Source organism: Rhizobium sp. RAF36, from assembly GCF_052114105.1.
GTDB lineage: Bacteria > Pseudomonadota > Alphaproteobacteria > Rhizobiales > Rhizobiaceae > Rhizobium.
The window spans coordinates 891,705-1,002,871 of sequence record NZ_JBFREC010000002.1; the positions used below are offsets into that span (position 1 = coordinate 891,705).

Here is a 111,167-nt window from a genome sequence, read left to right on the forward strand (position 1 = left end):
CTGGGTCCTCGGGCTCTTCCTCGCTGCCGACCTTTTGCTGCAGGGCTCCACCATGCTCGCTTTCGGCCTGGCGCTGCGGCGGAGTTTATGACCGTAATCCACAGGCCCGATCACGGATTATTTCTTTTTTTGACAAGCATATGACGCAGGTCTAAAATTAACGCATACCAAGGCAGCGGCGATTGGACAGCCGGTAAGAATGCCAAGAATGGTCATGCGTCCCCCGTTGGGCAGGTTCTGCCCGGCAAAACGAAGGGAGGAATTTCATGCCGATGGTCACAGTTTCCATATCACCGGTACAGGCAGCAGGCATCCGTGATGCCGTCGATAGCGGCGGTTATGCATCGAGCAGCGAAGTGGTCCGCGAGGCCTTGCGTCTATGGGATGCCGCCCGCAAGCTCGGCGAATACAAGGACGAAATTCTCGATGGCGAAGGCCATGCGGGGAGCGGCCGCTGCGTGGCCGACATGTTCGCGGATCACGAAGCGGTCCGCCGCCGGTCTGCATAGCTAAGCGGCTGATAAAATAAGAGAAAGCTGAAATGTTTTGTGGGCGCCACGGGCGCCTGCAGCTTTCACAAAAGTTTCACATTGGCGAAAGGGTTCGTTGACCCTTCTCCTCCATCTTCGCTGTGAAAAAGAAGACTTCACAGTGGAGATTGGCATGTCTTTGACTGCCGCCGTCGCGCCCGGCGTCGTTCGTCGCTATGCCAGCGATCAGATCGTGACGCTTGCAAAGCTTGTCGTAGAAAACGCCTTCCAGCCGATCGTAGAGGCCGGAACCGGAACGGTATTCGGCTATGAATCCCTCATGCGCGGGCAGGAGCGCATCGGCTTCGATTCCCCGATAGAAATCCTCGACGAGGCCTTTCGCGCCAATCAGCTGCTGCCGCTGGAGCAGATGGTCGCCAGCCGTGCGCTCGCCAAGTTCGCCACCCTCGGCAACTACGCCACCTCGACACTTTTCCTCAATCTGGATGTCCGCCTGATCCCGCATGGCGACCGGCTGATCGAAAACCTGCTGCAGCAGTTGAAGGCTGCAAACCTGCCGCCGTCCTCCGTCTGTTTCGAGTTTTCCGAGCGTTTCGACAACACCAGCGTGCCGGAATTCGAGGCGCTGGTCTCCAAGCTGCGCCGCACCGGCTTCAAGCTGGCGATCGATGATTTCGGCGTCGGCCACGGCGAGATGAAGCTGCTCTGCGACTATGCCGTCGATTACCTGAAAATCGACCGGCATTTCGTCGCCGATATCGACAGCAAGCCGCGCAAGCGCCATCTCCTGAAGAACATCGTCAACATCGCCCATGTTCTCGGCACCCGCGTCATCGCCGAGGGCATCGAGACCGAAGCCGAATTTCTGGCTTGCCGCGAATATGGCGTCGATCTCGTCCAGGGCTGGTTCATCGCCCGCCCGACGACGCATATTTCCGAGCTCGTTCCGGCCTTCCCCCATCTGCAGGATCTTGGCAAGAGCAAGCGCAACACCCAGTCGCTCGACGAAATCCTGATCCGCAAGCAGATCGAAATGCTGCCGACGGTGTTCGAAAACGACAGCATCGATACGGTCTTCGAACTCTTCCGCCGCAATCCGCGCCAGGCCTTTTTCCCGGTACTGAACGCCAATGGCGAGCCGCGCGGCATCATCCACGAGCATCATCTCAAGCAGTATATCTACCATCCGTTCGGCCGAGACCTGCTGAAAAACAAGATGTACGAGCGCACCATCTCGCAATTCGTCGAGATCGCCCCGATCGTCAGCCTCGACAGCGATGCCGAACGGCTGATGTCGATCTTCGCCAATATGGAAGGCAGCAACTGCCTGATCCTGACGGACAACATGCGCTATGCCGGCGTCGTCTCCGCCGCATCGCTGATCAAGGTGATCAACGAGAAGCAGCTGAAGATCGCCCAGGACCAGAACCCGCTGACCGGCCTGCCGGGCAACCACGCGATCCGCGATTTCATGCGCCAGTCCGGCCGCGACGGCGATGACGTCAGGCATTTCTGCTATTGCGACTTCGACAATTTCAAGCCGTTCAACGATGCCTATGGCTTCCATCTCGGCGACCACGCGATCTCGCTGTTTGCCGCCTTGATGCGCCGCTACTTCTTCGCCGAGCGCCACTTCCTCGGCCATGTCGGCGGCGACGATTTCTTCATCGGCGTCGTCGGCTGGACCCAGGCCGAGCTTCGCGAAATCCTCGATCGGCTGATCAGCGATTTCCATGAGGACGTGCTGGCTCTCTATTCTGATCAGGATCGCGCCAAGGGCAGCATCCGCGGCCACGACCGGTCGGGCGCTGAGGCGCTGTTCCCGCTGATGCGCTGCTCGATCGGCGTGCTGGAATTGCCCGACGGCCTCGTCATCGACGATATCAACCGCGTCGGCACCGAGATCGCCCAGGTCAAGGCGCATGCCAAGGAAAGCATCGACGGTCTGGTCTTCAATCATCTGGGCGAGGCGAATTGACGCCTTTGCCACTTCCCGCCTTTCCAAGGCGGCAGGGCTGAATTATCTCCTGTGCTTTCGGAATGAGGAGATCGGATATGCCCCTGCCGTCGACCATGCGCTACGTCGATCTTCCAACCTTCGGCGCCCCCGAGGCGATGAAGATCGCCAGCGGTCCGCTGCCGGTTCCGGGTGAGGGGCAGATCCTGGTGAAGACGCTGGCCATCGGCGTAAACCGCCCTGACGTGGCGCAGCGCCAGGGCACCTATCCGGCGCCGAAGGGCGCCAGCCCGATCCTCGGCCTCGAGCTTGCAGGCGAAGTCGCCGCCATCGGCCCTGGCGTCTCTGGCTACACTGTCGGCGACAAGGTCTGCGGTCTCGCCAATGGCGGCGCCTATGCCGAATATTGCCTGCTTCCGGCCGGTCAGACGCTGCCGTTCCCGAAAGGCTACGACGCGGTCAAGGCCGCCGCCCTGCCGGAGACCTTCTTCACCGTCTGGGCCAATCTCTTCCAGATGGCGGGCCTGACCGAAGGCGAGAGCGTGCTCATCCACGGCGGCTCCAGCGGTATCGGCACGACGGCGATCCAGCTCGCCAAAGCCTTCGGCGCCGCCGTTTACGCGACCGCCGGTTCGGCCGATAAATGCGACGCCTGCGTCAGGCTCGGAGCCACCAGGGCGATCAACTACAAGACCGAGGATTTCGCCGAAGTCATCATGGCGGAAACCGCGGGCGAGGGCGTCGATATCGTCCTCGACATGATCGGCGCCGCCTATTTCGAGAAGAACATCGCCTCGCTGGCGAAAGACGGCTGCCTGTCGATCATCGCCTTCCTCGGCGGTGCGGTGGCTGAAAAGGTCAACCTGGCACCCATCATGGTTAAGCGCCTGACGGTTACCGGCTCGACCATGCGCCCGCGCACCGCCGAAGAGAAGCGCGCCATCCGCGACGATCTCCTCTCCCAGGTCTGGCCGCTGCTTGAAGCCGGGACGGTCTCCCCGGTCATTGACAAGGTTTTCGCGTTCGACGACGTCGCCGAGGCGCATCGGCTGATGGAGACGAGTTCTCACATCGGCAAGATCATGCTGAAGGTCTGAGTCCTATCCAGCCTTCGTTATGTTCGAGCCTGCATTTGCACCGGCTGACCTAGTGGTCGTTAGATCCTCGGGACAAGCCCGAGGATGACGAAGTTGGGTTGGGCGCTCCCGCTGCAGGCGAAGACGATATCATCTGGCCGTCATCCTCGGGCTTGTCCCGAGGATCCAACGACGCCCTACGACAATGGCAGATACCCAGCCGAGGATGGCCGCCAATGGCCTAGGCCGCCTTGTCCCGCAGCGATAGTGCGGTGATCACCGTCACAATCCCCGGCAAAGCCATCGCAGCGTAAAGCCAGTGCGCCGCCGCAATATCGCCTGCGATCCCACCGGGGTGAACCAGCCCAGTGCTGTTGGCGATCACGCCGGCGATCGCCGCACCGAAGGCGCTGCCGAGCGACTGCACGGTGGAGATCGCCGCGGACGCCTTGTCCTGCTCGGAATTCTGCACCAGCTGCAGCACCTTGGTCACCAGATGCGCCCAGCCGAGACCGACGCCAAAGCCCATCATCAGCATCGCGAAGGCGGCTGGAGCGAGGATCACGATCTCGGCCGTCTGGTTTTCGCGGGCCAGAAGCAGCGCCAGGGCTGCCGTCGAGAGTGCCTCGATCACGCATCCGGCGATGATCGCCTTGATGGCGGCCGGGCCCCTGAGATTGCCGCTGAAGAAGGCGGCAAAGGTCCAGCCGAGCGCCACCAGCGCTGTCAAATAGCCGGAGATCAGCGGCGTAACGCCATGCAGCGCCTGCAGGAAATAGGGGATGTAGATGTCGCTGGTCAGCACGATCAGCAGCGTGAACATCGTGAGATAGACGCGCGCTACAGGCTTGCCGAGTGTGACCGCGCCGGTGGGCAGCAGCCGTGTCCGCCCCTGCCGCTCGATGACCAGCATCAGCGCGATGGCGATGACGGCGAGAGCGACGAGCGCCGCCTTGCCGCCGGTCTGTTCCAGCGTTCCGGCAATGCTGACGAGGAGCACCGCGCCGATCAGAAGGCCGATCTGCACGAAGGGTATGCGTCCTTCGGCTCGGTCATCCGTTGCCTTCGGCAGCAGCCACGGCGCCAGCACGGCCATGAGCACGCCGAGCGGCACCAGGACGATAAAGGCATGCCGCCAATTGCTGCCATCGGCGAACAATCCCCCGGCGCTCGGACCAAGCAGCGTCGCGACACCCCAGATCGCCGCATAAAGCGTCGAGGCCTTGGGCCAGAGCGGCTCGGGAAAGGCAAAGCGCACGAAAGCATAGGCAAGCGCTGCTAGAATGCCGGCGCCATAGCCCTGGATCGTCCGCCCCACGAGCACGACTTCCATCACCGGTGCGGCAGCGCAGACGAGGCTGCCCGCGCCGAACAGCATGGCGCCGAACACATAGGCAATCCTGAGCCCCATGCCGCGCGGCCGCATCGCCACCGAGATCGAGCCGAGCACGGCCGCCGCCACATAGAGCGTCGTCACCCAGGAGAGCAGCGGCAGGCCGCCGATATCGCGCACGATCGACGGCGCGATCGTCGCCATGATGTAACTCTCGACCGCATAGAGCGTCACCCCGCCGCCGAGCATCAGCGTGGCCGGAAGCAGGCGAGGGGTGAAAAGCTGGAGGACGGAGGACTTGGGCGCGGCGCCCTGATCTATGCTGGTCATGCTGTATGCCTTGATGTGTTTTCCCTGGCGGAAGATTATTTTCCAATTTATAAGTTGGAAAATTGCATGCTTGTGTTATTAAAACAAGCGTGGACTTGGAAAAATAAATGCGCCAATCGCCTGCCAACCGTATCCTGCTTCTGCTTAAGACCGAAGGTCCGCAGCTCGGCACCGATGTCGGCGCCCATCTGGGCATCACCGCGGAGGCCGCCCGCCAGCAGCTGACCAAGCTCGCCGAAGAAGGGCTCACCGAGCCGGTGAGCGAACCGTCTTCCGGCCGCGGCCGCCCGAAACAGCTCTGGCAGCTGACGGCTGCTGGCCATCAGACCTTCCCGGATGGCCATGCCGAGCTCACTGCCGGCCTGCTCGGCATCATCACCGCTGAGCTCGGCCGCGGCGCGCTCGATGCCGTCATTTCGGCCCGCGAAACAGAGACGCTCGCCCGCTACCGGCATGATGTCTCGGCTCCGGCGCTTGCCGATCGCGTCAGCCAGCTCGCCGCCATCAGAAGCCGCGAGGGCTACATGGCCGATAGCTGGCAGGAGGAGGACGGCTCCTTCATGCTCGTCGAAAACCACTGCCCGATCTGCGCTGCCGCCGCTGTCTGCGCCGGCTTCTGCCGCTCGGAGATCGAAACTTTCCGCAGCGTGCTTGGCGCCAAGGTCGAGCGCTCCGAACATATCCTGCTCGGCGCCCGCCGCTGCGCCTACCGGATCAGTGCTTAAGCCGTTCTGAATTCCCGCTTGCTGCTTTCCAGCACCAGCAGGAAGGCGATCGCCCCGAGACCGGCAAGGGCGGCGATCTGCGCCGTCCCCGAATAATCCGTCAGCGTCGTGCCGATCGCGAAGATCGTTGCGGCAACACCATTGCTGATGAAGACGCTGACCGAGATCAGCGAGCTGCCGAGCCCCGGCCGGTCGGCGATCAGGTCCTGCAGATAGGTGATCGGCACGCTGAGGATGGCGGCTGCCCCACAGGCATTGATCAGCACCAGCGAATAGATATGCCACGGCGCCGAGGCGAAGCCTGCCAGCGTCAGGTAGAGACAGTAGATCAACGCCCCGGCAGCCAGGATATGCACGTTGCGGAAGCGCTTCTGCAGCGCGCCCCACATCATCATGAACGGCATTTCCAGGAAGGCGACCAGCCCCGCCATGAAGCCGACATCGACCACCGTGCCGCCGGCCGGATGGGTGATGATCAGCGGCGACAGCATGGTGTTCAGCCGCTGCAAGCCGAGCAGCAGCGACATGGCGATGATGCGCTTGAGGATATAGGGCTGGGCGATCCGTTTCAGCGATGGCAGGAAACCCGGCGCATCGGCAAGCGGCCCCGATGATTTCGGCATCTTCCCCGCAAAAAAGAAATACAGGCAGAAGCAGGTGAGGCTTGCCGCCCCGGCAATCCCGTAGGCCGGGGTCATCGACTGCGCGGTCGCCAGATAAAGCCCGATCACCCCCGGCGCCAGCGCCCAGGATCCCGAATAGAGCGCCCGCACCGTCGACGAGATCGATCCCGCCAACCCGCGATCCATCGTGTTGGTGGTCGCGCGGATGCTGGCAAACAGGATGGAATAGGTCGAGTTGCTCGCTGGGATCAGCAGCAGCACGCAGAGGATGAACACCGGCGCGGTATGAAAGACAAAGACCGAGCCAAAGCCGATCATGCCGCAGACAGATAACGCCAGCACCAGCGGCCGCCGGTCGGCCATCCGGTCCGACCATATCCCCAGCGTCAGGCTGGTCGCCACATTCGAAAGCGCCGAGAAGAACACCAGCGCCGAATAGGCGCCGTCGCTCATCCCAAGCTCATTGATGCCGATGATCGACTGATAAGGCAGCGTCGAAGCATAGGTGAAGGCGAGCGCCACCAGTGTGACGGCCGGAATGCGGATTTTCGGTTCGCGGAGGATGACGGAGAAGGCAGAGGGCATGAACGTGATTCCTGATGCGCTACCTCTAATCCTGCCTGCTGCCATCTAAAAACGATTGTTTGTGATACCGGTGTCAATTCGTGTGATGGGCTGCGAACTGGCGTGATCCGCCTACTGCGCCTCGGCCCGGAATGCCTTGCGCAGCGTCACCGAGAGATAGTCTATGCAGAGCCTGACCTTGGCGGCGGCGAGACGGCTATGGGGGAAGACCGCGTGGATCGGCGCGGCGGCAAGCCGTGCTTCGGGCAGCACCACCTCGAGCCTGCCGCTGTCGATGTCGTCGCGGACATCCCATATCGATTTCAGCACCAGTCCCGCGCCGGAAAGCGCCCAGCGGTGGGCAAGCTCGCCGTTGTTGGTCGTGAGACTGCTGGTGACATTGGCGCTGCGGCCGTCGGCAAAAGCCCAATGGGTGTTCGGCGGCTCTCCGAAGGCGACGATGTCGTGGCCGGGAAGATCGTCGACAGTCTGCGGCCGTCCCCGGCGATCGAGATAGGCCGGCGCCGCGCAGATGACGCGCCGGTTGGGCGCGATCTGGCGGGCGATCAGGCTGGAGTCTGAGAGCGATCCGAAACGGATGGCAAGATCATATCCGGCATCGACGATGTTCTCGACGCCGTCATTGGTGTCCAGATGGACATGCAGGTCGGGATGGGCCTGCTGGAAGTCCCAAAGGATCGGCGCCAGCCAGCGGCAACCGAAAGCAAAGGTCGAGGTGACCTTCAAGACCCCGCTCGCCCTGTCGCTTCCGCTCGAAGCATCGGTTTCGGCATCGTCGATCTCTGCCAGGATCTGGACGCAACGCTCGTAGAAGCGCGCGCCTTCTTCGGTCAAAGCCAACGAGCGGGTCGTCCTGTTGACCAGCCGCACACCGAGCCGCTCTTCAAGCCGCGAGAGTTTCCGGCTGACAACCGTCAGCGAAAAATTAAGCTCGCGGGCCGCGCCGGAGAGGCTCTTCGCCTGCACGACCCGCACAAAGACCAGCATGTCGAGAAAATTGTCGCTCATATTATTGCTGATATTGCAAGAGACTATCGACAACAATATCCATTCTGACAACAACGAGACGGGGCTACAGTCCCTCCATCGAAACCGCGGCACGGTGTTGCTGCATAGAGGAGAGCAACAGATGACATCCCTGGAAAAACAGCGCGTTCTCGTCGTAGGCGGTAGCTCCGGCATCGGTCTTGCCGTCGCAGAGCAGGCCGCCGCCGAAGGCGCCGCAGTCACCATCGCTTCACGTTCCGCAGACAAGCTTGCCGAAGCAGCGCGTTTGATCGGCGGCGGCGTGGCGACGGCGGTTCTCGATACCGGCGACGCCGGCAGCGTCGAGGCCTTCCTCGAGGCGAGCGGCGCGTGGGATCACATCGTCATTTCCGCAGCGCAGACCCCATCGGGCCCCGTGCGCAAGCTCTCGCTCGACGATGCGAAGCGCGCCATGGAAAGCAAGTTCTGGGGCGCCTATCGCATCGCTAGGGCCGCTGAGTTCGCCGAACGCGGATCGCTGACCTTCATCTCCGGCTTCCTGAGCGAACGCCCCTCGGCATCCTCGGTCCTGCAGGGCGCCATCAACGCCGCGCTTGAATCGCTGGCCCGCGGTCTTGCGCTTGAATTGTCGCCTGTCCGGGTCAATGCCGTCTCGCCGGGTGTCATCGATACGCCGCTCTGGTCGAAGATGGACGAGGCAAACCGAAATGCCATGTTCGAGCGCATTGCCGGCAATCTGCCCGCAAAGACGATCGGGCAGCCATCCGATATCGCCAATGCCGTGCTGTTCCTGATGACGACGCCTTTTGCCACCGGTTCGACCGTGCGTGTCGATGGCGGCGGCGCGATCGGGTGATGCCATGCTGATCGATCATGTCACGCTGCGCACTGCGGATCTGGAGGGCACAAAGGTCTTTCTTGAGGATCTTCTTGGATTGACGGTTGGCGCCCGTCCGGACTTCGGTTTCCCGGGCTACTGGCTTTATGACGAAGGCGAACCTGTCGTTCATCTCATTCCCGGCGCTGGCGCTACCGTTGGCAGGGATGCGGAGACCATCGATCATGTCGGCTTCCGCCTCCAGGGCTATCAGGCGTTCCGCAAGAAGCTTGACGATGCCGCGACAGCCTATTCCACCATGGATCTACCCGAGCTTGGCGAGCGGCGCCTTTTCGTCCGCACGCCCGGCGGCATCCTCCTCGAACTCGTCTTCCGCGAAGACGCCAAGATCAACTGAGCGATAGAAAAGGGAACAAGACGATGATCACTGCAACCCTCAAGGCCGGCCTTGCCGCCATTGCCATCGCAACATCGGTGGCTTTCCCGGCAAGCGCATCCGCGCCGCTGAAGATCGACGAGATCGTGCATTCGCCGAAACCGGGGCATGCCGAAAAGAGCACGGAAGCTGCCGCCCGGCATTTCTATGCTTTCTGGAACACCGGCGACGAGGCCGATCTCAAGCAGGCGGTCGCACCCGCCTTCACCGATCACACCTTGCCGGAAGGCAGGCCGCAAGGTCCTGAAGGGCCAGCCCTCGCGTCGAAAAACTTCCGTGCCGCCGTTCCCGACCTTTCGGTCGAGGTCCGCAAGATGATCGTCGCTGGCGACTACGTCACCGTACACATGATCTTCCGCGGCCATTTCACCGGCGCATTCGGCACAACCAAGGGCTCCGGGCAGGCCATCGAGTTCATCGCCACCGATCTCCTGAAGGTCACCAAGGGCAAGGTCACCGACAACTGGCATATCGAGGACAATCTGGCGCTTCTGAAACAGATGGGCATCGTATCGATGAAATGAGGCGGGACGCCCTCAGATCCCCACCCGTCCGAACGCCGGAACCTTCACCCCCGGATTGGCGATATCGACGCCCGCCACCAGTCCCATGAAATGCACCTCGAAGCCGCTGCGCACGCCAGCCGCAAAGCCGATCAGGCCATAGAGCGTCGCATGCATGTCGCGTCCGTCAGGGTCGATCTCGAAGAAGCGCCCGTCGGTCAGGAAATCCCGGCCGACGGCATCGGGTGGCAGCACGGTGCCGAGTTGCGGCACGGCTCGAAGCACGTGGGCGACGAAGCTGTTGGAGTTCGGGCCCGGATAGATCCGGTAATCGCCGGTCGCGGCAAACGGGTAGGACTGGATCGCCGCCTCGACCGCCGGGATCAGCGCTGCCGCTTCCGGTCCCTTCAGCGCCTGTACGATATGAGGCGTGTTTGAGTACCAGTAGGCATCCGGCTGATAGTTGTTGCGGCGGATCGGCGAGCCCCAGCCGACCTTGTCATAGCGGTTATAGGCCGTGTCGCCTGTCCCTTTCGTGACGATCCACGAATGGCTGGCCACAGCACCCTTCATCCCGCCGGTCGCTGCCGAAAGGATGTAGATCGCCGCCTCGCCATCGGCATCCGGTTTGGGCAGTACGCCCGATGACGTCCACTTCGCCTCGCGCCAGCTCTTCGGCCGCTCCTTCAGCGCCCACCATCCGGCCGAAGCCAGCGCCGGAAGCAGGTAGATGATGAGTATCGCCAGAAACAGCCGCTTGAAAAACCGCATAGTCGCCAAAGCTCCCGAACCAGCACCGATAGGACGATATTCCCGATCATGATGGCGCAATTGCGCCTGACGGCGGGCTGAAAGGCGTTGCTTTATCGGCGGACGGCGCTATGCCTTCAGCATCCCTGTCAACCACCCGGAATATCCCCCATGTCCAATCCCGTCACCGTCGAAGTCACCCGTGGTTCGCTCGTCGAAAGCCGTCATCGCGGCATGGTGGTTGCGGTCGATGGCGATGGCAAGGTGGTGTTTTCGCTGGGTGATGCGGATGCCGCCGTTTTCCCGCGTTCTGCCTGCAAGGCGATGCAGGCGCTGCCGTTGGTCGAAAGCGGTGCTGCCGATGCCTTTGGGTTTGGCGACAAGGAGCTGTCGCTGTCCTGCGCCTCGCATTACGGCGAGGATGCGCATGTGGCGCTGGCGGCCTCTATGCTGGCGCGCGCCGGGCGCGATGAAAGCGTGCTCGAATGCGGCACACACTGGTCGTCCAATCAGGATACGCTGATCCATCAGGCCCGCACGCTCGACAAGCCAAACCCGCTGCACAACAATTGCTCCGGCAAGCATTCCGGCTTCGTCTGCACCTGCGTCCATCAGGGTATCGAGCTGAAGGGCTATGTCGGCTACGATCATCCGCTGCAGCAACAAATCCGCGGCACGATGGAAAGCCTGACGGGCGCCGTGCTCGCCCATGACAATTGCGGCATCGACGGCTGCGCCATCCCGACCTATGCCGTGCCGCTGAAGCGGCTTGCCCATGGTTTCGCGAAGATGACGACGGGCAATGGTCTCGAGCCGATCCGCGCCAAGGCTTCGAAGCGGTTACTGGAGGCCTGCATGGCCGAGCCCTTCTATGTCTCCGGGACCGGCGGCACCTGTACAGCGCTGATGCAGATCGCCCCCGGCAAGATTTTCGCCAAGACCGGCGCCGAGGGCGTCTTCTGTGCCACGCTTCCGGAGCAGGGAATTGCTGTCGCGCTGAAATGCGAGGACGGCACGACGCGCGCCGCCGAAGCCATGGTCGCCGCCACGCTCGCCCGCTTTTTCGAGAAGGGCGGTGAAACGCACGCGGCCTTGATGGCGATTGCCACCCGGCCGATCCACAATCGCAATGGCGCAGTGGTGGGCGAGGTGCGCGCCACGGCTGCGTTCGCCTGACGATCCGTGCCGTTGCGGCACATCAGTCCTGCAAAAAACAGCAAATACTAATATGGATTAAACCAATTCCGGCGACGGCGCGTGCGGCCGCCGGGATTTGTCCTACAATGGCGCGGCTTTCGAAACGTGGGGTTTCGATCTCGATGCCATGAGGGCAGGATATGTTTGCAGGCCGCTATATCTGGTGGATGCTGATCGCTGTGGCGATCTTCCTGTTTTTCTCCATGTGCTTCGATTACGTCACCTGGATCGTCGTCGCCGTCTCCGGTTGCGCTGAAGTCGCCGGCTCCTGCGGGCCGATCGTGGTCAGCATGTCGGGCGCCATGAAACCTGCCGGCATGGGCCTGGCGAGCCTGATCATGGTGATCTGCACCGTGGGACGGCTGCGCTATCTGCGCTGCGGATGGGGTTGGGCCGCAGCGGCACTCGTCTGGTTCTATGCCTCGGCGGCCTTTCCCGGAATCCTTGCTGCCGGCTGGACTGGCCAGCTGCGGCCGGAAATGGTGGCAGAAAGCCTGCCTGCCGCCTTCCTGTTCATCAATGTGCTCTGCGCCTATCTGGCGATCCCTTTCGAGGAGGGGCGCACCGTTCCGTTCGGCGAATGGCGGTGGCTGCGCGGGCTTCTCTGGTTCTGCGCCGTCTATGGCACGCTGACTGCTTTCGCCGAAACACCGGGCTTCGGCGCCGCGCCCGCCCGCTTCATCGGCATGCCCTGGCTTGCCGCAACGCTCGCCGGGCTGCAGGCGCCGCTGGAAGCGATACTCGATCTCGGAACCGGCAGCATGGTGCCTGCCTACGCGGTGCTGGCGATGTTCGCTGCCGGGCTTGGCGCGACGCTGCTGCCGCAGGATGCGGCGGTCCTGCGCGAGCGCTTGCTGGAGCCGTTCACGCTTCGAGGATCGCGCCGTTGAGCGCGCGGTAGGGCGCCAGCCGCTCCTCGCCGATCCCTTCGGGGATGATCATTCCGGAGACGTCGCCGATGCCGAGCACAGGACAGGGCGAGGCGCGGTCGAGCTTGTCTTCCGTCAGCATCACATAGGTCTCCACCGAACAGCGGGCGATATGCCGCTTGATCGCCGCCTCCTCGAAATCGCCGGTCGACAGTCCGTGCACGGGATGGGCGGCGGTAACCCCGAGAAAGAAGATGTCGGGCCGGAGCTGCGCGATCGCACTCATCGCGGCTGCCCCCGTTGCCACCATCGAATGCTTGTAAAGCCGCCCGCCGGTCAGGATCACCTCGGCCGTCGGGTGATGCTCCAGCTCGGCGGCGATCGTCGGGCTGTGGGTCGCGACCGTGAAGGCGATGTCGCGCGGTAGCCGCTTGGCTATCTCCGCCGTCGTCGTGCCGCCGTCGAGAAAGATCATCTGCCCGGCCTTCACCATCGCAGCCGCAAAAGCGCCGAGCCGCTGCTTCGTCTCCGAAGCAACCGCGCGCCGGGCTGAAAGATCAGGCAGATCGGGCGAAACCGGTAGCGCTCCGCCATGCACCCGCCTCAGCAATCCTTCGCCCGCCATCTCCCTGAGGTCACGGCGGATCGTGTCCTCGGACAGCGAGAACTCCTCGGCAACGCGCTTGGCAATCACCTGGCCGTCCCGGCGCAGGATGTCGAGGATCAGGGATTTGCGTTGTGTGGTCAGCATTGTCCTGCACGAAAATTTACGAAACTCCGTGATAATGCCCGTTATGACTCGACATGCAAGCGATTTCGCGCATTATCGTGAAATCCCGTGCATGACGCCGGGAGTTGTGGAGTTTGGTCATGTTGATTTTGATTGCCGGTCCCTACCGGTCGGGAACGGGTGACGACCCGGTGAAAATGGCGGCGAACCTGAAGGCATTGGAAGCGCCGTCCTATGCCCTGTTCAAGGCGGGCCATGTGCCGATGATTGGCGAATGGGTGGCGCTACCGGTCTGGAACGCCGCGGGCGGCAAGGTGATCGGCGATGCCCTGCACGAAGAAATCTTCTATCCCGTCGCCCACCGTCTGCTGGAGCTTTGCGAGGGCGTGCTGCGCCTTCCCGGTGCATCCAAGGGCGCCGATAACGACGTACGGATTGCCCGGGAGCGGGGCATTCCCGTCTGGCACCGGCTCGAGGATGTGCCGGGCTGCGCTGCTGTGGCGTGATCCAGTTGCCCCTCATCCCAGCGACAAGGATGGGGTGAGGGTCGCATTTCAAATGCGTCCAATTTCCCCATGGCTGCCCCCGCGCCGCCGCGATATATCATCTCCCCAAAAGGGAGATCACCATGCTGACATTCTATTTCGGCCAGGGTACCTGCGCGCTGGCAACGCTGATTGCGCTGGAAGAAGCAGGCCTCGCCTACGAGCCGAGAAAGCTCAGCCTCAAGGACAGCGAGCAGCGCTCGCCTGAGTACCTGAAGATCAATCCGAAGGGCCGGGTTCCAGCACTGGTCACCGATCGCGGCGTGCTGACCGAAGGCGTTGCCATCCTTGCCTATATCGCCCAAATCGCGCCGCAGGCAAAGTTGGCGCCTGTTGACGATCCCTTCGAATTCGCCCGCATGCAGGCCTTCAACAGCTATATCGCTTCGACCGTGCACGTGAACCATGCGCATAGCCGCCGCGGCAGCCGCTGGGCCGATGATCCCGCCGCCATTGCGGCCATGGCCGCCAAGGTGCCGCAGACCATGGCTGAGAGCTTCCAGATGATCGAAGACAAGATGCTCGAAGGCCCCTGGGTGATGGGCGGACAATATAGCGTGGCCGATCCCTATCTCTTCACCATGGCCAGTTGGCTGCCCGGCGACGGTGTGGACATGGCACGGTTCCCCAAGGTCTCCGCTCATCATGCGCGGATGCTGGAGCGTCCGGCGGTCAGGGCGGCGCTGGCTGCCGATCAGGCCTGACGGCTGAAGGTGGCAGCAAGCCTCTTCGGTGCCCGGAACAGCCAGGCATTGATCAGCCGCTGCCGCAATTCGCCGTCGCCGATATTGGCGGCGCGTACCGGCAGCGACGGCCATCCCTTGTAATGGTCCGTCTGGAAATAGATTTCCGGCGCCATCTCGATCAGGTGCTCCTTGTCGGGAATGGCTATCGACAGCACCAGCGTCTCGTTGTTCTTCACCGAAACGAAGGCCTTGCCCGCGACCTTCAGGGCAGGGTTGCCAAAGGACGTGCTTTCTTCCACGCCCGGCAATCCCGCTTCGGCCGCAAGCCGGATCAGGCGGTTAAAGAGGCTGTCCATTGTGTCGGCCGTCATGGCTGCTCCCTATCCGCGGGGTCACTGTGCCCGGAGCCTGTCAGATTGCCTGAAGCACTAGATGGGCGCACACGCTCCTCCCTTCCTAATGCCACAACTGCAGACAAAACTCACGCACACCTTGAAAGCCGTGGCAGCTCGTAGCGTGTCGGCTGCGGCGCCGGGAAGGTTGACGGGAGATCGGCGAGTTCGCGCTGAGACATCGCGGCAAACGCGCGATCGGCGGCCGGCTCGTTGATCTCCCGTTCGTGCTTGGAGTCTCTGTCGCTCCAGAAAAACTTCAGCAATAACATGGCTTGCCTCACTTTCTCTATTGCCGGCTTCTCACGATAGCATGCTTGGGAGGCGCTGCTCATGTTGAAGTCCGGTAGAAGTTATGCCCCGAGTATCGGCCTCATCTGTCCTCATATCAATTGAGTTTACCCGCAGTTCGCTATAGAAAAACTATATGCGAAACCTGAACTCCGTTCATCTGAATGGCCTGCGCGCGCTGGAGGCAGTTGGCCGTCTCGGCTCGCTGCAGCTGGCGGCCGATGAGCTCGGTGTCTCCGTTGGTGCCGTCAGCCAGCAGGTGATCAAGGCCGAGGCGCAGCTGGATCAGTTGATCTTCGAGCGCACGCCGAAGGGCATGGTGGTGACAGAGGCCGGTGCACCAGTGCTGGCGGCCCTGAGCGAAGGGCTGTCGCGCCTCTCCGAAGCCGTGTCGATGGCGCAGAAGACGGACGAAACGACGCTGACCATTTCGGTGGCGCCGGTCTTTGCGGCGCGATGGCTGGTCTACCGCATCGATCGCTTCGCCGAACAGTTCCCCGATATCAATCTGCGGATCGACGCCACGACCAAGCTCGTCAATCCGGCGGCCTCGGATGTCGATCTCGGTATCCGCGTCGGCAATGGCCAGTGGCCCGGCGTCAGGGCCGAATTGCTGCTGGAGCAGGAGGTGTTTCCTGTCTGCGCGCCACGCATTGCCGAAGGCCTTCGCGAGCCGCGCGATATCCTGGAGGTTCCGGCCATCATCGACGGCAAGGCGATGTTCGCCTGGGAAGTCTGGATGCGTGAAGCGGGTCTCTCGGGCTCGACACTGACGACGCGCCATGTCTTCAACGACGCTTCGCTCTGCCTCGACGCCGCCATGGCCGGGCAGGGCGTGATGCTCGCCTGGCAAACGCTGGCGGGCTATTCGCTGCAGGCCGGGCAGCTGGTCGCCCCGTTCGGCATTCGCGCCAGGACCGGCTTCGGCCACTATTTCATCACTGCGGAAGGAACGCGCGAACCGAAAAAGGTTCGCGCCTTCAAGGATTGGATCCGCTCTGAAATGCGGGAAACACTGGCGCTGTTTGCCTGATCAGACAGGCTCGTTGGTGCGCCCGGCCTGCATCTTCAGGTAAGCCGGCCGCGACTGGCAGCGCTTGATCCAGGCGTCGATGTTCGGGCGCGCATCGAAGAGCGCCTGCTCGCTCTGCGCATAGCGCAGCACTTCGGCGACGTTGAGATCAGCTGCCGTGAAGCGGTCAGCCGCGATCCATTCCCGCCCGGCAAGATGCTGTTCGAGCACGTCGAGCGGCCGCTTCAGCTGGCGTGATGCTACCGCGATCACCGACTTGCCGCCTTCGGTTTTCTCCAGCGCATTGTCATAGGTCTTGACGAGCTGGATGGTTTGCACCTCGACCTCGGATGCGGCCCAGATGGTCCACATGTTGATCAGCGCATCTTCCTCTGGCGTCTTCGGCGCCAGTGGACCGCCATGCTTCTTGGCGAGATATTCGGTGATCGCCAGCGACTCGTGCATGACAAGATCGCCGTCCTTGATGCTCGGGATCAGCGCCATCGGATTGATGGCGAGAAATTCCGGCGAGCGCGTGTTCAGCGGTGCGCCCGCCGCTGCCGGGTCGGCAAGCCGGTGGGACTGCAGCACCGGGATGTATTCGAATGGAATGCCGAGCTCCTCGGCCATCCAATAGACGCGCGATGCGCGGGAGCGGTAAACGCCGTAGATCTTCAGCATGTCGATGTCCCCTGATTTGCTGCCGCGAAACTACGGTCGCCCCGCGCGCGCCGAAAAGGGGGTGTCCCTGATGAATCGATGAAAGCTTGTGATGGATGTCAGAGGATGCGATTGCGCTCGACCGTCAGATGCGGATAGGCGCTGCCGCCTGATTTCGTCAGATCGCCCGAAACCTTCTTTTCCCAGGCATAACCGAACACGGCCCCGTCTTTCATGGCTTCGAAGATGTTGTCGGCGATCACCGCCGTTCCCGCACCATCCGCCACCGACACCGCGCAGCCAACGGCCGATTGTCGGATGACGTTTCCGGTGACCACCAGATTGCGCAAATATGGTCCCCAGCCGAGTTGCAGGGCCCAATAGGGGGCGCCCTCGATGACGTTGCCCGAGATGACCGTATCCGCCTCGGCGGCGATGCCGGTGCCGAAAGCGACGTCGGGCTTATAGGGACCCTTGAGCGTCAGGTTGCGCACCACGTTGCCTGTGACGCTGACCAGCCGGCCGCCCTCGTTGAAATTGGCGATCGAGATGCCGTTCGCCGCGCCATCGACGAGATTGCCGGACACGACGGCGCCCTGAAACGCGAATTCGACGTAGATGGCCGTCTCGCCGGAGCGTAGGCACTGGTTGTTGCTGATCTGCACGTTGTCGCCGGAATTGGCGCGGACCGCGGTGAAGGCGCAGTCGGAAATGTGGTTGTTGGTGATCATCACCCCGCCGGCCCGGAACACGTTGATGCCGTTACCGTTCTCGCCGGTTCCGCCGTCATCGGCGCGGATGCGGCTGATCCGGTTGCCAGTCACCACGCTGTTGTCCTCGCCCTTGTCGTATCGGTGCACGAGAATGCCGCCATTGCCGCAATCGCTAACGGTATTGCCGTCGATGGTCAGCCCCGTCGAATTGACGGCGAAGATGCCTGCCTGCCCGGCACCTGAAAAGCGCGAGCGCTCGACCCGCCCGGCGCAGCCTTCCAGCCGCAGGCCGTGCTTGGCCCCGCCGCGGAATTCGCAATCGTCGATCGAGAGCGCGCTGATCCCGGTCAGCTGCACCATCCCGCCGTTCAGCTCGTCGCCGGTGCCGCCGTCGCTCTCGATGAAGATGCTTGACAGTTCGATGCGCGCGGCACCCGCGGCTGAATTCACCGATCCCCGGTGCAGGATGCGTGAGGCGCCGGATACGCCTGCTATCCGCGTCCCGTCGGGCAGCGCCAGGTTTGCCGCCCTGTAGGTACCGGGCGGCAGGTAGAGCGGTGTGCCGCTTCTCGCCGCCTCGTCGATCATCGCCTGCAGGCTGCCCTTCGGCAGACTTGAAGCGTCGAGCGCGCCGCGCAGCGCTGGTGCCTTGCTGACCGCCGAGGCGCGGCTTGCGGAAATCAGGGCAAGGCTCGATACGAAGAGCCCAAGTATAGCCCGGCGGTTGTACATGTCAGACCTTTCGCGCGTTGCCCCTGAAACAGATATCGGCGCATTGGCGCATGCCTGCTTTTGGCACAAAAACCTTGCGCTGTAGTAACCGGGGCGCCGGATGCCAAACTCTTGCGGGTAATTATTTGGCGCCCGTTCACCTTTCCATTTAAGCAAGCCGAAGGAAATCCCGGTTAGCTTGCCCATAGTTTCAATTGTCACTTTTCAAGCGCACCGGCGCCAGGCCGGCCGGAGTGTCGTCATGAATGAAATGAGTGCCACGCAATGGCAGTCTGACGGCGAGCTGGCAGAAGAGACAAGGCGCCTGGTCGCTGCGACGGAAACCATGATGGCCGCCAACGCACGCCATCACTCTGATGGCATCGAGAACCTGCGTCTCAAGGCGATCGTCCACGAGCTCCCCGATTTTCTCTACGTCAAGGATCGCGACAGCCGTTTCGTCTTTGCCAATGCCGTCGTTGCCCGCAGCCACAATTTCGACAATGCCGCCGACATCGCCGGCAAGCGCGACTTCGATCTCTTCGATTTCGATCTCGCCCGCAAATACTTCGATGTCGAGCAGGAGATCATGTCGACGGGCGTCCCGGCGCTGGACATGGAGGAAATCATTCCCGTGGCCGGCGGCAAGCCCATGTGCCGCCTGACCTCGAAGATTCCGCTGCGCAACGACCGCGGCGAGGTCGTCGGTCTGATTGGCGTCTCGCGCGATATTACCGAGCGCAAGCGCCAGGAAGACCTCCGCCGCGGCCAGTCGGCGCTCCTGGAAATGATCGCCCGCAACGAGCCGTTGGAAATGATCCTCGAAGCGCTGGTGCTGCTGGTCGAGGCGGAGCTTGACGGGATTGCCGGCTCGATCCTGCTTCTCGATCGTGATGGCACGCGTCTCCTGCACGGTGCTGCACCCAGCATGCCCGGCGCCTATAGCAGGCTGATCGACGGCACCCCGATCGGCCCCAAGGTCGGCTCCTGCGGCACGGCCGCCTGGCGCGGCAAGCCGGTCATCGTCTCCGATGTGACCATTGATCCGCTCTGGGAGGATTTCCGTGGCGTGGCCGCCGAATTCGGTCTTCGTTCCTGCTGGTCGGCGCCGGTCCTGACCTCGCAGAACAATGTGCTCGGCACCTTCGCACTCTATTCGAACACCGTCCGCGAGCCGACCGCCCACGAGATGGAAATGGTCGCGCTCGCTACCCACATCGCCGGCATCGCCATCGAGCGCAAGCGCGGCGACGAACGCATCTATTTCATGGCCCACCACGACGATCTGACCGGCCTGCCGAACCGTGCCTTCCTGAAGGAGCGCATGGCCAAGACGCTGTTTCAGGCCGGGCGCAACAACCGCAAGGTCACTGTCGCCTATATCGACCTCGATAATTTCAAGGACATCAACGACAGCCGCGGCCATGCCGCAGGCGACGAGGTGCTGAAGGAGCTGGCCGCGCGCATGGCCAATTGCGTCCGCGCCTCCGACATGGTTGTCCGCCTCGGCGGCGACGAATTCCTTGTCGTGCTCGTCCACCAGTCCAGCCACGACGCCGGTATCCTGCGCCGCCTTCGGGAGCTGCAGAAGGCCATCACCCGGCCGGTATCGCTGGATGGCGAGGAGTTGCTGGTCACGAGCAGCATCGGTGTGGCAGCCTTTCCCTCAGGCGGCAGTACGCCCGAAGAGCTGCTCGCCAATGCCGATCAGGCGATGTACCGCGCCAAGGAACTCGGCCGCAACACGCTGCAATATCATAGCGGCGACGGTGAAAACGCCGTCGATATTCCGCTCAGCGAAGAAGAGGAGCTGCGTCAGGCGATCGTTGGCGATCAGCTGCGTCTGCATTATCAGCTGCAGGTCGAGGTCGCCTCTGGCCGAACCGCCGGGCTGGAGGCGCTGGTGCGCTGGCAGCATCCGCAGCGCGGCCTGGTCCCGCCCGGCAATTTCATCCCGCTGGCCGAAGAAACCGGGCTGATCATCCAGCTTGGTCTCTGGGTTCTGAACGAGGCCTGCCGCCAGGCCCGCGACTGGCAGGATCAGGGGCTGAATCCGGTCACCGTCGCCGTAAACGTTTCGGCCAAGCAGTTCGCTGATCCCGACTTTGCCTGCCATGTCCATGAAGCGCTCGAGCGCCACCGCCTCGATCCGCGCTGGCTGGAGCTCGAGCTGACGGAGAGCACCGTCATGCAGGATGTCGACAAGGCACTCGGCATCATGGCGCGCCTGCACCGGCTGGGCGTACGCCTGTCGATCGACGATTTCGGCTCCGGCTATTCCAGCCTCGCGGCCCTGAAGACCTTCCCCTTCGACCGCCTGAAAATGGACCGCTCGCTGGTGGAAGCGCTCCCGGCCGACAAGACCGCCGTCGCCATCGCCTCCGCCGTCATCTCGCTCGCCAAGACCCTGAAGCTCACGGTTGTCGCCGAAGGTGTCGAAAGCGACGCCCAGCTGGAATTCCTGCGCTGGGCGAAGTGCGAGGAGGCCCAGGGCTACAGGTTTGCCAAGCCACTGCCTGTCGATGAGGTGGTGAAGCTCTTGAAATAGGCGGCATCCGGCCAATTTCTGGCTGCCTCTGGCTCTTCGCATCATTCCCGCTATCTTCCCCTGGATGATGCGACCCGACGCCCTGCTGTATCCTGCCCCCGAAGGGCTGTTCTGCCCGGAAGGCGGGTTCTATATCGATCCTGTCCGGCCGGTCGATCGGGCGCTTGTCACCCACGGACATTCCGATCACGCACGGCCCGGCCACCGCCATGTGCTGGCCACCCGCCAGACGCTCGATATCATGCGGCTGCGCTATGGCGACGATTTCGCCGGCAGCGAGCAGGCCGCCGCCTTCGGCGATGAGATCGATGTCAACGGCGTCAAGGTCAGCTTCCATCCGGCCGGGCATGTGCTCGGATCGGCGCAGATCGCCGTCGAGAAGAACGGCACTCGCATCGTTGCCTCTGGTGACTACAAGCGCCGTCCGGACCCGACCTGCGCCGCTTACGAGCCCATCGCCTGCGACGTCTTCATCACCGAGGCGACCTTCGGTCTTCCTGTTTTCCACCACCCGGACCCGATGGACGAGATCCGCAAGGTCTTCGCCTCGCTCCGCCAGTTTCCCGAGCGCACCCATCTGATCGGCGCTTATGCTCTCGGAAAGGCGCAGCGCGTCATCCGCCTGCTGCGTGATGCCGGCTACGACCAGCCGATCTATATCCACGGCGCCATGGAGCGGCTCTGCGATTATTATCAGGGGCAGGGGATCGACCTCGGTGATCTCCCGCCCGCCACCGTCGAAGGCCGCGACAAGTCCGCCTTCAAGGGGGCCATCGTCGTCGGCCCGTCGTCTGCCTTCGCCGACCGCTGGGCGCGCCGCTTCCACGAACCGCTCCCCGCCTTCGCGTCGGGCTGGATGATGGTGCGCCAGCGCGCCAAGCAGAATGGCGTCGAACTGCCGCTCGTCATCTCAGATCACTGCGACTGGCCTGAACTGACGGAGACGATCACCGAACTGCACCCTTCCGAAGTCTGGGTAACGCATGGGCGCGAGGAGGCGTTGGTGCGCTGGTGCGAGCTGCAGGGCGTCAAGGCCCGGCCGTTGCATCTGGTGGGCTATGAGGATGAGGGGGATTGATGGGGGAGCTTATGTCCGCCGGCCATTGCGCCTCGCCAGCCCCCCTCTGCCCTGCCGGGCATCTCCACAGGTGGGGAGATTGGCTGGGCGCAACCGCTCGCTCGAACCCTAATTGCTTTGGGAGGCCGTTACCACGAGTCGATCTCCCCCCTTGTGGGGGAGATGCCCGGCAGGGCAGAGGGGGGTACCACACCCGCAACGCCGGCGAGGCCCACCCATGAAACCCTTCGCCGACCTCCTCGACCGCCTGGTCCTCACCCCGAGCCGCAACGGCAAACTCAAGCTCCTCACCGATTACTTCCGCGACACGCCCGACCCCGACCGTGGCTACGGCCTTGCCGCCATCGCCGGCACGCTTGAAGTCCGCAACGTCAAGCCTGCCATGCTCCGCGAACTGGTGCTGGAGCGCATGGACGAGGTGCTGTTCCGCTATTCCTACGACTATGTCGGCGATCTCGCCGAAACCATTTCTCTGGTCTGGGACAACGAAAAGGACATCGAACGCTCCGCGCTCGCCCAGCCTCGTCTCGGCGAGGTGATCAGCCAGATGAATGCGCTCGGTCGCACCGAAGTCCGCAGCTATGTCCGTGATCTCCTCGACCGGCTCGATTCCTCCGGCCGCTTCGCCTTCATCAAGCTCGCCACCGGCGCGCTGCGCATCGGCGTCTCGGCCCGCCTCGCCAAACAGGCGCTCGCCGAACTCGGGGCAAAGGACGTCACCGAGATCGAGACGCTGTGGCATGGCCTCGAGCCGCCCTACGAATCGCTTTTCGAATGGCTGGAAGGCAGGGGCGGCAAGCCGATCCTGGCGACACCGGCGATCTTTCATTCCGTCATGCTCGCCAATCCCGTCGAGGAGGGAGACCTCACCAATCTCGACCCGAAAGACTATGCCGCAGAATGGAAATGGGACGGCATCCGCGTGCAGCTCTCCCGCTCTGGTGACACGCGAAAGATCTATTCCCGCTCCGGCGATGATATTTCCGGCGCCTTCCCTGATATTCTGGACGCGATCAGCTTCAACGGCGTCGTCGATGGCGAACTCCTGGTCGGCGGCACGGCGCGTTCCAACAATCCGACCCGCACCTTCTCCGACCTGCAGCAGCGGCTGAACCGCAAGACTGTCTCGGGCAAGATGCTGGAGGAATACCCGGCCTTCATCCGCGCCTACGACCTGCTCTTCGATGGCGAGGAGGATGTGCGTGGCAGCGTCTACACCGAGCGCCGGGATCGCCTCTCCGAGATCATCGAACAGGCGCCGCACGACCGGTTCGACCTCTCGCCGCTGGTTGATTTCACGACCTGGGACGAGCTCGACGAGTTGCGCTCCACGCCGCCCGATCCCGTCATCGAAGGCGTGATGATTAAGCGCCGCGACAGCATCTACCAGGCGGGCCGCATGAAGGGCCCCTGGTTCAAGTGGAAGCGCAATCCCTATAATGTCGATGCCGTGCTGATGTATGCCCAGCGCGGCCATGGCAAGCGCTCCAGTTACTATTCCGACTTCACCTTCGGCGTCTGGGCCGAGATGCCCGATGGCGAGCAGCTGGTACCCGTCGGCAAGGCCTATTTCGGCTTCACCGATCAGGAACTCGAAGTGCTCGACAAGTTCGTGCGCAACAACACGACCGAACGTTTTGGCCCGGTTCGCGCCGTCCGCGCCGATAAGGAGTTCGGCTTCGTCGTCGAAGTCGCCTTCGAGGGCATCAACCGTTCGACCCGCCACAAATCCGGCGTGGCCATGCGCTTCCCGCGTATTTCGCGCCTGCGTCCGGACAAGCCGAGCTACGAGGCCGACCGGCTGGAAACGCTGGTCGCCATGATCGACGCTAAGGCGGCGGAATAGCGGCTGTGCGCAAAATGCCGCAGGATCACATTTTCAACACAATGTGTATTGGCCGCAACAGAGTTTGCAGGCACATTTTGAGAGCCGGGTACATAGAGTGCTGAACAATGACCGATGACCAGAATGCCTTCTTCCGTCAGCGCCGCTCGGTTCTTGCGGGTCTTGCTGGAAGCCTGCTGCTGCCGGGGATGGCCCGCGCTTTCGATGTTCCCCTGAAGCCGAAGCTGATCGCGCACGACTACGCCAAGGTGCGCACCCATTTCCGCACCAAGCTGCTGCAGAAGGGACCGGCCCCGGACAAATACGAAAACCTCGTTGCCCCCGCAGATGGCGATCAGATCTTCTACCGCTCGGGCGCCGGGAGCGAACTCGAGCTCGTCGCCTGGGTCAGCAAATACAAGCGCACCCGCCAGCCGAAACCGGCTGTGCTCTTCCTCCATGGCGGCAATGCCATGGGCATGGGCCACTGGAACCTGATGAAGCCCTATATGGATGCCGGTTTCGTGGTGATGATGCCATCGGTGCGCGGTGAAAACGGCCAGATGGGCAATTTCTCCGGCTTCTACGACGAAGTGGACGACGTGCTCGCCGCCGCTGATCGCATGGCGCATCTGCCGGGCGTCGATCAGAATCGCCTCTTCATCGCCGGCCACAGCATCGGCGGCACGCTGACCATGCTCGCTTCGATGTCCACCCACAAGTTCCGCGCCGCAGCCCCCATTTCGGGCAATCCGGACGCCTTCCGTTTCTTCAACCGCTACCCGCAGGATATCCGCTTCGACGACAGCAACGAGCGCGAATTCGAGGTTCGCACGGCACTCTGCTATGCCGAAAGCTTCAAATGCCCGCTGCGCGTCATGCATGGCACCGAGGAAGACCACTTCAACGACCGCGCCGACCTACTCGCCCGCCGTGCCCGCCGCGCCAACATCCGCATCGAAACCGATACGGTGGCCGGAAATCACACATCCGCACTCCCCGCCGAGATCGCCCAGAGCATCCATTTCTTCCAGGGCGTGGCGGCGTAAGGGCAGCCCGACACCAGCTTCACGCCAGCCGCAAATGCCATCCTCCCGGCAGATATGTTTCTCTGCCGATTTCGATAAGGGTGGATTTATGGAATTCTTGCGCCGGGTGCTCCCTCTTGCCGGACTTGCTGTTGCTGCCATGTCTCTTGCCGGCTGCAACGTGCTGATCCCCGATACCGGCGCAACCGATCCTGCACGTTTCGTCCAGGAGACCGCGCCGGTCTTCTATCAGCCGGGCACCAATCCCAATCGCGTCCGCCCGATCGATGCGCCCGTGCCGCAGAGACCCGGCGTTCCGGCGACGATCTACAATCAGAGCTACGGCATTCCAGGCCGGACCTTGGGCGCGACCGATCCGGGCGTCACCTACGGCATCCCAAGTGCTGCATCCAGCCGGACCTACGGCCTGCCGGTCAGCAATCCGGTCAGCGTCGCGATGTATGCCGAAAAGCAGGATGGCGATTTCCGGCTGCCGGCCATTCCCGTCAGCCGCGTCAGCTCCGAGTACCTGCGCCAGGAAGTCGATTATCCGAGCAACGAAAAGCCCGGGACGATCGTCGTCGATACCCGGACCAAGCATCTCTATCTCATCGAGCCCAATGGCAAGGCCATGCGCTACGGCGTCGGTCTCGGCCGCGAGGGCTATGCCTGGTCGGGCCGTGGCGTGATCCAGTGGAAGCAGAAATGGCCGCGCTGGACGCCGCCCGATGAAATGGTTCAGCGCCAGCCCGACGTGCGCTCCTTCTCCGCCGAGAACGGCGGCATGAACCCCGGCCTCGGCAATCCGCTCGGCGCCCGCGCCATGTATATCTTCCATGATGGCAAGGATACGCTCTACCGTATCCACGGCACGCCCGAATGGCAGTCGATCGGCAAGGCCACCTCGTCGGGCTGCGTGCGCATGCTGAACCAGGATGTCGTCGATCTCTACGACCGGGTTTCCGCCAAGGCTGAGATCGTTGTGATGTAGCAGCGCAACAGCGCCACCGATATCGTGCGCTCACTGCTGGACAAGACTTCGTGAAGCTATGGTTTATTTAGCTGGGGCCGATAGATTTCTGAGAGACGTTCATCGCGTCGAATGAATCAAACGGGGACCGGCCTGCCGTTACGGGCCGGTTCCGCGTCAGAAGGAAGTCCCTCCCAGGCCATGAGCTTCGAAAACCCCATTTCCCGCCGCAGCTTTCTGTCTTTCTCGGCATTGACCGCGGCCTCCGCGCTTGCCGGCTGCGCATCCACATCCAGCGCCCCGGGCGTTCAGCCCGTAGCCTTCCGCGTTCCCAGGCTCTTCCAGACGACGCCGGCTCCCACCGATGCCGAACTGGAAGTCATGTATGGCCCGATCGAAGATGGTGGCTTCCTGATCCCGCCGGTGCCCTACAAGCAGATCGATCCGCGCTTCTATCGCCAGCAGGTCATCGACCCCACCGGCCAGGCGCCGGGTACGATCGTCGTCGATACGCCCTCGCGCTTCCTCTATGTCGTCCAGCCGGGCGGCACGGCAATGCGCTATGGCGTCGGTATCGGCCGCGAGGGCTTTGCCTGGTCCGGCAACGGCGTCATCCAGTGGAAGCAGAAATGGCCGCGCTGGAAGCCACCGAATGAAATGGTCGCCCGCCAGCCGGAGCTCACCAAATATTCGATCGCCAATGGCGGCATGGAGCCGGGCCTCAAGAACCCGCTCGGCGCCCGCGCGCTCTACATCTTCTCGAATGGCGAAGATTCGCTCTACCGCCTGCACGGCAATCCCGACTGGCGCTCGATCGGCAAGGCCGTATCCTCCGGCTGCGTCCGCCTGCTCAACCAGGACATCATCGACCTCTACGACCGCGTTCCCCAGAAGAGCCCGATCGTCGTCTGGCAGTAGGCCAAACGGTCGAAGCGCAAGCGCAAAGCTGGCGCGATAGACTTTAAAAGGCACCCCACAAGGGTGCCTTTTTCTTTCGGCCCACCCACATCTCCCTCATTCCCGTGCTTGTCACAGGAATCCAGCCACCGCGCGTCCGCGCGGTGAATGATCGCCGTTTCCCATTGAGAGTCTCCCGCGCCCCAGGACTGGGCGCACTGGATTCCTGTGACGGGCACAGGCATGAGGGTGGCCTGATGACGCCGCGCCTACAAAAAAGCTCCCAAAACGGGAGCTTTTTCAATCGTTCACCTCAACCACCCGAACGTAACGGCCCGAGATTGAGCGACGCGCTGTTATATGCCGGGCGCGGCGTCGGCAGGACGACGCGGGTTGGCGGGGTCAGTACATCGGCGGCGGGCTGCAGCGATGGTGGCTGCAGGGTCTGGGGCGCCGGCTGTGCCTGGAATTGCATCTGCATCTGCGATGCCTGCGGCAGCGAACCTGTGGAGGCGGGCTGGACGGCCAGGGCGGGTGCGGCCTCGCCGGGCATTGCGGCCGGAACCGGACCGGTTTCCGGCAGCAGGATTTCGAACGGCGCCGGCGAATCCGGATCAGCGGAGGCAACCTGCGTATAGGCGACCTGTGTCGAAGATGGCTGCGGCGCGCCGACGGCGGGGGCTGCAGGGGCAGGCTGCGCTGCAGCCGTGTACTGCTCAACGCCGGCGAACTGGACGGCGCCGGAGCGCTGGTCGTTCGCGACGTAATTCATCGCCACTTCATAGGATGGCATCGGGGCGGGCGTCTGCAATTCGCCGTCGCGGCCGCGCTTCTCGTAGAAGACGTTGCCGCCGGCAGCTGTCACGTAGTGCATGTTGCCGTAGGGGAATTTCAGGCCTTCGGTGTGGAAGAACATCGCTTCCTTGACGCCCGGATGGCGCGCGCCGCGCAGGATGTCGTCGGCGGCAGCATCGAGCTGCGGTTCGGCAACCGGCTCGACCGTTCGGGTCAGGACGCCGGGTGCGAACTGCTTCTTCTGTCCGACGACACCGCAGATGGAATCGGAATAGGCCTGCGAGGTCAGCCGGTTCATGACGACCGTGCCGACAGCGAGATAGCCGTTGCGATCCGAATGTTCGGATTCGAAATACATTGCGCGCTTCAGGCACTCGCGGTCTTTCGCGGTGTAATTATAGGTGACCTTGCCTGGAGTGGCGGCAACGGTCTTCGCCTTTGGCGTCGCTTTGGCATCGAGCGCATCCGGCTCGTTGGCCGTGCTGCAACCCGTGACGGCCAGTCCTGCGATGAAAATCGCGGAGATGGTTTTGCCCCTCAACGGCAGTGCCTCCCAGTTTTTTCGGTCCAGCCCCAAATCACTCGGCGAGACTTTGTACCTCACGTTACCGATTATGCCAAACACATTTCGTGAACGGCCATTTAACCCAGCTTGGCAAAGAAGTGGTTAAGCCGCTGCTTTCGAGATGCTCATCGTGCATCCGGATGCCTCAAGCGCTGCCGATGCGACCTCGATGAACAGTTTGCGCAACCACACGGCGCGCCCGTCCGCCTGGTCGACGCGGCGATAGAGCATGGTCACGGGATCGGCCGGCAGGTCGAACGGAAGGCGCGAGATCGACAGCCCATGCAGCTGCGCCATGCAGCGGGCAATCGCCTCGGGAACGGTGGCAATCGCCGGCATCGCCTTCAGTGCGGTCGGCAGTGCGGAGAAGCGCGGCACGCTGGCGGCAATCGTCCGCTTCTCGCCGATCCGCGTCAGGGCGAGATCAAGATTGGTGGCCGTATCGCCGCTTTCGTAGGAGATGACGATATGCGGATTGCCGGTGAAATCGGCGAGCCCGAGCGGCGCCTTCAGGCGCAGCTGTAGCGGGTCATAGATCGACATCGAGCATTGTTCGAAAAGCGGTTCACGGACATGCCAGGAGGCGGGCTCGTCGTGGACGGCAACGCTGAAGTCGAAAGCGCCGTCATCGAGCAGCCGGGTGGCCTCGCGCTTTTCGGATGCGACGCCGATCAGTTTTGCATTCGGCGCCAGCTGCCGCAGGCGCGCGGCTAGCGGTCCGAAGAAGGCGGTCTCGAGATTGTCGCACATGCTGATGCGGAATTCGCCTTCGTAAAGCGCCGGGTCGAAGGCATCAGGTGGGCGGATGGCCTTTTCGATGCAGGTCAGCGCCTCCTCGACGGCAGGCGCGATGGCAAGTGCGCGCGGCGTCGGCTGCAAACCGCGCCCGACGCGCACGAAAAGCTCATCGCCGAGCGCCTCGCGCAGCCGCTTCAACGCTGCCGAGAGACCCGGCTGCCCGAGCAGCAGCCGCTCGGCAGCGCGGCTGACATTGCGCTCCTGCATCAGCACCGAGAAGGCGAGGAGCAGGTTCAGGTCGATCTTTCGAAGGGTCGTATCATTTATCATCGTCAGTAATACCTGGCATTGGTACTATCAATTTGCAATAGGATCAGGACGTGTACATTTTCTCGTTCCCTGCCGCTTTCTCCCAAACCGCGGCAGCCGAAAGGAACGATTTCGATGACACTCTCCCAATCCAGAAGCGGGGCAGGGCTGGCATTGCTGCTGCTCTGTGCCGCGAATTTTCTCGATGCCATGGACGTCTCGACCATCGGCGTCGCGCTTCCCGCCATCCAGGCTGAACTCGGAATGCCCGCCACCTCGCTGCAATGGGCCGTTAGCGCCTATGTGCTCGGCTATGGCGGCTTCCTGCTGCTCGGCGGGCGCGTTGCCGATGTCTTCGGTCACCGCCGCGTCTTCCTGTGGTCGCTTGCCGTCTTCGCGGCCGCCAGCATTGCCGGCGGCTTCGTGGATAGCGGTCCGACCCTGATCGCCGCCCGCCTGATCAAGGGCATCGCCGCCGCCTTCACCGCGCCCGCAGCCCTTGCGCTGCTGCTCTCCGTCTTCGGCGAGGGCGCGGCGCGCGCCAAGGCGCTCGGCGTCTTCGCCTCGACGGGGGCAACAGGCTTCGTGCTCGGCATGGTGCTTGGCGGTGCCGCCACCATCATCAGCTGGCGGGCGACGCTGGTCATGGGCGCGCCTGTCGCCATCCTCGCCCTGATCGCCGCGCCCTATGTTCTGCCGCGTGACGTCAAGCTCGGCGGCAAGCGTCCGTCCTTCGACTGGGCTGGAGCACTGACCATCACCCCCGGCCTGCTGCTCTTCGTCTTCGGCATCACCAATGCTGCTGCCGAGGGCTGGAACGCCCTGCCGACCTGGGGTTCCCTGTTGGCCGCGGTGCTTTTGATCGGCCTCTTCCTGGTGGTCGAATCCCGGCATCATGATCCGATGGTGCCGCTCGGGATCTTCCGCAAGACGAAGCTCAGCCACGCCAACCTGCTGGCGGCGCTGTTCCAGGGCGTCTATGTCGGCTTCCAGTTCATCGCCACGCTCTATTATCAGGATGAACTCGGCTGGTCGGCTCTCGTCACGGGCTTCTGCTTCGCCTTCGGTGGCGTCTGCGTCATGTTCCTCGCACCGCGCTTCGCAACCATCGCCCAGAACCGCGGCACGACGGGCCTGATGACGCTGGGTGTCGCGCTGCAGGCATCGAGCTATATCTTCTGGGTGCTGGCCGCCGGCCATGTCAATCCGGTGCTGCTCGTCGCGCTGTCGCAGATTCCGCTCGGCGTCGGCTATGCCATGACCTATCCGTCGGTACAGGTCGCGGCTCTCTCTGATGTCGAGGAAGACAAGTCGGGCCTTGCCTCCGGCCTGCTCTTCGCCGCCTTCCAGATCGGCGGCGGCATCGTTCTCGCGGCCGCCTCCGCAATCTTCAGCGCCGCCCCATCGATGGGCTACGACGCCTACACCGCAGGCGTCAGCTTCGTCGCCATCCTCTCGGTGCTGGTGGTCCTTTTCGCAGCACTCGGCCCGCGCGGTTCCCGCGCTCCGGTCCCGGCCGCCTATCAGGCCGCCGAGTAAAGCACTCCGGCCCGCGCTATTGGCGCGGGTCTCCCTATGCTGCCGATCTGACCGGATCGATCGCCTGCAGCTCGCGTGTCAGGCTCTCGCTGGACGAGACGAGATCGAAGGTCACCTGCATGTTCATGAACCACTTCGGATCGACATTCAGATATTTGCCAAGCCGTAACGCCATCGGCGCCGTGATGTTGAGGCCGCCGTGGCAGACCCGATTGAGCTGACTGCGCGCAATGCCGGTCGCCTTGGCGGCGGCATAAACACTGATGCCCATAGGCTCCAGGAATTCTTCCTTGAGCACGATCCCCGGGTGGGGAAGAGGAATTTCTCTCGCCATGTCAGGGTTCCTTTCTAGTGATAGTCCGTAAATTCGACATTCAGTGCATCGCCATCAGCCCACTCGAAGCAGATGCGCCACTGATCATTCACTCGGATCGAATATTGGCCTTGCCGATTTCCAGTTAGCGCTTCCAGCCGGTTGCCAGGCGGTACCCTGAGGTCGTCAAGTCTTGTCACCGTATCGATCAGGAATAGCTTTCGGACAGCACGAGACGCCACATCCGCGGGTATGCGCCTCGGGCGCTTCCCTCTGTAAAGAGCTTCGGTGTCGCTATCCTTGAAGCTTGTGATCATCAAATAGAACGTACTATCATATAGTACGTCTATCAAGTCCCGGGGCGTTAATCCGCTTCGTTCAGATTCGACCGCAGACCCTGGAGCAGGGTGCGGATCTCCGCCATCTCCTCAAGCGTGCAGCCTATCGCCTGGCCGATCGAGCCCATGATCGTGTCGACCTCGCCGCGCATCGCATCGCCTTTCGGCGTCAGCGACACTAGGACCTGGCGCTCGTCGCGCAAATCGCGGATGCGCTTGATCAGGCCGTTCTGCTCCAGGCGTTTCAGCAGTGGCGAGAGTGTGCCGGAATCGAGGTCGAGCTTCTCGCCGATCGTCTTCACCGGCAGTTCGGCCTTGTCCCACAGCACCAGCATCACGAGATATTGCGGATAGGTCAGGCCCACCTTGTCGAGGATCGGCTTGTAAGCGCGGGTAAAGGCATGCGCCGTCGAATAGACCGCGAAACAGAGCTGCCGTTCCAGCTTCTTTTCCTCTGCCGGTATTTTCATTGTCTCTGCCGTCCGCGCTGTCATGATCCTGTTCCTTCGAGGCGCGATTGTCCTCTTTTCAGATTCCGAATGCAATTTGCAAAATTCACTTGCGTACAATTTAATTGCGCATTATATAAATCGCAACCCCAACGCAAAGGAGACTGACATGCCTATTCTCTACACGACCCAAGCATCCGCCACCGGTGGCCGCGCAGGCCGCGCCGTTTCCGATAACGGCGTTCTCGACGTCACCCTGACCGTTCCGAAGGAACTGGGCGGCGACGGCGCAACCGGCACCAATCCCGAGCAGCTCTTCGCAGCCGGCTACTCGGCCTGCTTCCTGGGTGCCCTGAAATTTGTCGCAGGCCAGCAGAAGGTCAAGATTCCTGAAGATACGACTGTATCCGCCAAGGTCGGCATCGGCCCGCGCGAAGACGGCGGCGGCTTCGGCATCGAAGTGGCCCTGACGGTCAACATCCCGGGCCTCGACAAGGCTGAAGCCGAAAAGCTCGCCGCCGCTGCCCATATCGTTTGCCCCTATAGCCACGCGATGCGCACCTCGACCGAAGTTCCGGTCACGGTTGCCTGATTGACCTTCCCCGAGGGGAGAAGGGAAGCCTGAGGAACGCCTCCACGTGTTCCCTCATCCCTGTGACAGGCACAGGGATGAGGGCAGAGAGTTGGTTTGCCTCCCTGTGCGCAAACCACATCTTTTCAGATGAAATAAAATCGCTATATTCTTTCTAAGGAAAGGATATCCGATGCCCGTATCGTCGCCCGCTCAAGCGCGCTCCACCCAGGAAGCCGCCGTCATCACCAAGGCCGCGGTCAACGCCGCAGATCGCCTCGGCATCAGCGCCCGCACGCTGTCCGCCGTTCTCGGTGTCTCGGAAGCCACCGTGTCGCGCATGAAACGGCAGGATCACCAGCTGGATCGCAGCAGCAAATCCTTCGAGCTCGCCATTCTTCTCGTTCGCCTGTTCCGCTCGCTCGACGCCATCGCCGGCGGCGATGAGGCGGTTGCCAGGCAGTGGCTGCGCAATGCCAACACGGCGCTCGGCGCCGCCCCGCTCGAAAAGATCGTCAGCATTTCAGGTTTGATCGATGTCCTTGCCTATCTGGACGCCCGCCGCGCTGTCGTCTGAACTGCGCGCCGTCTCCGGCCGTTTCTGGCGGCTGGTGGAGGCGCAGCACCAGATCTCGACGCTGAAACTCGTCGATACGCTGGAGGAGCAGGCGATTCTCGAAAATCTGCTCGAAGAAAGCAAGCCGGCATTGCCGCCGGAATGCGTGGGGCTGGATTATCTGCTGGCGACACCGTTCCGATACGGCGCCGTCTATCCGCATGGCTCGCGCTTCCGGCGGGCAGGGAGGACGTTGGGCGTGTTCTATGCCTCGGAGAAGGTGGAGACGGCGCTATCGGAAATGGCCTTCTACCGGCTGCTGTTCTATGCGGATTCGCCCGCCACGCCGCTCCCCGCGAATGCCGCCGAATACACCGCCTTTGCAGCGCCGGTCGCGACATCCGCAGCGCTCGACCTGACGCTCCCGCCGCTCGATCGCGACCGGGCGATATGGATCGACCCTTTGAACTACGAAGCATGCCAGGCGCTTGCCGAGGCCGCCCGCGCGGCGGATACGGAGGCCATCCTCTATGAATCCGTCCGCGATCCGCGCCATGGCCGCAATCTGGCGCTTTTGACCGCCAAGGCCTTCAGCGCCCGCGAACCCGCCGAACGGCAGACATGGCGCATCCGGCTGTCGGCATCTGGTGTCCAGGCACTGTGTGAATTTCCGAAGCAGCGCATCGGCTTTGCACGCGCCGATTTCGGCGGCGATCCGCGTATCGGAAACTGATCAGCAAAGTGCCAGCAGCATGCTGCGCAGCCCGTCGCCATTGGCATCAGGCAGCTTGTCTTCCAGTGCGGCATGGGTGCTCTGCCAGATCGGCACGGCAGCGGCCAGTACGGATTTCCCCTCGGCCGTGAGGCTGAGCAGCCGCGAGCGCTTGTCTTTGGCGCCGGGCGTTACATTTACCCATCCACGGCGCTGCAGTGGCTTCAGCGCGGCCGTCAGCGTCGTCTGGTCCATGGCGAGCAGGTTGGCGACCGGCCCCATCGGCGGCGGCTCCGGCCGGTTGAGCGACATCATCAGCGAGAACTGCCCGTTGGTGAGCCCGACAGGACGAAGCGCGTCGTCGAACAGCCGCGCCAAGGCCCGGGCCGCCCGCTGCACATGCAGGCAGAGGCAGGTGTCGCGCACGAGCAGCGTCGTGGAATAGGGAATCTCGACCGGATTTGACATGGCCAAATTCTATTGATATCAATGTATTTAGTCAAGCAAAGCAGAACGAAATGCCGGTCCTTGCCGGCCGCGCCGGAGGAGGGCGTGCGATCATGCAGAATGCTGTCGTTTCCCGCGAAGAATGGCTTGAAACCCGCCGCGCGTTTCTGGCCAAGGAAAAGGCCCATACCCGCCAGCGCGACGCGCTGCGCGCCGAGCGCCAGGCGCTCCCCTGGGTAAAGGTCGATAAAAACTACGTCTTCGACACGCCGGATGGCAAAAAGTCGCTCGCCGACCTCTTCGAAGGCCGCAGCCAGCTGATGATCTATCATTTCATGATGGGGCCGGAATGGGAGGCAGGCTGCCCGGGCTGCTCTTTCCTGTCCGATCATATCGACGGCACGCTGCCGCATCTCAACAATCACGACGTCACCTGGGTAGCGGTCTCGCGCGCACCGGTCGAAAAGATCGAGGCTTACAAGAAGCGCATGGGCTGGAAATTCCCCTGGGTCTCTTCCGCCGGGAATGATTTCAACTTCGACTACCACGTCTCGTTCACGCCCGAGGATCTGAAGAAGGACAAGGTCTTCTACAATTTCACCGAGATGAAGCCTGAGGACGCCAATGACGAACTGCCGGGCATGAGCGCCTTCTACAAGAACGAGAAGGGCGAGATCTTCCATACGTACTCGAACTATGCCCGCGGTGGCGAAGAGGTTCTGGGCACGCTGATGATCCTCGACTACGCGCCGAAGGGCCGCAACGAGGACAGCACCATGAGCTTCGTCAAGCGTCACGACGAATATGAGGATGCCAAGACGCAATCCTGCTGTCACTGAGATCTGCAAACATCAGCCGAGGGAGGAAGGATGATGGAACCTTCAAAAGCGCTCGAGGAGCACCGTTTCCTGGAAAAACTCGTCGGCACCTGGAATGTCACGTCCGACGACATGAAAGAAAGCGGGCAATGGACCGAGGTCGTCCGCTCGCTTCACGGCGCCTGGTTCGTGGCCGAAGGAAACGGCCAGATGCCTGATGGCAGTGGCGCCGCAACGACGGTGCTGACCCTCGGCTATTCGCCTTCGAAGGGCAAATATGTCGGCACCTGGATCGGCTCGATGATGGACCATATGTGGGTCTATGCGGGCGAAGTCTCGCCCGATGGCAAGGTGCTCAGCCTCTATACGCGCGGCCCCGATTGCACGGGCGGCGGCGGCGAGCAGGATTACCGCGAACAGATCGCCTTCATCGACGCCGACCACCGCACCTTCGCCTCCGCGGCGAAACAGGCCGACGGCAGCTGGAAGCAACTCATGGAAGCGCGCTACGCACGCAAGCCGTGATCGCGGCGTCCCATCGGGGCGCCAGACGGAAATGACATCCGACACTCTTGAAAGGGAAAGATCATGGCTTCGAATACGCATGGCAAGTTCATCTGGTGCGAGCTGATGACGCCCGATACCGCCGCCGCCGCGAAGTTCTACGGCTCGGTCACCGGCTGGACGACCAAGGAAATGCCCATGGGAGACATGGGTGTCTATACGATCTTCGAGGCCAACGGCCGCGGCGTCGGCGGCATGATGACCTTTCCGGCAGAGCTCGAGGGGCAGGGCATCCCGCCCAACTGGACGGGTTATGTCGCCGTCGATGACGTCGATCAGTCCGCCCGCGACTTTGCCGCCAATGGCGGCAGCGTCCGCCGCCCGCCCGAGGATATCCCGACCGTCGGCCGCTTCGCCGTCGTCGCCGATCCGAGCGGCGCCGTGCTCTGCATCATGACGCCGCTGCCGATGGAAAACGACGATGGCTGGGAGCCGGAAATGGGGACGCCCGGCCATGTCGGCTGGCACGAGCTGATGTCCGGCGACTGGCAGCAGGCCTTCGATTTCTATGAAAAGATCTTCGGCTGGACCAAGGACCATGACTTCGACATGGGCGAGATGGGTACCTACCGCATCTTCGCCGAGCACGGAAAACAGACCGGCGGCATGATGACCAAGCCTGCCGACGTGCCGATGACGTACTGGGCCTATTACTTCAACGTGCCGGAGATCGACAGCGCCGTCGAGCGGGTAAACGCAGGCGGCGGCAAGATCGTCTTCGGTCCGATGGAGGTTCCGGGCGGCAGCTGGGTGGTCAACGGCATCGATCCGCAGGGCGCATTTTTCTGCCTTGCGGCGCCCCGGCGCTGACCTCCGAAAACGGGGTGTCCGGCAGCCCCTGACAGCCCCGAATCGCGCCCTTCAAGGTTAACGGCGGCCCCTGAAAAACCGGGCCGCCGTTAACCGTTTTGGGGTCGAAAACCCCTTGCTACTTCCTTAATTTTATTCAAATTTTAGCGTTCTCACCCCAAAAGGCCGTTCCAAGGTTAACCGTCCCTGAACATTTTTGGGTGGAAGCATAATCGGCTATATCTTGGTGGTTAAGGAAGTATTGCAATTAGACCTCCCGCGTAATTGATTGCACCTCAATTGTTCATTGGGGTAAAGTCATGTCTATCGAAGATCTGCGTAATTCGAACGTCGACGGCGAGCACGCTTCTCACGAGATGATCTCGGACGTTCACGAAATTGCAGGACGCGAAGAGGCCAAACTTCCTGAGGTCGAGCGTGTCGAGCTTGCCCAGGCGCAGAGCTCGCAGACGACAGATCAGACACCGGCCGGCGAACAGTCGCCGAAGACCGACCGCGTCGAAGCCGCCCCGCCGGCTCCGCAGGCTGCCGCCAACCCGAATGAAGTTGTTCCGGATCAGAACAACGTCGCCCACCTCGCGGCCAACGTATCGCTCGACGACATCCGCATCGAGGGTGCCAATCTGGTACTGGTCCAGCCCGACGGCACCGAGATCGTCATCATCAACGGCGCCGCCCACGTCCCGACCTTCCTGATCGGCGAAGTCGAACTGCCGCGCGACACCGTCATCGCTGCGCTGAACGACAGCCACATCAACGTTGCCGCCGGCCCTGACGGCGGCGACAGCGCCTCGGCCGCAGCACCGAGCTCCGGCGCGGAATTCCAGGATACCCTCCAGCCCGGCGACGACACGCCGACCGAACTGGCGGCATTGCTGGCTGATACGCAGCAGCCAGATGGTACGCCTAATGGCGACGAGGAGCTGTTCGATGACCAGCCGACCATCACCTTCACCGACACGCTGGTGCTGACGGAGAGTTCTGACGGCGAAGGCAACTTCGAAAAGAATACGCTCGAGGGCCATTTCGGCTTCCTCTCGGGCGCTGACCTTGGCGTCGTCACTGCCATCAACTACACCGGTGGTACCGATGTCGATGAAGAAGGCGGCAGCGCTGGCACGCCGCTCAGCGGCCTGACCTCGGATGGCCACGCCGTAACTGTGACCGTCAACGGCCTGACCATCACCGGCACGATAATCGTCGGCGAAGGCGAAAACGCCCATACGGTGACTGTCTTCGAACTCAAAGTCACCGACATCTCGACCGGTGCGTTCACCTTCACCCAATACGGCCCGCTCGACCATCCGGACCTCAACCAGTCCGGCGCCAGCGATGCGCTGCGCCTGAACTTCACCTACACCGTCACCGACAAGGATGGCGACGCCGTCACCGGCAATGCGTCGATCGACATTCGTGACGACGGCCCGTCGATCAACCTGGGTGGTGCGAGCGATGACCGTACGATCAGCGAACACGACCTTCTGGATGGCAAGGTTGCTACCGGCAATGTCGGCCTCGGCGTTCAGTGGGGTGCGGACAACGGCGCTCATCGCGACCTGACCTTTGATGCCAAGAACGCACCTGGCGGCCTGACATCGCATGGCCTCGCCATCCAGTACGAAATCTCTGCAGATGGCCACACGCTGACCGGCTACACGGTCGGCGAAGGCGAGGGTGCGGTACGCACCGATGTCTTCGTTGTCACGCTGGACCCGACCTCGGCTCATGGTTCCTACACCTTCCAGCTGCTGACGAGCATCGATCATCCCCATACCCAGGCACCCGCCGGCGGTGAAGGTGAACCGGTTCTGCTCGCAGTCGATCTTCAGGATTCGCAGATCGATCTTTCCTTCGCCGTCACTGCAAAGGACGCCGATGGAGACACGGTGCCGACCAGCTTCACTGTAACCGTCAATGACGATGTGCCGACCGTCAGTCTGGCGTCGACCGAAACGACTGTCGTGACCGATGAAAGCGTCGGCAGGCAGGCAGATGACGCAGGTCTGGTCCGGTCCCTGCAGCTGGCTCAGCTCTTCAGCGGCATCCACGATGTCGGACACGACCCGCAGACCCTCGGCCTGCCGGTCGCGTTCGCTCAGAGCGCGTCGGCCGTGGTCACCCCGACCATCTCGTTCGGCGGTGATGGTGCCGCAGTCTCCGGTTCGGTTGTCTATTCGCTCTCCGTTCAGGATGGTGCGGATTCAGGCTTGAAGACCACTGATGGTCATGAAATCTACCTCTTCAACGAGAATGGCTTCGTCGTCGGCCGCTACGATGCGAGCGGCGGTGAAGTCACGAATACCGGTAACGATCCGGCCGCCTTCGCCCTGACGATTGGCGAGGACGGCAAGGTCAGCGTCGTTCAGTATGTTTCCTTACACAACGACGTCGCCGGCGACGCCAACGACACCGTTTCGATCGCTGCCGGCACGGTTTCCGCCGTTGTCACCGTCAAGGACGGTGACAACGACACTGCGACGGCAAGCACAGATATTTCCGGACAGATCAGCTTCCGCGATGACGGCCCGGCAATCATTGTTCATTCCAACAACGATTTCCGCGTGACGGCCGACGAATCCGCCGGTCTTCAGGCCGATGATCAGGCAGCACTCTCGGTCTTTAACGCAGTCTGGAACAAAGGTAATGATCCGGATCGTGCCGGCAGTGACCCGCTCGTCTATGCGCAGTCCAAATCCGTTGCACTGAACGCAATCACCTATTTCGGCGTTGACGGTCAGGCGGCCGCTGCTGCCAAGGTCTATTCGCTCTCGGCAACCGATGGCACGGATTCCGGCCTGACGACCACCGCCGGCAAGCACATTTTCCTCTTTGTCGAAGACGGTATCGTCGTCGGCCGCGTCGGTGACAGTGCCAATTCGGCCAAGCTCGGCCAGGCGGCTTTCGCCGTCGCCATCGACGCCGACAGCGGCAAGGTTTCGACGGTCGAATACCTGTCGTTGCATCACGACAATAGCAGCAATGCGAACGACTCTGTTTCTGTCGCCGCCGGCAAGATCGGCGCAGTTCTAACGATCACCGACGGTGACGGCGACAAGGCAAGCGGTTCGGTGGATATTTCTTCCGACATCCGGTTCCGCGACGATGCGCCGACCGTTTCCGTTTCCGTCAGCGGTTCCGTGACCGCCGACGAGACGCCGTTCCTGCAGAATGACGACGTGTTTGCGAATGCCGGCATCCGTCAGGTCTTCGCCGGCGTGCACGACAAGGGCAGCGATCCGGATACGTTCGGTCTGCCGGTCGCATTTGCCCAGAGTGACGCTGCCGTCATCACGCCGACCATCGATTTTGGCGCCGACGGCAAGGCCAACAGCGGATCGGTGATCTACGCGCTGACGATTGCCGCCAACCACACCGCATCGGGCCTCTTCACCACCGAAGGGCGCGAAATCTTCCTGTTCAAGGAAGGCGATCTCATCGTTGGCCGCTATGACGTCAATGGCGGCACTGTCACGAATACCGGTCACGATCCTGCAGCCTTTGCGATTTCGATTGGCAATGACGGCAAGGTCAGTGTCGTCCAGTACGTTTCGCTGCAGAACCCGGATACGCTGAACGCCGACGATCAGGTCGCGATCAAGAATGGTGCTGTTTCCGCTACCGTTACCGTCAAGGACGGCGATGGCGACACCGCGACTGCCAGCGCCGACATTTCCCAGCAGATCCGCTTCCAGGACGACGGTCCGACGATTGTCGTCGCCGGCCGCAACCCCTTCTTCGGTGTCACTGCTGACGAGACGTCCGGTACGCAGTCCGACGATCAGAACTCCTCCTCGGTCTTCGCAGGCGTTGCAAACACTGGTGATGACGCCGATCGCGCCGGCAGCGCTCCGCTGGCCTACGCACAGTCCCAGTTTGGCGCGATCAGCGACGTGACGGCCTTTGGAACCGATGGTGCTGCCAAGATTGGCGCGAAGGCCTACTCGCTGACGGTCGTCAACGGCACGGATTCCGGCCTGACGACCACCGAAGGCAAGCATATCTACCTCTTCATGGAAGGCGGCATCGTCGTCGGCCGTATCGGTGATACGGCGGAAGCCGCCGCCGGTGGCAAGGCTGCTATCGCGGTTGCCATCGATGCCGCCACTGGCAAGGTCTCGACCGTCGAATATCTCTCACTGCATCACGGCGACGCCGGTAGCCTCAACGAGGCGGTCGCCGTTGCTGATGGTTCGATCCGTGCCGTACTGACTGTCACCGACGGTGACGGCGACAAGGCCAGCGCCTCGGCCGATATCTCTTCCGGCATCCAGTTCCGCGATGACGGTCCGGTCGTCTCGCTCGCCTCCTCTGGCGTGACCGTTGTCACCGACGAAAGCATCGGCGCACAGGCTGACGATGCCGGCTTCCTTAAGTCGCTTCAGCTCGCTGGTCTCTTCAGCGGCATCCACGATGCCGGCAACGACCCGCAGACCCTTGGCATTCCGGTTGCCTTCGCACAGAGCGCATCTGCCGTCGTGACCCCGTCGATCAATTTCGGTGCTGACGGTGCTGCGGTATCGGGCTCCGTCGTCTACTCGCTCTCGGTCGCCGACGGTACGGATTCCGGCCTGAAGACCACCGATGGCCACAAGATCTATCTCTTCAACGAAAACGGCTTCATCGTCGGCCGATACGATGTTCAAGATGGTGCTGTTTCCAGCGACGTAGTAGCGCACGACCCGGCAGCCTTCGCATTGTCGATCGGCCAGGACGGCAAGCTCAGCGTTGTCCAGTACGTTTCGCTGCACAATGACAATCCGCTGGATGCGAACGATCAGGTCGCTATCAAGGCCGGCGCGATAACGGCAGTCGTCACCGCCAAGGACGGCGATGGCGATACGGTTTCGGCAGGTACCGACATCTCGCAGCAAATCCGCTTCCAGGACGATGGCCCGAGCGTCTCGGTTACTCGTACGCCGTTCGTATTCGGCGTTACGGCCGACGAGACGGCAGGCAAGCAGATCCTCAGCGACGATACCAACCCGCTCGCAGTCTTCAGCGCCGTCGCCAATGTCGGCCATGACAGCGACAATGGCGGTGCACCGCTTGCCTACGCCCAGTCCGCAGTTGGTGCACTCGTTGACAGCACCAATTTCGGTGTCGACGGCGCAGCCACGGCTGGCGCGAAGGTTTACTCGCTCGCCATCGTCAACGGTGCCGATTCCGGTCTGATGACCACCGACGGCCAGCACATCTATCTCTACATGGAAGGCGGCATTGCCGTCGGCCGTGTCGGCGGTGCCGAAGGCCAGGCGGCCATCGCAATCGCCATCGACCCGGCGAACGGCAAGGTATCGACGGTCGAGTACCTGTCGCTGAACCATGGCAACACCAGCAATCCGAACGATGCTGTTTCGATTGCCGAAGGCACGGTCCGTGCGGTCTTGACCGTCACCGATGGCGACGGCGACAAGGCCTCTGACTCGGCGGACATTTCGTCCGGTATCCGTTTCCTCGACGATGGTCCGTCAGTCGATCTGTCGGTCACCGGCGTCAAGGTCATCGCTGACGAGAGCACCGGTCTTCAGCAGAACGACACCTCCGCGCTTTCCGTCTTCAGCGGCGTCTCGAATATCGGCCACGATGCCGACAACGCCGGCGCTCCGCTAGCCTATGCTCAGAGCGCGTCGGCCGTCGTTTCCTCGTCGATCGCCTTTGGCGCAGACGGCGCCGGCAGCGTCGCCTACTCGCTTTCGCTCAGCAGCAGCGGCGTCAACAGCGGCCTGATGACCACCGAAGGCAAGAAGATTTTCCTCTTCTCGGAAAATGGCATTGTCGTCGGCCGCGTTGGTGACACCGTCAACGCTGCCAAGAGTGGCGCCGCGGCCTTTGCGATTGCCATCGACGGCCAGAACGGCAAGCTTTCCACCGTAGAATACCTGTCGATCAAGCATTCCGACACCACGACCGGCAATGACCTCGCGTCCATCACCAATGCTGCGATCCGCGCCGTCGTGACCGTCACCGATGGTGACGGCGACAAGGCTACCGACAGCGTCAGCATCGGCAGCCAGATCCAGTTCCAGGACGATGGCCCGGTTCTCAACAAGGTCTCCGGTGCGTCGCTTGCCGAAGACGACCTGGCAAACGGCAATTCTCCTGACGCAAGCCACCTCTCGGTCAAGGGCGATCTCGATATTTCCCTCGGCGCGGACGGCGGCAAGATTTCGCTTTCTGCAGCCAATGCTTCCTGGAACGGCGACGACAAGATCCTGACGGCAGGCGATGGATCGTGGAAGATCGCCCTGAACGGCGACGGCACCTACACCTTCACGCTGCTGCACAATACCACGCACAGCGCGTCGGGTGCCGACGATCTGAACATCAAGATCACCTACACGGCGATCGATGGCGACAACGACAAGCTGACCGGCGACTTCACAGTCACGATCAAGGATGACGTGCCGACCGCAAGCTGGTCCGGCACCAGCGTCGTTACCGAAAATGGTACGGCCGATGGCGTGTTCATCACCCAGTCGGCGACGGGCACGCTGGTCTTCACGCAGGGTGCAGACGGCGCCAAGATCACCGATCTGGCATTCCGCACGGCGATCGACATGACGCCGAACGGCCAGGACGGCGAAGGCTACCCGGCTCTGACGTCGCATGGTGTTGCGCTCCATTACGCAACTGCTGTTGTCGGCGGCCAGATCGTCCTGACAGCCTACACGACGGATGTTGGCCATCCAGTCTTCACATTCTCGGCAAACCAGGCAACGGGCGCCTATACCTTCACCCAGTTCGCCTCGATCGATCATCCCGATGCAGCCCGCACCGGTGTATCCGATGCTCTGCGTCTGGTCTTCGACTTCGCCGCAACCGATGGCGACGGCGACAAGACGGCCTGGAACACCGGTACCGTGCAGGTCGACATCCGCGACGATGCGCCGGTTGCTCTCGACGTCGACCGCTACATCACCGTCAAGGAAAGCAGCATTCACGGCGCCACGCCGGATACGCAGTCCAAGAGCTTCTCGATCGACTACGGTGCCGACGGCGCTGGCAAGACCAGCTTCACCGGCCGCGTTCATCTCGATATCGGCGCTGGCGATGCCGGCAATGTCGACTTCACGCTCAGCGGCCCGGGCGCAACATATCTGTCGTCGCTGACCTCGCATGGCGCCAAGATCACCTTCCAGCTGTCTGCAGATGGCACAAAGATTGTCGGCTATGTTGGAGACATCAGCCATACCGTCATCGAGCTTGCCGCGAACGGCACGACGGTCACCGCGAAGCTGCTTGGCCCGGTCGACCACGTCGCGCTTGCCAACGGCTCCGCGATCGATCAGCTGCGCGTCGACGCCCAGGTCGCCTTCCGTGACGGCGACGGCGACACCACGACCAGCATCGTCCGCGTCGAAATCAACGACGACAAGCCGACGATCGTGTCTGCTGCGGACACCGGCCATCTTTCGGAAACCGGCCTGCCGCGCGTCTCGAGCGACTTCGGTTCGCTGCATGTCAATATCGGCGCTGACAACAAGGGAACGCATGTCGAGATCGGTCGCGACTCTCTCGGGCATCCGATCATCAATGCCGGCCTGACCTCTGATGGCGTCGCTCTGGACTACCTCGTCCGCACGACAAATGGCGTCGATCAGGAAATCGTGGCCTTCAAGCATGGCGAGAGCGCCGACACGCCGGTCTTCATCGTCGCTGTGCTCCATGATGGCAGCTTCGCGACCACCCTGTTCCAGAACCTCGACCATCCGGCAGGCGACAGCCCGCTGGTCCTCAACCTCGTCGCCCGCGTCTTCGACGGCGACGGCGACTATGTCGACCAGCCTTTCTCGGTAAGCGTTGCCGACGACGTGCCTGTGATCACCGGCTCGCTGCAGCCTGCAAACCTGCTCGCCAACGGCAATTTCGCCGGCGGCACCTGGGCTCACCCGGAATCCTGGGGTGCGTGGGCGACGGAATCCACCGGCTGGAAGATCGAAGGTACCGTTCCTGGCCAGCAGGGCGTCCAGCTTGAGCGTGTTGTCGATAACTATCTCGGCATGCATGCGACAGGCGGCTCGCCGATGGTCGATCTCGGCGCTTCGCCGGGCAACATCCAGATCTCGCAGAATATCACCGGCCTGACCTCCGGCGATACCTACAAGCTGACCTTCGAAGCCGGCTCGCCGGATGCAGGTTCGTCCAAGCTTGAAGTCTACTGGAATGGCACGCTCGTCGGCACGGTCCAGCCGACCGGCTCGATGGTCGGCCAGACGCTGAACCTGACGGCTGCCGGCGGCACCAACACGCTGACGTTCAGGGAAGTGGGCAACGGCAACGACAATACCGGCACGTATCTCGCCAATGTCAGCCTGACCCATGGCACTGATGTTCCGGTCTTCCACGCCACGACTGGCGAAGACAGCGGTGTTGTTTCCTTCCATCTTGCGCAGGGGACGGACTTCTCCTTCGGCAACGACGAGAAGGGCACTGTAAGCTTCGATACGGATCATGTGACGATCGCCACGCCGAACGGTACGACGATCAACCTGCCTTCCAGCGCCTATCACTATGACGCTGCGACCGGCATCTTCACGATCAATCCGGGCTGGGGCTTCAACGGCCTCAGCGAAGGCGAAGTCGCAACGCTGACGGTACCGTTCAAGGTCACCGACGGCGACGGCGACAGCAAGTCAGCGGTCTATCAGGTAACGATCACCGGCTCGAACGATGCTGTCTCGACCTCGGTCGGCTTCCCGGATACCGGTACGATCACCGAGTATCAGGAGAACGACGCGCGTGCCGGCTCTACCGCCGACCGTACGGAATTTGACGCACCTGCTGGCCATGCCGGCTATAACGGCGGCGGCTTCTGGATCTACGACGATCAGGGTGACAAGCACACGGTCAGCGTCCAGGCCCAGGGTGGCAACTATCTTGGCACTCTGACCGCCTCCGTCAGCGAAGAAACCATCAATGACGGCAATGGCTTCGTGACCTGGAATTACCACGTCACCGATGCGGCTCTGAACCCGCTTGCGGCTGGCGAAACCAAGATCGAAACCTTCCGCGTCACCGTCGATGACGGCCATGGATCGTCCACGTATCGCGATATCACCGTCACGCTCGTCGGCACCAACGACTCGCCCGTCATCAACCTTACTGCCTCGGATGTCACCGCCGACGTCTTCGAAAAGGGTAATCTCGACGCCATCGGCGCCGACCAGGCTGCAAACGGCCGCTTCGAGCCCACCGTCAATATCGACAGCTTCCTGGCAAGCAAGCTTGTCAGCGGCGTCGATATGCACGACCTGCTGGCGCAGGTGCAGCAGCAGATCGGTCCGAAGGCTAGCGTCGCCGACGCGATTGCCACGGTCTGGGATTATGTCGATGACAACGGCGGCTACTATAACAATGTGCTGAACGAAATGTCGGCACGCCTCGGCGTCGAATATGCCAAGTACCTCGAAGCTGGCGGCAAGCCGCTGCTCGACGTCATCGCCAAGTACGCGGCCGATGGTGGTGATGCCGGCACTGTTGCGGATCGCCTGCAGTCTCTGCATGACAATCTGCTCGGCAACCTCGACGGCCCGTCGTTGATCGACAAGCTACTCGGTGCAGGCCAGGGTTCCAACTCTAACCCGGTTCCGGCCGTCTATCAGGCAATCCTCGATCTGCTGCACGACAACGGCCTCGACGCCTTGCTGAGCCGCCCGATCTACGGTGGCTATGAAGGCACGGCGAACAACGCCCTCGCTTGGGATCAGGCGCACGGCCTGGTGCCGGTTGCCGGCGGGCAGCTCGTCGCGACGGACGTCGATCACGGCGCCCAGCTGACCTGGTCGATTGCTGGTCCGAGCACCTACGGTACGATCTCGATCGATCCGGCGACCGGCAAGTGGGTCTATGCCCTCAATGACGGCCTTGCTGCCACGCAGGGGCTGAACGAAGGCGAAACGGTCCAGCAGACCTTCACCGCAACGGTAACGGACGAGCATGGCGCCACGGATACGCAGCAGATCACGCTGACGATCCACGGCTCCAATGACGCTCCGGTTATCTCGCTGGAGAACGGCGATACGAACTTCGTGGGCCTGACGGAAGGCAATGCCGGTCTTTCTGCCAACGGCACGCTGAGCGTCTCCGACGTTGACAACAATGATGTCGTCACTGTCTCGGTTTCCGGTGTCTCGGCAACGGGCTCGGGCATCGAGAGCCACTTCACCGCAGATCAGCTGAAGGGCTTCTTCAGCGTCGATAGCGGCGCGGTCATCAGCGGTGGCGCACATTCCGGCGACATCCACTGGAACTTCAACTCCGGCACCGAAGCATTCGACTTCCTGCCGAAGGGCTGGGAATCGATCATCAGCTATACGGTGCAGGTCACCGATAGCCATGGCGGCACCGCGACCCAGGTCGTGCAGGTCAAGCTGACCGGCACGAACGACGCCCCCGTGATCACCAGCGGTCCGGCAACGGCCTCTGTGACGGAAGCAGGCGATATCGCGGATATTTTCGAAGCCGGTAATGGCGGTGGCCTCAGCTCGCACATCGCACTCTCGAGCGCGGCCGCGGCAGCTATCACCCTGGTCACCACCGCGCCGACGGCTGCAAACTTCAATGCAGCGCTGAATGCGATCGGCCATGATCTTCCCGGCGGCGACGCTCTCGCAAACCGGGCAGCGGCGATCACCGTTCTCTGGGACGCGATGGATGACCGCTATACGTCGGCAGGCGCAAACCAGGTCAACATCAACCAGGCCTTTACTCAGCTTGGTCTGGCTTACGTTCAGTATCTGAAGGACGGCGGTGCGCCTCTGACGGATATCGTCGCCAAGTACACGGCGGACGGTGCTGATGCGGACACGCTGCCCGATCGCCTGCAGTCCCTGCATGACAACCTGCTCGGCAATCTGACGACCTACGCGCTGACCCAGCGCTACGGAACCGATCAGGCGCTGTTCGACCACTACAAGGCGCTTGTAACCCAGGCCGACCCGGACCTTCTCGATCGTCCGTACTACGAAGGCCGTAACGACAGCACCAACGACGGCACTTGGGATCAGCAGCACGGCTACATCTCGGCGGCGCATGGTCAACTCGTTGCAACCGATGTGGACTTGAACCACACGCTGACATGGTCGATCGGCGGCCCGAACACCTACGGCACGATGTCGATCGATGCTGCCACCGGTAAGTGGGTCTATACGCTGAACGACAAATTGGCGGCAACGCAGGGTCTTGGCGCCGGCGAAAGTGTCGATCAGACCTTTACTGCGACGGTCACGGACGAATATGGCGCGACTGCCACGCAGACCGTGACGGTTACCGTCCACGGATCGAATGACGCTCCGGTCGTCACGGCCGCGCTGATGACGGCGAACTATGTCGAGCCGAACGGTTCGAACATCGGCAAGCTCGACGGGTACAAGATCTTCTCGTCTGCAAACGGCTTTGCGATCTCCGACGCCGACGTCCACAATGCGGGCTACAAGTCGGTCACCGTTACCGCGGACGAGGGCGATCGCCTGTTCATCCGGCAGTCGGATCAGGGCGGCCTCAAGCTCAACAACGGTGAGATCATCATCACCCAGAGCGAGAAGTCGACCAACACGCTGGTTATCACTGCGGCCGACGGCCACATGATGACGGAAGCCGAGGTGAAGGCTATCCTGCAAAAGATCATCTTCCACACGGATGAGCATACCGGAGCCAGCGAGACGCATCACATTGCCATCGTTGTCGAGGATGCCGATGGCGGGCTTAGCGCTCCGCTCGGCATGACCGTCAATGTCACCGGCACCAACGATGCGCCGACTGCCTACAACAACTTCTCGGTGACGACGACCGAAGACCATGCCTTCGCCTTTACGCCGCAAAGCGTGGGCGACACGAAGATCACATTCGAGAACCTCGATGACGACAGCAGCGTAAACGGCGGCACGCCGGGCCAGCTGACGATCGCGTCGAACCATGGTGTGGTCACAGTCAATCTGACCCAGTATCCTGATCTCAAGGTTCTGTCGGTTGACGGCGTCGCCGTTGCCGATGGTGGCCATGGCTCCTACACCGGCCACTCGATCGTGGTCGAAGGCGCTGCGGGCAAGAACGGTCCGATCGACGCCTTGACGGACTCGGATCACGGCACCGGCATCACATTCAATCCGGACGCCAACTTCAACGGCGCGGCCACGATCACCCTGTCTTACAACGACATGGGCGATGACGGCCTGCCGGCGAGCGCCCCGGCTGTCCAGACCGTGACCGTCAACGTCACCCCGGTCAACGACGCGCCGCATCTGACCCTCGGCCAGACGACGGGCTTCACGATCAACGAAGACACCCCGCTCTACTTCGCCGAAACCGGCGCCAAGAACTGGGTTGCTTCCGATCCGGATCAGGGCGATGGCGTGACACAGACGGTCACGTTGACGCTCCATGTCGAGGCAGGTGGCAAGTTTGCGGCGTCCTCTGACGGTTTGAGCGGCGGCTTCAACATCGTGACCTCGGACAACGGCCACACGATCTCGATCACGACGACCGCTGACTCGAACGGCTCCCGTGACGCTTATGCGCTCCTGAACACACTCTTGCGCGGTGATAACCACAGCGCCGGCAATCTCAACGGCATCGCATTCACGCCGGATCAGGACTTCAACGGTCCGGTCAGCGTCCATTACACGCTCGACGATCATGGCAATTTCGGTGGTACGGCGCTGACGGACAGCGGTGATTTCACGATCACCGTCAACCCGGTCAACGACGCTCCGGCCATCGATCTGGACACGACAACGGCTGGCAATGATGCAGCCCGTACCGCGGTCGAGCAGTTGCCGCAGTGGATCTTCGATAAGGCCAGCCTGAAGGATGTCGACAGCTCGACGCTTGCGTCGCTCACGGTGAAGTTCACGACTTCGCCTGACGGTGCAAACGACACGCTGTCGCTGAACACCACGGCACAGAATGCGGCCAACACCGCGCATCTGAATGTCGCATTTGTAAACGGCACGCTTTCGATCACGGGCACTGCAGCGACGTCGGTCTACGAAACGATCCTGAAGGGTGTCGTTTACGAGAACACCAGCGACAACCCGAGCGCTGCGGACCGCGTCGTCCAGGTCGTTGCCAACGACGGCCAGGCAGACAGCGTTGCGCATACCACGAGCGTCCATATCATCCCGATCAATGACGCTCCGGTATTGACCGGTGATCTCGCGGCATCGGTCGAGAAGGGCCATAGCTATACGCTGACGACAGCTGACGTGTTCTTCACGGATCCGGACAACACCTCGGTGGCGTTCCAGGTCTCGAACCAGGTGAGCGGCCTGATCAAGGTTGGTGGCGTGTCGTCGCTGTCCTTCACATCAGAGCAGCTCCAGGCTGGTCTCGTCACCTTCGTCCACGACAACTCGGCTGGGAACACTGCTCAGTTCGACGTCAAGGTCGAGGATGGCAATCAGGACGGCTCGGTACCGGTCGCGAAGACGTTCCATCTGGATGTGACGGTCCCGAATGCTCCACCTGTCGCCCATGATCTCACGATCGTTACCGACGCTGCAAACGGCGCGAAGCTACCAATCCCCGTGCAGGCGCTTCTCTGGAATCAGCATGATCCGGAAGGAAAAGATCTGTCGTTCAGCATTTCTAACCAGGCGCATGTGAAATACACATCTGGTGACGATCACATCACCTATACTGTCCAGCAATCTGGAAATGCGTTCCATTTTGGCATCAGCGATGGGGAGAATGCTCCAGTTGACGTGGGGGCAACGGTAGCTCGCGGCAATCTGGCGGGCGGCAATTCCGATGACTTCTTGATCGGCTACGTACCCGGTTCGCATCAGATTTTGGGCGGCCTGGGCAACGATGTAATCGTTGGCGGAAGCGGCGCCAATACGCTATTCGGCGATGGTGTTTACGAGAGCTCAAAGGACGGCAACGATCTGCTTATTGGTGGAGATGGAGCTTCGAATGCACTCTATGGCGGCGGCGGCAATGATATGCTGATTGGTGGCACAGGTGGCACCAACGACCTCTATGGAGGGTCAGGCAATGATCTGCTCTATGGCGGTGCTGGCAGCCATAACACGCTGACGGGTGGCGACGGACACGACACGTTCTTCATCGATGCCTCGGCTTTGAGCAAGATCGATCCGGTCGACATCATTACCGACTACAAAGCGACGGGTGACAGCAGCGACAAGCTCGATGTTTCCAGCTTGCTCGATGCGCTGATCTCGCAGCAGCCGGGGATGTCGGACGCTGATGCGCTCTCGAAGCTGAGCGTCTCCACTGTCGGCAACACTACGACCTTGTCGATCACGGCGAGCCCGGCAGATACCCACGCGGTTGCTACTCTGCAGAACGTTGATGTTAATCAGGTGATTAAGATCCTGTTCCACGATCAAGATCATACGGTCAATCACCCCCAAGCGTGATTGATATCACATAGATCAAAAGCCGCCCGGTCCTCCGGGCGGCTTTCTCATGTCTACGCAGCTGGCAATCTCCCGATCGCGATCGGCTCGTCCTCGCCGCCGGCCTCCATGGCGAGCTCGCCCGCCATCTGCCGGATACGGTTGAATTCCGCCGGGCCGTCGAAGATTGCGCCGCCGAGTTTCAGGTCGATCGAGAGCGGGTTTTCGTCGGCGGCGAAGGCGGCCGCCGCCACCCGTTCGCGGATGCGGTTGGCGATGTCGAGGGCGCTTTCGGGCGCGGCACCCGGCAGGAAGATGCCGAGCTCGTTGGTTGCGAGCCTGGCCACCAGGTCGCCGCTGCGCACCGAGGACTGGATGATCGCCGCCAGCGACTGCATCACCGTATCGGCCCATTGCGGTCCATAGCGGCGGCTGATGGCATCCAGCGGATCGACCACGGCGGCGATCATGATACCGCCTGTGTCGGTCGAGATTCGCTTGCGCCGGTCGATGTAATGCTCGACGGACGCGGCAAAGGCGGTGCCGTTCAGAGCCCCCGTCGTGGCGTCGTGGCGGGCGGTGTAATTAATCCGTTCGTGTAGCTTCCGGATTTCACCATTTTTGATCCCGATTACGGCAAGCAGCGGAAATGCAACAAACAGAGAAATTGAGCATGTACTGATTAAACCTACCAAAAATGGTTGGTCCGGCAGAAGAAGGTTTAAGATAAGTAAAGCACCAACGGACCCGGCGAGGCATCCCAATGCACCGGTCGTGGCCGTCCATAGAGCTCTTACTGTTGCTTGGGAGTAACTCTTTCGGAAATTCATGGTGCGCAATGTCCGTTGAAAAACGTACAATGAGCTAATCAGCTGCGGGAGAATCCGGGATTAAAAAATCCTGTAAAATTGTTCCTTTAGTAGCTGATCTCTGTGAATTAACTGTCTTCGGAAGATTATCCTGCACTGCAGTTGGAGTGTGGAAATGTTGGTGATACTTGTTTGCTGAAGAACATCTTCGGTATATGGGTTTCGCCCGGAGAATCTCAGATGTTGAGGGGCATCAGTCTTGTTTAAAGGCAAAAGAATTTTTGCGGCTCTGTCCGCCACCGTTGCTTTCAGCTTCGCGTTTTCGATGCATGCCGATGCAATGACCTTGCAGCAGGCCGTCGAGAAGACGATGAAGACGAACCCGCAAATCTTGCAGGCTGCAAAAGATCGTGAAGCCGTGGAGTTTGAGCTCCGCCAGGCGCGGGGTCTTTACTTGCCGTCGGTCGATCTGGAGGCCGGTGCCGGCCGCCGCAGACTGTCCAATTCCAGCACAGGCACGCTGACCTCCGACCACGATTACTTGTCGCCGGGCGAAGTTGGTTTGACGGTTACTCAGACATTGTTCGACGGCGGTGCCCGCCGTTCGCAGGTCGAGCAGCAGGCTGCCCGCGTCGATGGCGCTTCCTTCCGCGTTCTCGAGCGTTCCGAAGCGCTGGCCCTCGAAGTCACCCAGGATTATCTCGAATACATCCTGCAGGGTCAGATCGTGAAGGCCGCGCAGGATAACGTCGGCTTCCACAGCCAGATCCTCGGCAATATCGAGCAGAGCATCAAGGGCGGCACGCTTACCGATGCCGACCGTCTTCAGGGCGTCGAGCGTCAGCAGGCTGCTGCAGCCCGTCTGCAGGAAGCCAAGGAAGAGCTGGAAGCCACCCGCATCCGCTTCCTCCAGGCCGTCGGCGAGCCGATCACCAATGCCTCGACCCCGCCGTCGGTTGCCAAGTTCCTGCCGAAGACGCTGAATGACGCCGTCTTCATCGCCGCCAAGAACAGCCCGCGCATCTATTCGGCCAATGCCGATATCGATGCAGCTGACGCCAGCGTGCGTGGCGCCCGCGCCAACTACCTGCCGAAGGTCGATCTCGAAGGCACCGCCCGCGTCGGCGATGACATCGACGGCGACGACGGCAACACCAACGACTACCAGGTCCGCGTCGTTGCCCGCTGGAACCTTTATCGCGGCGGTATCGACACCGCCCGCGAACAGGAGCAGATCCGCCGCGCCGGCGAACAGCGTTATGCGCTGGCCCAGGTGCAGCGCGAAGTCGAGCAGTCCGTCCGTTCCGCCTGGAACGAGCGCGTCAGCCGCGGCACGCTTGCCGGCATCCTTGGCAAGCAGGCACAGACCAACGCCCAGCTCGTTTCGTCCTACCGTCAGCAGTTCGGTGTCGGCCAGCGTTCGCTGCTCGACGTGCTTGACGCGCAGAACACCAATTTCAACACCAGAGTTCTGGCAGACACGGCGCGCGTTGCCTCGCTGTTTGCCGAATACAAGATCCTGGCTGCCTCCGGCAATCTGCTTCAGACGATGAAGCTGCGGCCGGTCGAGCAGTCCAAGGCTTATGCGCGGGAAGAGTTTGTTGTCCCCGCGGGCGTCGCAAATCCGGGTTATGTCGAGCTGCAGTCTACGCAGAAGGCCGGCATGCCTCTGGATCTTCTGGCGCCAATTCGACAGCAGTAGTCGAAACGGCCATGGAACAATGCTGAACGTAGCGCTCGAGACTTCCAGCGGCACCCCGCTGCAGACATTCAAAGCCGCTTTTAAATCCGTGGCTGCGTTCTATGGCCGTCCCAGTTCCGATACGGTGCTCTTCTCCGGACTTCCGGATGAAGTCACCGAGTCGCTGGAGCTGGACGACATCGAGCAGATCGCCGAACGGATCGGGCTGCAGGTCATCAGGCATGAAGAGCGCGATTGCCGCTCGGGCAATTTCGATTGTCCGGCGATCGTCGCCTTTGCCGATGGTGGCGTGCTGCCGTTGCTCGAAGTCGCCGAAGACGGCTCCTATATCACCGACGTCGTGCCCATCGCCGGCCAGCCGATCCGTCTGACGCGCCAGGAGCTTGCGAGCCTCCAGCCGCAAGCCGCCTTTGCCTTCACGCTCTATTATCAGAACGCCTCGGAAGAGGCGCTGGTCGGCAATGCTGTCGAGATCGAGAAGCGCCATTGGCTGTCGAGCACGCTGGCGCCGTACTGGCGCACCTATGTCCGCGTCATGGTCGCAGCGCTGTTCATCAATCTTATCGCGCTCGGCTCGCCGCTGTTCACGATGAACGTTTATGACCGGGTCCTGCCGAACAAGGCGATCCCGACGCTCTGGGTTCTCTCGGCTGGGATTTCGCTCGCCTATCTCTTCGATTTCCTGTTGAAGACAGCGCGGTCGTCACTGATCGATTATGCCGGCCGCAAGGCCGACCTGCGTCTGTCGCAGATGATCTTCGACAAAGTGCTGAACTCGACGCTCGCCTCGCGGCCGATGTCGACTGGCGAATATGCCAACCGTGTCACGCAATATGAGTTCGTTCGCGAATTCTTCACCTCGAACACCATCGGCGTCCTGATCGACAGCCTGTTCGTGTTCATCTTCTTGTTCGTCATCTACCTCATCTCCGGCTGGCTCGTCGTCATTCCGGCTGTCGCCTTCGTCGCCTCCGTTGTCATCGGCCTCTGGGCGCAGGCGGCGATCGGCAAGCGCATGGCAACCGCCGCCAACGAGGCATCGCGCCGCCAGTCGCTGCTGGTCGAAACCATCTCGACCATCGAGACGCTGAAGAGCCTGCGCGCAGAAGCCACCATGCTGCGCCGCTGGCAGGAGCTGACGAAATATTCGAGCCGCACCAGCGAAGAGATCAAGCACGTCTCGACCAATGCCATCAACCTGACGATGCTGATCCAGCAGATGGTCAGCGTCCTGATCGTCATTGCCGGCACCTATGAATTCTCCGAGGGCCGCATCGCCATGGGCGCCATTGTCGCCACCGTGATGCTGGCGAGCCGCGCCGGTGCGCCGCTCGGGCAGATCGCAATGACGCTGGCCCGCTTCCGCCAGGCGACGATGTCGCTGCGCATCCTCGACAAGATCATGGAACAGCCGGACGACCGGCCCTCGACGGTTGGTTTCGTCAACCGGCAGATCACTCAGGGCAGCTTCAGCTTCCAGAATGTCGCCTTCCAGTATCCGGGCTCGGATCACCCTGTTATCAACGGCCTGTCCTTCAATGTCCGCCCGGGCGAGAAGATTGGCATCATCGGCCGCATCGGCTCGGGTAAGACGACGCTCGGGCGCCTGCTCGACGGTCTGTTTGCGCCTGCATCTGGCCGCGTGCTGATCGACGGCGTTGACGTCCGCCAGTATCACATGGCCGAAGTCCGCTCGGCGGTTGCCGTTGCCGGCCAGTCGTCGGATCTGTTCTCCGGCACGGTCAAGGAAAACCTGTTGATCGGCCGGGCCGACGCGACGGATGAAGAGCTACTCGAAGTCGCCCGCATCACCGGCGTCGATGAATTCGTCGGCAATCATCCGCGCGGTTTCGACATGCCGGTCGGAGAGCGCGGCACCAATCTGTCCAGCGGCCAGAAGCAGGCGCTGACCATTGCCCGCCTGCTGCTCACCAAGCCAAAGATCGTCTTCCTTGACGAGCCGTCGGGCGCCATGGATCTTGCAACCGAACGTCACCTGATTTCGCGGCTGTCGAGCGCCTTCGGTGCTGACACCACGCTGCTGATTGCCACGCATCGCCATAGCATGCTGGAGCTGGTCGATCGCCTGATCGTCATCGACAAGGGCAAGATTATCGCCGATGGCCCGAAGCAGGCTGTTATCCAGGCCATGCAGCAGCGCCGGCCGGGAGCATGAACATGAGCCGCACGCACATCGACAATCCACCGCTCTTCGCCCGCGCCATCCTGGCCCTCTGCGCGCTTTTGATCGCCAGCTTCCTGGCCTGGGCAGCCTTTGCCAGCATCGATGAGATCGCCCGCGGCGAGGGCAAGGTCATTCCGGTCTCGAAGACCCAGATCATCCAGTCGTCGGAACCCGGCGTGGTCCAGCAGATCGCCGTCACCCTCGGCCAGATCGTGCGCAAAGGCGACCTTCTGGTGCAGCTCGACAATACGACGACCACCTCGACGCTCGGCGAATCCGTTGCGAAGGCTCGCGCGCTTGGCGCCAAGGTTGCCCGCCTGAAGCTTGAGGAAGCCGGTCTCTACGATACCAAGTTCATCTGCCCGGACGAAATCCTGACCGTCGCCAAGCCGGTCTGCGACAACGAAGAAAGCCTGTTCGCCGCCGATCGCGCTAGCTACGAAAACAAGCTCGGCGTTCTCCAGGAGCGGGTCAAGCAGCGCGAGAACGAGCTGAACGAGGCGCATGCCAATATCGCCCGTCTGACCGACAATATCGACGGCGCCCAGCGCCAGTACAACCTGATCAAGCCGCTGAGCGACAAGAAGCTCGTCGCCCAGACCGAGATGCTGAAGGTCGAACGCGACCTGACGGATCAGCAGGGCCAGCTCAAGGTCTATCAGGAAAGCATCGATCGCCTCGAAGCCGCCGTTCAGGAAGCCAAGCTGCAGGTCGGCGATCTGGCGCTGGAGCTGCGTCAGCAGGCCCTGACTGAGAAGGCGACGACGCTCGCCGAACTCTCGGTCGTCGATGAAACCATCCGCGGCGCGTCCGATCGCGTCAAGCGCACCGATATCCGCTCGCCCGTCGATGGCATCGTCAATACGCTCGAGGTCAACACCATCGGCGCCTATGTCGATCCGGGCCGCGTCATTGCCGGCGTCGTTCCGACTGCCGATACGCTTTTGATCGAAGCCAAGATCTCGCCGCGCGACGTCGCTTTCGTGCGCCGTGGCCAGCCTGCGGTCGTCAAGGTCACCGCCTACGACTTCTCGATCTTCGGCGGCCTCGAAGGCGTCGTCGAAAACATCTCGGCAGACAGCCTCGTCGAGAAGGAAAAGGGCGACACCTACTACCTGGTACAGGTCAAGACCGACAAGTCGGAGCTGGAGCGCAACGGCAAGGCCTATCCGATCATGCCGGGCATGGTCGCGTCGGTCGAAATCATGACCGGCAACAAGACCGTGCTGAGCTATCTCCTGAAGCCGATCAACAAGGCGCGCTCGGAAGCGCTGACGGAGCGCTGAGAATGCTGATCAGCAAGGCTGCCGCAACCGATCTGACGAGCGCCGAGCCGCTCGACGATGCGCTGCCTGTCATCGGCGCCGATGAGATCGAGCCGAAGTTCCGCGCCGTTGCCGGCCGGGGCGGGGAGCGCCGCGGTATCCGTCTGGAACGCATCTATTGGGATGGTCTCGGTCGCATGTCGTCGGCCGGCAAGATGACGACGGCTGATCTCGTGCATCATACGGCCGCCCAGATGCCGGAGACCGGCAATCTCGCCTCGCTGCTCCGCGTCCTCAGCTTCAAATGGGCGCTGAAGCGGCTTGATACGGTCGAGGATGTGTCCTCGATGGCCAATTTGAATGCGCTGATCCAGGCTTCGCCGTCGCCGACCATCCTTCTCACGCTGGAGAAGAAGATCCAGCTGTTCAACGACGCCTTCCTGTCGATGCTGCGCCACCGCCTGCCAATGGGCGATGCGGCGCAATTGACGAAGAGCCTGCGCTTTTCGATCGATACGCAGATCGAGGAAGCCATGGCGACGCTCGCCATGAACAAGGGCAAGACCCTGAATACCGGCTTCACCATCGCTGCGGGTTCGCAGACGATGAAGGGCCAGATCAATCTGGCGCTAGCGCCGACCCACGAAAAGCCGATGCTGGTCGGCTATATCTCCCGCTACTGAGAAATTTCAGCCGCCGGTCTTCGGCGCGATCGTCAGCGCCGAGCCGTAGGCGCCGCGCATATCCGTTGCTTCGGCCGGGTTACGGTCGTCGGCCTTGTGCAGCAGCGTCGCGCTGTAACCCTCCGCATGCGTGCCCTCGATCAGCGTCACGTCGGCATTCCCCGGATTGTCGGAACGTTCGAACCACTCGACGCTGTGGTGCAGGAAGTTCATCTCGAAGGCGCGGTTGGTGACGCCATGGCCGACGATGATGGCCGTATCGTTGCCGCCGCCGATATCGTGCATCACGGTCAGCAGGAAGAGCCGCACCCGCTGCGCCACATCGGCCCGGCTTTCTCCATCGGGAGGCCGCGCATAGAACTTGCCACTATTGTTGCGCAGCCGCGCCCATTTCTCGAATTCTTCGGGAAATTTCCGCCGCTGCTCGGCGCGGTCGTAGATCTCGGTAAACAGCCCGAAATCCTGCTCGCGCAGCAGATAATCCTCATGCACCTCGCCGACCGTGCCCGCTGGCAACGCCTCGATGATCGCATCCATCGTCTGTCGCGTGCGCAGATAGGGCGAATACCAGATGCTGGCCCGTGGGGCGGCATCCGGCAGCGCTGCCAGATAGGCCGCAATCCCACGCCCGGCCGCCAGCGCCTGCCGGTACCCCCATTCCGTGAGCGGAACATTGTGATCGCCGAACTGCCGGTAGGCACTCTCGCTGATATTGCCGAGGGATTCGCCGTGTCGAACGAGAAAGATACGCATGTCGGCCTGTATGTATTGAGGGTCGGCGCATCATGACGGGGGTGGGGGCGGGGTGCAATCAGGAAACTTTGCGTTTGCGGCCCCCTCATCCGCCCTTCGGGCACCTTCTCCCCGAGGGGAGAAGGGATATCCTGAGCTCTACGCCAACTTCCCCTCTCCCCTGGGGGAGAGGGTAGGGTGAGGGGGCTCCGGGCGCGCTACATTCAAGAAGATCGCCCGCATCAAAAAAAGCCGGCCCACGTGGCCGGCTCTTGTACTCCGCTCGAAATCGCCTGGCTCAGTAGGGGACACCTTCGCCCGGAGCGACTTTCTCGAGCGGCATAGCGGATGCCACCTGCTTGTTGCCGGCCTTGACGCCATGGAGGTAGCCCTTGCCGGCGTTGATCGAGTAGAGCGGCTGGTAGTCGGGCAGGCGGCTGTCGGTCAGAACCTGATCGCGCATGTTGTCGAGGATGAAGAAGTTGCCGTTGACCGCGACCGACAGAACGGCGTGGTAGAAATGGCGCTTCTGGTCGAAGAGAACGACGATCGACATGTCCTTCATGTCGACGCCTTCAGCCTTCAGCGCCGCCATTTTCAGGATCGCGAAATCTTCGCAGTCGCCCTGCTGGCGTGACAGCGTCTCGGATGGTGTGGCCCAGTAATCGGCCACCTGATAGGTCTCGATGTCCTTGCGGTAGCGGATGGCGTGGTTGACGGCGGCGTTGACGGTGTTCAGCTTGTCGCGGATCGACGCCTGCGCTGTCTGGCCAAGCGCCGTCTTGATGACTTGCGCCGCATTGGTGCAGCCCTTGGCGCCGCAGGTGATGGCCGCGCCGCTTTGCATTTCGGCAAGCGACGGCGCAAAGCGCTTAAGCGCCGCCAGCCGCTTGAACGGAATGGTGACCGAGCCGAACACCGCTTCGTTGGAGGTGGTAAGCTTTGCCGGCTTGTCGGGCCTGATCGACGCCGTGATCTCGGGCGAGGTAACCTGTTGCGGCCGTGCAATGGCGGCAAGATCAATGCGCTGAACGGTGCCCGCAACGCCTGCAAACGCCGTCTTCGCCAGACTATAAACGCCGGATATACTTGCGGTCTCCGCAAGAGAAAGTGCAGTATTGGCAGAGATCACGCTCGCGTAAGACGTCAGTGAAATCTGCGCTGTGGGGATTTCAGTGGCGTTCGACGGTGCGGTGCCAAGAAACGATGCGAAAGATGCGAAAGTAAAAGCTGCAAGTATTTTTGATTTTGTGCTGCGCTTCATCGGATTTTCTCTCTCTGTTTGAGGAGAATGTAGCGATGAGCTATAAATATGCCGTGTGTAAGCTTGGAAAACGCAAGTATAAATATTCCGGTCAAAGACGCATAAAACTTTAGCGTTCACGTCAACCAAGTTTGGGGGAATGGTTTGATTTTCGCGCCCGCACGGTGCAGAAATGAGCGCATTCTAAAAAGGCCGCAAACGGCCGCGACATCGCATCCTCGGGGGAAACAGTGACGCCGCATTTGAATTCGAAGATCGCGCGCCTGCATGGTTTACGCAACGGCGTCTTGAAGACGCCTGCTGCCATCAGCCGCGTGCTTCCCGCCCTTGTGCTGATCGCCGGCGGCCTGCTGGCCGGTTGCCAGGCGGATGGCGACAGTCTGTCGAACAGCGTCAAGAACACTGATATCAAGGCGCCCTCCAGCACTGTCGAGGAAAGCTTCGGCGAAACCGGCACGGAGATCACTCTGCTGCTGCCGAAGGGCTCCACCGGCCTTTATGAGGGCGAGGCGCGCGATATCCGCGATGGCGCAGCGCTCGGCGTCGGCGAAGTCGGCAACGGGCAGGTCTTTGTTAAGGTTGTCGACGTCTCCGGCGGCCCGGCATCGGTTGCCGCTGTCGTTTCGGCCGCCAAGGCGCGCAATTCCGCCCTTCTCGTCAGTTTCGCGCCGCAGGCGACCACCGCTGCCGTCGCAGCTATCCCTTCGGCCGAGCGCCTGCCGCTGATCAATCTCGGTGCGCCGGTCCCGGCAACATCGGGCAATGTCTACAACTTCACCTCCGACGAGGTGGACAGTGCCGTCGAAGGCGCCCGCACATCCGTCTCCGGCGGCCATAAGAAGGTCTTCGTTTTCGCCACCACGGAGCTGACGGCGATCGGCGAAGCCCGCATCGCCGATGGGGTGCGCGCTTCAGGCGGTACCTATCTCGGTTCGGCCCGCTATGCGCTTTCGGATGCTTCGGCCGCCGATGCGGTGACCAAGAGCAAGGCGCAGATGCAGGGCGCCGACACCATCGTCGTGCTTGGCAAATCCACTATCGTCACCACGGTTGCCGGTGCGATCAAGGCTGCGGGCTTCACCAACATCACGCTTGTCGGCACCAGCGGCTGGCCGCAGCAGGCCTATACCAGCCCGGCTGTATCAGGTGCGCAGATCGCGATGGTTGATCCGGAAGGTGCCTCGATGATATCGGAGCGCTACCAGCGCCACTACCGGCGTCCACTGACGGCCAATGCGGCCTATGGCTATGATGCGGTGGCAATCGCCTCAGGCATCATCCGCACCCAGGATCCGAAGGCCCTGACGGCCGAAAACCTGACCAGCAAGACGGGCTTCCGCGGCATCACCGGGCTCTTCCGCCTGAATGTCTCAGGTGGCGTCGAACGCAAGCTCAGCCTCTTCACCATCACCGGCGGCAAGCCGAACCTGTTCGTGGCGGCGCCGAAGGCCTTTTGAGGCCATCGGGTCGCTGGCTCGATAAATCAGTGCCTGGCGAGTGTCAGGCCGGACGTGTCAAAGGCCGCCGCCGCGGCCATCAGGATGCGCTGCTGGGCGGCGAGCAGGAACATGTAGCCTGCGAGCTCGACGGTTTCCTCAAACACTTCGGGCACGCCGACAAAGGCGTCGAGCGACATACCCATATGGCGCTCCGCGGCCGTCATCAGGATCAGCGACAGGCCGGCCATCACCAGTTCGAGCGCCGGAAACTGCCGCGCCTTGATCACCGGATCCAGCAATCGCCAGAGCTTGAAACGTGCCGTCACTGTCAGCGTCACCAGCACCAACAGGATGACGAGCGGCTTTACGGCCGGGTTGAACCAGAGCAGCTTGCCGGAAAATTCCGGCCCGTCCTCTGACATGCCGGATGGCGGATAGAACACCGCACCCCAGCTGATTTCACGTCCCAGGCAGATGATCCAGACCGGTACGAGCGCCAGCCAGAGCCATTTCCATGGCGCTTGGCTGCGGCTCGCCAGTACGATTGCCTGAACGGTGCCGATGGCGAGAACGAGATTGTCGAGGAGCTCCAGCGGTGCGTTTTCCCAACTCCACCAGGCCGGCAGAACGAAAGACAGCGGATATGCCAGGAGGAAAAAGGCGAAGGCCACGAGCCGGAAGGGCAGGGCGGTAGTCATTTCATCTGTACCTCTTCAAGGGAGAGGGTTTTATGAAATAAATATGACTACCGCAATCAAATATGCCCCCCATCAACAGTTAAGGATGGAGGGCCGATCGTGCGGGAGAGCCTTGTCTTCCCTAGAGCGGCAGCGGCGCCTCGGGGTTCACCAGCCCCGCCTTGCGCAGATCACGCCAGAACTCCGCCGGGATCGTCTCGTTCAATGCTGCCCCGTCCTCGGCGATGCGTTCGGGCTTGCTGGCGCCCGGGATCACGGCGGCGACGGCCGGATGTGCCAGCGAGAATTGCAGACCTGCAGCCTTTATGCTGATGCCATGACGGTCAGCCAGCGCCTTGATCCGCGCCACCTTGTCGAGGATTACGGGCGTTGCCGGCGCATATTCGAAGTTCGGCCCGCCGACCAGTGCGCCCGAGCTGTAGGGGCCACCGGCGACGATGCCGAGACCGCGCTCGGCGACCAGAGGCATCACCCGCTGCAGCGCCCGGTCATGGTCGAGCAGCGTGTAGCGCCCGGCCAGCAGAAAGCCATCGGGCCGCGGTGTATCCAGACCGAGCAGCAATTCGATCGGCTCGACGCGATTGACGCCGAGGCCCCAGGCCTTGATCACGCCCTCGTCGCGCAGCCGGTCGAGCGCCCGGAAGGCGCCCTTGCGGGCGGTCTCGAAGACGTCCAGCCACTCGTCGCCATAAAAATCCTGAGCGACGTCATGGACGAAGGCGATATCGATGCGGTCTGTCTTCAGCCGCTTCAGGCTGTCCTCGATCGAGCGCAACGTTGCATCTTCCGAGTAGTCGTTGACGATCTTGTTCGGCCGCCCGTATTTGAAGACATCGCCCTTCTCGCCGAGATCGCGGGCGCTGACATCCTCGAGCTCGTCGAGGATCACCCGGCCGACCTTGGTGCTGATCACATACTGATCGCGCGGTTTGGCCGCCAGCGCCTCGCCCATGCGGATCTCCGCAAGGCCAGCGCCGTAAAAGGGCGCATTGTCGAAATAGCGGATACCGTCATTCCAGGCGGCTTCGACGGTCGAAAGCGCTTCGGCTTCCGGAATATCGCGAAACATGTTGCCGAGCGGGGCGGCGCCGAAGCCGAGCTTGCTCCGCAGGATGTTCTTGAGTGCCATTGATCTGTCCTCTCCAGTGTTTGGTGTCAGCCGATATCGGTCGCGTCGAGAACGAGCGCGGTGCGTTCGGCGAGATCGTTGATCTTCGCGAGATAGGCCTTGAAATGCGGCGTCTGGCGGTGGGCGGCCACCGCTTCATTGTCCTGATAGAGTTCATCGAGCACAAAACGCGTGGCATCTGCCTGGTCGCGCCAGATATCCCAGCGCAGGTTGCCCGGCTCCGCCCGGCAGGCGGGTGCCATGCCGGACAGAAGCGCTTCGAGTTCGCCTGCCTTGCCGGGCCGGGCGGCGAGGATTGCCATGATCTTCACGGAATGCGGCATGGCTATCGTCCTTCGTTTCAGACGGCCGTTGCGCGGTTCAGCGCCTCGACCAGCTTGGCGGCAAGCGGATGGTCCGAACGCGGGTTCTGGCCGGTGATCAGTTCGCGATCGACAACGACATTCGGTTCGAAATCGATGTCACCGGTCGTCACGTTGCCCCCGGCAATCTGCAGCGCATCGACCACGTTGAAATAGAGCTTAGCGTGCAAAATGTAGTCCTCGACAACCTTTTCTTCGCTATTGGAGAACACGGTCATGTTGTACCCGGCATATTGCCAGCCCTTGGCCCATTCGGCAGACTTTTGTGGCGCGCCGGCGATCAGCGCCGCGCGGAATTCGCGGGCATTCGGCATGGCCGAGGCGACAGCGATCGGACCATGGCAGAGCAGGGCGGTCGGCTTGGCCTTCTCGTGGAAGTGGCGCAGGATTTCGCCGAGATCGGCATCCTGCATCAGATCGACCCCAGGCGCCTGACCACCGGGCACGAAGACGCCGGCGTAGCCGTCCAGACCCTCGGCGATAACCGTCGCCAAGGTCTTCACCTCGTTCATCGACGGGTCCTCGGCATAGAAGGCCTTGGCCTTGCGGTATGCTTCTTCGTCGCCGCCGAAGTGATCCACTTTGTCGGAGACCTCATCGATATGCGGCTTGGTGCCGTTGGGGGTGGCGAGCACCACCTCGTAACCGGCAGCAATCACCGCCATCACCGGGATCACGGTCTCATTCAGATACTGGCCGGTTGCGCCGCTGCGGCCGCCTTTGATTTCGATGCGCGTTGCGTTCGAACCCACGACGAGAACTTTACCCTTGCTCATTGTCATCTCCTTGGCCTCTGGCCTCGTTTCGATGACTGGATGATGCTCTCTGGCGATGTATTTCGGAAATTTATTTGTTCTATTCCAGATATTCACATGGCATTATAACTGAATGCGATATGACCTGAATCTGATGCCGGTGTTCCTGGCGCTCATGGATGAGCGCAATGTCACCCGCGCCGCCGAACGGCTGGGCATCACCCAGCCGGCGCTCTCGAATGCGCTGAACCGCCTGCGGGACACGCTGCGCGATCCGCTGTTCATCCGCGAGCGCTACGGCATGCGCCCGACCCAGCTCGCCGAAGAGATGGCGCCGGTGGTGCGCACCGCGCTGGCGCAGTTCGACGAGCTGATCCTCGGCCAGCAGCAGTTCGACCCGGCGGAAGCCTCCAGGCTCTTCACGCTGGCGCCGAACAGCTATGCCGAATTCGTGCTGATGCCGGAGGTCGTCGCGCGGCTGCGAGAGCGCGCCGATGGCATCAAGCTCCGCCTCATCCCCTTCGGTAGTGATCTCGCCGAAACCGGCGCGGTATCAGGATCGACCGAGATGGTAATCGGCCGCATCACCGATCCGCCCGACAATATCGTCGTTCAGCACCTGATGGACGATGGCCTCGCCTGCGTCGTCCGCGCCGGTCATCCCGATATCGGCGACAGCATCTCGAAAGAACAATACGAGCGGCTGAAACACGTCAACGTTCTGCCGCCCGGCCGCCTGCGCGCCGGCCTTTTCCAGGCGCTGGAACAGCGCGGCCTGCGCCGCGAGGTGGCCGTCTCCGTCACCCATTTTCTTGCCGTGCCCGAGATGATCGCGGCTACCGACTATTGCACCACGCTGCCCAGCCAGATCTGCCGGCGGCTCGCCCGCGACCCCCGCCTGAAAATCCTGCCCGCTCCCGCCGATCTCGGCACTTTCCCCGTCGAGATCGCCTGGCATGTCCGCTACCGCCACGACCCCGCCCACCGCTGGCTGCGGTCTCTGATAGCGGAGGTGGCAAAGGAGATTGGCGAAGACGCTTGATGCGCCCGAGACCCTAGTCCGCCCAGGGATCGTCCTGCAGCGCCACGCCGTCCTGCAGACTGTGCAGGATGGCGATCAGCCGTGGGGCGAGCTCCCGGATCTCGCTCAGATGGATGGCGGTCAGCCGCTTCAGCGCCGATTCCGCCTTTGCGGTCAGCGCCAAGGTCTGGCGCCGCTTGTCGTTCGGGTCGGCGTTGCGCGACACATAGCCGGCGGCCACCAGCCGGCCGACAAGTTCGGTTGCCGAATGCGGCGCGATCAGCAGACGCTCGGCAAGCAGGCCGACCGACATCGCCTCTTCGCCGCGGTGGCCCTTGATGGCCAGCAGGGCCTGATGCTGCTGTGCCGGCAATCCTTCCTCGTGGGCAGCCGAGGCGCTGAAATCCATGAACTGGCGCAGCGTATAGCGCAGGTTCGACAGCGCCTCGTAATCGGCTTCCGTCAGATCATCTATCGGCTTCCTGGCCATCAATCCCCTGCCGTCATTCGCTTGCCGTCGGCAAGATCATTGCATCCATGCCGCCATCTCCATCCGCCGGTGATCCTGCAGCGCCCGCAGCGCCTGCATCAGCTCCGGCGCCATTTCCCGGATCTCATAAAGATGGGCAGGCGTCAGCCGACGCAATAGCTCTTCCGCCTGATCTGTCAATCGGACAACGGTGCGGCGCTTCGGCTTGGTGGCGATCGTCAGAAAGCCGCGGTCTCTCAATCCTTCGGTCAGCTCCGCGGCTGCGGCAGGCGCCAGAAACAGCGTCTCTGCCAGACTGGGAACGCTCATTTCGCCATCGATCCCCAGCCCCTTGATGGCGAGAAGCGCCTGATGTTCCGGCGGCGCAAGGCCGAGACGGGTGGCTGCATCGGCGCTGAACTGGCGGAATTTGCGGATCCGGTATCTCAGGTTGGCAAGTGCCTCATATTCGATCTCCGAAAGGCTTTCCTTGGGCATCGGCCTGCTCCTCAAAGCATGACTTGATTTATATCGTAATACGATATATTTCGCGCTTCATTGCCAGCCTGTCAACAGGAACCCCTATGTCCTCACAAAACACTCACCGGCCGCATGATTTCATGGGCGGCCTTTCCCGGCGCGAGGCCGGAGACTTCACCACCGACAAGCGCGTCATCGCCCTGATCGGCATGGCGCTGATCGTCGGCACCGGCGGCGCCCTTGCCGCCTGGGTGCTGGTCAGCCTCATTTCGCTGGTCACCAACCTCGTCTGGTTCGGCCGCTTCAGCATCCATGCCGCCTCGCTAGCAGCGGCGCCGCGCTCGGTCTGGATGGTCGTGATCCCGGTTCTCGGTGGTCTCGTTATCGGCCTGATGGCCCGTTTCGGCTCGGAGAAGATCCGCGGCCACGGCATTCCCGAAGCGATCGAGGCGATCCTGATCGGCGGCAGCCGGATGTCGCCGAAAGTGGCGATTCTGAAGCCGATTTCCTCGGCGATCTCGATCGGAACCGGCGGCCCGTTTGGCGCCGAAGGCCCGATCATCATGACCGGCGGGGCGATCGGTTCGCTGTTTGCCCAATGCTTTCACCTGAGTTCGGCCGAGCGCAAGACGCTGCTGGTGGCCGGTGCGGCGGCGGGGATGACCGCGATCTTCGGTTCGCCGATCGCCGCCATCATGCTCGCCGTCGAACTGCTGCTGTTCGAATGGAAGCCGCGCAGCTTCATTCCCGTTGCCGTCGCCGCCTGCGTGTCGACCTGCTGGCGCCCGTTCCTGTTCGAGGCAGGGCCGTTGTTTCCGAAGCAGTTCCACATGGATCTCCCCTGGTGGGGCATCCTGCTCTGCGCCGGCATGGGCATTCTCTCCGGCCTGCAGTCCGGCATCCTGACGACGCTGCTTTACAAGATCGAGGACCTCTTCGAAGCGCTACCCATCCACTGGATGTGGTGCCCGGCACTCGGCGGGCTGATCATCGGTCTTGGCGGCCTGATCGAACCGCGCGTCCTCGGCGTCGGCTACGACATCATCGATGGCCTCCTGAACAGCAGCCTGCTGCCGCAGGCGGTGCTGACCGTCCTGCTGGTCAAGGCGGCCATCTGGCTCGTGGCGCTGTCATCGGGTACATCGGGCGGCGTGCTGGCGCCGCTGTTGATCTTCGGCGGCGCGCTCGGCTGGCTTGTCGGACTCGTCCTGCCCGGCGATCCCGGCTTCTGGGCGCTGCTCGGCATGGCGGCGATGATGGGCGGCACGATGCGCGCGCCGCTGACCGGCACCTTCTTCGCCGTCGAACTGACCGGCGATGTCCAGGCGCTGCTGCCACTGCTGGCGGCGACAGTGGCGGCCTACGCAGTCACCGTTCTCCTGCTGCGCCGCTCGATCCTCACCGAAAAGATCGCCCGCCGCGGCCAGCATATCACCCGCGAATATGGCATCGATCCCTTCGAATTCGCCCGCGCCCGCGACATCATGATCTCCAGGGTCGATAGCCTGAGGGCCGATATGACTGCGGGAGAGGCGATCGATCTCTTCACCACGCAGCCGAAGACGCACCGGGTCTATCCTGTCGTCGATGACCTCGGCATCCTCAAGGGTCTGATGTCGCGCGGTGACGCTCTGCGCTGGCAGCAGGAACACGTTGAGCGCAGCCAGCCGCTCGCCGATCTGGTGTCCGACGGTTCCGTGCCGCTCGCTCACCCCGATGACACGGCCGGCTATGTCGCCGATCTGATGCTGGCAACCGATGCTGGCCGCATCCCGATCGTCGATCCCGAGAGCGGTCAGCTCGTCGGCCTCATCGCCCGCAAGGATCTGCTGCGCCTGCGCCATTCGCTGCGGGCAAGCGAAACGGAGCGCCAGCCGTATTTCGGCCCGGGCGCCAAAGCGCTGCCGTAGCATTTTCGCGCAGCCGCGGCATATATACGCCGCGGCTGCGCTGTATCTTAGCCGCGGCCTTCCGCGGCCGCGGCAAAGAACCCTTCGGGGTTCTCCACCTCCACCAGCCGCTTCCTCTCGATCTGCCAGAAGCGGTTGCCGGTGGCGCGCACGAAGCTGCGGTCGTGGGAAACCAGCAGGCAGCTTGCCTGATGCGCCATCAGCTCTGTTTCCAGCGCTTCCTGGCCGTCGATATCCAGATGGTTGGTCGGCTCGTCCAAGAGGTAGAAGTTCGGCTCGGTCAACCTCAGCACCAGCATGCCGAGCCGCGCCTTCTGGCCGCCGGAAAGGCGTCCGACCGGCTTTGCCTGCATGTCGATCGTCATACCGGCCCCGGCGAGCAGCGAGCGTGCCCGCTGGTCGCCGATATCGAAGCGGCGGATGATCGTCTCCATCGGCGTATCGGCATCCCGGAGATCGGCGAGGGCCTGATCGGCATAGCCGAGGACCAGCGAGGGCGTTGCCTTGATGCTGTCAAGCGTGGCCTCGGGAGCACCGATCGCCTTGCGCAGCATGGCGATGAACCGTGATTTTCCGGCTCCGTTTTCACCGAGCAGCACGATCCTGTCGCCCTGGCAGATGAACTGCTTGCCGGTCCTGAACAGCACGGTTCCGTCAGGCGTGCGCACCTCGGCATCATCCAGGGTAACAAGCACCTTGGCATGGGTGCCGCGATTGCCGAGCTTGATGGCGCCGGCCGAGCGCTCCAGATGCGCTGGCTTTGCCGCGTCCTCCAGCTTGTCGGCCCGCTGCTTCAATTGCTTGGTCTTGACGACCAGCAGGTCGCTGCCGGAGTTGATGCCGATATTGTTGAGCTTGGCCGCCTGCTTGCGCAGCTGCTCGGCCGTTTTCATGTCGCGCTCGTAGCGCTTCGCATCGGCGGCATCCGCCTCGTCAAGTGCGGCGCGCGCCTGCGAATAGGGGAGCGAGAAGAGCTGCGAATTCTCCGGCCGCAGAAACAGCGTCCGGTTGGCGACGGCATCCAGAAAGGCGCGGTCGTGGCTCGCCAGAATGACGGGCACGTCGCGGGGCAGGGCGTTCAGCCAGTTTTCCATCAGCGCGATCTTGCCGAGATCGAGATGGTTGGTCGGCTCGTCGAGCACCAGCACGTCGGGTTCCGTCACCCAAACGCGCGCTAGCATCGCCAGCCGCTGCCAGCCGCCGCTGAGTGCGTTGAGCGGTCGCTGCCGGAATTCCTCCGGCACGTCGAGCGATTCAAGCACCACATCGACGCGCCAGCTTTCGCTCTCCGCCTGTTCGGGCGATAGAGCGTCGAGCACGGCGTCGTAGAAGCTGTGGCTGAAGAGAGCGGACGGCACGTTCTGCTCGACATAGCCGACGGTCAGCCCGCGCGCCTTGGTGATCTCGCCTTCGGTCGCCTCCAGGGCGCCGGCGATGCAGCGGAACAGCGTCGATTTCCCGCGCCCGTTGGCGGCCACCAGGCCGATGCGGTCGCCGGCGTTGACGACGAGGTTCAGCTTCGAAAACAGCGGCTGCGACAGGACGATGCCGAGATTACGGATATTGATCAGTGTCATGGTCGGTCTCTGGTCTTTGCCGCATGGCGCAGTCATCGTGGGCATCGGCCATCATCGATGGACGCACTGCAGCGGCGGATAGGAATATCGGCAGCACAGATCCCATGGGACAGGTGCTGCGGGCAACGAAGGGCAGACCAGGAAGAGGTGTCGCGAGAAACGGTCTCTGGTCAGCCCTGCAAACGCGTTTGCAGGGCGTTGACGGGGCCACGCTGCCGGTAATACCGGAAATAGAAATTCTGCACGTGACCCTCCTTTCTCTTTGAGCGAACGTCCACTGGATAGCATCGAGCGGGCTGCGGCGCAACCGCACGCTGCGGCCCCGGTCTTGCCGCGGCCGGCCGGCTGCTATAAGCGCCGGTCTCATATTGAAATTCCTTTGAGGAGACGCGCCGATGGCTGCCGATGACGACTATATCTATGACGAAGCTTCAGGCGAATGGCGCCCGGCATCCGAACTGGCCGCTGCCGCGGCAAAAGCTGCCGAGGTCCGCGACGCAGCCGGTAACCTGCTGCAGGATGGCGATTCCGTGACGCTGATCAAGGACCTGAAGGTCAAGGGCGCCGGCCAGACCCTGAAACAGGGCACGGTGATCCGCTCGATCCGGTTGACGGACAATCCAGAAGAGATCGATTGCAAGTATGATGCGATCAAGGGACTGGTGCTGCGGACGGAGTTTGTGCGGAAGCGGTGAGGGGCTGTCGGCGGAGTTCGTGGGCACCCCCCTCTGTCCTGCCGGACATCTCCCCCTCAGGGGGGGAGATTGGCTGGGAGCCGCTGCTCGGGCTTCGAAAACTAAGCGGTGCGACCTCCACACGCGTTCCCTCATTCCTGTGCTCGTCACAGGAATCCAGCCACCGCGCGTCCGCGCGGTGAATGACTCGTTTGCCTTTTGAAGAAGTCTCCCGCGCCCCAAGACTGGGGCGCACTGGATTCCTGTGACAAGCACAGGAATGAGGAGGGTGTGGGCACCGACCGCCCCGACCTCGACCTTGTAAGCGAGGAGCAGAGGGGGGGTAAACCCCACCCGCAGGCGCCGAAGAAGCTACCGCTTCAAACTCCCCAAGATCCCTCGCACCAGCGCCCGGCCGACCTGCGTCGCAACCGTCCGCGCCACGCTCTTCATCGCCGCTTCCACCACCGTCTCGCGCTGGTATCCCGAACGTCCGCGGCCCTGGCCACTCGGCTTGGTGTCGTCATCGCCGCCGCCGAAGCCCGGCAGGCTCCAGCCGGAGGTGGTGCCGGCCTCTGTCGGCTGTGCCTCCTGCGCCTGCTTGGCAGCCTCGGATTCGGCCGCCTTCTTGGCGCGGGCGGCGAGGATTTCGAAGGCGGATTCGCGGTCGAGGTCTTCGTCATAGACGCCGAGAACCGGGCTGTGATCCATCACCTGCTGGCGCTCTGCATCGGTCAGCGGGCCGACGCGGCCGGAGGGCGGGCGGATCAGCGTGCGTTCGACGATCGACGGCGCGCCCTTGGCCTCCAGCGTCGAGACCAGCGCCTCGCCGGTGCCGAGCGTGGTGATCACGGTGGCGCAATCGAAGGCCGGGTTCGGGCGGAAGGTGTCGGCCGCCGTCTTCACCGCCTTCTGCTCGCGCGGGGAATAGGCGCGCAGCGCATGCTGCACGCGGTTGCCGAGCTGGGCGAGCACGGTTTCCGGTACGTCGAGCGGGTTCTGCGTCACGAAATAGACGCCGACGCCCTTGGAGCGGATCAGGCGCACCACCTGCTCGACACGCTCGGTCAGCACCTTCGGTGCGTCGTTGAAGAGCAGATGTGCCTCGTCGAAGAAGAACACCAGCTTCGGCTTGTCCGGGTCGCCGACTTCAGGCAGTTCTTCGAAGAGCTCGGAGAGCAGCCAGAGCAGGAAGGTGGCGTAAAGCCTGGGGTTCATCATCAGCTTGTCGGCGGCGAGCACCGAAATCTGGCCGTAGCCGCGATTGTCGGTGCGCATGATGTCGGAGATCTTCAGCGCCGGTTCGCCGAAGAAATGTTCCGCTCCCTGCTGCTCCAGAACCAGCATGGCGCGCTGGATTGAGCCGACGGAGGTCTTGGAAATCAGCCCGAACTGGTTGGACAGCTCGCTGGCATTTTCGGCCATGTAATTCAGCAGCGCCGAAAAATCCTTGAGGTCGAGCAGCGGCAGCCCGGCCTTGTCGGCGATCTTGAAGGCGATGTTGATGACGCCTTCCTGCGGCTCGGAAGCGTCCATCAGCCGTGCCAGCAGCAGCGGCCCCATCTCGGCGATCGTGGTGCGGACGCGGTGGCCCTTCTCGCCGAAGAGATCCCAGAAGATTACCGGGAAGAGATCGTATTCGTAATCGGTGAAGCCGATCTGCTCGGCGCGTTTGGTGAGAAAATCTTTTGCTTCGCCCCTGGCGGCAATGCCCGAAAGGTCGCCCTTGATGTCGCCGCAGAACACAGGCACGCCGGCCTTCGAGAAGCCTTCGGCCAGCACCTGCAGCGTCACGGTCTTGCCGGTGCCGGTGGCGCCGGTGACGAGGCCGTGGCGGTTGCCGAATTTCAGGTCGAGATATTCCGGCTTGTTGATGCTATCGTCAGGATTGCGGCTGGCGCCGATGAAAATCTTGCCGTCTTCGAGCATTGCGAATTCTCCCTTGGGCCAAGGCCGCCGCTAGAGCTGGAATGCGAAGATCAGCCGCATTCATTCTCCTATAGTGTACCTGTTATAAGCAGGGAGTGTGATACCGGCAACTGTTTGCATTAAAAGCAATTCTGGACAAAGTGCCGCCTTGCGAAAGGCCGCTTGAGTTGCCGGAGAAAGTCGATTAACGTTGACGTTAACGTCAAATAAAAGGAGGCCTGACGATGAATGAAGTTGTGACCCAGATCGCTGACCGCGTGGGCATCTCGCCCGACCTCGCCGAAAAGGCGCTCGGCATGATGCTCGGTTTTCTGCAGCGCGAGGCCGATGACGGCCCGGTTGCCAAGATGATCGAAGCGATCCCCGGCGGTTCCGATCTCGTGGCCCAGTTCAACGGCGAAGGCGCCAGCGGCGGTGGTCTGCTGGGCGGGCTGATGAGCGCGCTCGGCGGCGGTGGCGGCATCATGGGCCTCGGACAGCAGCTGATGAGCGAGGGCCTCGGCATGGGCGAAATCACCGCGCTCGCCAAGGAAACGATCGTCATCGCCAAGCAATATGCCGGCGAGGAAGTCGTCGATCAGGTCGTCGCTTCCGTGCCGGGCCTCAGCCAGTTCGTCTGAGACGAAGGTCATTTTGGAAATCGAAGCCTCGCGCCTTGGCGCGGGGCTTTTTGTTTGGCGCTGCAGCCTCAGGATCGTCGCGGCAATCCGAGCACGTCCTGCATATCATATTCACCCGGCGCCCGGCCGGCGGCGAAGCGGGCGGCAGCCAGTGCGCCGCGCGCGAACATGCCGCGATCAAGTGCGGAATGGGAGATCGTCACCACTTCCTCGGCAGCGGCAAAGAGAACGCTGTGTTCCCCGACGATTCCACCGCCCCTGACGACCGAAAAGCCGATCTCGCCAACCGGACGCTCGCCGGTGATGCCGTCCCGGCCGCGGCGCTCGACAGATGCAAGCGGCACGCCACGGCCCTCCGCAGCGGCGTTCCCCAGCATCAGCGCCGTGCCTGATGGCGCGTCGATCTTCCGCCGGTGATGGGCTTCCAGAATTTCGATGTCCCAGGTTTCGGCAGGCAGGGCAGCCGCCGCCTGGGCGACGAGGCCGAGAAGCATGTTGAGGCCGATCGAGAAATTACCCGAGCGGACGATCGCAATGCGGTCTGCCGCCTTGCGGATCCGGGTAAGCTCCTCCGGCTCGAACCCCGTCGCCCCGATCACCAGGGCCGGCCCGTTTCTTGCGGCACAGAGTTCCGCCAGTTCGGCGGCAGCAGCTGCCGTCGAGAAATCCAGGATCACATCGGCCGCTTCGATCGCCGCCGACCGGTCGATCAGGCCGCCGCCGCTGCTGCCCTGACGGCCAAAACTGCCGGCATGCAGGAATGCCGGATCACCGGAGAGCGCCGAAACGATCGCCCGGCCCATCCGGCCCTGCGCGCCGCCGACGGCAATTTTGAGAGGTGAGGTCAAGGCGTCTCCATGTGGTGGGATTTGCGGCAGGTCGGGGGTACCGCATACCGTTTTCCGTGGGCGGCGCAAGCGTTTGGCGAACGGTGCCGTTTTGAGGGAGCGCAGCGTGGTGTGCAGCGGCAGGCTTTTGGATGGTGACAGCCTGTATCCGTAGCCCCCTTATCCGGCCCTGTCGGGCCACCTTCTTCCCGAGGGGAGAAGGGGATTGCAGAGGTCGCGCCAACCTTCCCTTCGCCCCAACGGGGAGAAGGTGGCCCGACAGGGCCGGATGAGGGGGCCACGGGCCGCAACTTTCACCGCCAACGCTCAGAAAAAGCATTGCATTTTCAATCGCATCCCCGCCCTTCATCGCATCCGGCTCAAACGCCTTGAATCACTTTCTTCACAACGCAGCCATTCACCCGCACCAAGCCCCGGAATGACACAGCCGCAGGCTCGCTTAACCTCACATTTCCAATCGCCAAATATTGATCGCCAGACGCCGCTGACGCAGGGAACAAAACCACTCCGTCGGCTGTTTCAGCCGCGATGATCACACCGGAAGGATAACGATCATGCGCAGGCTCATTTCAATCACATCCATAGTGCTTCTCATTGCAGCCCCGGCCTTTGCCCAGTCGAGCATGGGTGTCGATACCAACGGCCGTTTCGATGGCAGCCCGCCTCCCGGCACGTCGCCGGCCTATGACGCGCAGCAGAGCGGCTTGGAAATACCGCTCGACCCGATCGAAACCGGCGGCATAACCATCCTGCGCCCGTCGAACTGGAGAGCGCCGTGCGAGCGCGACAGCACGCATCAGACGCGCCGCGACGGCACCGTCAACGCGGCCTGCCCGGACCGCACAAACTAAGGCTGGCGGCCCGATTGTTCAGCATCCGCCCGCAGCTTTGCGGGCGGAATGACGGCGTCTGCGCGCTAAGCCAGGATCGCCCGCGGCTCCAGAAACGCCTCGAGCCCGAAGGTTCCGAACTCACGGCCCATGCCCGATTGTTTGAAACCGCCGAAGGGTGCAAGCGGCTCGTGCGGCGCGCCGTTGATCACCACGCGGCCGGATTCCATCTGCTCGGCCACCCGTCTGGCGCGGTCGATGTCGCTGGAATGGATATAGGCCTGCAGCCCATAGCTCGTGTCGTTGGCAATGCGGATCGCATCCGCCTCGTCCTTGTAGGGGATGACCGAGAGCACCGGTCCGAAGATTTCCTCGCGGGCGATCCGCATCCCGTTATGCACGTTGGCAAAGATCGTCGGGCGCACGAACCAGCCGCGCTCGATGCCCTCAGGCCGCCCGCTGCCGCCGGTGAGAATCTCGGCACCTTCCTCCTCGCCAAGCCGGATATAGGATTGCACCCGGTCATACTGCTTCTGGCTCACCATCGGCCCGATCTGGACTGTGGGATCATCTGGCTTGCCAGTCTTGATCGCTTCGATGCCCGATTTCAGCCGCGGCAGGATCTCGGGCATCAGGCTTTCCGGCACAAGAATGCGGGTACCGGCGACGCAGGCCTGGCCGCTGTTCATGAGGCCCATCATCAGCACGGCCGGAATGGCGCTGTCGAGATCGGGATCGTCGAGAATGATGTTCGGTCCCTTGCCGCCGAGTTCCAGCGTCACGCGCTTCATCGTCTCGGCGCCGGAGCGCAGGATCTGTTTGCCGACGGCGGTCGAGCCAGTGAAGCTCACCTTGGCGATATCGGGATGGCTGCTGAACTCGGCGCCGACGACATCGCCGCGGCCGTTGACGATGTTGAACACGCCTTTGGGCAGCCCTGCCTCATGCAGGCATTCGGTGATCAGCTGCGTCTGGATCGCGCTCATCTCGCTCGGCTTGATGACGACGGTGGAACCCGCAGCCAGCGCGGTGGCCAGCTTGGCGCAGATGAAGCCGTAATTGCTGTTCCAAGGCGTGATTGCCGCTACGACGCCAAGCGGCTGCATGGTCACCGCGGCGCGGCCGATCGTGCGGGTGAACTCGTAATTCTCAAGCACTTCCGCCATCTTCAGGAATGCCGAGGCAGCGTAGGGCACCGAAAACCCGGTGAAATATTGCGGCGCGCCGTATTCTTCAGCCATCGCCGCGGTCATCTCTTCGGCGCGGGCGGAAACCGCAGCGGCCAGCCGCTGCAGCATCTCGATCCGCTCTTCCTTGCTGGTGCGCGAGAAAGCCGGGAAGGCGCGCTTGGCGGCGGCGATCGCGGCGCGCGCATCCTCGCGGTTGCCGAGCCTGACTGTGCCGATCTTCTCCTCGGTCGAAGGATTGAAGAGTTCGGCGGTTTCCTCGCCTTGAGGCGTCACGAAGGCGCCGTCGATATAGACCTGAGTAATGTTGCGCATCGCTTTTCTCCTTTATGCGATACGCCCTATCTGGCACCGGCCGATTGATCTGATAAGCTGCTCAATAACGGACGAGCTGATAAGGAGATCAGGACAATGATGCGCGGCACGCTGGCGGAGCTGGAAGCGGTGATCGCCGTCGCGGCCAAAGGCGGCTTCCGCGCCGCCGCCCGCGATCTGTCGATCTCCTCCTCGGCCCTCAGCCAGCAAATCGCCACGCTGGAAGCAAGGCTGGGCGTCCGCCTCTTCAACCGCACGACCCGCAGCGTTACACTCTCCTCGGCTGGCGAGCAGTTCGTGGCCGAGGTGACCCCGGCGCTATCGGCCATCCGCCGCGCCATCGACCAGGCCGACGAGCACCGCTCCGAGCCTTCGGGCACGCTGAGGATCAACACCTCGGTCGGCGCGGCGCGGATGATCCTCGCGCCGCTCGCCGTCGAATATCTGAGGCGCTACCCGGCCATGCAGCTCGAAATCGTCACCGAAGGCGCGCTTGTCGATATCAACGCCCAGGGCTTCGACGCCGGTATCCGCATCCTGGAATCCGTGCCGCCGGATATGATCTCCGTGCCGATCAACCGTTTCATCCGCCCTGTCATCGCCGGCTCACCCGGCTATTTCAAAGAGAAGGGCATCCCCAAAACGCCTGCCGATCTCGAAAACCATCGCTGCATCCGCGCCCGCATGGCGAGCGGCACCATCTATCGCTGGGAGTTCGAGCGGCGCGGCGAGGCCTTCACCATGGATGTGCCGGGAACGCTGATGCTCGACGAAAGCGACCTCATCCTGAGCGCTGCGAGAGAAGGGGCGGGCCTTGCGTACCTCAACGAATGGCAGGTCGGCGAAGACCTGGCGGCCGGCCGCCTGGTCCGCGTGCTTGAGGACTGGACGGCGCCCTATCCGGGGCTGTGCCTCTATTATCCCGGACGGCGGCATATTCCGGCCAAGCTCAGGGCGTTTGTCGAACTGGTCAGGGAAGTCAGATGGGATTGAGGGTCAATCCGCTGTGGCTCCGGATGGCGTTGTTTTCAGAGGCGATTTTATCAAGGCCATCACCCTTGCGATAAGAGGCGAAAGGAAGGCCTTTATCAGCTTCTGCGCCTCGCCGATCAGTCCGCAGCCGAGTGTGCTCAAGAGCACCACCGGGACAAAGGATCGAATATCCAACGGGCCCATTTTTGAAATCTGATGGGCAACGATGATGATGACGGTCTGGTGGGCCACGTAGTAGGTCATCATCGATCTGTTCAGGAATACGATCACGCGGTTGGGGCGGTTAGCGATCCTGCCGGCAAAGCCCAGCAATGCGATGATGGCGCACCATTGGAAGATCGATCTGGCAATCCGCACCAGGACGACGACGGCATCCGGCCAATCTTCCCGCGGAACGGCAACGACGGCTGCCGCGACGACCAGAAAAGAGATGATGGCAAGAGCGCCGCCAAGCCATCTCTGCCGGTCGACTTCACGCCAGAACGTCGACTCCTCCATCAGCAGCGAGCCGGCCATGAACATCGAGAAATAGACGAGATGGGCATAGACGTCGGTGTGTATGGCCCGCGTCTCGCCGAAGACCGGGTACAGCCAGAGTCTCGAGGCGGAAAGCAGGATGATCGGGATCAGGAAGAGGTTTACGCCGCGGAGCGAATTTGCGAGTGCAGACGGGAGGTTTGGCCAGACCCTCTGAAGATAAGGCCAAAGAAACGACCAGGCGAAGACGTAGATCCAGAGATAGGCCAGGAACCAGAGATGCTCGAGCGTTAGCCCGGAGACCATGAAGGCTTTCCAGAATTCCCAATAGGAGAGGCCGGGAAAAGGATTGAACTCCGAAAGATAAATCTGGGGCGGGACAACAAGAAGGACGCCGAACGTGAAGGGTAGCAGCAATTGCCGCGTTCGCGTCCCGCGGATGTCACTGACGGACCGGCTGCGCAGAAGCGACCGCGTGACAAGCCCCGAGATGAAGAAAAGCAGGCTCATCCGCCACGGATGAGAGGCGGCAGCAATCAGATCGACCAGCCGGCTGCCGTCGATGGAGTTGAGCAGCCATGTTCTCGTCCCATAGGCGAGACTCGTGTGATAGATGATCAGCGTGCCGAAACACAGGACGCGCAACGCGTCGAGATCGTGGCGCCGCCCGCCCGATTTGATGTCCGTCATGATTGTTTGCCCCAACCCAGGCAATGCAATCATAGGAATGTTTATTAGATCTTAATTTTTCTTCTCAGGTTGCACCGGGCGCCCGCAAATCGCAATTTTTTGCGGCAACCTGAGATATGTGCGCCAGAAATGCGCTCTCGCCGGGCATCCGAACTTCGCGATCGTTGTGAACGTGGCGCCGCCGCCGTTCAGGTCGATCCGGACTTGCCGCTGACACCATTGGCGGACGGCACGGCGTTTCGCGCCGCTTCCTTGAAATATTGGGAAACCGTCAGACGCAGTGCCTTGGCATCGTCAGCTGAAATTCCATGCGGTTCGTAGGTGACATCGGCCACGTCGCGTTTCGAAAAATAGCCGTAGAACATCAGCGCCGACAGATAGCTGCCATAGATCGATGGATGGTTGCAGTCGTCGTAGAGGGTGAAAGGCTGAGGACGGCTCTGCAGGTCTTCCCAGACAAGCCCGACATTGACCAGATCGACCCCGGTCGATGCGGCAAGGCGGGCATGCTGTTCCTGAATATTGCGATGCATGTTGGCATAGCCGGCAGGCGAAATCCCGGTTGCCGATTTCGGCATGCCTTCGTTGTCCTTGCACTGATCTGTATAGCGCCAGGTCACGAACATCGCAGGCCTGGACCCTTTGCCTTGCGCTTCCCGGATCAGATCGGCGGCGACATCCCAGGTGTGGCCGGCGCGCTCGGCGCTGTATTGATCGCTGCTCAGCACCTGCAACACGACATGATCCCAGCGCTGCGCCAGCAGAGCCTGCGTATTGGGGTCGTCCATATGGGTCTTCAGACTGACGCCGGGCTCGGCATCCATGACGATCTCAAGCTTGTTGGGATAGCCCGCGGAGTCGGCAATCGAACGCACCATGTCAGGCATGTGGTGATAAAAGGTCCGGCTGTTGCCGATGAACAGCGCCGTCTCCTGCGGCCGCTTATCAAAGACATCGGCGGCGTCGCGCACATAGCCGCTGAATGGCGGCAGAAAGACCAGTGAGCCGAGTAAAATTACAAACAGGGTGCCTGCCCGAGCGAATTTAAACAACATGTGTCCTCATGGCGGTCGCGGTGCCCCATGAGGTAGCCATCGATATGTAAAGGATGGGTTGAATAAACCACGCGATTTTTAGGGCTGGGGGTTTTGGGGCGGCGGAAATGAGTCAGCGCAGGTTGGATCCATGGCGTAGGAGCCTTCCACCAGCCCAGCTGGCAATAACGGCCCCGCCAAGGATCGTTCCTGCCGCCGCGAAGAACACTGCCATCGCCGGCACCATATCGGCCGGTTGCCGCCTCGACGAGGATCAACAGGCTGAGCGGAACCATGGCGATCGGCAACCGGGCGATGAAAGCCGCGATATAGGACCAGCGGGCGGCGGATATCGTGAGGATGGCAAGATATGCGTTCACGGCTCAGGCCACGCCGGTGGTTTCGCATCAACTGTCATCCTGCTCACAAATCCATCCCCCAGAATCGGGTGCGTCGCCACCTATACAAACGGCGCCGGAACGAAATGGCAACGCTTCCGCTGATAGGCTGGGCCGTTGGCGGCACGCAAGTGGGCAGGATCGAATGGCGGACATCGCTTCGCCGAAAGGGTTTAAGGGCAATGTTCAATCGCGTGATAATCTATGCGGCCGATATCGAGGCAACCGCCAGCTTTTACGAAACGCACTTTCAGTTCACCGTTCGCAGGCTTGAAGGTGACAGGATTGTCGAGCTCACTCCGAACTCGGGTGGTGGGTCGATCTTGCTTCATCCGGCGGCCAAGGGGCAGCGGCGCGGGCAGTCCATCGTAAAGCTGGTGTTCGATGTGCAGGATGTTAGCGCGTTTTGCGGCGAATGCGTAGCGAAAGGGTTGACGTTCGGTCCCGTTCACGTCGCCGACGGCTATGAATTTGCCAATGCCAAAGACCCCTGCGGCAACTCGATTTCAGTATCCAGCCGGGCATACCGCTCGCCTTTGCCGGATGCCTCTAGTTCGCTTATCCGCAAAGGGCTGAAACCGGAGCGTTGACGCCTCACTCCGGGGGCGCCACCCTCTCAAACAAATGCTCATACATCACCACCAGCCCCCGCTCATCCACCCTGAGATCCGCCTCGAACCCGATCGAGTTACCAAGATCGACATAGCGAACCCGCCCAGGCCCCTGCCTGTCGTAGCGCTGCCTGGAGCGGTGCACCATCATCGCCGGGCCGTCGATGAAGGCGGTGTCGAGGGTCAGGGTGGCGCCTGAGGTTTCCGGGGTGCGGCGGATCGGGAAGGTGTTGCAGAAGGGGGTGACGGAGAGGTCGGGTTCGTCGGCGCCGTCGAGATCGGGGCGGCGCAGGCCGTCGACCGTCCAGCCGCCGGGCACGCGCTCCAGCGTCAGCCTCCGGTGGTCGCGGCCGTTCCAGCGCTCGACGGCCACCGATTGCGCGCTCCAGCTGGCGTCCAGCCGCCAGTGATGGTCGAGCCGGAAGCCGCCGTCTTCGAGACAGAGGACCGTGGAGGATGCCGTGACGCTTTCGGCGCCGATCGACAGGGTGAGCCGCTCGAAACCTTCGATATCGGTACGGCGCCAGAACAGGACGGATTTTTCCATGCGAGAGCCTCCCTTATGCGCGTGGATGCGCCTTGCGGAGATCGTGCAGAGGGGGCGTCAGCCGAACTCCCGGCCCTGTGGCCGGGCACAACCTAGCATTTTTACGGCCGCCGTTGAACCATACGGTTATGAAGGCTTCGCCAGGGCGCCGATCTGGTGCCAGTGGCGGTTGTCGCGCTCGATGAGCTCGTCGGCGCAGGCGGGGCCCATCGTTCCCGGCGCATAGGCTTCCGGCTCGCCCTCCTTGGCCCAGAGGTCGAGGAAGGGCTGGACGGCCGCCCATCCGGCCTCGATGCCGTCGGCGCGCTGGAACAGCGTCTGGTCGCCGATCATCAGGTCGTAGATCAGCGATTCATAGCCGGTCATTTTGCCGATATCGAACTTGTCGGCGTAGCGGAAATCGAGCGAGACGGGCACGGTATCGACCGACAGGCCGGGGGACTTGATGGAGATTTCCATGCTCATGCCCTCATCCGGCTGCACCTGGATCACCAGCCGGTTCGGCGGCAGGCGGCGCGTCACGTCGGTCTCGCGGAACTGCGCGAAGGGCACCGGCTGGAAGGTGACGACGATCTCGGTATCGCGCGCCGTCATCGCCTTGCCGGTGCGGAGATAGAAGGGCACGCCCGCCCAGCGCCAGGTATCGGCATAGAGCTTCAGCGCCACGAAAGTCTCGGTCTTGCTATCAGGCGCCACCTGCGGCGTGTCGTGGTAGGCGGTGATATCGGCGCCGTTGAGCTTGCCCGCAGTATAGAAGCCGCGCACGCCATGGGTCTTGGCTTCCTCCGGCGTATAGACCCGCAGCGCCTTCAGAACCTTGCTCTTCTCGTTACGGATCGCCTCGGCGTCAAAGCTGTTCGGCGGCTCCATGGCGATCATCGCCAAGAGTTGGAAGAGATGGTTCGGCACCATGTCGCGCAGCGCGCCCGTCGCGTCATAGAAGGCGCCGCGGCTGCCGACATCGACGATCTCGGCGGCGGTGATCTGCACATTGTCGATATAGCGGTTGTTCCACAGCGCCTCGATCATCATGTTGGCAAAGCGCGCCGTCATCAGGTTCTGCACCGTTTCCTTGCCGAGGAAATGGTCGAGCCGGTAGACTTGGTTTTCCGAGACCTTGGCGAGGATCTGCGCATTCAGCGCCTTGGCCGAGGCAAGGTCGGTGCCGAAGGGCTTTTCGATGGCGATGCGCCGGAAGCTGTTGTCGCCTTCCGTGGTCAGCTTGTTGGCGGCAAGACGCTCCACGATTTCGCCGAAGAAACGCGGCGGAACGGCGAGGTAGAAGGCGGCATTGCCGTCGAGCCGCTTGCCGATCTCGCCATAGATTTCATCCTTGGTGAAATCGCCGGAGAGGTAGGAAATGCGGCTGCGCAGCTTCAGCCAGGCTTCGTCCTTCGACAGCGGCTGGTCGCCGCCGAGGCCGGAGAGAAATTCGTCCAGCTTGCCGCGCAGCATCTCGTCATCGCCGGGATCGATGCCGATGCCGAGAATATGAAGGTCGTCGCCGACAAGGCGGCTGCGCGTCAGGTTGATGATCGCCGGGATCAGCAGGCGCCGCGTCAGGTCGCCCGTGGCGCCGAAGATCACAAGCGTGGCGGGCGGGGTGGGCACGGCATCGGTCATGGCGGTCTCGCTCCTTGCGTATGGCAGCGAATATAAGCGAGGGGGCGCCGGGAGCAAGCGGGACGGCGTGACGCAGAGTGCGCCGGCCGCCCGGCATGTCAGGTGTCCTGTGGCGCCGGCGCCAGGATGCCCTGCTCGACAGCCAGCGTGATCAGCCGCGCGCTGAGTTCGCCCAATGTATCGGATGCCACGCCGATCGGCAGCATGCGCCGTTCGACGCTTGCTGCCGTCACCCCGGCCGAACCCCAGGTGCCGCCCTCGGTGAAGAAATTGTGCAGCAGCGGCTGCAGCCGGTCCATGGCATTGGCAAAGCGCGACTCCGCTGTGGCCTTCGCCTCGAATTCGTCCCAGAGCGCCCGGAATTCCTTCGCCTGATCATCCGGCAACAGCGCAAAAATACGCTCGGCGGCCTTCAACTCCCGCTCCGCCTGGCTGGCGGCAAGCACAGTGTCGTAGGCAAAGGTATCGCCCGCGTCGATCTCGACGATATCGTGGATCAGCAGCATCTTCAGGACGCGCAGAAGCTCGACCTTCTCGCGCGAATGCTCCGAAAGCACCATGGCCATCAGCGCCAGCTGCCAGGTGTGCTCGGCATCATTCTCGACGCGCGAGCGATCCAGAAGCGGCGTCCTGCGCAGCACCGTCTTCAGCTTCTCGACCTCGAGAATGAAGGCCAGCTGCTCCATCAGCCGGCGATTGCCGAGAAAGCCTTCGAGATAATCGGCGGTGATCTGTTGGCGCATGTCAAACTCCTCATGCTGCGTGACGGCAAGGCGGGCGGGTCAGGCCGCCGGTGGCGTAGCATCGAACCCCGCCAAGCGCCATATCGCGATGTCAGGACTGGAGAAATCCGCAGCGCTCCTTATGTCATTCCCGACGGCAACAAGCGGGGAGGAAACGCGACATGGCCAAGAACACCATCTGCCTCTGGTATAACGGCGACGCCGAGGAAGCCGCAGGCTTCTATGCCGCGACCTTTCCCGACAGCGCCGTCACCGCTGTCGTCCGGGCGCCGGGCGATTATCCCGATGGCAAGCAGGGCGATGTGCTGGTGGTCGAATTCACCGTTGCAGGCGTCGCCTGTATCGGCCTCAACGGCGGTCCGGCCTTCCCGCAGAGCGAAGCCTTTTCCTTCCAGATCGCGACCGAAACCCAGGAAGAAACCGACCGCTACTGGAACGCCATCGTCGGCAATGGCGGCAAGGAAAGCGAATGCGGCTGGTGCAAGGACAAATGGGGCCTCTCCTGGCAGATCACCCCACGCGTGCTGAGCGAGGCTCTGAAAGCCTCTCCCGCCGAAGCCAAGCGCGCCTTCGACGCGATGATGACGATGCGGAAGATCGACATTGCGAAGATCGAGGCCGCGCGGCGGGGGTGAGGGGGCCTATTCGCCCGTCAGAGGCGGCCATTGCCTGGCAGTATGGACCCAGCGCAAGGATCCACACACTGTCCCGCGAAACTTCGTAGACGATACGGTAGCTTCGATGAGGAATGAGTTCCGCGTCCCTTCGACAAGGCCGGGTTTTCCGGAGTGCGGGAAGCCCGCGAGCCGCGCGATCGCATCGGCGAACCGTTCATCGATGGCGACGGCGGCGTCCATATTGTCGGCGGCGAGATGCTGGAAAATTCTCAGGCGATCGAGTTCCGCCTGCGGAGTCCAAAGGATTTTCATCGCCCGGCTTTTTGAATGGCCTTGCGCATGTCTTCGAAGACGGCGTCAACTTCGGTGGACGGCCGTCCCTGGCCGGCCGCCACGGATTTCCGTGCGGCCTCGACCTTCCTCTTCACGAAATCGCCGTAGCCGGCTTCCTCGCTCTGCTGGTCGACGAAGTTGCGCACCAGCGCCGCGATCAGCTCTTCCGGCTCTCGCCGGGCCGACTTTGCGGCATGCAGAAATGCATCGGAAAGATCCTTATCCAGCTCGAATTGAAATACGTTGCGCTTAGCCATCGACGTCTCCTGCCGGCTGGTTCCGAGTATGGACGAGACCAGCCGCCGGGCAAGCAGCCGTTAGCCCTTCACCGCCACCATGAAAATCCGCGGGAAGCGCAGTAGTACCCGGCCGTCGGCCATTTTCGGATGGGCCTTTTCGATGCGTTCCAGGTAATCGGCCAGAAACGCCTCGCGATTCTCTTCGCCGGCCTGGGCGAGATAGGGCATCAGTCCGGTGCCCTTCAGCCATTCGACGATCGCAGCCGCATCCGCCATCGGGTGGTTGTAGATCGTGTGCCAGATATCGACGCGAGCAGCCTTGGCGGAAAGCCGGCTGTAATAGGTCGAAGCCGGCGGCAGCGGCTTGCGGCGCACGCTCTTCTTCTCGAAATTAGCCTTCCACGGCCCGGCATGGGCGGTTTCTTCCATTGCCAGATGCGTCGGCTCGGAGAGATTGTCGGGCATTTGTACGGCCAGCACACCGCCGGGCGCCAGTCCGTCCATCAGCCGGTCGAAGATGTCGAGATGGTCGGGCAGCCATTGGAAGACGGCATTGGCAAATAGCAGATCGGTCTCGCCCGAAGGATGCCAGGTGGACAGATCGGCCTTTTCAAAGCGCGTCTGCGGCAGGCGCTTGCGGGCTGCTTCCAGCATGTTGTCGTCGCTGTCGAGGCCGGCGACGTTGTCCGCACCATAGCGATCGACGATAAGCTCAGTCGAATTTCCCGGTCCGCAGCCGAGGTCGATGGCGTGTCTGACGGATGCCAGCGGCACCTGCGCCAGGAGATCGCGCGCCGGGCGCGTCCGTTCATCCTCGAATTTGACGTATTGGCTGGCAGACCATGCCATGGCGGAACCTCCTGCTGATATGTGCTGTGCGCGGAGCGCCGATCAGTGCGCCGCGGGCCATCTCTATCAGCAATCCGGAGCCGCTTATACGCGCGCCGCGATGACAAACCGGTGAACATCAGTCAAAAAAGGCGCCCGTTACAGGCGCTTTTGCTCATGCTCAGGCAGCCCGGATCCGCGTGCTTCCGCTATTGGCTGCCGCACCCATCCGCTGTGCTGCCACCGGCGAGCCGGAGGCTTCCGCCGGAGCCGCAAGCTGACCTGCCGCATCGCTGTCGATGATCGCCGAAAACGCCGCTGCCGTGGCCCCGTCGTTGCAATAGCCATGCGCCTGACCGGCCGAAATATGCAGGATGTCGCCCGCAGAAACCGCGATCTCCTCGCGGCCCTGATCCGTCATCCGCCAGACCGTCAACCGGCCTTCGATGATGCGCAGCACCTGTTCGCTGCCGATCGTTTGCGCGGTGCCGGAAACACCGGCGGGCACGCTGACATCGACGATGCTCAGCCATGCGCCCTGCAGGCGCACCGTGCGTTCGATGCGCTCGGCAGCGACGAAAAACACCTTGGAGCCCGTCTGAGCAAAGGTTTTGACACTGGAGTTGGACATTAACGTCCCTTTCATTCTTTTTCTTGCGGCAGCCCGTTAGACCTTCGCAGCCGGTTTGGCAACCTCCGAGATGTCGCGGACAACAGTCGCGAAACGATCGGCGATCTCTGCCAGCGCTGTGCGCTGCACCGTTTCGGCCGGGATGACGCCGCCCAGCGGATCCGGCAGATCGCGGGTCGCCGTGGCCGATGCGACGACGGTCGCCTGCAGCCCGAGGTCGAGGGCAGCCCGTGCGGTGGCCCCGATGCACATATGCGTCATGAAGCCCACGAGGATCAGTTCCGTTCGGCCGGTATCCGCAGCAATCGCGGCTAGGGTCGCCTGGAGTTCGGTTCCGGCAAAGGCGTTGGGCAGCGTCTTCGAAATGATCGGCTCACCGCCGGCAGGCGTCAGCGCAGGCATGATACCGGCGCCATGCGAACCGGCTGCAAACAGCCAGCTGTCGGCTCCTGACAGGTGGATGACATGGACAACCGGAACACCGTCAGTGCGCGCCTTGCCAAGCAGGCTCTGGATTTCTCTGGTGGCACCGGCAACGCCTGAAAGCGGCAGGCTGCCATCTGCATAGTCATTTTGCGCATCGATGATGACGAGAACCGCTTTGGTCCAGTCGGCGGCTTTCGCGGTGACGCCGGAGCGCTGAAGAAGGGTGAAGGGAGCCATGCGTTCATCTCCTGTTTTACAGATGGAGAATGATGTAACGCCTTTCCGCCTGATCGGATATTCGCTAATTATTCGCAATGGATGAGCAAAAACGCACAGATATGGATTGGGAAGATCTCCGCTTCTTCGTAGCGCTCGCCAGGAATCGCAGCCTCTCGGCGGCGGCCCGCGCACTGAAGGTCAACCATGCCACCGTTGCGCGTCGGATATCCGCGCTCGAGTTGAGCCTCGGCGCGCAGCTCTTCGAACGCCGCCCCGATGGATATGTGCTGACGGCGCAGGGGCAATCGATATCGGCAGAGACTGCGGCGATGGCGTCGGCCGCCTCTGCGATCCGTGACCGAGTCGTCTCGCCGGAGGGGCCGGGCGGACGGGTACGGCTGACGACCATCCGTTCGGTTGCCGATCTGCTTCTCGCGCCACATCTCGGCCAGATCCTCGATGGATTTCCCGGCATCCAGCTCGAGATCCTGACGGATGTCCGTATCCACAGTCTGGCGCATCGCGAGGCCGATATCGCGTTGCGTCTCGGCCGCCCGAAGGACAGCGACCTGACCGGCAAGCGCGTTGCCACCATCACGCACGGCTTCTACGCCAGTGCGGCGATGGCTGCCCGCTGGCGGGCAGGCGAGGCCGTGCCCTTGATCGGCTTCGATCTCGACAGCGAGCAGTTGATCGCCGAGGCGAGATGGCTCGAAACGCACTATGCGCATCATTCCTATTCGGTGCGCTCCGGCAGCACCATCACCCAGGCGGTTGCCGCCGCAAACGGCATGGGCGTCGTCATGCTGCAACGCTTTCAGGCGAGGGAATATCCGTCGCTCGTAGAGATTGATTTCGGCGCTGTCATGCCGGGCCGCGAGCTCTGGATGCTCGCGCCATCGGGCCTCATGGGCGTGCCAAGGGTCAGCGCCATATGGGAGCGTCTGGCCATCCTGTTTGCGGGCCTTGGCGATCTCTAGCGCTTCTTCTCCGCCTTGATCCGCTTAACGACCGCATCCAGCACCGCACTGTTGCCGGTAATGAACCGCTCGGCCACCACCTTCAGCTGTTCGATATTCGTCGTGCTGGCATCGTCCAGATCGTCGTTGGCGCCCTGAAGCGCGCCGTCGATGCGGAAATAGGCAAGGGTCTCGGGCTTGGCAAAGCTCATGTCGGTCGAGCCTTCGGCATTCAGCCTGGCGCCCTTGGGGTTCAGCAGCTTGTTTGCCTGATAGGCCGCCGTGCTTGCCTGTCCCTGCATCAGCACGGAGATGAGCGGCGTGCCGTTCTGCGGGTTGATCCAGCCGAAGGCACCCCAGTTCTTGGCCTGCTGATAGGGGATCTTGCGGTTCTGCCGCCCGGTGCCGAGCGACAGCACGACGAAGCTGTCATCCGCCGCCTGCCAGAGTTTTCGCGCTTCGACATAGGCCGCCAGCACCGGATCGTTGGCAAACACGCCGCCATCGATCAGCGGGATCTTTCTTTGCGCGTCGCCTGCCGGTTTGCCGAGGTTCTCGACCAGCGCCGGCTCGAAATAGGTGGGCGCGGCAGAGGAGCCGCGCGCCGCTTCCCAGAAGCGGAACTTGGCGTTCTCCATATCGCAATTGGTCATGAACACGGCTTCGCGCTGGTGAATGTCGTAGCCGGTGATCAGCACTTTCGTCAGTCCGTCGGCAATCAGCGTGTTGGCGCCGAGACGGGCCTGCAGCTTCTCCTCCAGCGCCGTCGCATCGTAGCGCTCCTCCTGCCATCCGCCGATATTGAGAATGCGGGCGATGATCTTGGAATAGAAGATGTCCTTGCCTTCGTCGGCATAGAGCTTGACGAGATCGGCAGGCGTGCAGGCGGCGATCTTCTTGTTCTTGGGGTTCGGGCAGGTCAGCCCGGCGGCGATGATGGCGCCGGTCGAGGTGCCGCCGATCAGGTCGAAGGCCTCGTGCATGGCAAGGTCCTTCAGGCGCTTGGCAAGCTCGGCGATCACAAGTGCAGGAATGAGGCCGCGGATACCGCCGCCATCGATCGATAGAATAAAACGAACCGTCATGTTCCCCTCCGCTCCGAAATCATTCCGGGCGGAAGGGATTATGCTTCATGTATTATAAATTGCAACTCGACTAAATACACCAATAAATAGTTAACGATTGCGCTTCGACTGTGCCGTTGCGGCACGCCTAGAATTGCGTGATCACGCTGATGCCGAGCCCCTCAGATCGTTCCATCGCGGTAAGGGCGGGCACGGCATCGGCCAGGCTGATCCGCTTGCCGATCAGCTTCTGCGGCGCGATCTTGCCGGCCGAAAGCATCGCCAGCATCGCGTCATAGCGCCAGGCCTGCATGCCGTGGCTGCCGTAGATCTCCAGCTCGTGACCGATTACCTGCGCCATCGGGATTTGCGGCGTCGAATGGTCGCCGAGCATCAGGCCGATCTGCACATGCCGTCCGCGGCGCCGCAGGTTCTTGATCGAGTTGAAGCAGGTGACGGGATGGCCGAGCGCATCGATCGAGACATGCGCGCCGCCCTTGGTGATCTCGCGCACCGCCTCGGGCACGTCGCCCACCGTGGCCGCATTGACCGTCGCCACCGCGCCGCATTCGCGCGCAAAGGCGAGCTTCTCGTCGGAGATATCGATAGCGATCGGATTGGCGCCGAGGGCGGCGGCAATCATGATGGCCGAAAGGCCGACGCCGCCGCAGCCATGGATGGCGATCCATTCGCCGGGTCCGGTGCGCGCCTGATCGGCGACGGCGCGGAAGGAGGTGGCGAAGCGGCAGCCGAGGCTGGCCGCCGTCGCATCGTCGATCGTTTCAGGCAGATGCACGAGGTTGGTCTCGGCATAGTCGATCGCCACATATTCGGCGAACGAGCCCCAATGGGTGAAACCCGGCTGAAACTGGTTGGGGCAGACCTGCTGGTTGCCGGAGTGGCACTCGCCGCAATGGCCGCAGCCCGAGACGAAGGGCACGGTCACCCGGTCGCCGACCTTGAAACGCATCACGCCCTTGCCGGTGGCGACGATCTTGCCGGCCAGCTCATGGCCCGGCACATGCGGCAGGCGGATATCGGGGTCGTGCCCCATCCACCCATGCCAGTCGCTGCGGCAAAGCCCGGTGGCGCCGACGGCGATGACGACGCCGTCTTCCGAGGGCGAGGGATCGGCCACGGTGCGGATCTCCGGCAGCTTGCCGAAGGCGTCGTAATACATGGCTTTCATGGTGCTCTCCCGCGTTCGAATCCGGCCCTATGATGGCACGGCGCGCGCCTCGCTTTATATCATTTTTGCTGATCGATCCATCGCATCGGCGTGAAGGGCGGAGACGGATTGTTGCGGCGGGGAAAGCGCATGCGCCATTTTCTTGCGTCCGCTTTTTGAGCGATAGTTTCTCCTTGACCCCGCCAGTTTGGAAGGATTTTGCTTCTGCAACTTGTTTGAGGAGAAGAAAAATGGCCGTCAACACAGCGCCCCGTTCCACCACCTGGACCTATGTCGATGGCGAGTGGCTGACCGGCAATCCGCCGCTGATCGGCCCGACCTCGCATGCCATGTGGCTCGGCTCCACCGTCTTCGACGGCGCCCGCTGGTTTGATGGCATCGCGCCTGATCTCGACCAGCACTGCCAGCGCATCAACCGCTCGGCCGTCAACATGGGCCTGAAGCCGACCAAGACGCCCGAGGAAATCGAGGCGCTCGCCTGGGAAGGCATCAAGAAGTTCGACGGCAAGACGCCAATCTATATCAAGCCGATGTACTGGGCCGAGCATGGTGCGCCCTTCAGCGTCGTCACCGCCGATCCGGAATCGACCCGTTTCGTGCTCTGCCTCTTCGAAGCGCCGATGGGCGGCCATGGCGGCTCGTCGATCACCGTCTCGCCCTTCCGCCGCCCGACGCCGGAGACGGCGATGACCGAGGCCAAGGCTGGCTCGCTCTACCCGAATTCCGGCCGTGCCATCGCCGAAGCCCGCGCGCGCGGCTTCGACAACGCGCTGATGCGCGACACAAACGGCAATGTTGTCGAGACGGCTTCCTCGAACGTCTTCATGGTCAAGGATGGCGTGGTCTTCACCCCGGTCGCCAACCGCACCTTCCTCGCCGGCATCACCCGCGCCCGCGTCATCGGCCTGCTCCGCCAGGCGGGTTTCGACGTCCGCGAGGCAACGCTCTCGGTCGAAGACTTCATGAATGCCGACGAGATCTTCACCTCGGGTAACTACTCGAAGGTCGTCGGCGTCGTCAGGCTCGATGGCCGCGATTTCCAGGAAGGCCCGGTCACGCGCAAGGCGCTGGAGCTGTATATGAACTGGGCCTATGGGCGGACGGCGAGCGGGGAGTAGCGCCCGCTCCACCCTCAACGGCGCGCCGTCACACCGTCAGCATCCGCGTACGCTCATCCTGCGTGATTCCATAATCCTTGCAGGGCAGGCCGTCCGAAACCTCGTCACTGAGAAACGTCATCCCGAGCTTCTCGGCCACCTTGATCGATGCATCGTTGCCCGCAAAGATGTTGGCGACGATGCGTGGCAGGTTCAGTGTCTCGAAGCCATGGTCGAGCACCGGGCGGGCGGCCTCTGTCGCGTAGCCCTGGCCCCAGGCGTGGCGGTTCAGCCGCCAGCCGATTTCGATGTCGGGGCCGATCGTGTCGTAGGGGATCAGCATCACCCAGCCGAGAAACTGCTTCGGCGCGGTCTTGGCAAAGATCGACCAGTAGCCGAGGCCTTCGCCGAAATCGCTTTCCATGCGGTTGATGACGAAGCGCCGGTGCGCCTCCGGATCGGCCCAGGGGCCGGGAATATAGCGCGTCACCTCGGGGTCGCGGTCCATCGCCATACAGTCATCAAGGTCCGCCAGCGTCCGCGGACGCAAAATGAGACGGTCGGTGACGAATATCTGCTGCAAGCGCTTCTCCCTGTCGCTCGGTACTCTCACGTAAACGCAATCATAGCGGCAGAAGTTGCGAGGGCTAGGGCCAATCGACATTCAGGATCGGCGATGGTCTTAATTGGGATGCTGCCAGACGCACCACTAGCGGGCATCGAAAGCAATGGGTGGCGCAAACAGCCCGCCGCCAAACGACCCGCTTGTCCGGTCGGTCTCGACGAAGAACACCATGATGTCGTTGGCATCGACGCCTGCTTCCGCAAGCTTCTCAACCAAGTCCACCACCAGCTTCTTTTTTCTGGAGATCTGAGTTCCCGTCGACAGGAGAACCTCGATCAGAAGCAACTGATCGGTGCGTGGTTTGGGTAGATCCGGATAAAGTGGATCCACTCTCAAATCACCAGGGTCGAGAGCAAGAAAGCGCTGAAAGAAATCGTCTTCCGGATACCCGGCGGCGATGGATGCGGCATGGATGGCTCTGGAAAGCCGATCCTTCTCATGGGCTGACCGGCTTGATTTCATTGTGACGGTGAAAATAGGCATTGGAGCTATTCCTCGATATCTGGCGCGCTTCAACGAGCTGCCTGTGGAATATCGGCGAACGTGACCGGTCAGAAAACCAGCAAATATCGAAGCGTCAGTTCCATGATTCGGGATGGTTTGGTCAGGGTTCCGCCGGGGCAATTCCGGATCAAGAAATACACGCCAAAAGCGGAGGTCAGCACACCTTTGGCTTCTAGTGCAGCTCTTGGTCTTTTGGCTTCACAAGCCATGTAAAGGCGGCACCGGCGGCAAGCAGGACACAGGTTCCCAGGAAAACCGAAGGCATGCCGATATGGCCGCCGACGAAGCCGCCGAGCACCGGCCCGGCCACCTGGCCGACATATTGCGACGAGACCGAGAGGCCGAGAATGCTGCCCGCCGCGCTGTCGGGCACGCTATGGCGGATCACCGCGGAGATGCAGGGCAGTAGCCCGCCGAGCGCGATCCCCATCAGGAAGCGCAGGATGATCAGCTGCCAGGCGCTGGTGACGAAGGCCTGCGGGATCAGCAGAACCGCGGCCACCGCCAGCGCGCCTGCAATCACAGGCCAGTGGCCGATGCGGTCGGCAAGCTTTCCGAGCCGCGAGGCGGAGAGGATGCTGCCGAGAGCCGCTGCCGACATGACAACGCCTGCGATCATCGTCACGCTTGCCTGATCCGTGACGAGATCGGCGACATAGACGGTGATGATCGGCTCGATCGACATGTTGGCGAGCATCAGCAGCATGCCGGTCAGAAGCATGGCGATAACAGGGCCCTTGTCCGGGATCGAGCGCCAGCCGCCGCTGGCCTTGGCGGCCTGTTTGCGGGCAGGGGACTTCTCTTCCTTGATCAGAAAAGCGGTGCCGAGGAACGCCAGGAAGATGAAGGCACCGGCCGCCAGAAACGTGCCGCGGATGCCGATCAGCGGCGGCAGCGCCCCGCCGATCAGCGGGCCGACAAGATTGCCGGCCATGATGCCTGACGACAGCATGCCGAGCGCCCAGGCAGAGCGGTCCTTCGGCGTCTGCGTCGCCACCAGCACCATCGAACCGGAGGAATAGCCGCCGGCCAGGCCGACGAACAGCCTGAGCGCCACCAGCTGCCAGACGTCTCCCGCCATGCCCATCAGCGAAATGGCGATCGTCATGCCCAGACTGGCGCGCACCAGCATCAGCTTGCGCCCATAGATATCGCCGAGCCTGCCCCAGAGCGGCGCCACGAACGCGGCGGCAAAGAAGGTCGCGCCATAGGCGATACCCGACCATTGGACGATCGCCGCATGATCGCGGACGCCAAGCTCCTCGACATAGAGCGGCAGGAAGGGAAGCAGCAGCGTCATCGCCACGATCGTCGTGAAGGAGCCGATCAGCGAGACGGCGAGGTTGCGTTTCCAGTAAACGGACCCGGCCGCGGCGTCGGCTGCGTTCATCGGGGTATCAGTCATATCAGGGGTTCTCTATGCGTCTTCGGGAGCCTTGGGGCGCGGGCAGCCTACGCCCGGCTTATCCCGGTGCCAAGGACGGATAGCGCCCGAACCGTCGGCTCATTTGCGGCTTTCACTGGTTTCCGCTATAAACTGATTGCAAATAACAACCGGAAAAGAGGAGGAGGTTTGCGATGAGTGTGACGGACGATCGAGAGCAGATGATCCGCGCCCTGTTCGCCGCCTATCTCGAAGGCCGCAAGGATATCGTCAGCGCAATGCTGTCGGATGATTTCACCTTTTCCAGCCCGCGAGACGACCACATCGGCCGTGAGGCTTATTTCGACCGCTGCTGGCCAGAGCCGCCACCCTTCCGCAGTATCGAGATCGAGTACCTCACCATCTCCGGCGACGAAGCCGCCATCCGCTATCGCGCCGTCAAAAACGACGGCTCCGCCTTCCGCAACATGGAAAGCTTCCGCTTCAAGGGCGGGAAGATCGTCTCGGTCGATGTTTATTTCGGGCGTGAGGCCAATGATCGATGACGACGAATGCTGCGATCGCCGGCCGCTTTTCAGATCTTGCCTGGGGACAATTCACGGCGGCCAGGACCGGTTCCGAAAGCGCCAGGGCCGCCGTGCCATCCTCATCCTGTCCATTAACGGGAAAAACACGTGGGTTTAACCATGTTGCTTAGCCTTTGATTCATCCTCCCAGAGCAGTTTGCGGCCGGGGTGGCTGGGAACCAACCTCGAAGGATCGGAAGCTATGACCTATGCACTTGTGCTCTTCTCGGCCGTGACGGCGATCGTGGTGTCGATTTCGGCGATCGGCACGGCGCCGGCGCCAAACAGCAAGTGGCCGGAAATCCACCCGGAAAAGACCTCCAGACTGGTGCAGGCGCACCGGCCCTGATCCGCCACATTTTGCATGAACGGCGGGTTCATCGCCGGTTCAGGGCAGGGGGCTAAATCTCTCGCCTGGCTGGATTTTTGGAGAACCGCAATGAAGATCATCACGCTGGCAGCAGCGCTCGTTATCGGAGGCCTTTCGGCACTGTCAGCCGAAGCGATGCCGGTTGCGCCGCTTGCCGTGGACAACGCCGCCGCATCCGATGTGACCAAGGTGGATTACGCCTGCGGCCGCGGCTGGCACATGACCCGCTGGGGCGAATGCCGCCGCAACGACTATCGCCGCCATGCACCGCCGGTCCGCTACTGGCACCGTCCTCCGCCACCGCGCTGGGGCTGGGGCGGCGGCTGGGAACGCCCGCGTCCCTATTACCGCGACCGTGATCGCGGCTGGGATGGCGGCGGCCGTTACGACCGCTACTGAGCGATAGTAAAGCGAATAGCAAACCGGGGCAGAGGCCCCGGTTTTTTGTTTTCGTAGCTCAGCGACGCTTCGGCGATTGATCTCTGTTGATGACAACCGGCGTTTGGTGTATCTCATGAATGAGGTACGTACATCATTTCGGGCATCAACTGGAACGTGGGGAGGCAGGACAGTGGAAGCATTCAATCCAAAGCCGGAATTTGCCATCAGAGACGAGGAGGCACTTCGGGGCCTGTTCGAGCCGACCCATGCTCTCGCCATACAGAAGTGCCAGAACACGCTGGGCAGGCACGCGCAGGAATTTATCCGCCGCTCGCCGTTCCTCTGCATCGGCACACAGAGTTCGAATGGCAGCGCCGATGTCAGCCCGCGCGGCGACCCTGCCGGTTTCGTGAAGATCCTGGATGAGCGCACCTTGGCGATACCGGACCGTCCGGGCAACAATCGCCTCGATACGCTGGTCAACATTCTGGCCAATCCAAATGTCGGATTGCTGTTCATCATCCCGGGGTTTGACGACACTTTGCGGGTGAACGGGACTGCCACTCTGGCGCGGGACCCCGGCCTGCTCGAGAGCATGCGCGTCAACGATCGTGCGCCGAAACTCGCAATCGTGGTCACTATCAGCGAAGCCTTCATGCATTGCGCAAAGGCGTTCCGTCGCTCCCATCTGTGGAACCCTGAAAACTTCCAGGACCGCAGCGGAATGCCGTCGCTGGTGAAGATCATTCTGGACGAAACGACCGGGGCGCCTGCCGACGCGTCGGCAATGCGCAAGATCGATGACGATCTCGAAGCCGACTACAAGAGGACGCTCTACTAGCGCCGGGATATTCCGGCGGGCCGCTGCCTCGACGTCACTTCACCTTCGCGGCAGCCGCGCTGACCTTTTCGGGTGTTGTCACCAGCGCGAATTCCTTCATCTCGGCGGGCTTCAGGTAATAGAGCCGGTCCGGCGGGGTTTCCATCGCGTGGATCCAGAGGCCGGGCTTGATGCCCATGGCGTCGAGATGGCGGGTGACATCGGCGGTGGTGCGCTGTGCATCCGACATGGCGCGCTCGGGCGACAGCTTTTCTTTCGTGCCGTTGAAGACCTGATGCACGCCGATCACCACGCCGTCATCGGCGCTGCGGCTGACGCCACCGGAAAGAATGATCGGGCAGGAGGAGGCGCAGAGCGCGCCTTTCGCCACCGTTGTGCCGATCTTCCGCTCGCGGATCAGCTTCGACATGGCGAGCGCATCGCCGACCGCGCCACCCGGCGAATCCAGCGATACCGTCTTCACATATTCGCCACGCGCCTCGATCTCCTTCTGGAAACGGCCGGCGGCGCCGTATTCGATCGCGCCGCGCGCCAGCAGAACGCCGCGTGGTTGAAGCTCGAATGTCATCGGCTGCTTCAGGAGGTCGACACTGGTGGTGATCTCGGACGGGGCATTGTCGGGCTCGCCATCGGTCAGCGCTGGCGGCAGAACGGGCATGCTGTCAGGGGCGGGATCGAAGACCGGCAGCTTGGCATTGGCGATGCTGAGATCGCGGAAGTCGATCACCAGGAAGGCGACGGCGGCGGCGATCAGCGCATGCAGCACCAGCCGTGGCAGTGTCGAGTCATCGACTTGAAGCAATCGTCGCTTCAGGTGCTCGCCTGCCGCTTCGATCTTCATGTCTGCGGTCCCTTGCGTGGCGGCTTACCGGGCAGGTCGAGGCTGGTGACGTTGGAGGGTTCTGGCTCATGTTCCCCGGCGGCCTGCACCTCGGACGCCGCTTCGGCATGCCCATCCGCCTTCGCCGCGGCCTTGGCTTCCGCCCGGGCAACGACGGCCTCGATATCGATGCCGCGCGCCTGCAGCGCCCGCTGAACCTCGATTGCCTCAAGAAGCTCGGCGGCGGTGATCCGCTCGGCAAAGGGCATGCTCTGCTCCTGCCGCCGCAGCGCGCCATGGGCGACCGAAAGCATCAAGACCAGCACGCCGGGCAGAAGGTCGATCGAGATCGCACCGGCCCAGCTGGGGATGAAGTCCGAGGCGTAGCGCAGCACGGCTTCGGCCGAAGACAGCGGCACGAAGCGCCGCTCGCCGACAGGTTCGCGGGCGAGGATCTGGTCGGCTGCCTGCGACAGCACTTTCGATTGCGCGGCGACGGAGGAGCGGATCGTCTCCATCACCTGGTCCTGCCGGTTGGCGAGATCGACCTCGCGGCCATCGGCGACAGGGGCGATGAAGCCGAGCGACAGATCTTCGGCGGCACGCTTGACGGAGGGTGCGATCGAGGTCTGCTCCAGCGAGGTGATGACGCCGGTCAGCGTCACCACTTCGGCTGCGAACTGATCGGCGCGCTGGTCGATGGCACCGGGCGCCGAAACCAGCGTGCGCATGGTCTCCAGATGCTTGCGTCCGTCGTCGAAGAGGGTGGTGACGCGCTCGCGCGAAGCATTGATGTTGTTCTGCAGCTCGGTCAGTTGCGAAGCCATCTGCGACAAGAGTTGCACGACGCTGCCGGCGCCCGTGGTGCCGGTCAGCGCGCCAGTCTCGCGCTCCTGATCGGCGAGCCGCTGGAAGCGTTCCTGCGTGCGCTGGATATCGGGCAGCAGGCTTTGTGCCGCCTGCGCATTCTGGTGCGCCCGGTCTAGATCGCCGGTGTAGTCCTCCAGCGTTTCGGCCAGATGCTGTTCGAGCGCTGCCGAGCCTGCAAGGGCCGCCGCGTTCAGCCAGCTCGCCATGGCGATGATCATCGCGCAGCCGAGCGCCATGATGCAGAGCAGGGCGGTGCGCGCCGCCACCGTCGTCACATGTGGGTAGAAGCGGGCGAGATAGGTCCAGAAGGCATAGATCGCCACCGAAACCGCCGCCGAATAGATCAGCGCCGCAAAGAAGGTGGAGGTCGGCGAGCCGTCGAGCAGGCTACGCACGCCGAGATAGGTATAGACGCCGGATGCGAGCGCCAGAACCGCCAGCGCAAAGCGCGTCATCGTTTCCACGGCTTCGATGCCGTCATGCAGGCGGTGAGATGCGCCAAGCGCCATGATATTCCTCCGGTCGGTATCCTCTTAAGAAACCTTAGAGCGTTTCCTGGCTATATTGAAGCATTCTGCCGGAGCAGGTTTTCGACAGGGCAAAGGCGATTGGCGAAGGGCATACCTCGGGTACGGTCGAGCCGATCGCCTTTGATCCTGGCGGAAAGATGCCCGGCCCCTGCGGGGTTGGCTGAAACGGGCCGCCTGATCGACCGGCTGGCTTGGCCGTAGATCTTGGCTACGACGCGCGCCAGCCGGTCGACCATCCGACTCCGTTTGAGCCAACAGAATGTTTCAATATAACCAGGAAACCCTCTAAAAATCCCGGCGAAAACAAGGCCTTCAAAATGAGCGGGCGCTTACTCCGCTGGCGGTACGCGCGCTGGCTCGCCGGAGAATTCCCGCTCACCGCCAAAGCTATCGCCCGAAGAGCGCAGCGACTTCTCCGAAATGTCGATCAGCGGGGAGAAGGTGGCTGCCGGCATGCGCACATCCTCGGGTTCGTCGAACGCAGCAGGTGAAGACCTGTCGCCGCGGGCGACCTCCAGCTGGCCGTTCAGGATGGCGCGTTCGGCGCGCAGCTGGCGGATCTCGGATTTGGCGATCTCCAGGCTGGTGCGCAGCTGGCCGATTTCGTGGCGGTCGCTGTCCATGCGGGTGTCGAGGTCACGCCGCATGGCGTCTGCTTCCCGGTCGCGGCGCGTGCGCAGGCTTTCCGCCTCCCGCAGCTTCACCGTCAGTTCGTTATTATAGGCGGAAAGCTCGCGGCGGGCGGTCTCGCTCTCGGTGCCGCTCATGCGGGCGCGGCGCAGCTCTTCCTCGACGCGCTCGGCGCGCGAGATGGTGGCCGCGAGCTCGGATTTCAGCCGCTTCATCTCGCCGCGCGCCGATTGCAGTTCCTCGTCGGTCATCTTGTTGCGGCCGTTCGCGGTGATCAAAAGCTTCTCGACCAGCTCGGCTTTGGAGCCGACGGCGTCGCTCTTGGTCGTCAGGTGGGCAATCTCGAGTGCCGAAGAGGTGGTGACCGTATGCAGCTCGACCTCGGCGCGCTTGTGGCGCTCCTCGACCAGCGACAGTTCCTGCCTCAGGCTGGCGACGGCCGTCTGAAGATTAGAAACCAGCGCTTCCTGCGCCATCAGATTGCTCTTCAGGTGACCGCGCTCTTCCGTCAGCCGGGCGATGTCGCGGGCCTGCACAGCGCTTTCGCGGCGCGACGTCTCGGTCAAGAGCTGGTGTGCCGTCGTTTCCAGATCGAGCTTTTCACGCGTGGCGGACAGTTCGCGGCTGCGGCTGTCGAGCTCCTGCTGCGCGCGCTTCAGAAGCATCGAGGCTTCGTCGAACTGCATGATCCGTCCGGCAAGCTCGCGCTCGGCGTCGAGCAGCCGTGTCTCGATGATCGAAAACTCTTCGCAGGTGATGCCGTGGACGCTCTGCAGCTTGGTCAGCTCTTCGCGCACCGCTTCGATCTCGATGCGGAACTGGCCGTTGGCGGTGCGGATGTCCTTGTTCTCGGCGGCAAGCCGCGCATTGTCCTCGTCGGCCTTGCGTCTCGCGCCGCTCTCGTAGTCGAGCAGCGAGCTGATGCGGGCGCATTCGGCCTGCAGCCGTCCGGTCTCGGAAAGCGAATGGTCATGGGCGCCGAGAAGCGTGGTCACGCGGTCCTGCAATGCGGAAAGCCCCGCTATCAGCTCCTTGGAATTGCGCTGGTTTTCCTCAAGCACCGATCCGAAGGCCTGGAACTCGTTGATCTCGGGCATCTGGTAGGGCTGCGGCGCCGTTGCCTGGGGCGTCATCGGCTGTTCGGTGATGGAGGCCGGCCGGTAGGCCTGGCTGTTCGTGCGGATATCCGTCTTGCCCGGCTCGTCGCCCCGGCGGAAAAAACTCATGACCATCACTCGCGCCCCAAAAGATCGATGTCAAAATGCAGTTTCGAATTATCAATTCACGCTAATTAAGTTCGTCCTATCAAAGGTTGTTCTAACGATCTTTGCCCGGATAACTTGTGGCGCATCTAGGACCGCAAACCCGCCGCCTGTCAAAGCACCGTTCGATGAAATCAACAGTTTTTTAAGATTTGGACGGGCAGCGAGCGCTGCTTATTCTTCCGGCAGCAGGTTCAGCTTGTCGGTCTGCAGCTCGCTGCCGATCTCGGCGGCCTTCGACTGCTTGTCATAGACGCAGATATGGGTGACGAAGCCGTTGGCGCCCTTCGGCCGGCCGGTCACCAGCGCAAGTCCGTAATGCTCGCTGCCGAAGGGATCGACGACGGCGCGTGCCTCGTCGATCGAGACGGTGGCGGCCGCCTTGCACTTGGCTTCGACATCGGCGGCAAAATCCTTCCAGGCGTCGTCGGAGGAGGCGAGAGCGCTGCCGGCGCACAGCGGCAGCAGAAGGGAGACGGAAAGGCGGATTTTATTCCTCTGCATCAGGGGCCTCGTTCGGTTCGCGGTGGCGTATCGTTCGGGTTTGTCTGTGCATCATCGGTGATTTTACCCCTCAAAGCCAAGCCCGCAATCAAGGCAATTTTTCCTCTGAGGCTGCCTTTTTTGATGTTTCCGCCGTTGCCACTGGCAGGTTCCGCTCCTATGTTCCGCCTCACCTGCCGATCACGCAACCCATTGCCAAGAGGAGACTTACCATGGCTTTTGAATTGCCCGCACTCCCGTACGACTACGAAGCGCTTTCGCCTTTCATGTCGAAGGAAACGCTGGAGTACCACCACGACAAGCACCACAAGGCTTATGTCGACAACGGCAACAAGCTCGCGGCTGAAGCAGGTCTGGCCGATCTCTCGCTCGAAGAAATCGTCAAGAAGTCGTTCGGCACCAATGCCGGCCTCTTCAACAATGCTGCCCAGCACTACAACCACGTCCATTTCTGGAAGTGGATGAAGAAGGGCGGCGGCGGCAACAAGCTGCCGGGCAAGCTCGAAGCGGCCTTCAACTCCGATCTCGGCGGCTACGACAAGTTCAAGGCTGATTTCGCCAATGCAGGCGCCACGCAGTTCGGCTCCGGCTGGGCCTGGGTTTCCGTCAAGAACGGCAAGCTCGAAATCTCCAAGACCCCGAACGGCGAAAACCCGCTCGTCCACGGCGCCACTCCGATCCTCGGCGTCGACGTCTGGGAACACTCCTATTACATCGACTACCGCAACGCCCGCCCGAAGTATCTCGAAGCCTTCGTCGACAGCCTGATCAACTGGGACTACGTCCTGGAGCGCTACGAAGAAGCCACGAAGTAATCGGTTCGAAGCGAACGGATTTGAAAACACCCGGTGCGAAAGCGCCGGGTGTTTTTGTTTGCGCAAGGTGCGCCCGCTGCGGCGGGTGTCAGCGCTCCGGACAGGATTTTCCGTTTCCGCGCCCGCGAACATGCTGGAGCCGCTTGCAATTTTCCGCGAATAGGCTGCTAGCTAGGGTTTCAACCGGAGGAGCAAATTATGGCCAAGGGTCAGGTTCGCAGCAACAAAGAGACACGCAAGCCGAAGAAGGACAAAGTGGCGGCCAAGGCCCCTCCCGCTCTCGGCTCGCAGGTCAAGTCGAGCGAAAGCGACGTCAAGAAGAAGTAATTGGCGCAGAGTGACGCCAATCATCATCGCTGCCGTCGCTGACGGCAGCGATGTTCGCGCGTGCAAAGCCCGCGCCCCGCAGAACATTGCGATCTCCACGGAAGATCCGACATATCCAACCGCACCAGCGATCGTGCGGCGGGCAATCGTCACGCCCGGCCGGCGACTCACACGCAGCAATTCCTTTACATTTCGTCCTACCGGCACGACGGAGGGTGTTCCGGCGCTTTCCCGCTGCCCGGCATCCGGACCTTTTTTGGTATTTGGTTAAATGGCCGCCCGGCGCGATGCGCCATTTCGAAACTGATTAAAGTTTTTAATCATGTTCTGAATGAGGCTGCGCGGCCTCAGGTTGCAAAGGTTTCTAGCGCATAAATTGCGCTAAAAAAGCAACTTTTTGTAAAGTACGCACTGAATTGCAACCATATTGACAGGTGCTTTCCGGCTTGCTCGAAAGCTGTCCGGCCGCCCGTTTTGCGCGGCGGCATGCACAGTATTTCCTTTTTAAGCAATTGAAAAAGCAGGGTGAGCTTTTGAAAATGATGACGCAAATCAAAGATCGAACGGGCGCCGGATACATGGGGCGGCGGCTCTTGGAAAGCTCTGCACTCGCGCTGGTGCTCTGTTCCGGGTTAGCCATAACGGTGATGTCAGGTTCGGCACGCGCGGATAGCAGCGATGACGCGCTCACTATCGCCGATCCGGGCAACGATCCTTACAACTTCCATACCAAAGGAATCAGCGGTGATGGCAAGGTTGTGGTCGGAAGTGCGGACTTTACGCAAGGCACACAGGCCATATCCTGGGACACATTTCGCAACGTCACGCCACTGAATGTGCCAACCGGCGCCACCGACGGTGAAGCCACGGCTACAAACACCGACGGTTCGGTGATTGTTGGCTCCGCCGTTGTTGGCAATCTACGGCAAGCCATTCGCTGGACATCGGCAGGTACCGATCTGCTCGATACGATCGCAGGCAGCTCGAATTCCTATGCAAACGGCGTCAGCGGAGATGGCTCGATCATTGTCGGCTACGTCGACTACAACGCCTCGACCTACTACCGTCAGGCCTTCAGATGGTCTGGCGGAACCATGGTGGGGCTCGATGGCCTTCTTAGTGGTGCATCCTCTGTAGCCAACGGGATCAGCCGCGACGGGTCGGTCATCGTCGGTACTGCCAACGACGGTGACTATGACCGCGCGGTCCGTTGGACCGATGACGGGAGTCAGATAGGCCAGCTCCCTCTTCTAACCGGTGGAACAACGTCTTCGGCCTTGGCAGTCAATGATGACGGTTCGGTTGTCGTCGGCTTTGCAAACACATCAAATGTCACTCACGCGTTCCGATGGACGTCTGCCGGTGGTACCAAAGATATCGACACACTGGAGAGTACGATATCCCTCGCTAACGCTGTTAGTGGTGACGGTTCCGTTGTCGTTGGACAGGTCTACAGCGGACAATCCTTCCGCGCCTTTCGGTGGACCGAAGCGACCGGCATGATGACAGTAGAAGACTGGCTGCGCAGCAAAGATATCGCATTCAGCTATGATTTCACTAATTCGGCGACCGGCATATCCGCCGACGGCAATATTATCGTAGGTGGCACTTCGAGCGGCGGTATGTTCGTCGCACGTGTCACCACGCCGAACACAGGCGATGGCGACACGCCCGGCCCCACCTCCGGCATCATCGACGTGCAGCAGTACAACACCACCCTGGTCGCCAAGCCCTCCACACAGGTCGGTCTCGGCTATGCCAACACCGTTCTCCAGGGTGCACATGGCGAGCCGATGCGCGATCTGCTTGGCCTCGGCCAGCGTTCCGTCGCCTTCACCTCCGACATCGGCTATGACGACAGCCGCGTTTCGAACGGTGGCGTCGGCATCGGCGACGTGACCTTCGGTTACGGTCTTGCAGAAGGCGTCACCGCCCGCTTTGCCGGCGGCGGTCTCTACACCAAGCAGGATATCGAGACCGGCGGCGACTTCCATCAGGCGGCCTTTTACATGTCGCCGGAAGCCACCATCGCGCTCGGCAGCAGCAACGTCTATGCGACGATCGGCGGCTACTATTCGACCGGCCGGATGAACATCCACCGCGGCTATATGAATGGCGCGGCGATGGACTTTTCGCATGGCGAAACCGACGTCGATACCTACGGCGCCAAGATCCGCTTCGACTGGCTGAACGCGGCAACGATCGCAGGCACCAAGCTGACGCCCTATGCGAGCCTGACCTACGCTCACTCGCATATGGACGGCTACACGGAAGAGGGCGGCTCCTTTCCGTCGGCCTTCGATTCCGTCAACGACCACTCGACGGTTGCTCGCATCGGCGTCGATTTCATCCATGACGTGACGGAGACCGTCCGCCTGACGGCCCGTGCTGAAGCCGACTACCGCTTTGAGAAGACCACGGCGGGCACCAGCGGCCAGATCGTCGGCCTCTCGGCCTTCGAATTCGACGGCGAAGACGTCAAGCAGCTCTGGCTGCGCGGCGCCATCGGCACCGAGTTCGACGTCGCAGGCGGCACCGCCTCCCTCGGCATCAACGTCACCACCGAAGGCGACGATCCGAACGTCTGGCTGCGCTCCGGCTGGAACGTCAAGTTCTGATCATTGCCTCGATAGTCGTGAGCAAGACACCCGGCGTCATCGGCGCCGGGTGTTTTCGTTTGCGGCTACACGCGATAAGCGCCGCGCCGCCGGACCATTTTTGGGCACAAGCCTAAAAGCGGCGCCTTGGCGCTGGTCATTCCAAATTGCGTTAATGCTAAAGCGTTATGGCTTGTTGCCCCAATTTCCAAAGAGGACACTACCCATGAAAATCTTGCTTGCAGGCGTCGTTCTGGCCGCATTGCTGCCCGGCATCAGCCAGGCCAAGACGCTTGAATTTCCAAGCGACGCGCCGATCGCCGAAATTGCCATCCCCGACGCCTGGAACCCTGAAGAGACCGATACCGGCATCCAGGCGACCTCGGCAGACTCCGCAATCTATCTCTCGATCGACATTGCCGACGAGAAGACGACCGACAAGGTCATCGACGATGCCGTCGCCTTCCTTGAAAAGAACGGCGTCAAGATCGACGGTTCGACCCAGAAGAAGTCCGATGAGCAGATCAACGGCATGGACATGACCAATTTCGACTGGACCGGCAAGGACGACGACGGCGCCGTCAATGTCGGCCTGTCGCTGCTCTCACCGAAAGCCGGAAAGCTTCTCGTCATCACCTATTGGGGCTCCCAGGGCACCCAGGAAGCGCATGCTTCCGAACTGCAGGGTATCATCAGCTCGCTGAAGGCGGCTGAATAAGTGAAACGGGCGGATGCTTCGCTACGGGGCATCCGCCTGTTAGACGAAATCAGGCGACCGCCTGGAACGGCATCGCCTTGATCTCTGTGACATCCCGCTTCGGCGGCGTGCCGAAGGTGCGGGCATATTCGCGGCTGAACTGTGAGGCGCTTTCATAGCCCACTTCGTAGGCCGCCGTCGCAACGCTGGCGCCATCCGCCACCATCAGCCGCCGCGCTTCGAGCAGGCGCAGGTTCTTCTGATATTGCAGCGGCGTCATCGCCGTCATGTCCTTGAAATGCTGGTGGAAGGACGAGGGGCTCATGCGGGCTGCCGCCGCCAGCTGTTCGATGCGCATGGGCGCTGTGAAATTGTCGCGCAGCAGGTTTATCGCATCCGTCATCCGCTTTGCGTGGCTGCCGGGCAGTGCCAGCTTGCAGACTTCGCGGCCGTTCGGCCCTGTCAGCAGCCAGTAGCAGATCTCGCGCATGATTGCCGGATAGAGCACCGGGATCGCCTTCGGCGTCTCGGTCAGCCGCACGAGGCGCAGCACGCAATCGGCCAGCACGCCGTCGAAATCCTGCACGAAGACACCGGCCGCGCCTTCGCCGGCCGGGCGCGGCGGCTCTTCCATCGCCTCCATCACCTCGCGCAGGATCGCCACGTCGAAATCGATGTTGAGGCCGATATAGGGCGCCTCCTTGCTGGCTTGGGTTATCTGCCCTAGCGCCGGCACTTCGAAGGTCACCACCAGCGACTGCATCTCGTGGTAATCGAACACCCGGTCGCCGACCATGATCTGCTTGGCGCCCTGCACGACGACGCAGATCGTCGGCCGGTAGATCATGTGGCGCGGCATGACAGGCTGGCTGACGCGCGAGACGGAAAGGGCAGGGACCGGCGTCTGGAAGCGCCCTTCGGCATCGCCCGCGAGCCGGTCGATATAATCGAGGATGGCATGTCTCAAGGGTGTCAGCATGGAAAGAAACTCCTTGCGTGAAGATATGCGCCACAGAGGCGCCTCCCGCAACTAGCTTGGAGGAATGGGCAAGAAATTCGAGAGTTCCGGCATCAACAGGAAGCCGTTTCGAGCCTACCGTCTGAGCATCCCATTCAACAGAGGAATGCGAAGATGCCTAGCGAAACGCAAGTGAATTCAAAGCACAAGATCGCAATCGTCACCGGCGGCAGCCGCGGTCTCGGCCGCAACACCATCGTCAACCTGGCAAGACGTGGCGTCGATGTGATCTTCACCTACCGTGCAAATCGGGCAGAAGCCGATGCTGCCGTTGCCGAGATCGAGGCGCTCGGCGCCAGGGCTTTCGCCTTCCAGCTGGATACCGGCCGCGTAAGCGATTTCAACGCCTTCGTCGAACAGGTGAAAGAAACGTTGCAGACCCTTGGAACCGATCGTTTCGACTATCTCGTCAACAATGCCGGCAACAGCTATCACGCGCCGATATCAGAGACGACGGAGGAGGCCTTCGACGAGCTCGTCAATATCCACTTCAAGGGCGTCTATTTCCTGACGCAGAAGCTGCTGCCGCTGATGAATGACGGCGGCCGCATCATCAATATCTCCAGCGGCCTTGCCCGCTTCACGGTGCCGGGCATTTCCGCCTATGCCTCGGTGAAGGGCGCCATCGAGGTCTTCACCCGCTATCTCGCCAAGGAACTCGGCCCCCGCCGCATCACCGCCAACACGGTCGCTCCGGGCGCCGTCCAGACCGATTTCAGCGGCGGCGTCGTTCGCGACAACCCGGCTTATAACAAGATGGTCTCCGATACGACGGCGCTCGGCCGCCCGGGCCTGCCCGACGATCTCGGCCCGATGATCGCCTCGCTGCTCTCTGACGACAATCGCTGGGTCAACGGCCAGCGCATCGAAGTCTCCGGCGGCGCAAATCTCTAACTCATGAAGGCGCGTGGCTGCGGCCAGCCACTCAGCCGCGCGCCGCCCACAGCAGTCCGCGGCGCAGGATTTCGCGCATATGTGCGTGCTCGTATTCGGCCGCGACATGGCCGAGGGCCGAGTAGAAGATGCGGCCCTGTCCGAAATGCCGCTTGAAGACGACGGGCATCACCACATTGCGCGCCGCCTCGTCATATTCGCCGCTGAAGGTCGTCGTCGCCAGCACTTCGACGGTCGGGTCGTAGTGCAGGTAATATTGCTCAGAGCGATAGTCGAAGTCGGGAATGCCCTCTACGACGGGATCGTTCTGCCTGGTGATGTTGACGCGGAAATCGATGATATTTCCGGGGTGCGAAACCCAAGTGACGCCGGAAACGTAGCGGAAGGGCGCGCTTTCCTTGAAGGAAGTCGCCAACGCTCCATGCGGCCCGCCAAGCCCCAGCCCGCCGCGCACCGCCTCGACCAGCGCATCGGCATGCGCCTTTTCCAACTTTTCGCCGGTGATGATGGGCACCAGCAGGTCGGCCTTCGCGATATCGGGTGAGCCGAAAATGCCGAGATCGCCGGTCACTTCAGTGGAAAAACCGCTCTTCCGCAGGATGTCGCCGACGACGCCAGCGCATTCCTCCGGCTCGTGACCCTTCCATCCGCCCCAGACGACGATTGCGTTGCGCATTCCTCCACTCCCATGCTGATTCCTCAAATGCCAGGGCAACATAGGGCGAAGATCGCCTGATGTCAGGCCGGAGGATTGGCCCAGCCGCGCATCCATTCCTCGCGCAGCCGGTCGCCATCGCCGCGGAAGAAGGCCGCAGCGCTCTCGCAATGCTCCACACGGTCGCTGCGGAAATTGCGGATCGCCTGTCTGAGTTCGCACCAGCCGACGATATTGGCGTATTGCGAATAATAGATCAGCGCGATCGGCCGGATGACGCGCTCCGTCGCGCGGCCCAGTTCGTCGCGATAGTCGAGCGACAGTTTCTCCTCGTCGCGGATTGCCCGCCTGACCATGCCGAGATCGAAACCGGCAGGCGGCTGCGCCACCGAGCCCCAGGCATAGAGCGCCTTGTTCTCCATCGCCTGCCGGAGCGGGCCGGGAACAGCGCCCGATATCTTCTGGTTCACCCGCCGCGCCGCCTGTTTCAACTCGTTGTCGCCGGTGCGGTCGAGAAGCGCGAGCGACAGCACGATCGCCTCCATCTCCTCGATCGAAAACATCAGCGGCGGCAGGTCGAAACCTGGGCGCATGATATAGCCGATGCCGCGCCCGCCCTCGATCGGCACGCGCATCGCCTGGAGGGCAGCGATATCGCGGTAGATCGACCGGACCGTTACCTCCAGCTGGTCGGCCATCGCCTGCGCCGTCATCGGCTTCTTCGAAAGCCGGAGGATCTGGATGATCTCGAAAAGCCGCGATGCCTTGCGCATTTTGCCCGCTCGTTGAAACGCTCCTGACAATACACTGTCAGTTGCCCTTGCGTATAGCCATTGCTTATCGGGTTGAAATCAAAGGCGGAGAGCGAAATTATGCCGCCAAACAGCAAACGGGCAACTGACATGACATACAGCGAAAACCTCTGGCTTTATTTCACGCTTCTCTTCGGCATCATCATCGTTCCCGGCATGGACATGCTCTTCGTGCTCGCCAATTCGCTGACCGGCGGCCGGGCACGCGGCATGGCGGCAACGGCGGGCATCATGGCGGGCGGGGCGGTGCATTCGCTCTACGGCGCGATCGGCGTCGGCATTCTCGCCAGCCTGCTGCCATCGCTCTTCGCGCCGCTGCTTTTCATCGGCGCCGCCTACATGGTCTGGATCGGCTTCACGCTGATCCGCAGCTCGATCACCGTCAACGCGGTCGGCGATGGCGCGGTGCGCACCGATTGGCGCGCCTTCCGGCAGGGCGCCATCACCTGCCTGATCAATCCCAAGGCCTATCTCTTCATGCTGGCCGTCTATCCGCAATTCCTGAAGCCTGTCTACGGGCCGATCTGGATGCAGGGGGTGATCATGGGCCTGATGACGCTCGCCACCCAGTTCGCCATCTACGGCGCCGTCGCCTTTACCGCCGACCGCAGCCGCACCCTCTTGATCGCCAATCCCGGCGTCACCATCATGGTCGGCCGCGTTGCCGGAGCACTGCTGATCATCGTCGCGGTCCTGACGGCGTGGCATGGCTGGGAGACGGAAGTGCAATTCTCCGGCGCCGGCAATTGAGCTATGATCTGATTCTGGCGCGGCCCGTGCCTCCCCCCCTCCGAAGGGAAAGTATCGATCATGCAGGGCATCTGATCATCGAACCCACTGTCCGGGCACGACGCATAAGGAGGGAATGCAGCCATTGCCCGCATCAGGAGGTTTATGATGAAACTGTCTGCACCTGTCTATCGCCTGAAACGAAAGGCAAAGCTCCTCTCCCGCGAGGAGAACATCCCCCTGCACGAAGCACTCGACCGGATCGCCGCCAGGGAAGGCTTTTCGGGCTGGAGCCTATTATCCGCGAAGCTGGCGGAGGTCATGCCGGCAAGCGAACTCTTTGCCCGCCTCAGCCCCGGTGATCTCGTTCTCCTCGGCGCGCGTCCCGGCCACGGCAAGACGCTGATAAGCCTGGAGCTTGCCGTCGAGGCGATGAAATCGGGCTATCGCAGTGCCTTCTTCACGCTGGAATATACGGAGAGGGACGTCCTCGACCGCTTCCGCATGATCGGCGCCGATTGGGAGCGCTACAAGGCGCTCTTTGAGTTCGATACGTCGGAGGCGATCAGTGCCGACTACATCGCGGGCCGTCTGGCATCCGCCGCGCGTGGCACGCTCGTGATCATCGATTACCTGCAGATCCTCGACCAGCGGCGGGACAAGCCGGATCTGATGACGCAGGTGCGGACGCTGAAGGCTTTCGCGCAGGAACGAGGCGTCGTCATCGTCTTCATCTCGCAGATCGACCGATCCTACGATCCGGCGGTGAAGCCGTGCCCTGATATGACCGATATCCGGTTGCCAAACCCGCTGGATCTCGGCCTGTTCGACAAGGCGTGCTTCGTAAACAACGGGGCGATCGAGTTCCGGGCGGCTTAGCACTAGCTCCCTATGTGCCCGCAGCCCCCTCATCCGCCCTGCGGGCACCTTCTCCCCTCGGGGAGAAGGTGGCGGTAGCCGGATGAGGGGGCCACCGACGCCAATGTCGCGCAAGTTCGCTAGCGCCCTACCAATTTGAAATCCCTGTCATATCACCCAATTGTTACTTCGCGGCCTAAAGAAACTTGCCATCATGCGGCCGCGAATAAGAGGCGCCGGGATTCTAAGCCCTCGGTATCCAAGAGGAGTCTGCAATATGAAATTCAAAGCGATAGCGGCGGCTGTCATGGTTGCCGGAATGGCGGCCACGGCGGTCTTTGCTCAGGACGGCACGCATGAAGCGCGCGAAGCCATGATGAAGAAGATCGGCGGTTCCGTCGGCGCCATGTCGGCCATTGCCAAGGGCGAGAAGCCCTACGATGCCGAAGCCATCAAGGCGGCGCTGACCACCATTTCGGAAACCGCCAAGGCTTTCCCCGACCAGTTCAAGCCCGGCACCGAGCAGGGCGACAAGGAAGCCAGCCCGAAAATCTGGGAAAACATGGCGGACTTCAAGGCGCGCGCCGACAAGCTCAGCACCGACGCCGATACGATCCTCGCCCAGCTTCCGGCAGATTCCGCCGGTGTCGGTGGTGCGCTGAAGACCCTCGGCGCCAATTGCGGCGGCTGTCATCAGGCCTACCGCCTGAAGGAATAGCGGTAGGCCTTTCCCATCCTTGAAGCTTTCGGTCCGTTCCCGTCTTGCCGCGGGTGCGGGCCGGTTTATGTTTAGATGCAGTGATTGCGAAAAGGGGAGCGGCCGATGGTCCGCAGGTTCATCCGGTTCTTGCTCTGTCTGATCGGCGTCGCCGTTCTCGGTGGCGCCGCTTTCTATTTCATCACCGCTCCCAATCCGCTGCCCGAGAGCCACTGGGCCGGTCTCGGCGAACCTGATCTCAAGAATGGCGAAATGGTCTTCTGGGCCGGCGGCTGCGTCAGCTGTCATGCAGCACCGGGTTCGCAGGGCGATGCCAAGCTGACGCTCGCGGGCGGTCTAGCACTGAAGAGCCCCTTCGGAACTTTCCACGTTCCCAATATCTCCCCGGATGAGAAGGCCGGCATCGGCACCTGGACGCTGGCGCAATTCGGCAACGCCATGAAGCGCGGCGTCGGCCCACAGGGCCAGCACCTTTATCCGTCCTTCCCCTACGGCTCCTATGCGCGCATCAGCGACAAGGATGTCGTCGACCTCTTCGGCTACATCAAGACCCTGCCGAAAAGCGAAAACGTCGCGCCGCCGCATGAACTGCCGTTCCCCTACAATATCCGCCTGGCGCTCGGCGGCTGGAAATTCCTGTATTTCAACGATCAGCCCCGCGTCGTGCTCGCCAATGCCGACGACAAGCTGAGGCGTGGCCAGTATCTCGTCGAAGGCCCCGGCCATTGCGGCGAATGCCATACGCCCCGCGACGCGCTCGGCGGCTTCAAGCCCGACATGTGGTTGGCAGGCGCCCCGAACCCGGAAGGCGAGGGCCGCATTCCCAACATCACCCCCGGCGGCCAGGATGTCGGCAACTGGAGCGAATCCGACATCGCCAACTACCTCGAAACCGGCTTCACCCCGGACTTCGACTCCGCCGGCGGCTCGATGACCGAGGTCCAGCAGAACATCGCACATCTGCCGAAGAGCGACATCGAGGCGATCGCCGCCTATCTGAAGGCAGTGCCGAAGCGGTGATGCTTGCAAAAAATGCTAGCACCGCTTATCTTGCCACGAGATGAATGGGCGCCACAAACGGACATTGCAGTCAGTCTTTCGCGATCCGGTGTCTGGCTCGATCGTGTGGGATGACATCGAAAGCCTGTTGCTGGCTGCCGGTTGCGTCATCGTCGAAGGAAGCGGCTCGCGCGTGCGGTTCGAAAAGGACGGCAAACTGGCTTTCTTCCATCGCCCGCATCCGGAAAAGGAAGCCAAGCGCTACCAAGTGAGGGATGCCAGGCGCTTCCTGCAGTCATTGGGAGTTGAGCCATGAATGTGATGAGTTACAAGGGTTATGCTGCGCGCATCGAATTCGATGCCGAAGATGAAATCTTCTTCGGCAATATCGCCGGAATTTCCGATGTCATCGGCTTCCATGCCAACACCGTCGAAGACCTGAAAAGCGCCTTTCACGAGGCCGTCGACGACTATCTCGAGACCTGCCGCAAGA

General features: G+C 62.2%; 108 protein-coding genes (2 of these 108 cut by a window edge). 57 read left to right on the forward strand and 51 right to left on the reverse strand.

Translation table 11 applies throughout. The features are described from left to right. The 4 genes from AB4Z25_RS10325 to AB4Z25_RS10340 form a co-directional block, all read left to right on the forward strand. Positions 1–91: the end of an HdeD family acid-resistance protein gene (locus tag AB4Z25_RS10325; RefSeq protein WP_112537207.1), read on the forward strand. 461 nt of this gene lie to the left of the window's left edge; only the last 91 of its 552 coding nucleotides appear in the window; the start codon falls outside the window, past its left edge; it ends in the stop codon at positions 89–91. Positions 92–266: 175 nt separating this feature from the next. Then, positions 267–509: a type II toxin-antitoxin system ParD family antitoxin gene (locus tag AB4Z25_RS10330; protein ID WP_112386387.1), complete on the forward strand. Its 243-nt coding sequence runs from the start codon at positions 267–269 to the stop codon at positions 507–509. Between the two features lie 154 nt (positions 510–663). Beyond that, a complete protein-coding gene (locus tag AB4Z25_RS10335; protein WP_112537208.1) occupies positions 664–2,469 on the forward strand; it encodes an EAL domain-containing protein in 1,806 nt (601 codons plus the stop codon). A 77-nt stretch (positions 2,470–2,546) separates the two neighbouring features. Beyond that, a complete protein-coding gene (locus AB4Z25_RS10340) occupies positions 2,547–3,545 on the forward strand; it encodes an NAD(P)H-quinone oxidoreductase (protein ID WP_112537209.1) in 999 nt (332 codons plus the stop codon). 220 nt (positions 3,546–3,765) lie between these two features. Here AB4Z25_RS10340 and AB4Z25_RS10345 read toward each other — a convergent pair whose 3' ends face one another. Continuing rightward, positions 3,766–5,187: an MFS transporter gene (locus tag AB4Z25_RS10345; protein WP_112537210.1), complete on the reverse strand. Its 1,422-nt coding sequence runs from the start codon at positions 5,185–5,187 to the stop codon at positions 3,766–3,768. A 107-nt stretch (positions 5,188–5,294) separates the two neighbouring features. On the opposite strand from AB4Z25_RS10345, the gene AB4Z25_RS10350 reads away from it, so the two are divergent. Beyond that, positions 5,295–5,912 (forward strand): MarR family transcriptional regulator, encoded by a 618-nt coding sequence (locus AB4Z25_RS10350; RefSeq protein ID WP_112537211.1) that lies wholly within the window; start codon positions 5,295–5,297, stop codon positions 5,910–5,912. Here the strand turns inward: AB4Z25_RS10350 and AB4Z25_RS10355 are convergent. Together AB4Z25_RS10355 and AB4Z25_RS10360 are read right to left on the reverse strand one after the other, a co-directional pair. Beyond that, positions 5,909–7,120 carry an MFS transporter gene (locus AB4Z25_RS10355; protein ID WP_112537212.1) on the reverse strand — a complete coding sequence of 404 codons (1,212 nt, stop codon included), beginning with the start codon at positions 7,118–7,120 and terminating at the stop codon, positions 5,909–5,911. The two genes, AB4Z25_RS10350 and AB4Z25_RS10355, sit on opposite strands and share 4 nt — an antisense overlap. Before the next feature lie 111 nt (positions 7,121–7,231). Continuing rightward, a complete protein-coding gene (locus AB4Z25_RS10360) occupies positions 7,232–8,128 on the reverse strand; it encodes a LysR family transcriptional regulator (RefSeq protein WP_442207965.1) in 897 nt (298 codons plus the stop codon). Between the two features lie 121 nt (positions 8,129–8,249). Here AB4Z25_RS10360 and AB4Z25_RS10365 point away from each other — a divergent pair, with 121 nt between their 5' ends. From AB4Z25_RS10365 to AB4Z25_RS10375, 3 genes are read left to right on the forward strand one after another with little or no spacing between them, the layout of a single operon-like run. Continuing rightward, positions 8,250–8,963, forward strand: coding sequence for an SDR family oxidoreductase (locus tag AB4Z25_RS10365; protein ID WP_112537214.1), 714 nt, complete (start codon positions 8,250–8,252; stop codon positions 8,961–8,963). A 4-nt stretch (positions 8,964–8,967) separates the two neighbouring features. Then, complete coding sequence (locus AB4Z25_RS10370) at positions 8,968–9,342, forward strand: VOC family protein (RefSeq protein ID WP_442207966.1); 375 nt, start codon at positions 8,968–8,970, stop codon at positions 9,340–9,342. A 23-nt stretch (positions 9,343–9,365) separates the two neighbouring features. Beyond that, a complete protein-coding gene (locus AB4Z25_RS10375) occupies positions 9,366–9,905 on the forward strand; it encodes an ester cyclase (protein ID WP_112537215.1) in 540 nt (179 codons plus the stop codon). Positions 9,906–9,917: 12 nt separating this feature from the next. Here the strand turns inward: AB4Z25_RS10375 and AB4Z25_RS10380 are convergent, their stop codons facing one another. After that, entirely contained in the window at positions 9,918–10,655 is a 738-nt protein-coding gene (locus tag AB4Z25_RS10380) for a DUF3750 domain-containing protein (RefSeq protein WP_112537216.1), read from the reverse strand. Positions 10,656–10,805: 150 nt separating this feature from the next. Here AB4Z25_RS10380 and AB4Z25_RS10385 point away from each other — a divergent pair, with 150 nt between their 5' ends. Both AB4Z25_RS10385 and AB4Z25_RS10390 read left to right on the forward strand, forming a co-directional pair. Further along, the gene (locus tag AB4Z25_RS10385; protein WP_112537217.1) at positions 10,806–11,810 is read left to right on the forward strand and encodes an asparaginase; all 1,005 of its coding nucleotides are present in this window, start codon (positions 10,806–10,808) and stop codon (positions 11,808–11,810) included. A 161-nt stretch (positions 11,811–11,971) separates the two neighbouring features. Beyond that, the gene (locus AB4Z25_RS10390) at positions 11,972–12,721 is read left to right on the forward strand and encodes a hypothetical protein (protein ID WP_112537218.1); all 750 of its coding nucleotides are present in this window, start codon (positions 11,972–11,974) and stop codon (positions 12,719–12,721) included. Here AB4Z25_RS10390 and AB4Z25_RS10395 read toward each other — a convergent pair. After that, positions 12,696–13,451 carry a DeoR/GlpR family DNA-binding transcription regulator gene (locus AB4Z25_RS10395; RefSeq protein ID WP_112537219.1) on the reverse strand — a complete coding sequence of 252 codons (756 nt, stop codon included), beginning with the start codon at positions 13,449–13,451 and terminating at the stop codon, positions 12,696–12,698. The two genes, AB4Z25_RS10390 and AB4Z25_RS10395, sit on opposite strands and share 26 nt — an antisense overlap. Before the next feature lie 119 nt (positions 13,452–13,570). Between AB4Z25_RS10395 and AB4Z25_RS10400 the strand changes: the two genes are divergently transcribed. Both AB4Z25_RS10400 and AB4Z25_RS10405 read left to right on the forward strand, forming a co-directional pair. Further along, a complete protein-coding gene (locus AB4Z25_RS10400; protein ID WP_112537220.1) occupies positions 13,571–13,936 on the forward strand; it encodes a DUF4406 domain-containing protein in 366 nt (121 codons plus the stop codon). A gap of 122 nt (positions 13,937–14,058) precedes the next feature. Further along, positions 14,059–14,679, forward strand: coding sequence for a glutathione S-transferase family protein (locus tag AB4Z25_RS10405; protein WP_442207967.1), 621 nt, complete (start codon positions 14,059–14,061; stop codon positions 14,677–14,679). On the opposite strand, the gene AB4Z25_RS10410 is transcribed toward AB4Z25_RS10405, so the two are convergent. Further along, positions 14,670–15,032 (reverse strand): MmcQ/YjbR family DNA-binding protein, encoded by a 363-nt coding sequence (locus AB4Z25_RS10410; RefSeq protein WP_112537222.1) that lies wholly within the window; start codon positions 15,030–15,032, stop codon positions 14,670–14,672. The two genes, AB4Z25_RS10405 and AB4Z25_RS10410, sit on opposite strands and share 10 nt — an antisense overlap. Before the next feature lie 110 nt (positions 15,033–15,142). Continuing rightward, positions 15,143–15,388, reverse strand: coding sequence for a hypothetical protein (locus AB4Z25_RS10415; protein ID WP_162698652.1), 246 nt, complete (start codon positions 15,386–15,388; stop codon positions 15,143–15,145). A 92-nt stretch (positions 15,389–15,480) separates the two neighbouring features. Between AB4Z25_RS10415 and AB4Z25_RS10420 the strand changes: the two genes are divergently transcribed. Continuing rightward, positions 15,481–16,377, forward strand: a complete 897-nt coding sequence (locus tag AB4Z25_RS10420) for a LysR substrate-binding domain-containing protein (protein ID WP_112537224.1) — start codon at positions 15,481–15,483, stop codon at positions 16,375–16,377. Here the strand turns inward: AB4Z25_RS10420 and AB4Z25_RS10425 are convergent, their stop codons facing one another. Next, entirely contained in the window at positions 16,378–17,037 is a 660-nt protein-coding gene (locus tag AB4Z25_RS10425; protein WP_112537225.1) for a glutathione S-transferase family protein, read from the reverse strand. Positions 17,038–17,135: 98 nt separating this feature from the next. After that, positions 17,136–18,461 (reverse strand): TIGR03808 family TAT-translocated repetitive protein, encoded by a 1,326-nt coding sequence (locus AB4Z25_RS10430; protein ID WP_112537226.1) that lies wholly within the window; start codon positions 18,459–18,461, stop codon positions 17,136–17,138. A 241-nt stretch (positions 18,462–18,702) separates the two neighbouring features. Between AB4Z25_RS10430 and AB4Z25_RS10435 the strand changes: the two genes are divergently transcribed. The 6 genes from AB4Z25_RS10435 to AB4Z25_RS10460 all read left to right on the forward strand — a co-directional run bounded on the left by AB4Z25_RS10435 (position 18,703) and on the right by AB4Z25_RS10460 (position 26,807). After that, on the forward strand, positions 18,703–20,988 hold the full coding sequence (locus tag AB4Z25_RS10435) for an EAL domain-containing protein (protein ID WP_112537227.1): 2,286 nt from the start codon (positions 18,703–18,705) through the stop codon (positions 20,986–20,988). Positions 20,989–21,055: 67 nt separating this feature from the next. Continuing rightward, on the forward strand, positions 21,056–22,066 hold the full coding sequence (locus tag AB4Z25_RS10440) for a ligase-associated DNA damage response exonuclease (RefSeq protein ID WP_112537360.1): 1,011 nt from the start codon (positions 21,056–21,058) through the stop codon (positions 22,064–22,066). Between the two features lie 217 nt (positions 22,067–22,283). Continuing rightward, a complete protein-coding gene (locus tag AB4Z25_RS10445; protein ID WP_112537228.1) occupies positions 22,284–23,912 on the forward strand; it encodes a cisplatin damage response ATP-dependent DNA ligase in 1,629 nt (542 codons plus the stop codon). Positions 23,913–24,019: 107 nt separating this feature from the next. After that, positions 24,020–24,940 (forward strand): alpha/beta fold hydrolase, encoded by a 921-nt coding sequence (locus AB4Z25_RS10450; protein ID WP_112537229.1) that lies wholly within the window; start codon positions 24,020–24,022, stop codon positions 24,938–24,940. Between the two features lie 88 nt (positions 24,941–25,028). Next, positions 25,029–25,910 (forward strand): L,D-transpeptidase, encoded by an 882-nt coding sequence (locus tag AB4Z25_RS10455; protein WP_112517323.1) that lies wholly within the window; start codon positions 25,029–25,031, stop codon positions 25,908–25,910. A gap of 180 nt (positions 25,911–26,090) precedes the next feature. Then, positions 26,091–26,807 carry a L,D-transpeptidase gene (locus tag AB4Z25_RS10460; RefSeq protein ID WP_112386362.1) on the forward strand — a complete coding sequence of 239 codons (717 nt, stop codon included), beginning with the start codon at positions 26,091–26,093 and terminating at the stop codon, positions 26,805–26,807. Positions 26,808–27,099: 292 nt separating this feature from the next. Here AB4Z25_RS10460 and AB4Z25_RS10465 read toward each other — a convergent pair whose 3' ends face one another. Both AB4Z25_RS10465 and AB4Z25_RS10470 read right to left on the reverse strand, forming a co-directional pair. After that, positions 27,100–28,128 carry a cell wall hydrolase gene (locus tag AB4Z25_RS10465; protein ID WP_442208003.1) on the reverse strand — a complete coding sequence of 343 codons (1,029 nt, stop codon included), beginning with the start codon at positions 28,126–28,128 and terminating at the stop codon, positions 27,100–27,102. Between the two features lie 120 nt (positions 28,129–28,248). Next, on the reverse strand, positions 28,249–29,214 hold the full coding sequence (locus AB4Z25_RS10470; protein WP_112537230.1) for a LysR family transcriptional regulator: 966 nt from the start codon (positions 29,212–29,214) through the stop codon (positions 28,249–28,251). A gap of 114 nt (positions 29,215–29,328) precedes the next feature. On the opposite strand from AB4Z25_RS10470, the gene AB4Z25_RS10475 reads away from it, so the two are divergent. Beyond that, positions 29,329–30,732: an MFS transporter gene (locus tag AB4Z25_RS10475; protein WP_112537231.1), complete on the forward strand. Its 1,404-nt coding sequence runs from the start codon at positions 29,329–29,331 to the stop codon at positions 30,730–30,732. A 34-nt stretch (positions 30,733–30,766) separates the two neighbouring features. Here the strand turns inward: AB4Z25_RS10475 and AB4Z25_RS10480 are convergent, their stop codons facing one another. Genes AB4Z25_RS10480 through AB4Z25_RS10490 form a run of 3 tightly spaced genes read right to left on the reverse strand, consistent with a single transcriptional unit; the run spans position 30,767 to position 31,877 of the window. Continuing rightward, positions 30,767–31,066, reverse strand: a complete 300-nt coding sequence (locus AB4Z25_RS10480) for a HigA family addiction module antitoxin (protein WP_112517320.1) — start codon at positions 31,064–31,066, stop codon at positions 30,767–30,769. 14 nt (positions 31,067–31,080) lie between these two features. Continuing rightward, positions 31,081–31,362, reverse strand: a complete 282-nt coding sequence (locus AB4Z25_RS10485; RefSeq protein ID WP_112517319.1) for a type II toxin-antitoxin system RelE/ParE family toxin — start codon at positions 31,360–31,362, stop codon at positions 31,081–31,083. Between the two features lie 47 nt (positions 31,363–31,409). Then, on the reverse strand, positions 31,410–31,877 hold the full coding sequence (locus AB4Z25_RS10490; protein ID WP_112537232.1) for a MarR family transcriptional regulator: 468 nt from the start codon (positions 31,875–31,877) through the stop codon (positions 31,410–31,412). 124 nt (positions 31,878–32,001) lie between these two features. On the opposite strand from AB4Z25_RS10490, the gene AB4Z25_RS10495 reads away from it, so the two are divergent. The 3 genes from AB4Z25_RS10495 (at position 32,002) to AB4Z25_RS10505 (ending at position 33,692) form a co-directional block, all read left to right on the forward strand. Next, on the forward strand, positions 32,002–32,424 hold the full coding sequence (locus AB4Z25_RS10495) for an organic hydroperoxide resistance protein (RefSeq protein WP_112537233.1): 423 nt from the start codon (positions 32,002–32,004) through the stop codon (positions 32,422–32,424). A 172-nt stretch (positions 32,425–32,596) separates the two neighbouring features. Then, positions 32,597–32,980 carry an MbcA/ParS/Xre antitoxin family protein gene (locus tag AB4Z25_RS10500; protein ID WP_112537234.1) on the forward strand — a complete coding sequence of 128 codons (384 nt, stop codon included), beginning with the start codon at positions 32,597–32,599 and terminating at the stop codon, positions 32,978–32,980. After that, the gene (locus AB4Z25_RS10505; protein ID WP_112537235.1) at positions 32,940–33,692 is read left to right on the forward strand and encodes an RES family NAD+ phosphorylase; all 753 of its coding nucleotides are present in this window, start codon (positions 32,940–32,942) and stop codon (positions 33,690–33,692) included. Before AB4Z25_RS10500 ends, AB4Z25_RS10505 begins: the two co-directional genes overlap by 41 nt. On the opposite strand, the gene AB4Z25_RS10510 is transcribed toward AB4Z25_RS10505, so the two are convergent. Continuing rightward, positions 33,693–34,139, reverse strand: a complete 447-nt coding sequence (locus tag AB4Z25_RS10510; RefSeq protein WP_112537236.1) for a MarR family winged helix-turn-helix transcriptional regulator — start codon at positions 34,137–34,139, stop codon at positions 33,693–33,695. Positions 34,140–34,231: 92 nt separating this feature from the next. Here AB4Z25_RS10510 and AB4Z25_RS10515 point away from each other — a divergent pair, with 92 nt between their 5' ends. From AB4Z25_RS10515 to AB4Z25_RS10530, 4 genes are all read left to right on the forward strand, one after another. Next, positions 34,232–34,957, forward strand: coding sequence for a DUF899 domain-containing protein (locus tag AB4Z25_RS10515; RefSeq protein WP_112537361.1), 726 nt, complete (start codon positions 34,232–34,234; stop codon positions 34,955–34,957). Between the two features lie 33 nt (positions 34,958–34,990). Beyond that, positions 34,991–35,461, forward strand: coding sequence for a DUF1579 domain-containing protein (locus AB4Z25_RS10520; protein ID WP_442208004.1), 471 nt, complete (start codon positions 34,991–34,993; stop codon positions 35,459–35,461). Between the two features lie 63 nt (positions 35,462–35,524). Continuing rightward, the gene (locus AB4Z25_RS10525) at positions 35,525–36,310 is read left to right on the forward strand and encodes a VOC family protein (protein WP_112537238.1); all 786 of its coding nucleotides are present in this window, start codon (positions 35,525–35,527) and stop codon (positions 36,308–36,310) included. A gap of 299 nt (positions 36,311–36,609) precedes the next feature. Then, positions 36,610–50,688 (forward strand): DUF5801 repeats-in-toxin domain-containing protein, encoded by a 14,079-nt coding sequence (locus tag AB4Z25_RS10530; RefSeq protein WP_112537239.1) that lies wholly within the window; start codon positions 36,610–36,612, stop codon positions 50,686–50,688. Positions 50,689–50,741: 53 nt separating this feature from the next. Here AB4Z25_RS10530 and AB4Z25_RS10535 read toward each other — a convergent pair whose 3' ends face one another. Further along, the gene (locus AB4Z25_RS10535; protein WP_112537240.1) at positions 50,742–51,497 is read right to left on the reverse strand and encodes a GGDEF domain-containing protein; all 756 of its coding nucleotides are present in this window, start codon (positions 51,495–51,497) and stop codon (positions 50,742–50,744) included. Positions 51,498–51,816: 319 nt separating this feature from the next. Here AB4Z25_RS10535 and AB4Z25_RS10540 point away from each other — a divergent pair, with 319 nt between their 5' ends. Genes AB4Z25_RS10540 through AB4Z25_RS10555 form a run of 4 tightly spaced genes read left to right on the forward strand, consistent with a single transcriptional unit; the run spans position 51,817 to position 57,311 of the window. Continuing rightward, entirely contained in the window at positions 51,817–53,178 is a 1,362-nt protein-coding gene (locus AB4Z25_RS10540) for a TolC family outer membrane protein (RefSeq protein ID WP_112386508.1), read from the forward strand. Between the two features lie 19 nt (positions 53,179–53,197). After that, complete coding sequence (locus AB4Z25_RS10545) at positions 53,198–55,354, forward strand: type I secretion system permease/ATPase (RefSeq protein WP_442207968.1); 2,157 nt, start codon at positions 53,198–53,200, stop codon at positions 55,352–55,354. A 2-nt stretch (positions 55,355–55,356) separates the two neighbouring features. Continuing rightward, positions 55,357–56,649, forward strand: a complete 1,293-nt coding sequence (locus AB4Z25_RS10550) for an HlyD family type I secretion periplasmic adaptor subunit (RefSeq protein ID WP_442207969.1) — start codon at positions 55,357–55,359, stop codon at positions 56,647–56,649. Positions 56,650–56,651: 2 nt separating this feature from the next. After that, positions 56,652–57,311, forward strand: a complete 660-nt coding sequence (locus AB4Z25_RS10555; RefSeq protein WP_112386347.1) for a ribbon-helix-helix domain-containing protein — start codon at positions 56,652–56,654, stop codon at positions 57,309–57,311. A 6-nt stretch (positions 57,312–57,317) separates the two neighbouring features. On the opposite strand, the gene AB4Z25_RS10560 is transcribed toward AB4Z25_RS10555, so the two are convergent. Next, on the reverse strand, positions 57,318–58,064 hold the full coding sequence (locus AB4Z25_RS10560; RefSeq protein WP_112537243.1) for a phosphoglycerate mutase family protein: 747 nt from the start codon (positions 58,062–58,064) through the stop codon (positions 57,318–57,320). Between the two features lie 277 nt (positions 58,065–58,341). Continuing rightward, positions 58,342–59,307, reverse strand: coding sequence for a transglutaminase-like cysteine peptidase (locus tag AB4Z25_RS10565; protein ID WP_112537244.1), 966 nt, complete (start codon positions 59,305–59,307; stop codon positions 58,342–58,344). A 230-nt stretch (positions 59,308–59,537) separates the two neighbouring features. Between AB4Z25_RS10565 and AB4Z25_RS10570 the strand changes: the two genes are divergently transcribed. Next, on the forward strand, positions 59,538–60,764 hold the full coding sequence (locus AB4Z25_RS10570) for a hypothetical protein (protein ID WP_442207970.1): 1,227 nt from the start codon (positions 59,538–59,540) through the stop codon (positions 60,762–60,764). A 26-nt stretch (positions 60,765–60,790) separates the two neighbouring features. Here AB4Z25_RS10570 and AB4Z25_RS10575 read toward each other — a convergent pair whose 3' ends face one another. The 4 genes from AB4Z25_RS10575 to AB4Z25_RS10590 form a co-directional block, all read right to left on the reverse strand. Then, positions 60,791–61,444 carry a hypothetical protein gene (locus tag AB4Z25_RS10575; protein WP_112537245.1) on the reverse strand — a complete coding sequence of 218 codons (654 nt, stop codon included), beginning with the start codon at positions 61,442–61,444 and terminating at the stop codon, positions 60,791–60,793. Positions 61,445–61,565: 121 nt separating this feature from the next. After that, positions 61,566–62,573 (reverse strand): aldo/keto reductase, encoded by a 1,008-nt coding sequence (locus tag AB4Z25_RS10580; protein WP_112537246.1) that lies wholly within the window; start codon positions 62,571–62,573, stop codon positions 61,566–61,568. Positions 62,574–62,599: 26 nt separating this feature from the next. Further along, positions 62,600–62,896, reverse strand: a complete 297-nt coding sequence (locus AB4Z25_RS10585) for a putative quinol monooxygenase (RefSeq protein WP_112537247.1) — start codon at positions 62,894–62,896, stop codon at positions 62,600–62,602. 17 nt (positions 62,897–62,913) lie between these two features. Then, the gene (locus tag AB4Z25_RS10590) at positions 62,914–63,711 is read right to left on the reverse strand and encodes a type 1 glutamine amidotransferase domain-containing protein (RefSeq protein ID WP_442207971.1); all 798 of its coding nucleotides are present in this window, start codon (positions 63,709–63,711) and stop codon (positions 62,914–62,916) included. 112 nt (positions 63,712–63,823) lie between these two features. Between AB4Z25_RS10590 and AB4Z25_RS10595 the strand changes: the two genes are divergently transcribed. Then, positions 63,824–64,732 (forward strand): LysR substrate-binding domain-containing protein, encoded by a 909-nt coding sequence (locus AB4Z25_RS10595; protein WP_112537249.1) that lies wholly within the window; start codon positions 63,824–63,826, stop codon positions 64,730–64,732. Between the two features lie 13 nt (positions 64,733–64,745). Here AB4Z25_RS10595 and AB4Z25_RS10600 read toward each other — a convergent pair whose 3' ends face one another. Together AB4Z25_RS10600 and AB4Z25_RS10605 are read right to left on the reverse strand one after the other, a co-directional pair. After that, complete coding sequence (locus tag AB4Z25_RS10600; protein ID WP_112537250.1) at positions 64,746–65,201, reverse strand: MarR family transcriptional regulator; 456 nt, start codon at positions 65,199–65,201, stop codon at positions 64,746–64,748. A gap of 36 nt (positions 65,202–65,237) precedes the next feature. Next, on the reverse strand, positions 65,238–65,678 hold the full coding sequence (locus tag AB4Z25_RS10605; protein WP_112537251.1) for a MarR family winged helix-turn-helix transcriptional regulator: 441 nt from the start codon (positions 65,676–65,678) through the stop codon (positions 65,238–65,240). 86 nt (positions 65,679–65,764) lie between these two features. Here AB4Z25_RS10605 and AB4Z25_RS10610 point away from each other — a divergent pair, with 86 nt between their 5' ends. Then, a complete protein-coding gene (locus AB4Z25_RS10610; protein ID WP_112537252.1) occupies positions 65,765–67,570 on the forward strand; it encodes a chloride channel protein in 1,806 nt (601 codons plus the stop codon). A gap of 47 nt (positions 67,571–67,617) precedes the next feature. Here AB4Z25_RS10610 and AB4Z25_RS10615 read toward each other — a convergent pair whose 3' ends face one another. Continuing rightward, positions 67,618–69,147, reverse strand: a complete 1,530-nt coding sequence (locus AB4Z25_RS10615) for an ABC-F family ATP-binding cassette domain-containing protein (RefSeq protein ID WP_112537253.1) — start codon at positions 69,145–69,147, stop codon at positions 67,618–67,620. Positions 69,148–69,542: 395 nt separating this feature from the next. Here AB4Z25_RS10615 and AB4Z25_RS10620 point away from each other — a divergent pair, with 395 nt between their 5' ends. Beyond that, the gene (locus AB4Z25_RS10620) at positions 69,543–69,842 is read left to right on the forward strand and encodes an alkylphosphonate utilization protein (protein ID WP_112517299.1); all 300 of its coding nucleotides are present in this window, start codon (positions 69,543–69,545) and stop codon (positions 69,840–69,842) included. A gap of 351 nt (positions 69,843–70,193) precedes the next feature. Here AB4Z25_RS10620 and AB4Z25_RS10625 read toward each other — a convergent pair whose 3' ends face one another. After that, positions 70,194–71,750 (reverse strand): helicase HerA-like C-terminal domain-containing protein, encoded by a 1,557-nt coding sequence (locus AB4Z25_RS10625; RefSeq protein WP_112537254.1) that lies wholly within the window; start codon positions 71,748–71,750, stop codon positions 70,194–70,196. A 224-nt stretch (positions 71,751–71,974) separates the two neighbouring features. Between AB4Z25_RS10625 and AB4Z25_RS10630 the strand changes: the two genes are divergently transcribed. After that, positions 71,975–72,370 (forward strand): hypothetical protein, encoded by a 396-nt coding sequence (locus AB4Z25_RS10630; protein WP_442207972.1) that lies wholly within the window; start codon positions 71,975–71,977, stop codon positions 72,368–72,370. A gap of 68 nt (positions 72,371–72,438) precedes the next feature. Here AB4Z25_RS10630 and dapB read toward each other — a convergent pair whose 3' ends face one another. Continuing rightward, on the reverse strand, positions 72,439–73,218 hold the full coding sequence (dapB, locus tag AB4Z25_RS10635) for a 4-hydroxy-tetrahydrodipicolinate reductase (RefSeq protein ID WP_112537256.1): 780 nt from the start codon (positions 73,216–73,218) through the stop codon (positions 72,439–72,441). Positions 73,219–73,772: 554 nt separating this feature from the next. On the opposite strand from dapB, the gene AB4Z25_RS10640 reads away from it, so the two are divergent. Continuing rightward, positions 73,773–74,069: a hypothetical protein gene (locus AB4Z25_RS10640; protein ID WP_112537257.1), complete on the forward strand. Its 297-nt coding sequence runs from the start codon at positions 73,773–73,775 to the stop codon at positions 74,067–74,069. A gap of 65 nt (positions 74,070–74,134) precedes the next feature. On the opposite strand, the gene AB4Z25_RS10645 is transcribed toward AB4Z25_RS10640, so the two are convergent. Then, complete coding sequence (locus AB4Z25_RS10645; RefSeq protein WP_112537258.1) at positions 74,135–75,550, reverse strand: aldehyde dehydrogenase family protein; 1,416 nt, start codon at positions 75,548–75,550, stop codon at positions 74,135–74,137. A gap of 99 nt (positions 75,551–75,649) precedes the next feature. Here AB4Z25_RS10645 and AB4Z25_RS10650 point away from each other — a divergent pair, with 99 nt between their 5' ends. Beyond that, positions 75,650–76,543: a LysR family transcriptional regulator gene (locus AB4Z25_RS10650; protein ID WP_442208005.1), complete on the forward strand. Its 894-nt coding sequence runs from the start codon at positions 75,650–75,652 to the stop codon at positions 76,541–76,543. A gap of 3 nt (positions 76,544–76,546) precedes the next feature. On the opposite strand, the gene AB4Z25_RS10655 is transcribed toward AB4Z25_RS10650, so the two are convergent. The 3 genes from AB4Z25_RS10655 to AB4Z25_RS10665 all read right to left on the reverse strand — a co-directional run bounded on the left by AB4Z25_RS10655 (position 76,547) and on the right by AB4Z25_RS10665 (position 79,124). Next, positions 76,547–77,710: an acyltransferase family protein gene (locus AB4Z25_RS10655; protein ID WP_162698653.1), complete on the reverse strand. Its 1,164-nt coding sequence runs from the start codon at positions 77,708–77,710 to the stop codon at positions 76,547–76,549. Positions 77,711–77,898: 188 nt separating this feature from the next. Then, positions 77,899–78,765 carry a DUF4886 domain-containing protein gene (locus AB4Z25_RS10660; protein WP_112537261.1) on the reverse strand — a complete coding sequence of 289 codons (867 nt, stop codon included), beginning with the start codon at positions 78,763–78,765 and terminating at the stop codon, positions 77,899–77,901. Then, positions 78,726–79,124 (reverse strand): hypothetical protein, encoded by a 399-nt coding sequence (locus AB4Z25_RS10665; RefSeq protein ID WP_442207973.1) that lies wholly within the window; start codon positions 79,122–79,124, stop codon positions 78,726–78,728. The genes AB4Z25_RS10660 and AB4Z25_RS10665 overlap by 40 nt, the downstream gene beginning before the upstream one ends. Before the next feature lie 200 nt (positions 79,125–79,324). Between AB4Z25_RS10665 and AB4Z25_RS10670 the strand changes: the two genes are divergently transcribed. Then, a complete protein-coding gene (locus tag AB4Z25_RS10670; protein ID WP_112537262.1) occupies positions 79,325–79,732 on the forward strand; it encodes a VOC family protein in 408 nt (135 codons plus the stop codon). 4 nt (positions 79,733–79,736) lie between these two features. On the opposite strand, the gene AB4Z25_RS10675 is transcribed toward AB4Z25_RS10670, so the two are convergent. From AB4Z25_RS10675 to AB4Z25_RS10685, 3 genes are all read right to left on the reverse strand, one after another. Beyond that, positions 79,737–80,300 (reverse strand): putative glycolipid-binding domain-containing protein, encoded by a 564-nt coding sequence (locus AB4Z25_RS10675; RefSeq protein WP_112537263.1) that lies wholly within the window; start codon positions 80,298–80,300, stop codon positions 79,737–79,739. Positions 80,301–80,426: 126 nt separating this feature from the next. Beyond that, a complete protein-coding gene (gene zwf, locus AB4Z25_RS10680) occupies positions 80,427–81,923 on the reverse strand; it encodes a glucose-6-phosphate dehydrogenase (protein ID WP_112537264.1) in 1,497 nt (498 codons plus the stop codon). 98 nt (positions 81,924–82,021) lie between these two features. Further along, complete coding sequence (locus AB4Z25_RS10685; RefSeq protein WP_112537265.1) at positions 82,022–82,666, reverse strand: HD domain-containing protein; 645 nt, start codon at positions 82,664–82,666, stop codon at positions 82,022–82,024. 161 nt (positions 82,667–82,827) lie between these two features. On the opposite strand from AB4Z25_RS10685, the gene AB4Z25_RS10690 reads away from it, so the two are divergent. After that, positions 82,828–83,301, forward strand: coding sequence for a VOC family protein (locus AB4Z25_RS10690; RefSeq protein WP_112537266.1), 474 nt, complete (start codon positions 82,828–82,830; stop codon positions 83,299–83,301). A 6-nt stretch (positions 83,302–83,307) separates the two neighbouring features. Here AB4Z25_RS10690 and AB4Z25_RS10695 read toward each other — a convergent pair whose 3' ends face one another. The 5 genes from AB4Z25_RS10695 to AB4Z25_RS10715 form a co-directional block, all read right to left on the reverse strand. After that, positions 83,308–83,595 carry a type II toxin-antitoxin system RelE/ParE family toxin gene (locus AB4Z25_RS10695; protein ID WP_442207974.1) on the reverse strand — a complete coding sequence of 96 codons (288 nt, stop codon included), beginning with the start codon at positions 83,593–83,595 and terminating at the stop codon, positions 83,308–83,310. Continuing rightward, on the reverse strand, positions 83,592–83,873 hold the full coding sequence (locus tag AB4Z25_RS10700) for an antitoxin of toxin-antitoxin stability system (RefSeq protein ID WP_112537267.1): 282 nt from the start codon (positions 83,871–83,873) through the stop codon (positions 83,592–83,594). The genes AB4Z25_RS10695 and AB4Z25_RS10700 overlap by 4 nt, the downstream gene beginning before the upstream one ends. Before the next feature lie 60 nt (positions 83,874–83,933). After that, a complete protein-coding gene (gene tam / locus AB4Z25_RS10705; protein ID WP_112537268.1) occupies positions 83,934–84,704 on the reverse strand; it encodes a trans-aconitate 2-methyltransferase in 771 nt (256 codons plus the stop codon). Positions 84,705–84,864: 160 nt separating this feature from the next. Next, positions 84,865–85,314, reverse strand: a complete 450-nt coding sequence (locus AB4Z25_RS10710; protein WP_112389800.1) for a cupin domain-containing protein — start codon at positions 85,312–85,314, stop codon at positions 84,865–84,867. 36 nt (positions 85,315–85,350) lie between these two features. Next, positions 85,351–85,977: a cysteine hydrolase family protein gene (locus AB4Z25_RS10715; protein ID WP_112537269.1), complete on the reverse strand. Its 627-nt coding sequence runs from the start codon at positions 85,975–85,977 to the stop codon at positions 85,351–85,353. 101 nt (positions 85,978–86,078) lie between these two features. Between AB4Z25_RS10715 and AB4Z25_RS10720 the strand changes: the two genes are divergently transcribed. Further along, positions 86,079–86,939: a LysR family transcriptional regulator gene (locus AB4Z25_RS10720; RefSeq protein WP_442207975.1), complete on the forward strand. Its 861-nt coding sequence runs from the start codon at positions 86,079–86,081 to the stop codon at positions 86,937–86,939. On the opposite strand, the gene AB4Z25_RS10725 is transcribed toward AB4Z25_RS10720, so the two are convergent. After that, complete coding sequence (locus AB4Z25_RS10725) at positions 86,936–88,003, reverse strand: patatin-like phospholipase family protein (protein ID WP_112537270.1); 1,068 nt, start codon at positions 88,001–88,003, stop codon at positions 86,936–86,938. The two genes, AB4Z25_RS10720 and AB4Z25_RS10725, sit on opposite strands and share 4 nt — an antisense overlap. A gap of 127 nt (positions 88,004–88,130) precedes the next feature. Further along, complete coding sequence (locus AB4Z25_RS10730; protein ID WP_112537271.1) at positions 88,131–89,171, reverse strand: zinc-dependent alcohol dehydrogenase family protein; 1,041 nt, start codon at positions 89,169–89,171, stop codon at positions 88,131–88,133. 230 nt (positions 89,172–89,401) lie between these two features. Between AB4Z25_RS10730 and AB4Z25_RS10735 the strand changes: the two genes are divergently transcribed. After that, positions 89,402–90,289, forward strand: coding sequence for a branched-chain amino acid aminotransferase (locus tag AB4Z25_RS10735; protein WP_112537272.1), 888 nt, complete (start codon positions 89,402–89,404; stop codon positions 90,287–90,289). A gap of 28 nt (positions 90,290–90,317) precedes the next feature. On the opposite strand, the gene AB4Z25_RS10740 is transcribed toward AB4Z25_RS10735, so the two are convergent. From AB4Z25_RS10740 to AB4Z25_RS10750, 3 genes are all read right to left on the reverse strand, one after another. Then, a complete protein-coding gene (locus AB4Z25_RS10740) occupies positions 90,318–90,851 on the reverse strand; it encodes a GNAT family N-acetyltransferase (RefSeq protein WP_442207976.1) in 534 nt (177 codons plus the stop codon). Between the two features lie 126 nt (positions 90,852–90,977). Continuing rightward, entirely contained in the window at positions 90,978–91,376 is a 399-nt protein-coding gene (locus tag AB4Z25_RS10745) for a tautomerase family protein (protein ID WP_112537274.1), read from the reverse strand. A gap of 193 nt (positions 91,377–91,569) precedes the next feature. After that, positions 91,570–92,802 carry an MFS transporter gene (locus tag AB4Z25_RS10750; protein ID WP_112537276.1) on the reverse strand — a complete coding sequence of 411 codons (1,233 nt, stop codon included), beginning with the start codon at positions 92,800–92,802 and terminating at the stop codon, positions 91,570–91,572. 173 nt (positions 92,803–92,975) lie between these two features. Here AB4Z25_RS10750 and AB4Z25_RS10755 point away from each other — a divergent pair, with 173 nt between their 5' ends. The 4 genes from AB4Z25_RS10755 to AB4Z25_RS10770 all read left to right on the forward strand — a co-directional run bounded on the left by AB4Z25_RS10755 (position 92,976) and on the right by AB4Z25_RS10770 (position 94,939). Continuing rightward, a complete protein-coding gene (locus AB4Z25_RS10755) occupies positions 92,976–93,326 on the forward strand; it encodes a nuclear transport factor 2 family protein (RefSeq protein ID WP_112537277.1) in 351 nt (116 codons plus the stop codon). 223 nt (positions 93,327–93,549) lie between these two features. Then, entirely contained in the window at positions 93,550–93,696 is a 147-nt protein-coding gene (locus tag AB4Z25_RS10760; RefSeq protein WP_162698656.1) for a hypothetical protein, read from the forward strand. 90 nt (positions 93,697–93,786) lie between these two features. Continuing rightward, the gene (locus tag AB4Z25_RS10765; protein WP_112537278.1) at positions 93,787–94,116 is read left to right on the forward strand and encodes a GCG_CRPN prefix-to-repeats domain-containing protein; all 330 of its coding nucleotides are present in this window, start codon (positions 93,787–93,789) and stop codon (positions 94,114–94,116) included. 172 nt (positions 94,117–94,288) lie between these two features. Continuing rightward, the gene (locus AB4Z25_RS10770; protein ID WP_442207977.1) at positions 94,289–94,939 is read left to right on the forward strand and encodes a pyridoxamine 5'-phosphate oxidase family protein; all 651 of its coding nucleotides are present in this window, start codon (positions 94,289–94,291) and stop codon (positions 94,937–94,939) included. 34 nt (positions 94,940–94,973) lie between these two features. On the opposite strand, the gene AB4Z25_RS10775 is transcribed toward AB4Z25_RS10770, so the two are convergent. The 4 genes from AB4Z25_RS10775 to AB4Z25_RS10790 all read right to left on the reverse strand — a co-directional run bounded on the left by AB4Z25_RS10775 (position 94,974) and on the right by AB4Z25_RS10790 (position 99,555). Continuing rightward, positions 94,974–95,780 (reverse strand): hypothetical protein, encoded by an 807-nt coding sequence (locus tag AB4Z25_RS10775; protein ID WP_112537280.1) that lies wholly within the window; start codon positions 95,778–95,780, stop codon positions 94,974–94,976. Further along, positions 95,777–97,138 carry a hypothetical protein gene (locus AB4Z25_RS10780; protein ID WP_442207978.1) on the reverse strand — a complete coding sequence of 454 codons (1,362 nt, stop codon included), beginning with the start codon at positions 97,136–97,138 and terminating at the stop codon, positions 95,777–95,779. The genes AB4Z25_RS10775 and AB4Z25_RS10780 overlap by 4 nt, the downstream gene beginning before the upstream one ends. A 350-nt stretch (positions 97,139–97,488) precedes the next feature. Further along, positions 97,489–99,015 carry a hypothetical protein gene (locus AB4Z25_RS10785; RefSeq protein ID WP_442207979.1) on the reverse strand — a complete coding sequence of 509 codons (1,527 nt, stop codon included), beginning with the start codon at positions 99,013–99,015 and terminating at the stop codon, positions 97,489–97,491. 210 nt (positions 99,016–99,225) lie between these two features. Continuing rightward, a complete protein-coding gene (locus AB4Z25_RS10790) occupies positions 99,226–99,555 on the reverse strand; it encodes a hypothetical protein (RefSeq protein WP_112389813.1) in 330 nt (109 codons plus the stop codon). Between the two features lie 212 nt (positions 99,556–99,767). On the opposite strand from AB4Z25_RS10790, the gene AB4Z25_RS10795 reads away from it, so the two are divergent. The 4 genes from AB4Z25_RS10795 (at position 99,768) to AB4Z25_RS10810 (ending at position 104,012) form a co-directional block, all read left to right on the forward strand. Next, a complete protein-coding gene (locus AB4Z25_RS10795) occupies positions 99,768–100,370 on the forward strand; it encodes a superoxide dismutase (RefSeq protein ID WP_112389814.1) in 603 nt (200 codons plus the stop codon). 198 nt (positions 100,371–100,568) lie between these two features. Next, positions 100,569–100,697 (forward strand): hypothetical protein, encoded by a 129-nt coding sequence (locus AB4Z25_RS10800; RefSeq protein WP_310291523.1) that lies wholly within the window; start codon positions 100,569–100,571, stop codon positions 100,695–100,697. A 593-nt stretch (positions 100,698–101,290) separates the two neighbouring features. Continuing rightward, on the forward strand, positions 101,291–103,315 hold the full coding sequence (locus AB4Z25_RS10805) for an autotransporter domain-containing protein (RefSeq protein ID WP_162698657.1): 2,025 nt from the start codon (positions 101,291–101,293) through the stop codon (positions 103,313–103,315). Between the two features lie 205 nt (positions 103,316–103,520). After that, positions 103,521–104,012 carry a histidine kinase gene (locus AB4Z25_RS10810; RefSeq protein WP_112389816.1) on the forward strand — a complete coding sequence of 164 codons (492 nt, stop codon included), beginning with the start codon at positions 103,521–103,523 and terminating at the stop codon, positions 104,010–104,012. Positions 104,013–104,061: 49 nt separating this feature from the next. Here AB4Z25_RS10810 and AB4Z25_RS10815 read toward each other — a convergent pair whose 3' ends face one another. Beyond that, positions 104,062–104,970, reverse strand: a complete 909-nt coding sequence (locus AB4Z25_RS10815; protein ID WP_112537285.1) for an AraC family transcriptional regulator — start codon at positions 104,968–104,970, stop codon at positions 104,062–104,064. A 153-nt stretch (positions 104,971–105,123) separates the two neighbouring features. Between AB4Z25_RS10815 and AB4Z25_RS10820 the strand changes: the two genes are divergently transcribed. Then, complete coding sequence (locus AB4Z25_RS10820) at positions 105,124–105,903, forward strand: SDR family NAD(P)-dependent oxidoreductase (protein ID WP_442207980.1); 780 nt, start codon at positions 105,124–105,126, stop codon at positions 105,901–105,903. A 31-nt stretch (positions 105,904–105,934) separates the two neighbouring features. Here the strand turns inward: AB4Z25_RS10820 and AB4Z25_RS10825 are convergent, their stop codons facing one another. Further along, complete coding sequence (locus tag AB4Z25_RS10825; RefSeq protein ID WP_112537287.1) at positions 105,935–106,579, reverse strand: ThuA domain-containing protein; 645 nt, start codon at positions 106,577–106,579, stop codon at positions 105,935–105,937. A 62-nt stretch (positions 106,580–106,641) separates the two neighbouring features. Continuing rightward, complete coding sequence (locus AB4Z25_RS10830; RefSeq protein WP_112537288.1) at positions 106,642–107,331, reverse strand: helix-turn-helix transcriptional regulator; 690 nt, start codon at positions 107,329–107,331, stop codon at positions 106,642–106,644. 129 nt (positions 107,332–107,460) lie between these two features. Here AB4Z25_RS10830 and AB4Z25_RS10835 point away from each other — a divergent pair, with 129 nt between their 5' ends. The 6 genes from AB4Z25_RS10835 to AB4Z25_RS10860 form a co-directional block, all read left to right on the forward strand. Next, positions 107,461–108,120: a LysE family translocator gene (locus AB4Z25_RS10835; RefSeq protein WP_112537363.1), complete on the forward strand. Its 660-nt coding sequence runs from the start codon at positions 107,461–107,463 to the stop codon at positions 108,118–108,120. A 147-nt stretch (positions 108,121–108,267) separates the two neighbouring features. Then, entirely contained in the window at positions 108,268–108,978 is a 711-nt protein-coding gene (locus AB4Z25_RS10840) for a DNA helicase (RefSeq protein ID WP_112537289.1), read from the forward strand. 256 nt (positions 108,979–109,234) lie between these two features. After that, positions 109,235–109,675, forward strand: a complete 441-nt coding sequence (locus AB4Z25_RS10845; RefSeq protein ID WP_112517260.1) for a c-type cytochrome — start codon at positions 109,235–109,237, stop codon at positions 109,673–109,675. Between the two features lie 105 nt (positions 109,676–109,780). Continuing rightward, positions 109,781–110,695: a c-type cytochrome gene (locus AB4Z25_RS10850; protein ID WP_112537290.1), complete on the forward strand. Its 915-nt coding sequence runs from the start codon at positions 109,781–109,783 to the stop codon at positions 110,693–110,695. A 40-nt stretch (positions 110,696–110,735) separates the two neighbouring features. Beyond that, the gene (locus AB4Z25_RS10855) at positions 110,736–110,990 is read left to right on the forward strand and encodes a type II toxin-antitoxin system HicA family toxin (protein ID WP_112517258.1); all 255 of its coding nucleotides are present in this window, start codon (positions 110,736–110,738) and stop codon (positions 110,988–110,990) included. Then, positions 110,987–111,167 carry the 5' portion of a type II toxin-antitoxin system HicB family antitoxin gene (locus AB4Z25_RS10860; RefSeq protein WP_112389826.1) on the forward strand. It continues 161 nt past the right edge of the window, so 181 of the gene's 342 nt are visible here — the first part of the coding sequence; it begins with the start codon at positions 110,987–110,989; its stop codon lies off the right edge, out of view. Before AB4Z25_RS10855 ends, AB4Z25_RS10860 begins: the two co-directional genes overlap by 4 nt.

Bases quoted from the DNA above. Each gene is read 5' to 3' on its own strand.
- AB4Z25_RS10330 (WP_112386387.1), top strand. From the start codon at position 267: ATGCCGATGGTCACAGTTTCCATATCACCGGTACAGGCAGCAGGCATC.
- AB4Z25_RS10335 (WP_112537208.1), top strand. From the start codon at position 664: ATGTCTTTGACTGCCGCCGTCGCGCCCGGCGTCGTTCGTCGCTATGCC.
- AB4Z25_RS10340 (WP_112537209.1), top strand. From the start codon at position 2,547: ATGCCCCTGCCGTCGACCATGCGCTACGTCGATCTTCCAACCTTCGGC.
- AB4Z25_RS10345 (WP_112537210.1), bottom strand. From the start codon at position 5,187: ATGACCAGCATAGATCAGGGCGCCGCGCCCAAGTCCTCCGTCCTCCAG.
- AB4Z25_RS10350 (WP_112537211.1), top strand. From the start codon at position 5,295: ATGCGCCAATCGCCTGCCAACCGTATCCTGCTTCTGCTTAAGACCGAA.
- AB4Z25_RS10355 (WP_112537212.1), bottom strand. From the start codon at position 7,120: ATGCCCTCTGCCTTCTCCGTCATCCTCCGCGAACCGAAAATCCGCATT.
- AB4Z25_RS10360 (WP_442207965.1), bottom strand. From the start codon at position 8,128: ATGAGCGACAATTTTCTCGACATGCTGGTCTTTGTGCGGGTCGTGCAG.
- AB4Z25_RS10365 (WP_112537214.1), top strand. From the start codon at position 8,250: ATGACATCCCTGGAAAAACAGCGCGTTCTCGTCGTAGGCGGTAGCTCC.
- AB4Z25_RS10370 (WP_442207966.1), top strand. From the start codon at position 8,968: ATGCTGATCGATCATGTCACGCTGCGCACTGCGGATCTGGAGGGCACA.
- AB4Z25_RS10375 (WP_112537215.1), top strand. From the start codon at position 9,366: ATGATCACTGCAACCCTCAAGGCCGGCCTTGCCGCCATTGCCATCGCA.
- AB4Z25_RS10380 (WP_112537216.1), bottom strand. From the start codon at position 10,655: ATGCGGTTTTTCAAGCGGCTGTTTCTGGCGATACTCATCATCTACCTG.
- AB4Z25_RS10385 (WP_112537217.1), top strand. From the start codon at position 10,806: ATGTCCAATCCCGTCACCGTCGAAGTCACCCGTGGTTCGCTCGTCGAA.
- AB4Z25_RS10390 (WP_112537218.1), top strand. From the start codon at position 11,972: ATGTTTGCAGGCCGCTATATCTGGTGGATGCTGATCGCTGTGGCGATC.
- AB4Z25_RS10395 (WP_112537219.1), bottom strand. From the start codon at position 13,451: ATGCTGACCACACAACGCAAATCCCTGATCCTCGACATCCTGCGCCGG.
- AB4Z25_RS10400 (WP_112537220.1), top strand. From the start codon at position 13,571: ATGTTGATTTTGATTGCCGGTCCCTACCGGTCGGGAACGGGTGACGAC.
- AB4Z25_RS10405 (WP_442207967.1), top strand. From the start codon at position 14,059: ATGCTGACATTCTATTTCGGCCAGGGTACCTGCGCGCTGGCAACGCTG.
- AB4Z25_RS10410 (WP_112537222.1), bottom strand. From the start codon at position 15,032: ATGACGGCCGACACAATGGACAGCCTCTTTAACCGCCTGATCCGGCTT.
- AB4Z25_RS10415 (WP_162698652.1), bottom strand. From the start codon at position 15,388: ATGAGCAGCGCCTCCCAAGCATGCTATCGTGAGAAGCCGGCAATAGAG.
- AB4Z25_RS10420 (WP_112537224.1), top strand. From the start codon at position 15,481: ATGCGAAACCTGAACTCCGTTCATCTGAATGGCCTGCGCGCGCTGGAG.
- AB4Z25_RS10425 (WP_112537225.1), bottom strand. From the start codon at position 17,037: ATGCTGAAGATCTACGGCGTTTACCGCTCCCGCGCATCGCGCGTCTAT.
- AB4Z25_RS10430 (WP_112537226.1), bottom strand. From the start codon at position 18,461: ATGTACAACCGCCGGGCTATACTTGGGCTCTTCGTATCGAGCCTTGCC.
- AB4Z25_RS10435 (WP_112537227.1), top strand. From the start codon at position 18,703: ATGAATGAAATGAGTGCCACGCAATGGCAGTCTGACGGCGAGCTGGCA.
- AB4Z25_RS10440 (WP_112537360.1), top strand. From the start codon at position 21,056: ATGCGACCCGACGCCCTGCTGTATCCTGCCCCCGAAGGGCTGTTCTGC.
- AB4Z25_RS10445 (WP_112537228.1), top strand. From the start codon at position 22,284: ATGAAACCCTTCGCCGACCTCCTCGACCGCCTGGTCCTCACCCCGAGC.
- AB4Z25_RS10450 (WP_112537229.1), top strand. From the start codon at position 24,020: ATGACCGATGACCAGAATGCCTTCTTCCGTCAGCGCCGCTCGGTTCTT.
- AB4Z25_RS10455 (WP_112517323.1), top strand. From the start codon at position 25,029: ATGGAATTCTTGCGCCGGGTGCTCCCTCTTGCCGGACTTGCTGTTGCT.
- AB4Z25_RS10460 (WP_112386362.1), top strand. From the start codon at position 26,091: ATGAGCTTCGAAAACCCCATTTCCCGCCGCAGCTTTCTGTCTTTCTCG.
- AB4Z25_RS10470 (WP_112537230.1), bottom strand. From the start codon at position 29,214: ATGATAAATGATACGACCCTTCGAAAGATCGACCTGAACCTGCTCCTC.
- AB4Z25_RS10475 (WP_112537231.1), top strand. From the start codon at position 29,329: ATGACACTCTCCCAATCCAGAAGCGGGGCAGGGCTGGCATTGCTGCTG.
- AB4Z25_RS10480 (WP_112517320.1), bottom strand. From the start codon at position 31,066: ATGGCGAGAGAAATTCCTCTTCCCCACCCGGGGATCGTGCTCAAGGAA.
- AB4Z25_RS10485 (WP_112517319.1), bottom strand. From the start codon at position 31,362: ATGATCACAAGCTTCAAGGATAGCGACACCGAAGCTCTTTACAGAGGG.
- AB4Z25_RS10490 (WP_112537232.1), bottom strand. From the start codon at position 31,877: ATGACAGCGCGGACGGCAGAGACAATGAAAATACCGGCAGAGGAAAAG.
- AB4Z25_RS10495 (WP_112537233.1), top strand. From the start codon at position 32,002: ATGCCTATTCTCTACACGACCCAAGCATCCGCCACCGGTGGCCGCGCA.
- AB4Z25_RS10500 (WP_112537234.1), top strand. From the start codon at position 32,597: ATGCCCGTATCGTCGCCCGCTCAAGCGCGCTCCACCCAGGAAGCCGCC.
- AB4Z25_RS10505 (WP_112537235.1), top strand. From the start codon at position 32,940: ATGTCCTTGCCTATCTGGACGCCCGCCGCGCTGTCGTCTGAACTGCGC.
- AB4Z25_RS10510 (WP_112537236.1), bottom strand. From the start codon at position 34,139: ATGTCAAATCCGGTCGAGATTCCCTATTCCACGACGCTGCTCGTGCGC.
- AB4Z25_RS10515 (WP_112537361.1), top strand. From the start codon at position 34,232: ATGCAGAATGCTGTCGTTTCCCGCGAAGAATGGCTTGAAACCCGCCGC.
- AB4Z25_RS10520 (WP_442208004.1), top strand. From the start codon at position 34,991: ATGGAACCTTCAAAAGCGCTCGAGGAGCACCGTTTCCTGGAAAAACTC.
- AB4Z25_RS10525 (WP_112537238.1), top strand. From the start codon at position 35,525: ATGGCTTCGAATACGCATGGCAAGTTCATCTGGTGCGAGCTGATGACG.
- AB4Z25_RS10530 (WP_112537239.1), top strand. From the start codon at position 36,610: ATGTCTATCGAAGATCTGCGTAATTCGAACGTCGACGGCGAGCACGCT.
- AB4Z25_RS10535 (WP_112537240.1), bottom strand. From the start codon at position 51,497: ATGAATTTCCGAAAGAGTTACTCCCAAGCAACAGTAAGAGCTCTATGG.
- AB4Z25_RS10540 (WP_112386508.1), top strand. From the start codon at position 51,817: ATGACCTTGCAGCAGGCCGTCGAGAAGACGATGAAGACGAACCCGCAA.
- AB4Z25_RS10545 (WP_442207968.1), top strand. From the start codon at position 53,198: ATGCTGAACGTAGCGCTCGAGACTTCCAGCGGCACCCCGCTGCAGACA.
- AB4Z25_RS10550 (WP_442207969.1), top strand. From the start codon at position 55,357: ATGAGCCGCACGCACATCGACAATCCACCGCTCTTCGCCCGCGCCATC.
- AB4Z25_RS10555 (WP_112386347.1), top strand. From the start codon at position 56,652: ATGCTGATCAGCAAGGCTGCCGCAACCGATCTGACGAGCGCCGAGCCG.
- AB4Z25_RS10560 (WP_112537243.1), bottom strand. From the start codon at position 58,064: ATGCGTATCTTTCTCGTTCGACACGGCGAATCCCTCGGCAATATCAGC.
- AB4Z25_RS10565 (WP_112537244.1), bottom strand. From the start codon at position 59,307: ATGAAGCGCAGCACAAAATCAAAAATACTTGCAGCTTTTACTTTCGCA.
- AB4Z25_RS10575 (WP_112537245.1), bottom strand. From the start codon at position 61,444: ATGACTACCGCCCTGCCCTTCCGGCTCGTGGCCTTCGCCTTTTTCCTC.
- AB4Z25_RS10580 (WP_112537246.1), bottom strand. From the start codon at position 62,573: ATGGCACTCAAGAACATCCTGCGGAGCAAGCTCGGCTTCGGCGCCGCC.
- AB4Z25_RS10585 (WP_112537247.1), bottom strand. From the start codon at position 62,896: ATGCCGCATTCCGTGAAGATCATGGCAATCCTCGCCGCCCGGCCCGGC.
- AB4Z25_RS10590 (WP_442207971.1), bottom strand. From the start codon at position 63,711: ATGAGCAAGGGTAAAGTTCTCGTCGTGGGTTCGAACGCAACGCGCATC.
- AB4Z25_RS10595 (WP_112537249.1), top strand. From the start codon at position 63,824: ATGCGATATGACCTGAATCTGATGCCGGTGTTCCTGGCGCTCATGGAT.
- AB4Z25_RS10600 (WP_112537250.1), bottom strand. From the start codon at position 65,201: ATGGCCAGGAAGCCGATAGATGATCTGACGGAAGCCGATTACGAGGCG.
- AB4Z25_RS10605 (WP_112537251.1), bottom strand. From the start codon at position 65,678: ATGCCCAAGGAAAGCCTTTCGGAGATCGAATATGAGGCACTTGCCAAC.
- AB4Z25_RS10610 (WP_112537252.1), top strand. From the start codon at position 65,765: ATGTCCTCACAAAACACTCACCGGCCGCATGATTTCATGGGCGGCCTT.
- AB4Z25_RS10615 (WP_112537253.1), bottom strand. From the start codon at position 69,147: ATGACACTGATCAATATCCGTAATCTCGGCATCGTCCTGTCGCAGCCG.
- AB4Z25_RS10620 (WP_112517299.1), top strand. From the start codon at position 69,543: ATGGCTGCCGATGACGACTATATCTATGACGAAGCTTCAGGCGAATGG.
- AB4Z25_RS10625 (WP_112537254.1), bottom strand. From the start codon at position 71,750: ATGCTCGAAGACGGCAAGATTTTCATCGGCGCCAGCCGCAATCCTGAC.
- AB4Z25_RS10630 (WP_442207972.1), top strand. From the start codon at position 71,975: ATGAATGAAGTTGTGACCCAGATCGCTGACCGCGTGGGCATCTCGCCC.
- AB4Z25_RS10640 (WP_112537257.1), top strand. From the start codon at position 73,773: ATGCGCAGGCTCATTTCAATCACATCCATAGTGCTTCTCATTGCAGCC.
- AB4Z25_RS10645 (WP_112537258.1), bottom strand. From the start codon at position 75,550: ATGCGCAACATTACTCAGGTCTATATCGACGGCGCCTTCGTGACGCCT.
- AB4Z25_RS10650 (WP_442208005.1), top strand. From the start codon at position 75,650: ATGCGCGGCACGCTGGCGGAGCTGGAAGCGGTGATCGCCGTCGCGGCC.
- AB4Z25_RS10655 (WP_162698653.1), bottom strand. From the start codon at position 77,710: ATGACGGACATCAAATCGGGCGGGCGGCGCCACGATCTCGACGCGTTG.
- AB4Z25_RS10660 (WP_112537261.1), bottom strand. From the start codon at position 78,765: ATGTTGTTTAAATTCGCTCGGGCAGGCACCCTGTTTGTAATTTTACTC.
- AB4Z25_RS10670 (WP_112537262.1), top strand. From the start codon at position 79,325: ATGTTCAATCGCGTGATAATCTATGCGGCCGATATCGAGGCAACCGCC.
- AB4Z25_RS10675 (WP_112537263.1), bottom strand. From the start codon at position 80,300: ATGGAAAAATCCGTCCTGTTCTGGCGCCGTACCGATATCGAAGGTTTC.
- zwf (WP_112537264.1), bottom strand. From the start codon at position 81,923: ATGACCGATGCCGTGCCCACCCCGCCCGCCACGCTTGTGATCTTCGGC.
- AB4Z25_RS10685 (WP_112537265.1), bottom strand. From the start codon at position 82,666: ATGCGCCAACAGATCACCGCCGATTATCTCGAAGGCTTTCTCGGCAAT.
- AB4Z25_RS10690 (WP_112537266.1), top strand. From the start codon at position 82,828: ATGGCCAAGAACACCATCTGCCTCTGGTATAACGGCGACGCCGAGGAA.
- AB4Z25_RS10695 (WP_442207974.1), bottom strand. From the start codon at position 83,595: ATGAAAATCCTTTGGACTCCGCAGGCGGAACTCGATCGCCTGAGAATT.
- AB4Z25_RS10700 (WP_112537267.1), bottom strand. From the start codon at position 83,873: ATGGCTAAGCGCAACGTATTTCAATTCGAGCTGGATAAGGATCTTTCC.
- tam (WP_112537268.1), bottom strand. From the start codon at position 84,704: ATGGCATGGTCTGCCAGCCAATACGTCAAATTCGAGGATGAACGGACG.
- AB4Z25_RS10710 (WP_112389800.1), bottom strand. From the start codon at position 85,314: ATGTCCAACTCCAGTGTCAAAACCTTTGCTCAGACGGGCTCCAAGGTG.
- AB4Z25_RS10715 (WP_112537269.1), bottom strand. From the start codon at position 85,977: ATGGCTCCCTTCACCCTTCTTCAGCGCTCCGGCGTCACCGCGAAAGCC.
- AB4Z25_RS10720 (WP_442207975.1), top strand. From the start codon at position 86,079: ATGGATTGGGAAGATCTCCGCTTCTTCGTAGCGCTCGCCAGGAATCGC.
- AB4Z25_RS10725 (WP_112537270.1), bottom strand. From the start codon at position 88,003: ATGACGGTTCGTTTTATTCTATCGATCGATGGCGGCGGTATCCGCGGC.
- AB4Z25_RS10730 (WP_112537271.1), bottom strand. From the start codon at position 89,171: ATGAAAGCCATGTATTACGACGCCTTCGGCAAGCTGCCGGAGATCCGC.
- AB4Z25_RS10735 (WP_112537272.1), top strand. From the start codon at position 89,402: ATGGCCGTCAACACAGCGCCCCGTTCCACCACCTGGACCTATGTCGAT.
- AB4Z25_RS10745 (WP_112537274.1), bottom strand. From the start codon at position 91,376: ATGCCTATTTTCACCGTCACAATGAAATCAAGCCGGTCAGCCCATGAG.
- AB4Z25_RS10750 (WP_112537276.1), bottom strand. From the start codon at position 92,802: ATGACTGATACCCCGATGAACGCAGCCGACGCCGCGGCCGGGTCCGTT.
- AB4Z25_RS10755 (WP_112537277.1), top strand. From the start codon at position 92,976: ATGAGTGTGACGGACGATCGAGAGCAGATGATCCGCGCCCTGTTCGCC.
- AB4Z25_RS10760 (WP_162698656.1), top strand. From the start codon at position 93,550: ATGACCTATGCACTTGTGCTCTTCTCGGCCGTGACGGCGATCGTGGTG.
- AB4Z25_RS10765 (WP_112537278.1), top strand. From the start codon at position 93,787: ATGAAGATCATCACGCTGGCAGCAGCGCTCGTTATCGGAGGCCTTTCG.
- AB4Z25_RS10775 (WP_112537280.1), bottom strand. From the start codon at position 95,780: ATGAAGATCGAAGCGGCAGGCGAGCACCTGAAGCGACGATTGCTTCAA.
- AB4Z25_RS10780 (WP_442207978.1), bottom strand. From the start codon at position 97,138: ATGGCGCTTGGCGCATCTCACCGCCTGCATGACGGCATCGAAGCCGTG.
- AB4Z25_RS10785 (WP_442207979.1), bottom strand. From the start codon at position 99,015: ATGAGTTTTTTCCGCCGGGGCGACGAGCCGGGCAAGACGGATATCCGC.
- AB4Z25_RS10790 (WP_112389813.1), bottom strand. From the start codon at position 99,555: ATGCAGAGGAATAAAATCCGCCTTTCCGTCTCCCTTCTGCTGCCGCTG.
- AB4Z25_RS10795 (WP_112389814.1), top strand. From the start codon at position 99,768: ATGGCTTTTGAATTGCCCGCACTCCCGTACGACTACGAAGCGCTTTCG.
- AB4Z25_RS10800 (WP_310291523.1), top strand. From the start codon at position 100,569: ATGGCCAAGGGTCAGGTTCGCAGCAACAAAGAGACACGCAAGCCGAAG.
- AB4Z25_RS10810 (WP_112389816.1), top strand. From the start codon at position 103,521: ATGAAAATCTTGCTTGCAGGCGTCGTTCTGGCCGCATTGCTGCCCGGC.
- AB4Z25_RS10815 (WP_112537285.1), bottom strand. From the start codon at position 104,970: ATGCTGACACCCTTGAGACATGCCATCCTCGATTATATCGACCGGCTC.
- AB4Z25_RS10820 (WP_442207980.1), top strand. From the start codon at position 105,124: ATGCCTAGCGAAACGCAAGTGAATTCAAAGCACAAGATCGCAATCGTC.
- AB4Z25_RS10825 (WP_112537287.1), bottom strand. From the start codon at position 106,579: ATGCGCAACGCAATCGTCGTCTGGGGCGGATGGAAGGGTCACGAGCCG.
- AB4Z25_RS10830 (WP_112537288.1), bottom strand. From the start codon at position 107,331: ATGCGCAAGGCATCGCGGCTTTTCGAGATCATCCAGATCCTCCGGCTT.
- AB4Z25_RS10835 (WP_112537363.1), top strand. From the start codon at position 107,461: ATGACATACAGCGAAAACCTCTGGCTTTATTTCACGCTTCTCTTCGGC.
- AB4Z25_RS10840 (WP_112537289.1), top strand. From the start codon at position 108,268: ATGAAACTGTCTGCACCTGTCTATCGCCTGAAACGAAAGGCAAAGCTC.
- AB4Z25_RS10845 (WP_112517260.1), top strand. From the start codon at position 109,235: ATGAAATTCAAAGCGATAGCGGCGGCTGTCATGGTTGCCGGAATGGCG.
- AB4Z25_RS10850 (WP_112537290.1), top strand. From the start codon at position 109,781: ATGGTCCGCAGGTTCATCCGGTTCTTGCTCTGTCTGATCGGCGTCGCC.
- AB4Z25_RS10855 (WP_112517258.1), top strand. From the start codon at position 110,736: ATGAATGGGCGCCACAAACGGACATTGCAGTCAGTCTTTCGCGATCCG.